This is a genomic window from Streptomyces sp. iso_384, from assembly GCF_056172905.1.
This window is the reverse complement of sequence record NZ_JBWBTT010000001.1, coordinates 4,359,872-4,473,482: the sequence shown is the minus strand read 5'-3', so window position 1 is coordinate 4,473,482 and position 113,611 is coordinate 4,359,872. Positions and strand designations below refer to the sequence as shown.

Sequence of the window (113,611 nt, the reverse complement as noted above, 5' to 3'; positions counted from 1 at the left end):
GACGCCGACCTGCTCGGCGAGGTCAGCCGCGCCGACGGCACCAGCCAACTCACCGTCGACGGCTGGCCGATGTACCGGTACGCGAAGGACACCGCCCCGGGCCAGGTCAACGGGCAGGGCGTCGGCGGCACCTGGTTCGCCGCGGCCCCCGACGGCAAGAAGGCGGCGAAGAACGCCGACAGCGAGGGCGCGGCCGAACCGGCCGATCCCGCCGGTCTTTCGGTCCGCAAGGACCCGGAACTCGGCGACATCGTGGTGGACGGCCGAGGTATGACGGTTTACCGCTTCACCAAGGACTCCGCCTGGCCGATGAAGACCGCGTGCACGGGCGACTGCCTCAAGAAGTGGCCGGTAGTGGCCCCCATGGCCAAAAACGCGGTGGACGGTGTGACGACGAAGGGATTCGTCACCTTCGACCGCCCCGACGGCATCGAGCAGCAGACCATCGACTGCTGGCCCATCTACACCTTCGCGGGCGACGCCAAGCCCGGCGACACCAACGGACAGGGCGTCGGCGGCACCTGGTATGCCGTTTCCCCCGATTCCAAACTCGTCGGCGCTCCCAAGTAATCACGGGACCCGGCGAACCGTCACCCAGGAGCCCCAAGTAGCCCCGAATCACCGGGAAACGGTGACCGGAGTGCCGGTCCGTCGCTGTCCGCATACGCGCAGCGACGGACCGGCCGTTGTTGCCACCGGAGTGTGACCAATAACGGATCGCTAATTTCCGTTTCCACTCGCCCTCTTGGCGGTCGATCAGTAGCCTCTGGTCAACACTGACCATGAACATGGCCGGATCGCCGTGGCGACTTGTTGGAGACATCGATGGAGCGTCCCGCCTGGGCACCGCAGGGCATTGACATTTCGGTGCCGAGCGTGTCTCGCATGTACGACTTCTATCTGGGCGGATCGCACAATTTCGAGGTGGACCGGGAAGCCGCGCGCAAGGCCATGGAGTTCCTCCCGGGCCTTCCCAAGATCATGCAGGCCAATCGCGCCTTTATGCGCCGCGCCGTCCGCTACGCCGTGGCATCGGGCATCGACCAGTTCCTGGACATCGGCTCCGGCATCCCGACCTTCGGCAACGTCCACGAGGTCGCCCAGGCCGCCGACCCCGCGGCCAAGGTGGCGTACGTCGACCACGACCCGGTCGCCGTCGCCCACAGCCAGGCCGTGCTGGAGGGCAACGACCGCGCGGTGATCGCCGCCGCCGATCTGCGCAACCCCAAGGAGATCCTGGCGAACCCGCAGATCACCGGACTGCTCGACCTGGACCGCCCGGTGGCCCTGCTGCTCGTCGCGGTGCTCCACTTCATCGAGGACGCCGACGACCCGCGCGCCGCGGTCGCCGAACTGCGCGAGGCGCTGGCCCCCGGCAGCCTGGTCGTCCTGACCCACGCCTCGTACGAGGGCATCCCGCTGCCCAAGGAGGAGGCGGCCGGCACGGTCGGCGTCTACAAGAACATCCGCAACCCGCTGATCATGCGCTCGCGCGAAGAGATCGGTCAGTTCTTCGAGGGCTACGAGATGGTCGAGCCGGGGCTCGTGTCGATGCCCGCTTGGCGGCCCGACAACCCGCAGGCGCCTGAGCAGGAAGACCCGTACGCCTTCTCGGGCTTCGCAGGGGTTGGGCGCAAGGCGTGAGCATTCCCGCCCAGGCGTCCGGGGAGCCGGACGCGGAACCAGACGGCCCTGAAGGCCGGCTCCGGAGATTCGCCAGGATCTGGAGCCGGGCCATCTTCCCCCTGACCGCCACCTCCCTCACCCGGCCGGAGTTCGAAGAGCATCTGCTGCCCCTGGCACGCGAGCTGAACGGCATCCTGCACGCCCGCCCCTTCGACGCCTCGCCCGCCCAGCGGATCGGCGCGGCCCTGATCGACGCGCACTGCACCGACCCGGACGCCCTCAGCTCCACGCTCGGCGTCGTCGACTCCTACCTCGTGCTGTACTGCGGCGGCAACGGACCGGGACCGCTTTCCACCGAGGACGGCCGGGCCCGCTGCGCCCGGATCCAGCACACGCTGGCCGCCGGCTTCTCGGCGGCCCTGCGCGAGCGCACGCTCGCCGAGCAGGAGGCCATCGCCCGCTCGGCCCTGACCGCCCGCTCGCACGCCGAAGAGGCCCTGCACGCCACCGAGGCACGCTTCCGCGCGGTCTTCAAGGACGCGGCCATCGGCATCGGCATCGCCGACCTGGACGGCAACATCCTGGAGATCAACGACACCCTCACCAAGATGTTCGGCGGGCTGGAGCACCACGTCCGCAGCCACAAGGTGAACGAGTGGGTCCACCCCGAGGACTCGCCGCAGGTGTGGAAGTACTACGACGAGCTGGTACGCGGCGAACGCGACCACTACCGGGTCGAGAAGGCGTACTACCGCAACGACGGCACCGTCCTGTGGACCAACCTCACGGTCTCGCTGCTGCGGGACTCCGAAGGGCGCCCCGAGTACCAGCTCGCGCTGATGGAGGACACCACCGAGCGGCGGCTGCTGAATCTGCGGCTGCGCTACGAGGCCACCCACGACGCGCTCACCGGACTGCCCAACCGGACCCTGTTCTTCGAACGTCTGGAGAAGGCCCTCGCCGCTCGGGAAGGCATCCGCTTCGGCCTCTGCTACCTGGACCTCGACGGTTTCAAGGCCATCAACGACAGCCTCGGACACGCGGCCGGCGACCGGCTCCTGGTCGAGATCGCGGACCGGCTGCAGAGCTGCGCGCCCGCGACCGGCGAGATGGTCGCCCGGCTCGGCGGCGACGAGTTCGTCGCCCTCACCACCGGACCGGACACCGCCGACCAGGTGGACGAACTGGCCGGCCGCATCCTGAACGCGCTCGCCACCCCCATCCGCCTCGACGGCCGTGAACTGACCGTCCGCGGCTCGATCGGCGTCGTCGAGGGGCCCTCCGGGGAGCGCAGCGCCGCCGAGGTGCTGCGCAGCGCCGACATCACGATGTACCGGGCCAAGGCGGCGGGCGGCAATCGCTTCCAGCTCGCCGACGCGGAGGCCGACGCGCGTGCCATCACCCGGCACGGGCTGACCACCGCGCTCCCGGCCGCCCTGGACCGGGGCGAGTTCTTCATCGAGTACCAGCCGCTGGTGCACCTGGGCGACGGCACCGTGCACGGCGCCGAGGCGCTCGTACGGTGGTGCCATCCGCAGCACGGCGTGCTCGGCCCCGACCGGTTCATCCCGCTCGCCGAGCACACCGGGCTCATCGTGCCGCTCGGGCGCTGGGTGCTGGAGGAGTCCGTACGGCAGGCGAACTTCTGGCAGGAGCGGCACAGCGACGGAGGCCCGCTGCGGATCAACGTCAACCTCTCGCCGACCCAGCTGCACCACCCGCGCCTGGTCGCCGAGACGGTCGATGTGCTGGAACGGTCCGGTCTCGAGCCGGGAGCGCTCTGCCTGGAGGTGACCGAGTCCGCGCTGATCGGGGCCGACGACGATCTACTCAAGCCGCTGCGGCAGCTCGCGGAGATGGGCGTGGACATCGCGCTCGACGACTTCGGCACCGGCTACTCGAACCTGGCGAACCTGCGGCGGCTGCCGGTGAGCGTGCTCAAGCTGGACCGTTCCTTCACCCGGGGCATGCAGCAGCACCCGGCGGACCCGGTCGATCTGAAGATCGTCGAGGGCATCGTGTCGCTGGCCCACAGTCTGGAGCTGGCCGTCACGGTGGAGGGCGTGGAGACGGGCGCCCAGGCCGAGCAGCTGCGCCGGCTCGGCTGCGACACCGCGCAGGGCTGGTACTACGCCCGCCCCGGGGCCCCGGACCGCATCCACTCGCTGCTGCTGGCGGACGCGGTCTGACCTTCGCCGTCGCCGGGCGGGGACAGGCCGCCCGGCAGACCGCGTACAGCGGACCGCCCGCCCGGTAGCCGTCCGCCGGACCGTCCGCCCGGCAGACCGCGTACGTACCCGGCCCGTCGCCAGGTCAGCGGGTGTCCGGGCCGTGCTCCAGCAGCATCCGCTGGAGTTCACGCGCGGCCCGGGGCGGGGCCACGTCGCTGCGGTGCGCCAGCGCGATCGTGCGCCGCAGCCCGGCTCCGGCCAGCGGAGTCCTGCGCAGATCGGGGCCCGCGCGCCGGGCCGCCATGCTCGGCACCACGGCGATGCCGAGCCCCGCCCGTACGAAACCGAGCACCGCGTCCATCTCGCCGCCCTCGACGGTGAACGAGGGCTCGAAGCCTTCCGCGCGGCAGGCGGCGAGCGTCAGCTCCCGCAGGTTGTACCCGTGCCGGAACATCACCAGCGGCGCCCCCTCCAGATCCGCGATCCGGACCCGGCCGCCCCGCCCCGGCGCCGGCTCCGCCGCCGAGGACACCACCACCAGGTCCTCGTGCAGCAGCTCCACCGTGGTCAGCGCGGGGGAGGCGGCCGGCAGCGGCAGCACCACCAGCGCCAGGTCCAGGGTTCCGCGCGCCAGCTGACGCACGAGGTCGTGCGAGCCGCCCTCCTCCAGCAGCAGCCGCACCCCCGGATGCCGGTCGTGGAAGGCCCGCAGCACATCCGGGAGCAGCCCGGTGCACAGGCTCGGCGTCGCCCCCAGCCGCACCCGGCCGCTGCGCAGCGAGACCAGCTCCTGGACCTCCTGCCGCGCCGTCTCCGCGTCCGCGAGGATCCGGCGGGCCAGCGGCAGCAGCGCCTCGCCCGCGTCGGTGAGGGCGATGTTGCCCCGGGCCCGGCTGAACAGATCCGCGCCCAACTCCGTCTCCAGCGAACGGATCTGCTGGGAGAGCGAGGGCTGCGAGACATGCACCGCCTCGGCGGCCCGGGTGAAGTGCCGGGCCTCGGCGACGGCCACGAAGTAGGTGAGCTGTTGGAAGTGCATGGGCCCGACGATAACCTCTGTCGATAGCCATTACCTATGGAGATAAGCTGGTCCATGTCTTGGACTGATCGGACCCTTCGCCCCTACCGTCAGGTTCATGGCATTGGCAACGCGGACGGACCGACGGCCGTCGATGACGCGTACGCTCTGGGACTCGACCGTCGGCAAGAAAACGATCATGGCCGTGAGCGGTCTGATCATGCTCGGGTACCTCGTCGCCCACATGGTGGGGAACCTGAAGATCTTCTTCGGACCCGGTGAGTTCGACGGCTACGCCCACTGGCTGCGCACCATGGGCGAACCGGTACTGCACTACGAGTGGGCGCTGTGGCTCGTCCGAGTGGGGCTGGTCGCGGCCGTCGTGCTGCACGGCGTCTCCGCGTACCAGCTGAGCCGGCGCGACATCAGGGCGCGCCCGGCCAAGTACGTCCACAAGAGGCCACGGGCCAGCTACGCCACCCGGACCATGCGCTGGGGCGGGATCATCCTCGCGCTCTTCATCGTCTGGCACATCCTCGACCTGACGACCGGCACCGTCCACACCAGCTTCGAGGCCGGACACCCGTACCAGAACGTCATCGACACCTTCTCGACCTGGTACGGCAACGTCATCTACATCGTCGCGGTGCTCGCCGTGGGCCTGCACGTCCGGCACGGCTTCTGGAGCGCCGCGCAGACCCTGGGCGTCGGCAACGCGACCCGCGACCGCATCCTGAAGACCCTCGCCAACCTCCTCGCGGCAGTGCTGACCCTGGGCTTCATCTCCGTACCCGTCGCCGTCATGACCGGAGTGGTGAGCTGACATGCCCGACTACACGCAGTACCGCACGGGCGAGCCCGCCGTCGACACCAAAGCCCCCGAGGGGCCCGTCGCCGAACGCTGGGACACCCGCCGCTTCCAAGCGAAACTCGTGAACCCCGCCAACCGTCGCAAACACACCGTCATCGTCGTCGGCACCGGGCTGGCCGGCGGCGCGGCCGGCGCCACCCTCGCCGAACAGGGCTACCACGTCGTCCAGTTCTGCTTCCAGGACTCGCCCCGGCGCGCCCACTCGGTGGCCGCCCAGGGCGGCATCAACGCGGCGAAGAACTACCGCAACGACGGCGACTCCATCCACCGGCTGTTCTACGACACCGTCAAGGGCGGCGACTTCCGCGCCCGGGAGTCCAACGTCCACCGGCTCGCGCAGATCTCGGTGGAGATCATCGACCAGTGCGTCGCCCAGGGCGTGCCCTTCGCCCGCGAGTACGGCGGCCTCCTCGACAACCGCTCCTTCGGCGGTGTCCAGGTCTCGCGCACGTTCTACGCGCGCGGCCAGACCGGTCAGCAGCTCCTCCTCGGCGCCTACCAGGCGCTGTCCCGGCAGATCGCCACCGGCGGCGTCGAACTCCACGCCCGTACCGAGATGCTGGACCTGATCGTGGTGGACGGAAAGGCGCGCGGCATCGTCGCCCGCGACCTGGTCACCGGGAAGATCGACACCTACTTCGCGGACGCGGTCGTCCTGGCCACCGGCGGCTACGGCAACGTCTTCTATCTGTCGACCAACGCCATGAACTCCAACGCCACCGCGATCTGGCGGGCCCACCGGCGGGGCGCGTACTTCGCCAACCCCTGCTTCACCCAGATCCACCCCACCTGCATCCCGCGCACCGGCGACCACCAGTCCAAGCTCACCCTGATGAGCGAGTCGCTGCGCAACGACGGCCGCATCTGGGTGCCCAAGGCCGAGGGCGACACCCGCCCGGCCAACCAGATCCCCGAGGACGAGCGCGACTACTACCTGGAGCGCATCTACCCCGCTTTCGGCAACCTGGTGCCCCGCGACATCGCCTCCCGCGCCGCGAAGAACGTCTGCGACGAGGGGCGCGGCGTCGGTCCCGGCGGGCAGGGCGTCTACCTGGACTTCGCCGAAGCCATCCAGCGCATGGGCCGCAAGGCCGTCGAGGCCAAGTACGGCAACCTCTTCGACATGTACCAGCGGATCACCGACGAGGACCCCTACACGGTCCCGATGCGGATCTACCCCGCCGTGCATTACACGATGGGCGGCCTCTGGGTCGACTACGACCTCCAGACCACCATTCCCGGCCTCTTCGCCATCGGCGAGGCCAACTTCTCCGACCACGGGGCCAACCGGCTCGGGGCCTCCGCCCTGATGCAGGGCCTCGCCGACGGCTACTTCGTCCTGCCCTCCACGATCAACGACTACCTCGCCCGCAATCCGCACACCGAGGACGTCGACGCCGAACACCCCGCCGTCGCCGAGGCGGTGGCGGAGACCGAGGACCGCATCAACCTGCTGCTCTCCGTCGACGGCGACCGCACCCCCGACTCCTTCCACCGCGAGATCGGTGAACTCATGTGGGAGTACTGCGGGATGGCCCGCACCGAGGACGGCCTGCGCAAGGCGCTGGCGAAGATCCCCGAGATCCGCGAGGAGTTCTGGCGCCGCATCAAGGTCCCCGGTACCGGCGAACAGTTCAACCAGTCGCTGGAGAAGGCGAACCGCATCGTCGACTACCTGGAGCTCGCCGAGCTCATGTGCCTCGACGCCCTGCACCGCGCCGAGTCCTGCGGCGGCCACTTCCGCGAGGAGTCCCAGACCCCGGACGGCGAGGCCGAACGGCGCGACGAGGAGTTCTCCTACGCCGCCGCCTGGGAGTTCACCGTCACCGGCGGCGCCCCCGTCCTGCACAAGGAAGACCTCGTTTTCGAGTACGTCCACCCCACCCAGCGGAGCTACGCATGAAGCTCACCCTGCGCGTCTGGCGTCAGCGCAACGCCGAAGAGCCCGGCGCCATGGCCACCTACGAAGTCGACAACATCTCCGCCGACATGTCGTTCCTGGAGATGCTCGACACCCTCAACGAGGAACTCACCCTCGCCGGGGACGAGCCCGTCGCCTTCGACCACGACTGCCGCGAGGGCATCTGCGGCGCGTGCAGCCTCGTCATCAACGGCGACGCCCACGGCCCGGAGCGCACCACCACCTGCCAGCTCCACATGCGGTCCTTCGCCGACGGCGACACGATCGACATCGAGCCCTGGCGGGCCTCCGCCTTCCCGGTCATCAAGGACCTGGTCGTGGACCGCTCCTCGTTCGACCGGATCATCCAGTCCGGCGGCTACATCTCCGCCCCCACCGGCACCGCCCCGGACGCCCACGCCACCCCGGTGCCCAAGCCGGACGCCGACTTCGCCTTCGAGCACGCCGAGTGCATCGGCTGCGGAGCCTGCGTCGCCGCCTGCCCGAACGGCTCGGCGATGCTGTTCACCTCGGCGAAGGTCAACCACCTCAACGTCCTGCCGCAGGGCGCCCCCGAACGCGAGACCCGCGTCCTGGACATGGTGGCCCAGATGGACGACGAGGGCTTCGGCGGCTGCACCCTGACCGGCGAGTGCGCCACGGCCTGCCCCAAGGGCATCCCGCTGCCCTCGATCGCCGCGATGAACAAGGAGTGGCTGCGGGCGACCCGTAAGGTCCGCCGCTGACCGAGGAGCTGATCCCGTACGGCTCCGAAATCCCGCGAGCCGTACGGGATCAGCGGCGTACCACCCCGCGTGCGATCAGCGCCGCAGCGCCTCCGCCAGATACGGCGCCGTGCGGCTCGCGGCGGCACGCGCCACCTCCGCCGGAGTGCCGGTCGCCACGATCCGCCCGCCCCGGTCCCCGCCCTCGGGCCCCAGGTCGATGACATGGTCCGCGCCCGCCACCACGGCCATGTCGTGCTCCACGACCACCACGGTGCTCCCGCCGTCCACCAGCGCGTGCAACTGCCGCATCAGCACCTCCACATCGGCCGGATGCAGCCCCGTCGTCGGCTCGTCCAGCAGATACAGCGTGTGCCCGCGCCGGGTGCGCTGGAGCTCGGCCGCCAGCTTGATGCGCTGCGCCTCGCCGCCGGACAGCTCCGTGGCGGGCTGGCCGAGCCGCAGATACCCGAGCCCGACGTCCAGCAAAGTGGTCAGCGCACGCTCGGCGGCCGGCGTCCCGGCGAAGAACGAGGCCGCCGACTCCACGGTCAGATCCAGGACCTGAGCGATCGTCAGTCCGTCGAGGGCAACCTCCAGGGTCTCCGGGTTGTAGCGCGCGCCGTGACAGTCCGGGCAGGGCGCGTAGGTGCTCGGAAGGAACAACAGCTCCACCGAGACGAAGCCCTCGCCCTGGCAGGTCTCGCACCGCCCGCCGCTCACGTTGAACGAGAACCGCCCCGCGCCGTAGCCGCGCTCCCGCGCCTTCTCCGTCTGCGCGAAGAGCTTGCGTACCGCGTCGAACAGGCCGGTGTACGTGGCCAGATTGGACCGGGGCGTCCGGCCGATGGGCTTCTGGTCGACCTGGACGAGCCGGTCCACCGCCTCCAGGCCGGTGGCCTCCGCGCAGTACCGCTCTGCCGCTCCGGGCTCCTCGCCCGCCTGCCGGTCCGCCAGCACTCCGGCGAGCACCTGGCCGACCAGGGTCGACTTGCCCGAGCCGGACACCCCGGTCACCGCCGTGAACACCCCGAGCGGGAACGCCGCGTCGACGCCCCGCACATTGTGCCGCTCCACGCCGCCGAGCCGGAGCCACCCGGACGGCGTACGCGCCTGGCGCACCGGCCCGTTTTCCTGGCCGCCCGCCGGGAACAGGAAGCGGCGCGTCGCCGACTCCGGGACCTGGGCGAGCCCCTCCGGCGGCCCGCTGTGCAGCACCCGCCCGCCGTGCTCCCCGGCCAGCGGGCCCACGTCCACCAGCCAGTCCGCCCGCCGCACCACATCCATCTGGTGCTCCACCACGAAGACCGTGTTCCCGGCCTCCTTCAGCCGCCCCAGCACCCCGAGCAGCGCCTCGGTGTCCGCCGGGTGCAGCCCGGCCGACGGCTCGTCCAGGACATAGACGACGCCGAACAACCCCGACCGCAACTGCGTGGCCAGTCGCAGCCGTTGCAGCTCACCGGAGGACAGGGTCGGGGCCGTCCGGTCCAGGCTCAGATAGCCGAGCCCCAGCTCCGTCACCGTCCCGATCCGCGCCAGCAGATCACCCGTCAGCACCCGGGCCGTCTCCTCACCGCCCGCCCCCGCGCCGGACAGCACCTCGGCCAGCGCGGACAGCGGCAGGCCGGCCAGCTCCGCGATGGTCCGCCCGGCGAAGGTCACCGCCATCGCCTCGGGCCGCAGCCGGCTCCCACCGCACACCGGACACGGGGCGCTGGTCAGGAAACGCTCCGCCTTCGCCCGCAGGGACCGGCTCTTGGTGTCGGCGAAGGTGTGCAGCACATAGCGCCGCGCACTCATGTACGTACCCTGGTAAGGGCGTTGGATCCGGCCCGCGTCCCGTACCGGATGCACCGTCACCACCGGCTGCTCGTCGGTGAACAGGATCCACTCGCGGTCCTTCGGATCCAGCTCACGCCACGGCCGGTCGACGTCGTACCCCAGCGCGTCCAGCACATCGCGGAGGTTCTTGCCCTGCCAGGCCCCCGGCCACGCGGCGATCGCCCCGTCCCGGATCGACAGCGACGGGTCCGGGACCAGCAGCTCCTCGTCCGTCCGGTGGATCCGCCCCAGCCCGTGGCACTCCGGGCACGCGCCGACGGCGGTGTTGGGCGAGAAGGAGTCGGAGTCCAGCCGCTCGGCCCCCGGCGGATAGTCCCCGGCCCGGGAGAAGAGCATCCGCAGCGAGTTGGAGAGCGTGGTGACCGTCCCGACGGACGACCGGGTCCCCGGCGCGGAGCGCCGCTGCTCCAGCGAGACGGCGGGCGGCAGCCCGGTGATCTCCCCGACGGCCGGTGCGCCCACCTGATGGATCAGCCGTCGCGCGTACGGGGCGACGGACTCGAAGTAGCGGCGCTGGGCCTCCGCGTAGAGGGTCCCGAAGGCCAGCGATGACTTCCCCGACCCTGATACGCCCGTGAAGACGGTCAGGGTGTCGCGCGGGATGTCGACCTGTACGTCCTTGAGGTTGTGCTCGCGGGCGCCGCGCACGCGGACGTACGGATCGTGGGGGGAGGGCATGGGGCTCGGCTCCGTACGGGTGGGGTTCTGACGCCATGGGACAAACAGTTCGATTCTAGGCGTCGGAGCCGACGGCGGCCGCCCGGGATCCGGCGACCACGCCTCGGGTGGTGCGGGCAGCGCGGGCGATCCGGGCGAGTCGCCGCAGCGAGTCCGTCAGCGCCTCGCGGTCGTGCGTGCTGGTGGTGACGAGCACCTCGTCCGCCCCGGTCTCCGTGATCGCCTTCTCCAGCTGCTCGGCCACCTGGTCCTCGGTGCCGTGGATATGGCCGTCGAGCCCCTGCTCGTACAGTCTCCGCTCCTTGGCCGTCATGGTGAGGGCCTCGACGCGTTCGGCCGGGGCCAGCGGCGGAAAGTCGCCGTGCGTACGGGAGTACGCCATGGCCCACGCCTCCGGTACGAGCAGCCGGCGGGCCGCCTCCTCGGTGCCGGCGACGGCCACCGTGCCCGCGACGATCACCTCGGGCCGCTCGGCGCGGGCGGAGGGCCGGAAGTCGCGGCGGTAGACCTCGATGGCGCGCAGCACCTTCTCCCGGCCGCGCAGATCGCCGATGACGAGCGGGAGCCCGGCGGCCGCGGCGACGGCCGCGCCCTCCCCGATCGCCAGGACGTACGCGGGGATGTGCAGGCCCTCCGCCGGATGGGCGTGGACCCGGGGGTGGGCCTGCTGGGTGCCGTCGATCCAGCCGAGCAGTTCGGTGAGCCGTCCGGGGAAGTCCTCGGCGTCCTCCTTGCCGTGGCCGAGCGCCCGGCGTACGCCGTCGGTGAACCCCACGGAGCGGCCGAGCCCCATGTCGATCCGGCCGGGGAAGAGCGAGGCGAGCACCCCGAACTGCTCGGCGACGACCAGCGGCCGGTGGTTGGGCAGCATCACCCCGCCGGTGCCGACCCGGATGGTGGAGGTCGCGGCGGCGACGGCGGCCGCCAGCACCGTCGGCGCGGAGCCCGCGACCCCGGGCACACCGTGGTGCTCGGAGACCCAGAAGCGGTGGTAACCGAGCGCCTCCGCCTGACGGGCCAGGTCGACGGTGTCGCGCAGCGCCCGGGGCGCGTCGTGCCCCTCACGGGTGCGGGAGCGGTCCAGGACGGAGAAGCGGGTCGAGGCGATCACAGAGCTCACGCTCTGTTCAACGCGCTCGTTGCGCAGGGATTCCCGAGGCGCTTCCTAAGCTGGGGGAGTGAACGACGACGCACGGCCGCTGGCCGTTTTCGACCTGGACGGCACCCTTGCCGACACCGCCCACCGGCAGCACTTCCTGGAGGGCGCCAAGCGCGACTGGGCCGGATTCTTCGCCGCGGCCCCGGCCGACCCGCCACTCCCGGAAGGCGTACGGATGGTCCTCGCGAGCGCCGAGGAGTGCGAGATCGTCTATCTGACCGGCCGGCCCGAGCGGTGCCGTCGTGACACCGTGCGCTGGCTGAGCCGCCAGGGGCTGCCCGATGGCACGCTGTTCATGCGGCGCAACGAGGACCGGCGCCCCGCACGCCGGACGAAGCTGGACATCCTCCGGCGGCTGGGGCGGACGGGGCAGGTGCGCATGCTCGTGGACGACGACGCGTTGGTCTGCGATGACGCCGAAGTGGCCGGATTTACCGTGGTGCGGGCTCGCTGGGCCGACCCCTCGGAGGCGCTGAAGGACGCGCAGGAACGCGAGGGGCGTACCTGACCAGGCCGATCAGACTGATCAGGTGCTTTCGTCGAGCCTGAAGCCCACCTTCAGGCCGACCTGGTAGTGCGCGATTCGGCCATCTTCGATATGACCACGAACTTGATTAATCTCGAACCAATCGAGATTGTGCAACGTTTCCGCCGCTCTTGCGACGCCGTTCCGGATCGCCGCGTCGATGCCCTCCTCGGAGGTTCCTACGATCTCGGTGACCCGATAGGTATGGTTCGCCATTGTTTGTCTCCTCTCCAGTGACCACGTTGCCCCAATCCGTGAGGTCCCGCGAGGGGGCGGGCGAGGTGCATCGGGACGGGCACCCGCCTTGACCTACTGATTGGTCCATACCAGGATTCAGCCAACCACCCGTGCGAGCGCCGCCCGCAATCCCCCCACACCGGGTCCCGATTTCGTTGTGCCGTTTCGCAGAAGGTGACCACGTGAAGAACCGCATACTGGCCGGAGCCATCGCGCTCGTCTCAACCGTCGCCCTCGGCGGATGCGGCTATATATCGGGCTCGGGCAACGGTGACCGCACGGTGACGATCTGGCTGATGAAGGACAGTGTCTCGCCCGGTTTCCTGGACAAGTTCACCCGCTCGTACGAGGAGGAGAACCCCTCGATCGAGCTGGACTTCAAGATCCAGGAGTGGAGCGGTATCGGCCCCAAGGTCATCTCCGCGCTGGAGGGCGACGACGCCCCGGACGTGATCGAGGTCGGGAACACGCAGGTCGCGCAGTACGCGGAGAGCGGCGGCCTGCGCGATCTGACCCTGGAGTCGATGCGCGACCTGGGCAGCGAGGACTGGCTGCCCGGTCTGGCCCAGCCCGGCAGCATCAACGGCGTGCAGTACGGCATCCCCTGGTACGCGGCCAACCGCGTGGTGATCTACAACAAGGAGATCTTCGAGAAGGCGGGCATCGACTCCGTCCCGAAGACGCGCGCCGAGTGGATCGCCGACTCCGAGAAGCTCAACAGCGCGGGGAACCAAGGCATTTATCTGGCCGGTCAGAACTGGTACGTGCTCGCCGGATTCATCTGGGACGAGGGCGGCGAGCTCGCCGACGAGAACGGCGGCGACTGGCAGGGCGCCCTGGACACTCCGGAGGCCCTGGCGGGCATGGAGTTCTACCAGAAACTCCAGGCGCTCGGCGACGGCCCGACGGACGCCGACGAGGAGAAGCCCCCGCAGACCGACGTATTCGCCAAGGGCGACGTCGCGCAGATCATCTCGGTACCGGGCAGCGCCGCGCTCATCGAGCAGAAGAATCCCGAACTCAAGGGAAAACTCGGCTACTTCCCCATTCCCGGTAAGACCGCGAAAGCCCCCGGCTCGGTATTCACCGGCGGCTCCGACCTCATCGTCCCGAAGAACGCCGACGAGCGCAGCGCCGGCATCGCCGTCGTCAAGGCGCTGGCGAGCGAGAAGTGGCAGACGGAGCTCGCCCGGGGCATGAGCTACGTGCCCAACAAGCCGAGCCTCGCCCATGTCATCGAGGGCGACGAGGGCACCGCGGCGATGGCGGAAGGCGCCACCCGGGGCCGCGCCACCCCCAACTCGTCCCAGTGGGCCAGGGTCGAGGCGGAGAACCCGATCAAGCCCTACATGACGGCCGTGCTGGAGGGCGGCGACCCGATTCGTGAGGCCAAGGCCGCCTCCGAGCGGATCACCGCCATGCTCACCGGCAGCGGCTGACCCTGCCGGACGGCGAGCCCGGGACGCGGCGGCCCCGGCGGCACCGCGTCCCGGGTGTGCGCCGCGCAGAGGCTCGGCGGCCCCGGGCTAGGGCCTTTCGTTTGGATCAGGCCGGGCTCGCGGGGGCCGGCACGCACATCTGCGGCGTTGTCGTCAGTCGCCAATGCTCCGCAGTGACTCCCTCCTCCGCCCTGCAGCTGCACGCACCGGTCCCCGCCCCCTGATCCGGCCTGATCCAAACGAAAGGCCCCGGGCGGCCCTGGGGATTCAGCCGTCGCACATCCCCGCTCCCCACAGCGGTCACGTCGAATCCAGCCGGCGACGGAAGAAGTAAGGGGCCGGGCCGTCGCACTCCCGCGACGCCCCGGCAGCGACCCTGCCGCTTCCGTCCCCGGAGACCGCCATGACCGTGCTGCCCGTCGCCCCGCTCCCCACCTCCGCCCCCGCCGCATCCGTTCCGGCCCCCGCCGCCCCCGCCCGCTCCACGGCCCCCGGCCCGGTCGCCGCCCCGGAACCGGCATACCGGGTCTCGCTCGCGACCTGCCAGGAAGACATACGCGCGGCCCAGCGCCTGCGCCACCTGGTGTTCGCCGGGGAGCTCGGAGCCCGCCTGGAAGGGCCCGAACCCGGCCTGGACAGCGACGCGTTCGACGCGTACTGCGACCACCTGCTGGTCCGCGAGACCGCCACCGGGGAGGTCGTCGCCACCTACCGGCTGCTGCCGCCGGACCGGGCCAGGGCCGCCGGACGCCTCTACGCGGAGAGCGAGTTCGACCTCACCCGGCTCGCCCCGATCCGCGACGACCTCGTCGAGGTCGGCCGCTCCTGCGTCCACCCCGCCCACCGCGACGGCGCGGTCATCGCCCTCGTCTGGGCCGGGCTCGCCCGCTACATGGAGAGCACCGGCCACACCTGGATCGCGGGCTGCTGCTCCCTCCCGCTGGCCGACGGTGGCGCACAGGCCGCCCGCAGCTGGAACACCGTACGCGCGGGACACCTCGCGCCCCAGGAGTACTGGGTCACCCCGCACCGCCTCTGGGACTCCTCCGCGCACGGCCCGGAAGCCGGCTCCCGGGCGGACCTCCCGCCCCTGCTGCGCGGCTACCTCCGGCTCGGCGCCCAGATCTGCGGGGCCCCCGCGTACGACCCCGACTTCAACGTCGCCGACCTGTACGTCCTGCTCTCGCTGCGCCGCACGGACCCGCGCTACCTGCGCCACTTCCTCTCCCTGGCCCCGCTGGCATGAGCACCTGGCTGCCCGTCGCCCCGTGCACCCCGGACGGCTGCGCCCGGCACGCCGGAGCCGTACGCGCCCCGCTGCCCGCCGCGCTCCTGCTGCTGGCCGGCTGCACCCTGGTCCTGCTGGGGGTGGTCTGCGTGCCGCTGGTCCGGCTGCTCGGGGCCGCCCGCCGGGAACGGCTGGTACGGCGCTGGGCGCGAGCGGTTCTTCGGGCCTTCGGCGTACGCGTCACGGTCCGGCGGCACGCGCCGGAACCCTTCGTCGGCGGCGAGCTCGTCGTCGCCAACCACATCTCCTGGCTCGACATCCCGCTGGTCGCCTCCGTGCTGCCCGGCCGGATGCTCGCCAAGCGCGAGATCCGGCACTGGCCGCTGCTCGGCCCGCTCGCCGCGCTCGGCGGCACCCTGTTCATCGACCGTGAGCGGCTGCGCGCCCTGCCCGCCGCCGTACGGACCGTCACGACGGCCCTGCGCGCCGGCTCCCGGGTCGTGGTCTTCCCCGAGGGCAGCACCTGGTGCGGGCGGGGCGGCGGCGCGTTCCGGCCCGCCGTGTTCCAGGCGGCGATCGACGCCGGCGCGACGGTCCGGCCGGTCCGCATCGCCTACCGCACCACCCACCCTGCCGCCGGAGTTCCGGAGCCGGCCGCCGACGCGCCGGGGCAGGCCGCCGGAGCCGTGGCGTTCGTCGGGGACGATCCGCTCGCCGCCTCGCTCTGGCGCGTGGTGCGGGCGGCCGGGCTCACCGCCCGGGTCGACGTCCTCGCGCCGGTCCCCGTACACGGCGAGGACGGCCGCCGCGCCCTGGCGCGCAGGGCGCGAGCGGCCGTCCTCGGACCCGCGGATCCGCTCCGGCCCCGTCAGACCGCCGTGGCCAGCGACAGGGCGAACCGTCCCGCGGAGTCCGTCCACCACTGAGCCAGCCGCATACCGGCGGCGGCCAGCTCCTCGCGGACGTCCTCCTGGCGGAACTTCGCCGACACCTCCGTACGCAGCTCCTCACCGGCCTCGAACGGCACCACGAGGTCCAGCTCCCGGATCTTGACGCTCAGCGCCCGACGGGCCCGCAGCCGCATCTCGATCCACCGTTCCGCCGGATTCCACACCGCGCGGTGCTCGAACTCGGCGAGCGGGAAATCGGCTCCCAGCTCACGGTTGACGACGTTCAGGACGTTCTTGTTGAAGGCCGCCGTCACCCCGGCCGCGTCGTCGTACGCGGCCACCAGCGTCTCCTCCTCCTTCACCAGATCCGTGCCCAGCAACAGCGCGTCCCCGGGCGAGAGCAGCGAGCGCACCGACCGCAGGAACGCCGCCCGCTCCTCCGGCAGCAGATTGCCGATCGTGCCGCCCAGGAACACCACGAGCCGCGGCCCCGGTGTCCCCGGCAGCGCCAGTCCGCCGGTGAAGTCGGCGATCAGCGCGTGGACCGAGAGCTCGGGGCGCTCGGCGAGCAGCGACTCGGCCGCCCCGGTCAGCGCGCTCTCGCTCACGTCCACCGGGACGTAACTGTGCAACTCCGGCAGGGCGTCCAGCAGATGGCGGGTCTTCTCGGACGATCCCGAGCCCAGCTCGATCACGGTCCGGGCACCCGACGCCGCCGCGATCTCCTCGGCACGCGCCTCCAGGATCTCCCGCTCCGCGCGGGTCGGGTAGTACTCCGGCAGCCGGGTGATCTCCTCGAACAGCTCGCTGCCGCGGGCGTCGTAGAACCACTTCGGCGGCAGCGTCTTGGGGTGCCGGGTCAGGCCGTTGAGGACGTCGGCGCGCAGCGCCGCGTCCGTCGCGTCGACCGGCAGGGTGCGGGTCAGCAGGAAGGGACTCACGCGGTGGGCTCCTTGAGCGGGGTGAGCAGGACGTCCGAGGCGGTCGCGACCAGCAGGGTGCGGTCGGGGACCTCGCGCCAGAGCGGGTCGTCGTCGTAGGGCTCCGAGGCGACCGCGGTGCGGCGGCCCGGAGTGGTGAGGTACCAGAGGGTGTCACCCCAGGCGGTCGCCGTGATCGTCTCCCCGTCGGTGAGGAGCAGATTCAGCCGGGAGCCGGGCGCGGCGGCCGCGACCTCGCGGACGGTCTCCGCGACGGCGCGCGGCACATCGTCCCCGGCGTCGGTCCGGTGCCGGATCAGCGCCCAGACGAGCGCCGAGTCGTTACGGGCGGCCAGCGACAGGAGCTTTTCGGCGGGCAGGGCGGCGGCGAGCGGGCCGAGCGATCCGGGCCAGTCCTTCACCGCCCCGTTGTGGCTGAACAGCAGCCGCCCGGCGGCGTACGGCGCGGCCGCGGCCTCCCCGTCCGCACCCGCCTCGGTGGCGTCCCGTACGGCGGCGAGCAGCGCGGTGCTGCGGACCACCCGGGCCAGATCGGCGAAGGTCTCGTCGCCCCAGACGGGGCCCTGACGGCGGTAGCGCCCGGGCAGCGGGTCGCCGTCCGCGTACCAACCGACGCCGAAGCCGTCCGCGTTGACCGTGCCGTAGCGCTGACGGCGCGGTTCCCAGGACTGCCGCACCAAGGAGTGCGAGGGCCGCAGCAGAAGCTCGCCGAGTGCCACCGGCTGGCCCACATAGGCGATATGACGGCACATCAGGCATCCCTCGCAGTCCGGAAGCCGGAGAAGATCTGCCGCCGCACCGGAAGGTCCCAGTTGCGGAACGTGCCCCGGCAGGCGACCTGGTCCACGGCGAAGGAGCCGCCGCGCAGCACTTTGTGCCCGGGCCCGAAGAAGACTTCCGAGTACTCGCGGTAGGGAAACGCCACGAACCCCGGATAGGGCAGGAAGTCGCTGGCGGTCCACTCCCACACATCGCCGATCAACTGCCCAGCCCCGGAAGGCGAACGCCCCTGCGGATACGCCCCGGCCCGCGCCGGACGCAGATGACGCTGGCCCAGATTGGCCCGCTCCGGCGTCGGATCCCCGTCGCCCCACGGATAGCGCCGGGAGCGGCCGGAGACCGGATCGTGCCGGGCGGCCTTCTCCCACTCGCTCTCCGTGGGCAGCCGTCGCCCCGCCCAGCGGGCGTACGCGTCCGCCTCGTACCAGCTGACGTGGAGCACCGGCTCGTCGTCCGGCACCGGCTCGGTCACCCCGAACCGCCTGCGCAGCCACTGGCCCGCGTCCCGGCGCCAGAACAGCGGTGCCTCCAGATGGTGTTCCCGGATCATGGCCCAGCCCTCGGGCGCCCACCAGCGGGCGTCCCCGTACCCACCGTCCTCGATGAAGCGGCGGTACGCGCCACAGGTGACCGGCGAGCTGTCCAGGTGGAACGCCGCCACCTCGCGCCGGTGCGCGGGACGCTCGTTGTCCAGAGCCCACGGCTCGGCGGAGGTCCCCATCGTGAACGGGCCCCCGGGGATCAGGACTTCGTCCGGAAGCGTCCCGGCGTCGCTGGGCGCGGGCGGGGCGGGAGCGGTGAGCGCCGCCGGACCCGACCTCAGCTGATGGGTGATCAGCATCGTCTCGTCGTGCTGCTGTTCGTGCTGGGCGATCATGCCGAAGGCGAACCCGGCCCGCTCCAGCGGGCGTCCGCCCTCGTGCAGCGGCGCGCTCTCCAGCAGGTCCAGCGCCCGCCCCCGTACGTCGGAGGCGTACGTCCGCGCCTCGGCGGGAGCCAGCAGCGGCAGGGTGGGGCGCGAGGCGCGCGAGTGCTCGAAGGCGTTGTACAGCCCGTCGATCTCCGGCCGCAGCGCCTCCCGGCCACCGACCGCGCGCAGCAGCCACTGCTCCTCCTGGTTGCCGATGTGCGCCAGGTCCCAGACCAGCGGAGACATCAACGGGGAGTGCTGGGCGGTCAGTTCACCGTCGTCGACACTGCCGGTGAGCAGCGCGGTGCGGTCGCGCGCGGCCAGCAGCGCGTCGAGTGCACGTCGCCGCAGGGCCTCGGGGTCGATGCCGGGCGTGACGGGGAATCCGGTGGCGGCGGGGCCGGAGGCCCGCGCCGGATCGAAAGCGTCGGAAAGCTCGCGGCGCTCGGCGTCTTCACGGTGCTCGGTCATGCGGAGGCCGCCTTTCCGGGATGCGGCGGGAATGCCGGCCGGCCGGGGAGCAGGCCCTCGTGGGCGCCTGCGGTCCGCTCGGGCGGACCGGCCGCCGCGCCAGGGGTGGCCGTCGGGTCCGCGTCGGTCGGCACGTCGGGGGTGGCCGCCGGGTCCGTACCGGTCAGCAGGCCCCGGTCGGTCAGCAGACCGAGATCGGTGAGCGCGTCCGGATCGGGCAGGTCGTCGGCCGGAGATCGGCCCCGGGCGACATAACGGTCGGTGAAGGCGGCCACGGTGTCGCGCACCGCCTGGCTCGCGCCCATCCGCTCCAGCGCCGGAAGCGCTGCCCCGAAGCAGACGGTGGCCGCGGCCCGCAGCTCCGGATCGGCCAGGCCCTCACGGGCGGCCGCCGTCCACAGCGGATTGCGCGGGGCGGCCGGTGCGCCCGCCGTCTCGGCCAGCGGTTTCACGGTGCGGTACACGGTCTCGGCGGCCTCCGGATCGTCGAACAGGGCCGTGGCGACGGCGAGCGGCACCAGCCACCCGTCGGGCCCGCTCTGCGCGTCGATCATGCGCAGCTCCAGATGGCCACGCGGCCGTACGGGCGGGAACAGCGTGGTGAGGTGGTAGTCGAGATCCGCCTGCACCGGAGGGCGGGGCGAACCGGTGCGGATCCACTCGCGGAAGGTGAGCCCCACCGGCACGTCCCAGGGCCCGTCCTCGCGCCGGATGCACAGCACGGACGTGTCCAGCACATGCGCGGCCCAGGCCTCGCGCGGGGCGCGCCCGGAGCCCGGCGCGAGGGTCCGGCCCGGGTCGAGGTCGGCCCACAGCGACTGCCGGGTGGAACGCCAGCCGGTCCGGCGGCCCCGCTGGAACGGCGAGTTCGCGAACGCCGCCACCAGCACCGCGCCCAGCAGATGCGCGAGCTGCCAGCGCCGTCCGTAGCCGAGCGGCCCTGGCTCCTCCTCGCCCGCGTCCAGGCACACCTGGACCGACGCGGAGGTGCACATCATCGCTCGCCCGGCCGGCCCCGCGCGGTCCAGCGCGGCCTCCATCGCGTCGTAACGGGGCTCCCGCAGCCGACGGCGCGGCGACTGCCACGGGTCGACGCCGAGCCCGACCGGCGCCAGCCCGGCCGCGCCGAGCGAGGCACGGACCGCCGCCAGATCGGCCGCGGTCGTCTCGACGCACTCCGTCAACGAGCCGGCCGGCTGTGAACTGAGCTCCAGCTGGCCACCCGGCTCGAACGTCAGCGCGGCGCTCAGCGGCAGCGCGCGGACCGCCTCCACGGCGCTGTCGAGGCGCTCCTGACCGACCGGAAGGTGCGGATGTTCCCGGTCCTGGATGAGCCATTCGAGTTCCACCCCGACCGTTCGGGGAGGACCCGTCTTGAAACATATGCCGTGCAGTAGATCCTCTGCCCCGCTCTCGTCGAGGGGGGCGGCGTCCGGGCGCGAGCCGGTCGCGCCGGGAATGTCCAAGCCCATGAGGGCCTCCTTCACAGCTGCGTACCTACCAGCCAAACCCGTACCCGGAGATCGCACAAGAGTGCCCCCGGGCCAAGAAAATCCGGTTGCGCCCAGGCCGCGGTCCCCGTCAGCATGCCCGTATGCACCACACGGGGGAGCGCCGGTGAGCGCGCGGCTGCGCGGAATCGCGCGCGATACGGAAGCGGTCGTCGAGGCCGGGCGATATCGCAACGCGGCAGGTCAGGACGTGTCCATCGAACGGGCCGTGACCGCCGCGCTGTCCGGCACCAGGCTCCACGGACCGGACCCGGTGCCCGTCGCCGCGCTCGACACCGACCGCACGCCGCACGTCGAGGTCACCGGCGAGAGCAGCCTCGCCGCGGCCCGCCGGATGACCGGAGAGGCCTCCGGCCGGGTCGCCGTCCTCAGCTACGCCTCGGCCCGCAACCCAGGCGGCGGCTACCTCAACGGGGCGCAGGCCCAGGAGGAGGCGCTGTGCCGTGGATCGGCCCTTCACGCGACCCTGCTGCGGGCCCCGGAGTACTACGCGCACCACCGCGCCGAACGCGGCGCCTTCTACACCGACCGGGTGATCCACTCGCCCGGCGTGCCGGTCTTCCGCGACGACCGGGGCCGCTTCCTGGACGCCCCGTACACCGCCGGATTCCTCACCTCGCCCGCGCCCAACGCCGGGGTGATCCAGCGGCAGACCCCCGAGGAGGCCCACCGCATCCCGGCCGCCCTGGCCTCCCGGGCCGAACGGGTGCTGGAGGTCGCGGCCGTACGCGGCTACCGCAGGCTCGTCCTCGGGGCGTGGGGCTGCGGGGTCTTCCGGAACGACCCGGCACAGGTGGCGGAGGCGTTCCGGGCGCTGCTCGGCGCGGGCGGCCGGTTCGGCGGCCACTTCGAGCAGATCGTGTTCGGCATCCTGGACCGCGACCCCGACTCCGCCGTCCGGGCCGCCTTCGCCCGGACCTTCAGCTGACCTGATGCCGGCCGCCGCGATCGCAGCGGGTCCGCTCAGCTCCAGCCGTACCGCTCGCGCAGCCGCCCGGTGACCCGGTCGAAACGCTCCCGGTCCAGGGCGCACGCCTCCCGGCGCATCCCGTCCTCGTGGACCCGCAGCACCCGGTCCAGATCGACCCAGGACGGCCGCCCCGAGCTGTCCCACGGGCCCGCGCCCAGCGCCACCCACTCGTGGTCCCGGTCGTGCTGCTTGCTGGAGAGCTGGACGGCGAGCAGCGTGCCCGCCTCCTCACGGGCCACGACGAGCACCGGCCGGTCCTTCCCCCGCCCGTCGTTCTCCTCGAAGGGCACCCAGGTCCAGACGATCTCGCCGGGGTCGGGATCACCGTCGCGATCGGGGGCGTACGAGGTGCGCACGGACCCCACATCATCGGGATCGGCCTGCACGGTGGCGGTCGGCCCGCTGCTGCCGGGCACGTCAAAGGGGTTGTCGGATCGGTACGCGCTGTCGTGGAACGTCATCGCAACACCGTAGAACCTCCGCCGCCCGATGCCGGGAGGGGGGCGTCGGACCGGGGCCGCGGAGCGGCGTTCCGGCCACCGTGACCGGTGCTGCGGGCCCCGGGCCGAAACCCGCTACCACGGGTCTGGAAGACTGCCCGACGCCATGAGCCAGTTACCCAAGCAGCCCGCCGAAGTCTCCGTTCCGACCAGCGCGGATGTCGCGCGCCTCGCCGGAGTGTCCCGGGCCACCGTGTCGTACGTACTGAACAACAACGCCACCGTCCGGATCAGCGAACCCACCCGACGCCGGGTCAGGGAGGCCGCCCTCCAACTCGGTTACGTTCCGCACGCGGCTGCCCGCAGTCTGCGCGCCGGACACAGCCGCATGGTCCTGTTGCCCTCCGGACACATACCGGCGGGACCGCTGCACCAGTACTTCTTCGAGGAACTCCAGTCGGGGCTGCGCCGCCTGGACTACACCGTCGTCCAGTACGGCAGCGTCGGGCTCACCGCCGACGAGGCGGCCACGGCCTGGGCCGAACTGCGGCCCGTGGCCGTCGTCGTACCGCCCGGCATCGCCCTCACCCCGCACGGCACCGGCATACTGACCCGCTCCGGCGCCAAGGCGGTGATCACCCTGGGCCCCGCCCCGGTGGCCGGAGCGCACGGCCTGGTGATGGACCAACGCCAGGTCGGAGCCAGCGCGGTGGAACATCTGGTGGCCCGGGGCCGTCGCCACATCGGGGTCGTCATGCCCCAGGAACCGGGCCGGTCGCCCTTCTCCGAACCCCGCCTCACCGGGGCACGACGCGCCGCCGAACCGGTGGGGGCCCGGGTCTGCCCGCTCCCGCTGCGGTACGAGGAGGAATCCGCGCACCAGCTGGCGGCCCGCTGGCCGGAACTGGGCCTGGACGCGGTGTTCGCGTACAACGACGAGTACGCCATGCTGCTGATGCGGTCCCTCCAGGACGCGGGCGTCGCGGTGCCCGCCGACACGGCGGTGATCGGCGCGGACGACCTGCTGATCGGCAGACTGCTGCGCCCGAGGCTGAGCACCGTACGGATGGAACTGGCGATGCCGCAGCCGCTGGCCGAGACGATCGACCGCATGGTCCAGCACCCGGGCGGGCCGCCGTTCCACCACGACCTGCTCCGCACCAGTGCCGTGCACCGCGAATCCAGCTGACCGCCTCCGGCGCGACGACATGCGCGGCGCCCGGCGGATGTCTAGCGTCGGAGGCATGAGCCATCCGCAGAGTTACGAGCTCCTCCTCATCCCCGACCACAGCAGAACGCGGACCGGGGCCCCCGGCCGGCCGATCCGGTCCGCGGTCGTCGCCGCCACCGGCGAGACGGGGGCCTCGGGCTACCCCCGGTACGCGGGGGAGGGCATGGAGGCGGACATCGACCCGGCGACCCGGACGGTGGAGGCCGTGCTCATCGACGGCGAGGAACTGGACTACGGCATGTCGGTCCGGGTGGCGGGCGCCGAGGGCGAGCGCCCGGCGTCCTGAGGATCACGCGCCGCCGGTCACGGCTGCCGCACACGACTGAGGGGCCCCGCCACGCACACCGCGATGTCCACGGTGCGGGTCAGGGCCCCTCACTCGGTGCCGTGCGCCGGTCGGGCGGCTACTGGGCCTCCGGCTGCCCCTCCCCGGCCTCGGCCGCCCGCTTCTGCTCCTCGACGGACTTGCGGACCTCGTCCATGTCCAGCTTCCGGGCCTGTCCGATGACGTCCTCCAGGGCCGCCTCGGGCAGCGCGCCGGGCTGCGCGAAGACCGCGACGTTGTCGCGGACGATCATCAGGGTCGGGATCGACCGGATCTCGAAGGCGGCCGCCAGCTCCTGCTGCGCCTCGGTGTCGACCTTCGCGAAGACCAGGTCGGGGTGGCGCTCGGAGGCCGCGTCGTAGACCGGCGCGAACTGTCGGCAGGGGCCGCACCAGGAAGCCCAGAAGTCGATCAGGACGAATTGGTTGTCGCTGACGACCTGATCGAAGTTTTCCTTGGTGAGCTCGACGGTGCTCATGCTTGGGGTACCTCTTCCTGTGCCCGTGGGGGTCCTGTCGGGTCCTGTCCGGCACAACGGTGACTGCACTTGCGCTATTCCGCCTGCCCATGTGGCCGGGGCGCACACCCGCGACGACACTGTTTCCATGACTGATGCAGCTTCCATGACTGATGCAGCGAAGATCCCCGAGGGCTCCGAGCCCTCGCCCTACGACGTGGTGGTCATCGGCGCGGGGCCGGTGGGCGAGAACGTGGCCGACCGGGCCCGCGCCGCCGGGCTCACCACCGCGGTGGTGGAGTCCGAGCTGGTCGGCGGCGAGTGCTCCTACTGGGCCTGCATGCCGAGCAAGGCGCTGCTGCGCCCCGTCGTCGCCCGCGCCGACGCCCGCCGGGTGCCGGGTCTGCGCGACGCCGTCCAGGGCCCGCTCGACGTCGCTGCCGTCCTCGCCCACCGGGACGAGGAGACGAGCCACTGGAAGGACGACGGCCAGGTGGCCTGGCTGGAGAGCGTCGGAGCGGACGTGTACCGGGGTACGGGCCGGCTCACCGGCCCCCGCGAGGTCTCCGTCACCGCCCCCGACGGCACGGAGCACCGGCTCACCGCCCGGCACGCGGTCGCGGTCTGCACCGGCACCAGGGCCGTCGTCCCCGCGCTCCCCGGCATCGAGGAGGTCCGCCCCTGGACCAGCCGGGACGCCACCAGCGCCAAGGAGGCGCCCGGCCGGCTCGTGGTCGTCGGCGGGGGAGTCGTGGGCGTGGAGATGGCGACCGTCTGGCAGGCGCTGGGCTCCGAGGTGACCCTGCTGATCCGCGGCAAGGGCCTGCTCCCGAAGATGGAGCCCTTCGCGGGCGAGCTGATCGCCGACGCACTGACGGAGGCCGGGGCCCGGATCCGTACCGGCGTCTCGGTCACCGCGGTGCGGCGGCCCGCGCCGGACGGCCCGGTCACCGTCGAGCTGGACGACGGCGGGAGCATCAAGGCCGACGAGATCCTCTTCGCCACCGGCCGGTCCCCGCGCACGGACGACCTGGGACTGGAGACGATCGGGCTGGAACCCGGCTCCTGGCTCACCGTGGACGACAGCTGCCGGGTCGAGGGCACGGACTGGCTGTACGCGGTCGGGGACGTCAACCACCGCGCCCTGCTGACCCATCAGGGCAAGTACCAGGCCCGCATCGCCGGCGCGGCGATCGCCGCCCGCGCCGAGCAGGCCGCCCCGGACACAGACCCCTGGGGCGCCCACGCGGCCACCGCCGACCACGCGGCCGTCCCTCAGGTCGTCTTCACCGACCCGGAGGCCGCATCGGTCGGTCTCACCCTCGCCGAGGCCGAACGCGCCGGCCACCGGGTCCGCGCCGTCGACTACGACCTCGCCTCGGTCGCCGGCTCCGGCCTCTACGCCGACGGCTACCGGGGCCGCGCCCGGATGATCGTGGATCTGGACCGCGAGATCCTCCTCGGCGTCACCTTCGTCGGCCCGGGCATCGGTGAACTCCTGCACTCGGCGACGGTCGCGGTCGCGGGGGAGGTGCCCATCGCCCGCCTGTGGCACGCGGTGCCGGCGTACCCGACCATCAGCGAGGTGTGGCTGCGGCTGCTGGAGACCTTTCGAGGGTAGGAACCGCCGTTGAGGACACACACCGGGAAGCGCCACGATGGGCCGGGAAACCCGGAGGCTGTCGCAGATTCCAGCTGGTTGGGCATCGCGGGACCGCTCTTGGAGAGGTCAGTTTTCGCAGAGTCGTAGGCTGAGCTGGAAGCCCGTTTCCTGGAAGCCGAGCGTCTGGGCGACCCTCCGGGAAGCCAGGGTGCGGCCACGCCACTGGCACAGGAGGCCCTGTCCCATTGCGTCGGCGACGGCGGCCGACGCTACGTCCAGGGCGAGGCCCCGGCGGCGATGGCGGGGATCGGTGAGGATGCTGAGGTGGGCAGTGCCTTGCGGCCAGAGTTCGTATCCTGCCGCGGCCATGATCCGGCCGTCCTGCCGCAGCACCCTCGCCGAACTCGTGATATCCGCGAGCGCGCTCTCGTCGGCGTCTCCGGGGCCGCACCGGTCCAGAAGGTCCAGGAGCGACGGATCGTCGCCCGGGACCCGCTCGGCGACGGACGGGACCGGGCGGAACCGGGAGGGCGTGAGGAACAGCAGATGCGCCGGCCCCAGCACCTCGTTGAACGGAAGCCGGTCGTGGAGCCGGTCGGGTTCCGCCAACTCCTGGGTTCCGAGGCCATGGAGAGCCGTGGTGGCCCGGTCGGCCATACGGGCAGTGGGCACGGTCACCAGCGCGGCGTCGCCCAGGACGACCACCGCCATCCAGCCCGGCGGACTCAACCGGGAGGCCGGGGAGACGACGACGCTCGTACGGCCGGAGAGGAACGAGGCGTCTGCTCCGGCGAGTCGGGACCAGGCCGCTCGGGCTTGGTCCAGGACCGAGTGAGAGGCCGTCGCAGGGAGGTGGAGGTTCATCGGCTCGAGTTTCTGGTGCACGGTCGGCTGCTGGAGGCAGCCGGCGCTGAGGTGTTCTGGGTACGGTCAGAGGCCACCCATCGGGTGCATGCCTGCCCGGAACTCAGACTACTGTCTTGTCCGCCATCACGAGGCTCATCAACTGCTGCTGCGCCGAAGCGTGTTCCGGCCTGCGGGCGAAGGCTATGGCGATCTGACGGCGGATCGCCCCGCCCAGCGCGGCGTGGCGGGCGCGCGGGTCGAACGCTATGACGTCTCCCGGTTCGACCGGCAGGACATGGGCCGGCAGGTCTTCGGGGGCGAGGTCGGCGGTGGGGTAGGCGGCGGGGGCGCGATGGCTTCCCGGCAGCAGGCGCAGCGCGCCGTTGGAGCCGTCGAGCGGCGCGTCGTACAGGACGAACTTCACCAGACGCGCTGGTGACCCCTCCACTGTTCGGGAGGCGTCGTCCGTTCCCTCCATGTCGGAGTGCCAGTAGGTGTCGCCGTGGATCTCGCTCGCGTCGCCGTAGAGGTAGACGCAGGGGCCGCCGAGCAGTTCAGCGGCCAGGGTCTCCAAGCAGACGTCGGCGCATCCCCTGGACAGGGCGGCGGAGCGGCCCAGAAAACCCGGTACGGCCCTGCGCTCCCGGGAGCCGCGGACATTGCTGCCGGATGCGAGTGCCGCCTCCACATCGGCGAAGGCGTCGTCGGTACATCCGGCGAGAAGTCCCCGGAAGACCTCGAAGCCGAAGAGGTCGAACCTCCGTCGCCGCGGTGAGTGCTGCTCGGCGGTCATGTCAGGTGAACCTCACTGTTCCGCTCACGAACCGGTTGAGGACGTACTGCGAGGCGGCCGTCCGTTCGGAGGTCGTGACCGGCTGTCGGGCGAAGTTCCACGCCCACTGCCGACGCCGGCCGCCGTTCCAGGCGGAGTGCAGGACGTTGGTGTTGAAGACGATGACATCGCCGGGGTCGGTGGGGAGCACGGTGGCGGGGACCTCGTCGCCGCGCAGCCCGAGCGCTTGGTCGTGCCGCATCAACTGCCGTACCGGCTCGCCCTGCCACCCTCCCTCGACCCGGTGCGAGCCGGGGATGACCCGCAGAGCCCCGGTGTCGGCGTCCGTCGGTTCCCCGTAGACGACGGCGCGCAGATACAGTCCCTCCGCGTAGAAGCCGTCGGAGTGCCAGTACGAGTCGCCGACCAGGACGTTGACGTCGCTGGTGACCATGGAGGCGGCGCCCGTGCGGGACAGGAGGTCGTCCAGCGCGGGGACGCGTCCGGCGATGGCCATGCCGGGAGCATGCTCGACCGCGTGGAAGTGCGTGCGGCGCTCCGTGGCGGGCGCTTCCTCCTCGGGCAGCAGTGCTGCGAACGCCTCTTCGAGATCCGGTAGCAGGGGGAGTCCGGCGCCGGGCAGCACGCAGAAGCCGAAGCGCTCCAGCAGGAGGTGGGGGGTGGAGGTCACCGGGACGTCTCCGTGCGCAGGTGCTCGACGGCGGGGAGGTAGTCGGCGAACTGCTCCGGAGTCCTGGGTGCGATGACCAGGGCCCAGGGGTCGAACGCGGCCGTGAGCGCGGTCAGGCGCTCGGTCACTGCTTGTGCCCGGCGTTCCGCCGGCAGGGTCCGGATGGAGCGGCCACCGGCGAAGAGGCTCCGCAGCACCAGCCGGTGCCCGGCCTCGCGGAGCCGGAGTGCGAGCTCCGGATGCCGCTCCAGGACGGCCGTCTCGACCATGGTCACCAGCGGCGTGCCGACATCCGCGACCAGCGCGATCTCGGAGGGGTCCAGCACGGAGACGCCCAGGTCCCGGGCCGGCCCCTCCTGCACGAGGAGGCGGTGCATCTCGGGCCAGTCGAACGTCCGGAAGACCTCGACCGGCGGATTGTGGACCAGGACGCAGTCGACCGACGAGCGCCTCAGGCGTCGGCAGGAGTCGGCCAAGGTGGCGGCCATGGTGGGCAGACTGTAGTCGAGTGTGGGCAACGGGGTACGGACGTCCACCCCCACCTTGGTCCACACCGGCAGGTCGTGGCCGAGTTCGCCGAGGTCGCTCTCGGCGAGCGTGCGAGCGTAGATCGGTGCGGTGTCCAGCCCGTCCAGGTTCAGTTTGCGAGCCATCCGCACGACCTCGGCGGCCCGATGAGTGTCGCGGTCGACGACCATCAGGCTGTTGAAGTTGCCCGAGGTCCGCATGGTGCCCAGCACTACGCGTGTCATCTCTTCCTCACTCTCCACAGAGCAGTGCACAGCGGGACCCCACCGCGGAAGGCGACGCGTGGAGTGCTCGCACTCCGTCGGCCACAGCCCTGCGCGACAGCCTGACGTCGACCTCGTTCTCCCTGTCGTACGGACAGCGGCGCAGCGCGCCTCGCGGGGAGAGGTAGAGCCGGTCGCTGGAGCAGGTGCGCTCCAGGGTGCCGGCGAGGCTGCGGTCCAGGGCGGCGAGTGCGTCGGTGAAGCGGTCCGAGAGGCCGAATCGATCCCGGAGCGCCGCCAGGTCGCCCGCATAGCGGCTGCGCACCGCTTCGGGGGTCGCCTTCTTGAGTTGATGGTCTGTCAGCAGCAGGGGGCTCAGCTCGAACTCCACCCCGAAGGCCGCGTCGATGGCGGCCATCGCCTCCAGGTCGGCGTCCTCCAGTTCCCACACGGTGACGTGCAGACTGGCGCGTCCGTGACCGAGAGCGTCGAACACCGCGGCGCTGCCCGTGATGGTCCTTTCGGTGGCCCCGACCCGCTGCGCACCCAGGCTGTCCGCCGAGACCGTGACATGGGAGAGCAGGCCCGCCACGGACGCCAAGGCGTCGAGTCGGCGCCCTTCGCGGGCCGCGGTGACCACGGAGCAGGCGTAGCCGAACTGGACGGCCACCCTGACCAGTTCCCTGAAGTCCGGGTGGTCCGTGGGCTCGCCGCCGGTGAGGCAGACCGAGGTGGCGCCCAGCTCCTTGCAGCGGGACAGGGCGCGGGCGTAGGTAGGAAGGTCCAACGCGGAGCGGCCGACATCGGCGCGCAGGCAGAACTTGCAGCCCAGGTCGCACCGTTCGTCGACGGCGACCAGTAGTCCGGTCACCGGGGGGTGTGACGTCGTCTCCGCCGTGGCGGGATTCCGGTCGCCCCGGACGAGTTGGTCGGTCACCGTGGCGTCCTCCGTTGTTCGTCGGCGGTCATGGTGCGGTGAGGAGAGCTCCGGCCAGTGGCCGGAGCTCTCCCACGTATCACTGAAGTGCCGTGTTGTCCGCGACGGCGAGGGCGAGTCCCTCGTTGAAGAAGCCGCAGAAGTCGTCGGTGGGGATCTGGGTCCGGCGCAGCAGCCGTTCGTTCTGCGAGGGACCGCCGCAGATCGCGAGTGCCGGGCAGGTCTTGCAGCCGTCGAAGGGGTGCAGGTCCTTCGCGGCCCGCCCGAGCAGCGAGTGGTCCTCGCGGATCTGGTCGAGGGTGAAGATGAAACGCGGGTCCCGCCAGTTGAGGTCGAGCAGGCTGATGCGGCCGCCGGGGAGCAGGGCCGCGTTGACGCCGCCGCATCCCTGGAGGTGCTCGAAGACCCGCGGGCGGCGGGAGTCCAGCGCCTGGTAGATGCGGTCGAGGTGGGAGAAGAGCATGCCGCCGCGCGAGAGGGCCCGCATACGCGCCTGGTAGAGGTTGCGCGCGAGGTCCGGACCGTGGGCGATCCAGGTGCCGTGGGCGGGGATCGGCGTGTTCACGTAGAGGAACTTGATGCCCAGCGACAGGATGTAGTCCACGATCTCGGGCAGTTCGTGCACGTTCCACTGCGTCGGGGTGACGTTGGCGCCGACATGGATGCCGGCTTCCAGCATCCGCTGGATATTGCGGTGGATGCGCTCGTCGGCGGGCTTGCCCGACAGGAGCAGCCGTTCGTTGGAGTTGGTCGGGGGCGGACCGTCGATGGAGACCCCGACGCCGTACCGGAATTCCTTGAAGTGAGCTATCAGATCATCGTTGATCTTCGCTCCGTTGGTCACGACCGTCGGCTGGATGCTGCCGACGTCGAATTTCTCGGCGAGTTCGCGGGCGTAATGGTCCCCCGCCATCATCAGGTCCGGCCGGATGGTCGGCTCACCGCCGAACCACTGGTAAGTGACCTCCGGCCGTCCCCGATTCACTTCGAACAGCAGGTCGAGACCGAGGCGCAAGTCCTCCTCGGTCAGGTCCGGCGCTCCCGTATTGGTGTCGACGAAACAGTACGAGCACTTCATATTGCACTTGTCCGTCACCACAATGCGGTATCCGGCGATATGGCTCGGCTGACCGCTGATCCCCAGGTGTGCCAGGTGGTTCACGACATCGCCGGGAAGGTCCACGGCGTCTCCGTTTCCGGGGGTGAACCCGTACTCCGAGAGCGTGTCCGCGATCTGCCCGTCGTCGCCCTCGCGCACCGCGCGGGTCTCCGCGGCGTCGAGGTACACCGTCTCCAACCGGACTGGGTCGAAGATCGCTGCACTCTCGCCGAGGTCGAACAGGAAATACCGATCCCATGCCCGTTCGACCGGCCGAGTCGTCGCCTTGTCCATTCGAAGTTTCCTCACTCGCTCGGTCATGTCGGATTCTTACCGGTGGGGCCCGTGCGGGCCCCACCGTCGGACCGGAGTGCTCAGCCGGCCTGCGTCTCCCCGGCCTCGTCGTCGTACGTCTCGACCGTGAGGCCCTGCTTGTCCATGACCTCCTTGACGATGGAGGTGTACTGGGACTTCAGCTGCTCGGAGTTTTCCGGCGTGGCTCCGTCGGCCAGCACGATGATCCCCGGAAGCGAGGGGTTGGGGGCCATGACGACGATCCCCGGCGGGTCCAGGCTCACGGCCATGACGGCGTTTTCGAGCGGAACCCAGTTGATCTTTTCCTTGACGTCTTCCATGACGTCCTGCTGACGCGTCTGGAAGGCTTCGCGCTCACCGAACCAGACGCCCGACTTGCCACGGGAGCCGACGGCGTCGGCGTACAGCAGATGGTCGTCCTTGCGTTCCCTCGGCGCTGCCATAGAGGTACACCCTTTCCATGGGATCGATTCCGATGCGTCTGCGTTCCACTCTTCCGTGAGTCGAAAGGAGGGTGGAACTCTGCAAGGAGAATCCTTGCATGTTGTCGCGCTCATGTCATCCCCCTCTTTTCTTGCGGAGGTGACGAAATCTTGGCTTGCCCGGACAGTGGGTTCGGTAGGGCTGGGCAGGGCTGAATTTCCAGTGGGTTCGGCGCGTTCCCACAAGGGTGGTCGTATATGTGTGAGGCGGGGAGAAGGCGAAAGGAGCGGGAGGTCTCACCCTGTCGACTTTCTCAGCCGCTTGGTCCGCCTTCGACCGGCCCGGCCACGAAAGGTCGGGGAATGGGGTCAGGCCGGTCGATTTCTCGGCTGAACAACTCTGGTAAGAGAAGCGCTGATGGGCTCAGGAGAGCCGCAGGATGACCGGACTCATCAGGTGGACGCCGTCGAGAAGGGCGATGACGAACCCCGAGTGGACATCGGGGCGCGCTCCTTGGGACGGCAGTGCCAGGGAGGCGGTGAAGGTGTGGGAACCTCCGGGCGGGACGGTGACCGCCTCGCTGTGCCACACCGGCAGCACGGGAGGGTCGTAGAAGGCGCGGAACGCCATGCCCACCGCACCGCGCACCGTGCGGTCACCGGTGTTGGTGATGGTCCGGGTAAGGGTGCCGGGCGCGGCCCGGTCGGCGTCGGTGTCCACGCGTCCGCCGATGAAGAGAGTGGGCTCACCCTCCTCGGTGGACCACCAGACATCGCCGCACCGGCGGCACTGCAGGGTCTGGACGGTCAGCCGGTGGTCCACGGCGTGCCGCAGTACGAGGTGCTGTCCCCGGTCGGTCCCGCAGCTGGTGCAGGGCACGTCGCGGCGCGCCATCCGCTGGAAGGCGGGAGAGGCGTCGCCGAGGAAATCTGCTCCGTCCCGTTGGATCATGGCTGCGGTCCGGGCGATCAACTCCTCCTGGAGGACGGCGATCTCGTCGTCCAGAACGCTCACGTCCTCGCCGAGTCCGGGACGGTCCGGCTCCTCCGCCAGGGCGCGGACGCGAGCGCGCGCCGCCCGCAGCGGTTCCTCGTCGATGTCGACCTCCAGCCACGCTAGCCGCTCGCAGCCGGGGATCACGGAGTCGTGCAGGTAGTGCAGCCTCTCCAGGGCCGATGCGGTGGTCGCAGTCTGCTCCGGATCGGGGTGCCCGCCGTTGTAGCGGAGTACGAGCCCGGGATCCCCCGCCAGCCCGAACACCGCAAGACCACCGCGCGCGCCGTCCTGGCCGCTGTTCATCTCCGCGACGATCTCACCCAGCGGCAGCCCGGCGCGCAGCCCGCGGTCGAGCAGTTGCTCGGCGCCGGGCTCGGCGTTGTGCGAGCCCATGCCGCCGATGACCGCGACGGCGGTTCCTTCGAGGAAGCCCCCTCCGATACCCACCGCCTCCGGATAGGGACTGACACCGGCGGACACGGCGCCGCAGCTCTGCGAGAAGACGAGGACCGCGTGCAGATCGGCGGCCCGGACGCGCTGTCCTTCCTCCAGGTCGGCCCGGAAGCAGCCCTCGCCGCGGAGGCAGGAAGGGATGCGCAGGTCGGCGGGGAGGGGGCGTTCGGGGACGAGCGGTCCCGGAGCGGTGGCGGCACCGGGGAGTGACGGCAGGCCCAGGAAGCCGGCACCCTCGTCCGTCCGCCCGCAGATCACCCCATCGGGCAGGCCGACGCTGCACTCGCGGCCGTGGAGGTGGTACGTGACGAGCTGGTGCCGTGTCCCGTAGAGGGCGTCCAGCTCGTCCATTTCGACCGCGTCGGCCGACAGGTCGTCGCTGTGGAAGGAGTTGGTCACGACGAAGGCGCCAGGGCTGGAGCGGTGCTCGGGAACCAGGCTGCGGTACACCAGACAGACCAGCGACGCGGGGGTTCGGGCGCTCACCACGCCGGCCCGCGGGTTGCGAGCTCCCGGCCAGTCCCCGGCGTTCTCCAGCTCGTCCGCCAGGGCGACCACGGCGACCGGCCCGCTGTGCTCCCCGACTGTACGCACGACTTCCCCGACGGGAACGTGGAGATGCGGCCGCCCCGTCGCGATGGCGAGCAGCCGCCCACAGGCACGCCCCACCTCTCCGCCCGTCGACACCACGGATCCGACCCGTGGCGTCGTCACCACCCCGGGTAACGCGCCGTCGTCGAGAGAGAGGAAGCGCGTCAGCGAGCTGCCCGCCAACAGGGGGAAGGGGTCCCCCTGTTTCCAGGTCAGCGCCGCCTCGACCAGGTCTTCCTCGGACGTGAACACACATGTGTTCGGGCCGGCTTTGCCTAACATCCAGTTACTCCTCGCTCAGGGTGAGGACTTTCTCGTGCCGCCGCCCGAGAGCGGACGCCGGCGTCCGGGGTGGAGAGGAGCTCTGGCCGCCGATCCCGGACTCGGCGGTCAGAGAGGGATTTCGCACGCGGTCGTCCCGTGGTCTGACGCGGTCTCGTGAAAGGCGGCGGAGAGCCACCTTCCAGTCATCGTCACTTCCCCACCGACCGGTGGGTCAATCTCACCAATCACGCTCAACACAACACCTGTACAACGTTGTTGAGCGAGGAGGTTCGAGCACCCTGGCACACCGCAGATCGGCTGTCCAGGGTGCCCCGGACGTGAGAGAACGGCATGGTGAGCGCTTTTCGGTCGGCCTCGGCGAACCCTCGTCGGCCACCCCGGGATCCGGCTAACATCCCGCACCGAGAACCCCCGGCGAACCCCGGCCGTCCGTGCCGAACGGGGTGCCGGCGCCTCCGGAGAAAGGACCGCACATGGCGGGAAAGAGCCGATCCCTCATCGCGGAGATCTTCTCCGAACAGGTCGCCGCGCGGGCGGACCATCTCGCCGTGCTCTGCGAGGGACGCCGACTGACCTATGCCCGACTCGACCAGGAATCCGATCTGATCGCAGCGCGTCTGGCGGAGCACGGGGTCGGGGACGGCGACATCGTGGGCATCGCCCTGCGGCGGTCGGAACTGTGTGCCGTGGTCTGGCTGGCGGTCGCGAAGGTCAACGGTGTGTGCCTCTGGCTGGATCCCGACTACCCGGCCGATCGGCTCGCCTTCATGATCGAGGACGCGGCGCCCTCGGTCCTGGTCATCGCACCGGACGCCGACGGGACGACGCGTGAGCCGGCCGTAGGCCTGCGCACCGTGGCCGTCGAGCCGGCCTCCGGCGACGCCGGACCGCTCGCCCCGGACACCGCCCGCTCCCTTCCTCCGCGACGGACCGCCCCTGCGCAGAGCGCGGCCTACGTGATCTACACATCCGGAACGACCGGACGCCCCAAAGGGACGATCCTCACGTCCACCGGACTGCGAAGCCTGCTGGCCACCGCGGTTCAGGGGTTCGGCGCGGGTCGGGACAGCCGGGTCCTGCAGTTCACGTCGATGAGCTTCGACGTGGCCTTCCTGGAGATGTCCATGGCTCTTCTGCTCGGTGGAACTCTCGTCGTGGTCCCCGGTGAACGCCGGGTGGCCGAAGCGGCCTTCCTCGAACTGCTCCGCGAACAGCGCATCACCCATGCGGCGTTGCCGCCGGCCTTCCTCGAACTGCTCCCGGAGGAAGGCCCTCTGCCCGATGGCCTCACCATCATGACGGGTGCCGACAAGGTGCCGCTGGCCCTGGCCGGCCGCTGGGCACGGCGGGCCAGAGTCGTCGCGTGCTACGGCCTCACCGAGGCCACCGTCAACTCCACCCTCTGGGACTACGACGCCTCCTGGGACGGAGCGGTCGCACCTCTCGGCACCGAGGACCCCGGCACGGTCGTTCACCTCCTCAACGACTCCTTGCGACCGGTCCCCGCGGGGCAGCGGGGAGAGCTGTACCTCGGCGGTGACGGACTGGCCCGAGGCTATCTGCACCGCCCGGCCCTGACAGCCGAGCGTTTCGTTGCCGACCCCTACGGCGCTCCCGGTGCGCGGATGTACCGCACCGGGGACCGGGCCGTCCGCCACGGCAACGGCGTCCTGGAGTTTCTCGGCCGGGTCGACGGCCAACTGAAGATCCGCGGCCACCGCATCGAGCCGACCGACGTGGAGTCCGTCCTGCTGCGTCATCCCTCGGTCGCCCAGGCCGTCGTCACCTCCCACGACGACACCGCGGGTGGCGCGGAGTTGGCGGCGTACGTCGTGCCGGCCGAAGGAGCGGAGATCGACGCCCGGGAGCTGCGTCGTCATGTGGCCCGGACGGTGCCCGCCTACATGGTGCCCAGCCTCCTGGTCCCGGTGTCAGGTCTGGCGACGCTGCCGAGCGGCAAGCTCGACCGGCGCAGCGTCCTCCGGACGGCCGCGGCTCAGCTGCCCGCCGATGCCGGTGAGGCCGATGAGGAGGCTCTGCGGCAGTTGCTTTCGGCCGTGCTCGGCTGCGACGAGGAGGAGTTCGACGATGGATTCGACTTCGTCGCGCTCGGAGGCCACTCGCTGACGGCCATGCGGCTCGCCACCGAGTGCCGGCGGCTGTTCGGGCGCGAACCGGCGATGCGGGACGTCTTCGCCGCCCGCGGGGTACGCGACCTCCTGGACCGTCTCACCAGCAGTGGTCCGGACCGGCCGCGGCCCGGTCAACGAGGGAGCGAACCTTTCCTCCTCTCCTACGAGCAGGAAAGGCTCTGGCTGCTGGAGGCCCTGTCGGGCGGCGGCACGCACTACCACGTGCCCTGGGCCTGGCAGGTGCACGGCGACCTGGACCTGGAAGCTCTGCGCGGCGCGCTGGAGGATCTGGCCGCCTGCCACGACATCCTGCGCACCCGCTTCCCGGTCGTGCACGGTACCCCGCGACAGGAGATCCTTCCGCCGCAGGGGTACACCCCGGACTACGCCGTTGTTCCCGTCGACGGACAGGACCTGACCGCCGCGCTGGCGGAAGCCGCCCGGGAGTCCTTCGACCTGGAGGCCCGGCCCCCGTACCGCGTCCGCGTTCTCACTGCATCTGACACCCCGCCGACGGTCCTGTTCTGCCTGCACCACATGGTCGTCGACGACTGGTCCGTCGACCGGCTGGCGATGCAGCTTGCGCAGGCATACGCGGCCCGGCTCGATCCGGGGCTCGCACCCCCGGCCCGCCCAGCGCTCCAGTTCGCGGACTTCAGTGCCTGGCAGCGGCGCGTGCACGACGCCCCCACGGGAGGCCCCGAGAGCGGTGGTGTGGGTTTTTGGCGGGGGTTTTTGCGTGGTGTGCCGGTGGAGTCGGGGGTGCCGTTGGATCGGGTGCGGCCTGATGTGCCGGTGGTGCGGGGGGAGAGGTTCGTCCGGCGGTGGTCGGGTGGGCGTCATGCGGGGGTGCGGGGGTTGGCGCGGGGTGTGGGGTCGAGTGTGTACATGGTGGTGCATGCGGCGTTGGTGGCGGTGTTGGCGGAGTCGGGGGCGGGTTCGGATGTGGTGGTGGGGTGTCCGGTGTCGACGCGTCGGGGGGAGGGGTTGGAGGAGGTTGTCGGGTTTTTCGTGAATACGGTTGCTTTGCGGTGTGATGTTGGTGGTGGTGTGTCGTTCGGTGAGTTGTTGGTGCGGGTGAGGGATGCGGATCTGGCCGCGTTCGATCGGGGTGATGTGCCGTTCAATCGTGTGGTGGAGGCGGTCAATCCGCCGCGGCATCCGAGTCGCAACCCGCTCTTCCAGGTTCTCCTCGCCCAACAGCACCACGTGGGCCGCGCCCCCAGCCTCGGAGGCGCGCCCGGTACCGCCCTCCCGGTCAGCACCGGCAAGGCCATCTTCGACATGGCTGTCGACTTCAGTGAACTTCCTGGTGGGGGGATGGAGTTGACGGTGGAGTTCGGTTCGGAGGTGTTGGACCGTTCGACGGTCGAGGCGGTGGTGGACGGGATGGAGAGGTTGCTGGACGGTGCGGTGGCGGGGGAGGAGCGGGTGATCCGCGCGGTCGAGCGGGTTCCGTCGGTGAGCGAGCGTGTGTCCGAGGCGGAGTCGGCCGTGGTGGCGGGTGAGGAGACGGTCGCCGTGTTGCGGAGACTGTATTCCGAGGTGCTGGACCAGCCCGAAGTCCGGGACGAGGACAGCTTCTTCGACCTCGGCGGCCACTCCCTCACCGCCATGCGCCTCATCAACGCCATCGAACGTGAACTGGGCGTACGTCCCCGGGTCGCCGCCCTCTTCGGCCACCCGACGCCGGCCGGTCTGGCGGGCCACCTCCCGGCCGATCCGTCCGCCCCGCCGGAGCTCGGCGGCCCTGAGCCCGGCCAGGGGCCGGCGCCGCTCTCGTACGAGCAGGAGCGGCTCTGGATCCTTGAGGCGATGTCCGGCGTCGGCACGCTCTACCACGTGCCGTGGGCATGGCGGACCCGTGGCTCGCTCGATACGGCCGCGCTGCGCGGGGCGATGGAGGATCTGATCACCAACCACGCGATCCTGCGTACCCGGTTTCCCCAAGTGGACGGCGTCCCCGTGCAGGATGTCCTCACCCCCGGCCGTTCGCCGCTGGACTTCGCCGAACTCTCGACCGACGAGGAGAAGGTGGCGGACGCGGTGGCCGCCGCTGCCCGGGCGACCTTCCGCCTGGAGGACGAACCTCCTGTCCGTGTCAGGGTGTTCACGATCCGGGACGACGACCATGTGATTCTGATGTGCCTGCACCACATGATCACCGACGACCGGTCGATGCTGCGGCTCGCCACGGAACTGTCCGGGGCGTACGCGGCCCGGCTGCGAGGCGGCCCGGTGCTGAGCGGCCCTGCCGACCCGCAGTTCGCGGACTACACCCGATGGCAGCGCCGCACGTCGCGGAGCGAGCCGGATTCCGGTGGTGTGGGTTTTTGGCGGGGGTTTTTGCGTGGTGTGCCGGTGGAGTCGGGGGTGCCGTTGGATCGGGTGCGGCCTGATGTGCCGGTGGTGCGGGGGGAGAGGTTCGTCCGGCGGTGGTCGGGTGGGCGTCATGCGGGGGTGCGGGGGTTGGCGCGGGGTGTGGGGTCGAGTGTGTACATGGTGGTGCATGCGGCGTTGGTGGCGGTGTTGGCGGAGTCGGGGGCGGGTTCGGATGTGGTGGTGGGGTGTCCGGTGTCGACGCGTCGGGGGGAGGGGTTGGAGGAGGTTGTCGGGTTTTTCGTGAATACGGTTGCTTTGCGGTGTGATGTTGGTGGTGGTGTGTCGTTCGGTGAGTTGTTGGTGCGGGTGAGGGATGCGGATCTGGCCGCGTTCGATCGGGGTGATGTGCCGTTCAATCGTGTGGTGGAGGCGGTCAATCCGCCGCGGCATCCGAGTCGTAACCCGCTCTTCCAGGTTCTCCTCGCCCAACAGCACCACACGAGACTGGTTCCCGACCTCGGCGGGGAAGCGGTCAGCATGCCGTTTCCCGTCGCCTCCGGCGAAGCCGCCTTCGACCTCGCGATTGCCTTCAGTGAACTTCCTGGTGGGGGGATGGAGATGACGGTGGAGTTCGGTTCGGAGGTGTTGGACCGTTCGACCGTCGAGGCGGTGGTGGACGGGATGGAGAGGTTGCTGGACGGTGCGGTGGCGGGGGAGGAGCGGGTGATCCGCGCGGTCGAGCGGGTTCCGTCGGTGAGCGAGCGTGTGTCCGAGGCGGAGTCGGCCGTGGTGGCGGGTGAGGAGACGGTCGCCGTGTTGCGGAGACTGTATTCCGAGGTGCTGGACCAGCCCGAAGTCCGGGACGAGGACAGCTTCTTCGACCTCGGCGGCCACTCCCTCACCGCCATGCGCCTCATCGCGCGCGTCAAGGAGCACTTCGGCGTACGCGTTCCCGTGCGGACCTTGATGAAGAAGCCGAGGCTCATGTCGCTGGCCGGCGAGATCGAGTCCCGAGCCCACGGCGACGTCAAGCACGGCTGAGCGGGTACGGGGCCCCGTGGGTGGGTCCGTGAGGTGAGCCCGTGAGGTGGGCCCATCCCGCCTGCCGCCTCAGGGGCCGCCGCGCCCGGCGGGGGACCGAGAAGCCTGCCAGGTGGACCACAGCTCGGCGTAGAGACCGCCGTCCCGCAGCAACTCGTCGTGCGTGCCGAACGCGGCCACCCGGCCTTCGTCGAGGACCAGGACCCGGTCGGCGGCGCGGGCGTCGCTGAGCCGGTGCGCGACGACGATACCCGTACGTCCTTTGAGCGCGGCGTCGACGGCGGCGTTCACCGCCGCCCGGTCCCCGCCGTAGCTCTCGGCGGTGGGCTCATCGAGAACAGCCAGGGGAGGATCCGCGAGCACCAGCCGAGCCAGGGCAAGTTGCTGCCGCTGGACGGAGGACAGCGTCCGTCCGCTCCGCCCGACCACCGTGTCCAGGCCCTCGGGCAGCTCCAGGGCCCAGCCCACCGCACCCACCTGGGCCAGTGCGGCGGTCAGCGCGGCTTCGTCGGCGTCGGGTCGGGCGATCGAGAGGTTGTCCCGGACCGAACCGGCGAAGACATGGCTTTCCTGGGTGACCAGCCCTGTTGCCCTCGGGTCGAGCCGCTGGACGGGCACCCCGCCCAGCCTCACACTGCCGCGGCTTGGCGTGTGCATCCCCGTGACGATCCCCACGACCGTCGACTTCCCCGCACCACTGGGCCCGACGATCGCAACGCGTTCACCCGGCTGGACCCGGAACGACACGTCCCGGACCGCCGGTCGGCCGTCCCCGTAGCCGAACTCCAGACCGCACACCGTCAGCCCACCGTCGCTCGGCATCGCACGACCGGAGCGTGCCGCGTCCTCGATTCCTCCCGCGGGGGACCCGACGATGCCGGCCAGCCGCGCCAGGGCGGCCCCGGCGCACTGCACCTCGTCCAGCAGATAGAGCAGCGTCCCGACCGGTTCGAAGACCCGCATCAGCAGCAGCACCGCTGCCGAGGCCGCGCCGAGCGACAGCGATCCCGCCCGCACCAGTGCCGAGGCGGTCAGCAACACCGCCAACAGGCCCAACAGTTCCGCCCCGTTGAGGTGGAGCGAAAACCGAATCCGGGTCACGCAGGTTCGCAGAGCCGCCGTTGACCACGCCTGGGACCGCTCCTCGATCCGGCTACGGTGAATCTCCTCCAGTCGCAGGGCGCGGAGCGTACGAGCACCCGAGATTCCGGTCAGCAAGAACTGACTCAACCGTGCCTCGGCCGTGCGCTCATGGGCGTACTGCGGTCCCGAGCGGCGCAGGTAGATCCGGGTGGCCACCGCCCAGACCGGTAGTGGCAGCGCGCCCGCGACGGCCAGGCGCCAGTCCAGCGCCAGCAGCCCGAAGCCGGTGACCAGGAGCGTCAGCAGCGCGGAGAGGAAGGCGGGCAGTGCCCCCCGGGCCACGTCGGAGGCGACTCCCACGTCCCCGACGGTCCGGCTGAGCACGGTGCCCCGTCCCACCCGCTCCACCGTGGGCAACGGCAGGCCCAGCACCACACCGAGGGCACGCTCGCGCACCCGGCCCAGCACGTTCTCGCAGACCAGGGCGGTGCGGCCGGTGCCGACCGCGGCGAGGACAGCGCCGACCGCTGTCACGACGAGCGCTCCGACGGCGGCCGGCCCGAGCGGACTGCGGCCGCCCGAACCGGTGACCATGTCCACGATCCGCCCGACCAGCAGGGGCACGACCAGCACCGATGCCGAACTCAGCGCCAGGCAGACCACCGCGGTCCAGGCCGCACCGGCTTGACCCCGGCCGCACTCCCGCACCACCTGCCAGGTCGTCTTCACTCCCGCGGTCGGCAGTTCCTCGGTACCGCTCACAGGAACACCGCCGCGGCGTAGGCCGGGTGGCGCGACAGCTCTGCGTGCGTACCCGCGAACCCGACCCGCCCACTGTCGAGCAGCACCACCCGGTCGCAGCCGGCGAGCACCGCCGGACTGCTCGTCAGCAGCAGGGTGGTGCGCCCGGCGCGGGCCCGGTGGATGCCGAGCGAGACCCGGTGTTCGGTTGCCGCGTCGGTGGCGCTGAGCGGATCGGCGAGCACCAGTACCGGCGCGTCGGTGGCCAAGGCGCGGGCGAGCACCACCCGTTGGCGCTGGCCGCCGGAGAGGGAGCGGCCCCGCTCCGTGATCTCGGTGCCGAGACCGTCCGGAAGGGCCCGAGCCACCTCGTCGACGGCGGCCGCCCGGATCGAGCGGGTGGAACGGTGGGCGGCATCCTGACCGGACGCGATGTTCTCCAGAACGGAGCCGGGGAACAGCTCGGCGTCGTGCCGGCTCACGGCCACCCGTTCCCGGGCGGCGACCAGCGGCATCTCGCACAGTTCCACGCCGTCCAGCAGCACGCTCCCCTCGTAAGGGCTCTCCCGCGCCAGCAGGCTGAGCAGAGCGTCGCTCTCCCCGTCCGTCCGGGACACGATGCCGACACGGGAGCCGGCCGGGACATCCAGGTCGAGCCCGCGCAGCGGCCCGCTCCGCACCCCTCTCAGGCGCAGCGCCCCCGGACCGGGCGCCGGAGGCGTCAGCGGCCCGTCGGGCACCCGGGCGGGTGCGTTCAGCACCTCGTCGATCGCGGTACGGGAGGAGGACGCGCGGGCGACCAGCGTTCCCATGGAGGTGAGCCGTTCCAGGGCGGTGGCGATCACCTGCACCAACCCCACGGCCCCCACCAGACTGCCGATCGTCATGGTTCCGTCCAGCACGGCAGCACCGCCGAACCAGATCACCCCCACCATGAGCAGCCCCGAAGCCGCCGCGTTGACGGCCCGGTAGGCGCTCTCCCAGCGGATGGCCGCCACCCTGGCCTCCACGGCGTCCCGGCTCAGCCGCCGGTAGCGCTCCATGCTCTCGGCCTCGGCATGGAAACCCTTGAGCGTACGCAAGCCGGTGAGCTGGTCCTCGGCGTGTGCTCCGATGTCCAGCAGGCCGCCGCGTTCCGCGTCGATCCGGGCGACCAGCCGACGGGACAGCAGCCGGGAGAGCGCGAGCGTCGTCCCGATCCCGGCGGCCAGCAGCCCGGCGAGTGCCGGGGACACCGTCAGCAGGGCCGTGAAGCCGACCACCATCGAGACGAGAGCGGGGACGACGGTGCCGGCCACGGTCGCCAGTTCCGCCCGTTGCCTGGTGTCCCGGAGGACCAGGGTGGTCAGCCCGCCGTCGCCGTGCCCATGGGCGGCGAAGCCGTGTGGCGACAGGATGCGCCGCACCAGCGCGATCCGCAGGCCATGGGCCCACGCCAGCTCCGCGGCGTAGTTCAGCCCGCTGCCCAGCGCCCCGGCCAACGCTGTCAGCACGAACACCGCGGCGAGGGTGACACACCACCACAGGAGCACGGACGGACTCTCACCCAACGCGGTGTCGATCGCGGCGCCGACCAGCAGAGGCACCAGCACGCCCCCGGACTGGTGAAGGGCCAGGAGGACGCTGCTGACCGCAATCCGGGCCGACTGCCCCTCAGCCGTGATGCGCTGTGGCAGGCCGCCGGTATCACTCCGCACGGCGTGACTCCCCTGCCTGGCCGGGGCCCGTCACCATCGGGGCCCGCGAGCGGGAGCACACATGCAAAGCCGCCTTCTTGTGCGGCAGTTGAACCGTCCTGACCAGAGCCATCCCCGCCCGCTCCATTACCGTGCGGCAGGCGAGATTGCGTACGTCCGGCTCGGCCGCGACGCATCCGGCCTCGGGCCAGCACCGGAACAGGGTCTGCACGAGGTCGCCTACGAAGGCGGTTCCCAGACCTCGGCCGATCAGGTTGTCGTCGGTGATCGCTATGTGGAAGCCCAGATCATGACGGCCCCACGCGTGGAACGCGGCGATGTTCGAATCCAAGGGCCGGTACACTTCGATATAGGCGAACTGCCTTCCTTCGTAGGTGATCCGAAACGGTCCGCCTCCGTCCCCTCCGTGCAGTCGGCGTAACTCCTCCCTCCAGCGCTCAGGCGACCATGGCTGGTGCCACGTCCTCTCCAGATGCTCCTGTCTCATCCAACGGGACACCAGGTGACCCTCCTCGGGGGAGCCGCTGAGCGGGTACGCGGCCCAGGGCGCCGGCAGATCCAGTCGGTTGGCGATCACGGCTATCCACTCCTGATCGTGTGTCCTTTTCGGATATCACGCAGACAAGCTTGAGCAGGCCGCAAAGTTTCGATCAAGAGGGAGACCCTGTCAAGAAAGCACTGGAACGACCGGATCAGGACAGCCCTCTTCCGGCACTGGTGGGAATCGGCCGACACATTCCGATGACGCATCACGTGGAGTGTGTCGCCATCCTCGAACCGGCCGCGAAGGGCTCCCGAACTGCGGTTCTGCCCAGATCAGTCACCACGCCGGGCATTCCGGTATCCCGAGGAGAACAGTCACCCGAGACGCCGGCTTCGCCGGAATGTGGGCCATCCTGGTCACCGCACCGACCTCGATGCCGTTCCTCGTCGCCGGCCCCGTCGGACTGATGGGCATTCCCATCGGTGCCATCGTCCAGGCCGCCGTGCTCGGAGCCCTGTACCGCCACTTCACCGAACAGCGAGAACGGCGTCAGCAACGCCTGACCTCCCGACAGTTCCTCAGGTCCAGAGCCAGGGACCGACGCCATCCGGCCCGCGACGGGCGCCCGACGCCGCTGGGGGGTGTTCGCGGAGTACGGGCGGATCGCCAGGACCGAGCACCTGCTGCGGGTGGTGGACCCGGTGGCCGACACCTACCGCCGACAGATGAACCGGCAGCTCACCGTGCAGGAGCCCCACCACAAACTGGCGAGGGACGTGTGCCACGGAGAGTGCGGCACCGTCCACCAGGCCTACCGCGACGGGATTGTCGCTCCGGTGTGTTCTTTACGGCGGCTGCTGGAGACGTACCGAGGGCAGGAACCGCCGTCGAGCACATGCCGTCGAGTACCCGCAGCGCCGGACACCCTGACGTGCGATGCCGGGTCGGCAGCCGCACCTGGGAGGTGTTCAGCGCGCGGAGACCGTGTACGCGGGGAGCGGGCGATTGCCGCGCGGCTTGGCGACGGCCCGGAGAACGTCGGTCTGGCTCACGACGAGCTGCCGCAGCGGCTCGGGCAGCGCGGCCATACGCTCCTGCGTCGTGGTCAGGGCGTGGCAGGCGGCGATCTCCCAGTCGCCGTCCTGCAGGTCTTCGGTGTCGACGGGTCGACACCCGTCCGCCGTCCAGCCGGCCTCCGGCAGAAGCCGCAGCAGCACCTCGCGGGAGAAGGGTGTGCGGACGTTGCCCCGGCCGTGCGACCCCGCGGCCTCGATCTGCCCCTGGACCAGCACGGCGAGGAGGTGCGCCAGCTGGTCGGGGGACGCGGGGGTCAAGTCCCATTCGGTGAACCACAGGCGGCGCGCCCACGGCCGTACCCGGGCGAGTGTGTCGCGCAGCTGTGCAAGCGAGGCGAAGTACCAGGAGCAGTGTGCGAGCACCACATGGTCGAAGGCGCTTTCGGGGAACGCCACCGATGAGTCGAGCACGTCGGTGGTGAAGCGGAAGTCGATGCGAGGCCCGAGCGGGCCGGCCGCGAGCCGGGCTGCCGATTCTCCGAGGGTGACAGGCGCCCCGTAGGAGGGTTCAGCCACGTCGGTGGCCACCACGCGCCCGGTGGGTCCCACCGCTTCTGCTAGGACAGCGGTCATGTCGCCTTGACCGCAGCCGAGTTCGAGGACGGTCGAGCCGGGCGTGATGTCCCAGCTCGCCACGAGCGCTGCGCGGTGGCGCGTCTGGGACAGCTGGACGCCCGGGCTGTGATCGGCGGCGGCCATGCAGGCCGCGAGGGAGGGAGCCTTGGCGCGCAGATCGGAGTGATTCACAGAGTCCTTCGTGATGCTCGACGGGTCGGGTACGCGGGCAGAAGCAGATTCTCGACGCCCCGACAGGCCGGAGCAAGCGATAACCGATACGCGCTGCCCGGCACGAGACCCCTCGACGCGCGGTGCCGGCGCATCACGATCCACAGCTGGACCCCTGGCCGCACGGCCTCGTGCCTCGTGCCCTCCTCGTTGTCACTGGTGCCGTCTAGAGTTTTTCCCACTCGTCACGGTGCGTCGCCGTCGACGGGATTCATCAGCATGCCGCCGGTGCGGCGGCTGTCCGGGGCAACGGGGAGAACAGCGCATGGGGTGGGTTTCGGCGGGCGATTACGAAGTCGCTCTGGAGGCGGGCAAGGTGGTCTGCCGCAACGGGAAGGGCCGGCGGCTGAAGTCCGTCCCGGCTTCGTTGAAGGACGACCCGGCGGTGGTCGGTCTCCGGCAGCTGACCGAGTGGCTGGACCGGCACGAGCGCCGGTGCCTGAGCGACGTCGAGCAGTGGATGGTGCGTTCGCTGCCCGTCCCCACGGCCGTGCTCGCCCGGGTCTGGCCCGATCCCGCGTGGCAGGCGGCCCTGCGGGACGTGGTGGTCACCGGCGAGGACGGCGGGGTCGCCGGGTTCCTGCGCGATGTCGATCCGGAGCGCGGTCTCGGCCTCGTCGACCTTGACGGCGACACGGTCCGCATCACCCCGGACGTCGTCCGCGTGCCCCACCCCGTCCTGCTCGACGACCTCGACGAGCTTCGGGAGTTCGCGGTCGAGCTGGAGGTCCGCCAAAACGTGGAGCAGCTGTTCCGCGAGGTCTGGCACCGCCCCGCAGGACTCGCCCCGGACACCATCTCCGTGGACACCTACGCCGGCGGCGTCTTCAAGGAACTGCGTTTCCTGCACGGCCGCGTCACCCAGCTCGGGTACCGGTCGCGCGGTGGATACGCGGTCTGCCCGGTCGTCGAGGACGGCGCCGGAGTCGAGGCGCGCATCTGGATCGGCGAACACGACGGATACGACGCGTACGACACCGAGACGGGCCCTCTGGGCTGGAGCGACGCGTCGGGGCGCGCGCTGACGGCGGCCGAGGTCGGCGCCGTGGCGTGGTCCGAGGGCATGCGCATGGCGGCGGCGCTCTACGCCGGTCGCGACGTGGAGGACGAGGAGCGGGCGGCATGAGCATCACGACGAACACCGAAGCGAACACGACGGCAGCGGGCTCGGCGCCCCTTCCCGCCCAGAAGCGGGGCCGAAGCGCCTCCGCCCTCGCCGACGAGGCCCGCGCGGCGGCCCTGCTGGACGCGGGCGCGATCCTCCCGGCCGGCGCCACCGAGCGGGACGACGCCGACGCGCTGACCGCCCGCACCTACACGCACACCGCCCTCGGGGACCGCCCGGTGGTCCGGCTCGTGCCCGGCACACTCGGCGAGGCCGAGGATCTGGCCCTGGAATTCCTGGGGCTGGCCCGGACCGCGGACACCCCCGTCGTGGGACAGGTCCGCCGCGAGACGCTGGGCTTCCCGGCCTGGGCCCTGGTCAACGACCCGGCCAACGGGCACCACGCCCTCGCCCTGGTCAAGGACATCGAGCGACTGGGCCGGCAGGCCAAGACCCGCGCCGGTGCGGCCAAGGAGGGCTTCGACGAGCTCGGCACCCGGCTTGGCCGGGCCGTCCCGCACTTCCTCCCCACCTACTACGAGCAGGTGGCACGCCTCTTCCTCCAGGCCGAGAACGCCACCTACGCCGCCTCCTTCTTCGGCAAGGCCCGCGAGGCCGAGCGGGTCCACGGCCTGGTCGTGGACGAGGACCGGCAGCGCGCCGTCTTCCTGGAGTTCGCCCTCGCGGGCGCGCTGACCGTCAAGGCGCTGCGGCAGTACGTGCGCGACCTGGTGGCCCGGCTCGCGCCGGCGGACGCCTGGGCGCAGTTCCGCCGACTGCTGGTCGAGCGCTGCGCGGCCGGCATGCCGCCCTACGCGGCGCTCCCGCAGGACGTACGCACACTGATCAAGGCCGCCGGGCTGGACCGCGAGAGTGCCGAACGCGAGCTGGTGGCCGATCTGATCGGCTCTCCCGGAGTCGTCCGCGCCCCCGCCTCGTTCTGGGCGACCTACGGTTCCGCGCTCATCGCCCTCGCCCGGGCGGACGTGTCCGTGCGGGCCCGGCTCCTCGGATTCTTCCCGGAGACCTTCAGCGAGGGCGGCCGGGACACGGACGGTGAATCCGGCTGGCTCGCGCTGCTGACCGACTCCGGCGCCGAGGAACTGCTGACCGCCCTCCCGGGTGCCGCCGACCGGACGTCCTCCGACCCCGCCGGCGCCCTCGACGCGACCGTCTCCCCGGCGGACTGGCTCGCCCGCTGGGAGGCCTACCGGCGGCGCAACCGGGCCACTTCGGGCCGCAGCCCGCGCACCCTGGACCTCGCCGCCCGGATGACGGACCGGCTGCGCGCCGACGGACGCCCCGTCGAACTGTTCCAGGGCCGCTGGCAGCGCACCGCCGACCTGGACCTTCTCGATCTCTGCCTGGCCTCCGGGGTTCCCGTCGCCGAGCCGGACGAGGAGCAGACGGGCCGTGGCCACGGGCGGTCGCACGGCTTCTCACTGGGCCAGTGGCTCGCCGACGAGACGCCCGGGCGGCGGGATCTCACCGCCGTCGCCGAACACCCGGAATTCCGCGACCTCCTGCGCCGGAACGTCGGCGGTCTCGGCGACGGGCGCGGTCAGCGGCTGAGCGACGCCGGTATGGCGAAGCTGGCCGCGCACCCGGTGCTCTCCGTCCTCCTGCGCGAGTGGCTGACCGGCTGCGCGGAGGAGTACACCGCCGCGCGAGGACTCCCCGGGCTGCGCATCGCCCTGAACAAGCTCTCGCCTTTCCGCGCCGTCGTCGCGGACGTCGCCCCCGAGGCCGCGCGCCTGCTCGAAGAGCACGACATCGTCCCGCTGCTCGCCGCCACCCTGCGCACCGGCGTCTTCGACGAACTGGGCTGGTCCGCGCTCGACGAGACCTACGCCGAACTGGCCGCCGAGGCCGCCGCCGTATCGCGGCAGGGGAGCAACCGGTCGCAGAACGTCGGTGTCACCGGTGCCTGGCCCGCGCTGATCCTGAGCACGCCGGAGCGGGCCGTCGTCGTCGGTCCGGAAGGCGTTCTGCTGCGGCACACCCTGCGACTGCCTCCTTCCACCGACCAGTGGCGGACGCCCGCCTTCCGTTTCGTCGACGGCGAGTTGCTGGTGATCTGGTGGGAGGACGGCAAGCAGCGCGGCTACTGGTCGCACCGCCCCGCCGAGGTCTTCACCGTGGGCGGCGACCAGGTCCCCCGCTGGGGCCGCCCCACCCTCTCGGACGAGGTCTGCGTTCCGCTGCCCGGCGGCGGCCGCGCCACCGGCGGCAAGGCCCTGCACGCGGGCGACACCACCCTCCCGTCCCAGCGCGCCGTCCTCGCCGACGGCACCGGCCACTGGCGGGAGGGCCACCAGGGCACCCGGACGGTGTGGCTGGAGTACGACCCGGTCAGCGGCGCCCATGGCCGCGCCTCCCTCCCGGCCTTCCTCCGCTCCGGGGTGCGGGACGGCACCCGGCTGCTCGCCGAGCACTGCCAGGTGCTGCCTCTCCAGCCCGGTCTGGAGACCACCCCGTTCGGCACGGACGGCACGGTGCTCGGCCGCTGGGTCCGCCGCACCGCCACCGAGCCCGGCACGGCCGCCCCTGCCGACGGGGACCGGACCGTCGCCGGCACCCCCGACGGCCACACGGTCACCCTGCCGCACCCGCTGCCCGACGGCGCCACCGTGGTGCCGCTCGGCGCCCTCACCCTGCCCGGCGGGTCGCGGCCCGTCGCGGCCCTGCGCCACCGGTCCGTCGAAGCGCACCCGGCGGACACCGGTGGCACCGGCGGCTGCCTGTGGTCCGTCGGCACCGATTCCTCCGGCGGGAACGACGCGGCGGGCACCCCCTACGTGCCTCCCGCCGTCTACTGGCACGCACTGCGCCCGAGGGACGAGCAGGGCTCCGCCGCCCTGCGGAAGCTGACGGACGCCCGGGCCGACGAGCTGTTCGACGAGGTCGCCGCCGCGGTCGCCCGGCACCTCAAGGCGTTCCGCGCGGTCGAGGAGTACACCGGGCCCTCGTCGCGGGAGATGAGCCAGGAGGCCGTCGCCCGGGTCCTGCCCGAGGTGTCCGACGTACGGCTCCTCGCGGGCGTCACCGCGCTCGTACGGAACGCGGTGGACCGGGCCGTCGCGGTCGCCCAGTACCTGGAACCGCCCGCACCCGCGCAGCCGGTCACGCCCCGGTACACCGCACGCACCCAGGGCATGTTCTTCGACCACGAGCCCGAGCACGGCGACGACACGACTCTGCGGGCCGCCACCGCCTGGGGCTCCGACCAGATGCGCGGCACCTGGTGGGGAGCCGGACACCGGTGGACGGCGATCCGGCAGATCCTCGCCGTCAACCACGTCCTCGGCGGCGAGCCGGCGTTCGGCCCGCCCACGCCGTCGAAGGTCCCCTTCACCCCCGTGGACGGCTGGCAGCGCGACGAGTACACGGTGCCCGGGGTATCCCTCACCTGGACCACCCTCCTCGACAAGCTGCCCGAACTGGCCTATCGGGCCGCCTCTGAGGCCACCTCCCCCGAGCACCGCACCGGCCTCCTCGTGCTCCTGGAAGCGCTCGCCGCGGGCCCGCTGGCCGACCCGGCGGCAACGGTCCGACGGGTGGACCTCGTCGAACCGCTCGACACGGCGGCCCCCGGGCGGACGGGACGCCCCGAGGCCGTGCACCGCCTCGGCCAGGTGCTCCGCAAGGGCTCCCGCACGGTCGTGATCCTGGCCGACCACGGCCGCAACACCCGGGACGACGCGGCCCGCTGGCTCGCCCTCGACCACGACCCGACCGGAGCCTTCGGACCCGTTCCCGGCTTCACCCTCGACCGCGAGCACGTCTACCGGCAGGGCATCGCCCGCGACCGGCTCACCCGGCTGACCGCCCTGGTACGGGAGAAGGGCCCGGCGCCCTGGCGGCCGGAAGCCGCCGAGGCGTTCCACACGGCCACCGGAATCGGCCCCCTCCAGGCCACCGCGCTGCTGTCGGCCGCCGTCGAGGAGCCCGGCGCCGAGGCGCTGGCCCTCCTCGGCGCGAAGACCCGCGCCTTCGAGACGGCTCAGGACCGGCTGGACGCCCTGCCCCGCGACGACCGGCACACCGTGCTCCGGGCGCTGCTGCCCGGGGACCCGGCCGAGCTGTGGTCCACGGGCCCCGACGTCCGGGCCGCCGCCGAGGTGTGGCGGGAACGCCTGGGCTCCCTCGTCCGCGTCCCCGAGGAGCTGGACCTCGACCTCAGCGGCGCCACGGCCGCCTCCGTCGACCTGATCCTCAATGCGGGCATTCGCAGCTGGCTCGCTCACGGCACCCCCGTACCGGACGGCAGCGCCCGTCCGGCCCTCCACCGGGTGAGTGCACGCGGAGCGGTCTCGAACGCCCTGACCGCCCTGCGCACCCTCGCGTACACGCTGCCGTACGGCCACCCTCTGCGGGCCCACCTGCCGGTCGGCCTCGCGGCCCTGCGCAGCCGCCTCGCCGACCCGGGACTGGTCCTGGACCTCGGTCTGGACTGGACCGACTCGGGGGGCTCCCTCGGCCCCGCGATCCGCGCGGCGCACGGGCTCCCCGAGTCCGGCGGCGCCGAGGCCGACGGACTGGTCCGGGCCGGATCGGCGCTGCTCCTCGCCCCCGGGTACGGCGACAGCGAGAAGCTGCTGATCCGCCCGGCCGCTCTCGACGGCCCCGACGACCCGGCGTTCGGCCTGGTCGAGGGCACCGTCGGCCCGCAGCGCACCGGCGACCTGCTCGCCCTGCGCGCCCTGCTGAGCCAGCAGAGCGACAGCCTGGCCGAGGCGGGTGCACCCGACGGCTCCGCGCCCTACCCGGCCCAGGACCCGACGTGTGCGGTGCCGGACCTGGTGGCCGGGGCGGCCGACGCCCTCGCCCTGAGCGCCGACGCCGCAGCGCTCTACCTGATGCTGCTCGCCCTGCCCGACCCCACGGACCGCAACTGCGTCCGCTGGACCGGGTGGAAGCCCGCACGGATGAAGAAGGCGCGCACCGAACTCGCCGCCACCGACCTCGTCGTGGAGGCGAAGCGCTCCCGCGCCGGTCGCACCCTCTTCCTGCCCTGCGGCTGGCTGGAGCGCGGCGCCCCCGGGCTGCCGCTGGAGACCTGGAAGGAAAGCCTGTACCCGCTGGCGGGGTCCGCCCGGACCCTGCCGCACCTCCCCGTGCCCGCGCTGTACGCAGCCGCCTGGTCCCGGGTCCGGGGCGGCGACGCCCCCGCCTTCGAAGAACTGAACACCCGCGCCACCCGGAAGGGCCGCCGATGACGAACGACACCACGACCACCACGGACAGCGCCACCGCGGAGGGCGTCCCGGGTCAGGCGACGGCGTCCGGCCGCGCGCCACGGCAGATCATGCTGCCCGAGGACCGGTACGCCACCGAGCTCGCCTTCCTCGCCGCTCACGACCCGGGGCCGCGCCCGCCCGGCTGGCTGCTCACCCCCCGTGCCGTCGTCACCTTCGTGATGGGCAGCTCGGCGGACGCGCTGAGCCTGCCGAAGGGGGCCCGGCCCGCGGCCGGAGTGCCCCGCCGACTGGTGATCGAGCAGAAGTTCGTCGGCGAGCGCGCCCTGGTCGAACGGTGTGTGGTCACGCTCGCCGGGGAGCGCGGGCTGCTCCTCGTCGGCGAACCCGGCACCGCCAAGTCCATGCTCTCCGAGCTGCTGTCGGTGGCTGTCTGCGGGACCAGCGCGCTCACCGTGCAGGGCACTGCGGGCACCACCGAGGATCAGCTCAAGTACGGCTGGAACTACGGGCTGCTGCTCGCCCAGGGACCCACTGAGCAGGCCCTCGTGCCCTCCCCGGTGCTCACCGCCATGACCCGGGGCGCCGTCGCCCGGGTCGAGGAGGTCACCCGCTGCCTGCCGGAGGTCCAGGACGCCCTCGTCTCCCTGCTCTCCGAGCGGCGGATCGCGGTGCCCGAGCTGGCGGGCGGCGAGGGCGCCCAGGTGCACGCGGCCCCCGGCTTCACACTCATCGCGACCGCCAACCTCCGGGACAAGGGCGTCTCGGAGATGTCCGCCGCGCTGAAGCGGCGCTTCAACTTCGAGACCGTGGGCCCCATCGGGGACGTGGACGCCGAGACCGCGCTCGTCCGGCGCCAGTCGCGGGCCGCCGTCGAACGCGTGGGCGTCGCCTACCAGGTGGACGACGCGGTCCTCGAAGCACTGGTCACCGCCTTCCGGGACCTGCGCGACGGCCGCTCCGTGGAGGGCTGGGAGGTCGAACGCCCCTCGACGGTGATGAGCACGGCGGAGGCGGTCTCCGTCGCGGGCGCCCTCGGCCTGGCCGCCGCCTATTTCCCGGGCGACCGGGACGTGCTCTCCCTGCTGCCCGGCCATCTGCTCGGGGTCGTCAGAAAGGACGACCCCGCCGACACGGCACGGCTGCTGGGGTACTGGGACGGGCCGGTGCGCAGACGCGCGGAGCAGGGCTCGGCCACCTGGCGCGCCCTGTGGGATCTGCGCTCGGTGCTGGAGAACTGACAGATGAACGAGTCGACCACTCCCGGGCCGGGTGCCATCGCCGAGGCGTCGCCCGCCACCGGCGCGCGGACCGGTTCCCCGGTTCGGGGCGCGGAGGGCGGGCCGGCCACCCCGGAAGCCGCGGTGGCGGCCCTCGCGGCGGCCGGTCCCGGGTCACCGGTCCTGATCGGGGTGCGCCACCACGCGCCCTCGCTGGCGGCCGCCCTGCCGGAGCTGCTGGACGCGGCGGCCCCCGACGTCCTCCTCGTCGAACTGCCCGCCGAGTTCCAGCCCTGGCTGAGCTGGCTCGCCCATGAGGAGACCGAGGCCCCGGTGGCGCTGGCCGCCGTGCCCGCCGCCGGCCCGGCGGGTGAACGGGGCCCGGCCTTCTACCCGTTCGCGGACTTCTCGCCCGAACTGGTCGCGCTGCGCTGGGCGGCGAGAAAGGGCGTTCCGGCCGTGGCCTGCGATCTGCCCATGGCCGACCGGGCGTGGTCGCAGGACGGCCCCGGAGCATCCTCGGCGCCCGTGCCGGGGGAGGGACTTGGGCTGTCCGTCGCGCTCCGGTCCCGGCTCACCGGCCGGGAGGGCGACGACCTGTGGGACCGGCTGGTGGAGGCCCGGGCGCCCGGTTCGACACCCGAGGCGCTCCGCCGCGCCGCCCTGCTCACCGGCTGGGCGCTGCGCCATGAGGCCGAGGCGCGGGGAGGGGTGCAGCGTACGGACCTGGTGCGCGAGGCGTGCATGCGAGGACATGTCGCCGAGGCCCTGGCGGGCGGGCGGCGTCCCGCCGTGGTGGTGGGCGCCTTCCACACCCCGGCGCTGCTGCCGTCGGTCGCCGGGGCGGCGGGGACCACCGTGGCTGCCGGTAAGGCCGGGGTGCCTGGAGTGGCTGCGGTGCCGGGGCCAGGAGCGCCCGACGTTGCTGCTGTGCCGAAGCCGGGAGTGCCGGTCCCGGCCACCGTGCCGGAACCGGAAGCGGCGGACGTGGCCACCGTGCTGGAACCGGGAGCGCCGGACACGGCCGCTGTACCGGAGCCGGGAGTGCCGGGCCCCGACGCTGTGCCGAGCCCGGCCGCCGTGCCGGAGCCGAGCCGGGCCCGCCACGCCGACGACGCTGCCGGGGCCGCCGGGTGCACGGTCTCCCTGATCCCGTACACGTACCCGCTGCTCGACTCACGGTCCGGTTACCCGGCCGGCATCCGGGACCCGGAGTGGCAGCACACCGTCCTGGAGGCCGCCGGGGATCCGGCCGCGCTGCACGAGGCGCTGGTCCGTACCGCCGTACGCCTCTGCGCCGCCCTGCGCGAACAGGGCCACCCGTACGGCCCGGCGGACGGCCGGGAGATCGTCCGTGTCGCCGGCGACCTGGCCCGTCTGCGCGATCTGCCCGCACCGGGCCGCGGTGAACTCCTGGAAGCCGTGCAGACGGTGCTGGGCCGCGGCGAGACCTACGGCACGGGCCGCGCCGTCGCACACGCCCTCGAACGCGTACTCATCGGATCCCGCACCGGGCGACCCGCGCCCGCGACTCCGCGCAGCGGCCTCGGCCCCGCCGTCGAGGCCGAGACCGAAGCCCTCGCACTCCCCGGGCCGCAGGACGCGCACGAGAAGGCACCGCGCGACCTCCGGCTCGACCCGGCACGCTCCGCCCTGGACCGCCGCCGCGAACTGCTGTTGCGCAGGCTGACGGTGTGCGGCATCCCCTACGCGCAGGAGCAGGAGGTGACCGGCGCGGCAGGCGGGGAAGGGCTGACGACGCGCTGGCGGGTCCGGTGGACCCCGGCGACGGCCGCCATGCTCACCGCGGCCGGGGCCCGCGGGGTCACCCCGGCCCAGGCGGCCGAGGGCGTGTTGCGGCAGCGTCACGCGGCCGAGCGCGCGGAAGGCGGCCCGACCGCCGCCCAGGTCGTGCGTGGTCTCGCGGAGGCCGCCGCCTGTGGGCTGCCCGCCCCGGCCGACGAACGGCTGACCGAACTGGCGGCCGTGCTCCCCGCGAGCGGAACCCTTCCCGAACTCCTCGCCGGGCTCGACCTGTTGGACCGCATCGACGCGGGCCATCTGCCGGGCCTCGCCGCACCCGACAGCCCCGAAGACCCGTCGGAAGGCCCCGAAGACTACTTCCACGGCCCTGCGGCCCCGGACGCCGCCGACGCCGCGAGGGCTGTCTGCACCGCGCACGCGGCGGAGCTGCTGACCGCCGCCGCAGTACGCCAGGTCGACGGCCTGGCCGGCTCCGAGAAGCCCGAGGAGGCCCGGGCCCTGCTCGAACTGGCCCAGCGGGCCGACCGGCTGGGAGGCATCCGGCTCACCGACGCCCTCGCCCGGCTGGCCGCCGACGGCGCGCCGTTGATCGCCGCGGCCGCCGGAGCGGTCCGCGTGCTCACCGGCCACGAGGAGGCCGGGGCCTTCGGGGAGCGGGTCGCCTCCTGGGTGGACGGAGCCGTGGACAGCACCTCCCGGGCCACGCTCACCGCCCGCCTCACCGGAGTCCTGACGGTCGCGGGCCCGCTCCTGACCGTCGGGGCCGGCGCGCTTGACCCCTTGCTGGACCGGGTCGTCGAGCTGGACGACTCCGCGTTCCTGGCCCGGCTGCCCGCCCTGCGCGGTGGCTTCGACACCCTCAGTCCGGCCGCCCGGGACCGTCTGCTGGGCACCGTCGAGGAGCGGCTGGGCGAACGGGTGGACCACCTCGACGCGGACGATCCGGCCGAGCTGGCCCGCCGTACGGCCGCCGACCTCGCGGCCCGCGAGCTCCTGACCGCACTCGGCCTTCCGGTCACGGCACCCGCCCACGACGACCGGCTCCCACCGCCGTCCGTCGACCGCGCCGAGCCCCGACCCACCACCGCCGTCAGGCCCGGAACCCCTGCCGAGGCCGCCCCCACCACGGTGCCCACCATCACCGTGCCCCCTGCCGGGGCGACCCCCGGCACAGCGTCCTCCACCGGGGCGGACCCGGCTCCGGTTCCCGCCCGGACCCTCGGGCCCGCCGACCGCTGGCGGCTCGTGCTCGGCCGGAGCGCCGACCGGCTGCCGCCCGGAGCCGCCCGTCTGGCGACCGCGCTCGACGAGCTCTACGGCGCGGGACACGGCGAGGGCTCCCGCGGCGGCCTCCCCGGGCAGGACGGCTCCGGAGCGGGCGGCGGCCGGGAGCCGTCGTTCCCCGGCGTCCGCGAGTGGTCCGAGGAACTGGCCGCGCTGTTCGGCCCCGGCGTCCGCGAAGAGGTCCTGGCCGCAGCGGCCGTGACAGGGCGGCAGGACGTCCTGGCCGAACTCGAACCCGCCGCCGCGACCCCTTCGGTGGAACTGCTCCGGACGATCCTGCAGTACGCCGGCGGCCTTCCCGAAGCCCGCCTCGCGGCGCTCCGCCCGCTGGTGCGCCACCTCGTCGACGAACTGACCCGACAGCTCACCACCCGGCTGCGGCCCGCGCTGACCGGCGCGACGACGGCCCGGCCCACCCGCCGCCCCGGGGGCCGGCTCGACCTGCCGCGCACCCTGCGCGCCAATCTGGCCACCGCCCGCCGGACCGCCGACGGCACGATCCGGGTGATCCCCGAGAAGCCCGTCTTCCGCAGTCGTGCCCGCAGGTCGGCCGACTGGCGCCTGATCCTCGTCACCGACGTCTCCGGATCCATGGAGGCCTCCACGATCTGGTCCGCGCTGACCGCCTCCGTGCTCGCCGGGGTGCCGACCCTGAGCACCCATTTCCTGGCGTTCTCCACGGAGGTCGTCGACCTCACCGGGCATGTGCGCGACCCGCTCTCCCTCCTGCTGGAAGTGAGCGTGGGAGGAGGCACGCACATCGCCGCCGGGCTCCGGCACGCCCGCGGGCTGATCGAGGTGCCCTCCCGCACCCTCGTCGTCGTCATCAGCGACTTCGAGGAGGGAGCGCCGCTCGCCGGACTGCTGGCCGAGGTGCGGGCCCTGGTGAACACCGGTTGCCACGTCCTCGGGTGCGCGAGCCTCGACGACGCCGGCCGGCCCCGCTACTCGACGGGCGTCGCCGGACAGCTCGTGGCCGCCGGTATGCCCGTGGCGGCCCTCAGCCCACTCGAACTGGCCCGCTGGATAGGGGAGAAGACCGCATGAACGACGACCGGCTGCCGCCCGTGGCACCGGAGGTCACGGCCACGCTCGTGGAGGACCTCTCGCCCCGGCTGCGCAAGCGGCTGGACGCTGCGGTCACCAAGCTCGCCGCCCGCCCGACGCACCGCGACGGGGACACCACGACGATCGAGGTCGACGACGAGACCGAGCTGCGCCTGCACGCCCCGGGCGGCGTGGTGGCGAAGGCGGAGGACATCACCTGCGGCTGCCTCCTCGCCCCCGCCTGCGTCCACCGCGCGGCCGCCGCCTGCGCCGCCCCCACCGCCGACCCGGCGCCGGAACCCGCCGGACAGCCCACCCCCGAAGTCCCCGGACCGGCCTCAGCGGCGGACCCCGGCACCGCCTCCCCGCCGGAGACGGCGAGCCCGGCCCAGCGCGCCGCCGCCGACGCCCTGTGGGCGGCGGGCGCGGCCGTGCTGGAGGCCGGCGTCGACGGGGCCGGGGCCGTCACCCAGTCGGCCCTCCTCCGTGCCGCGCACACCGCCCGGCTCGGTCACCTGCCACGTGCTGCGGGCGCCGCACTGGCGGTCGTCACGCTGCTGCGCGCGGCCCGCGCCGGGGACCCGTCCTACCGCACCGCCGACCTCGTCACGGCCCTGGCCGAACTCCTGGGCACCGCCCGCCGCGTGGGGACGGCGTCCGGAGCGGAGCTGGCTGCCGTCCGGGGCCGCGCGCGCCGCCCGTACAGTCCGGACGGCTCGCTTCGCCTGTACGGCCTGTTCACCGAACCCGTGGTCACCGACTCGGGGCACGGCGGCGTCCGCACCTGGGTCGCCGGAGCCGACGGCCGCCTCTTCACGGTCGGCGATGTGGCGCCCGGCGGCGCGGGGCGCGCCCTCGGTGTGGCCGACCGGGCGGTGCGCCTGGGTGACAGCGCGCTCACCCACCGGGAGCTGGGCCGGGCAGGCCTGGCCGTGTCGGGGGCGACGGTCTCGCCGGACGGCAGACTGGGCGCCGGAAAGGGCGTCAGGGCCGTCACCGCCCGGGGCGCGGCGTGGACGGAACCGCCGCTCGCCGCCCTGTGGGAGACACCGCCGTCCGAACAGGTCGCCCGCGCCCTGCGGTCCACCTCCCGCTATGCGGACCCGGACGGCGGCGGCAGCGACCTGCTCTTCCTGGACGTCGAACTCCTCGGCGCGGTACGGGAGCCGGGCGGCACCTGCCTGCTCGCGCTGTGCGAGGGAGGCGTTCGGGTCCGGCTCGCCGTCGCCGACGACGAGCCCGCGCTGGCGCACCGCGACAACCTGGCACTGCTGGCCGCGGCGCCGGGTGCCCGGCTGAGGATCATCGGCCGCCTGGCTCCCGCCCCCCACCCCCGGCTCACCCTCCTCGCGTGCTCGCACCCCACCGGCGAGGGCACCATCGACCTCGGCCTCGACCGGCTGCGCCGCGCCGACCTCCCGGACCCGGCCGCCCCCGCGCACCTCGCCCCGCCGCAGCCCACCGGTTCCGTCGGGCAGTCGCCCCTGTATCTCCTGGAGCGCCGGGTCGAACAGACGGTTCCGGCGGGCCGCGCCGCCCTCGGCATGCTGGACGATGTCACCGCCGAGACCTCGCGGATCCGCCGCGCCGGCCTTCCCACGGCCGCCGCACTCCTCACCGCCCTGTGCGCCTCGGCGGCCCAGCGTGATCGCGATCTCTTCGGTCGCCTGCTCCCGGCCGACACCGACGGCTTCGCCGCCTACTGGCTGGCCGCCGCCCGCTACACGGCCGCCGTGGCCGAATCCCTGTGCTCAGCGGCCTGGGATCCGACCACGTAGGGCACACCGTGTGAACGCGGGTGTCAGAGCCGTTCGATCCAGATGTTGCGGAACCTCGGGTTCTCACCGGGGTCCCCGTGGTCCTGCAGCTTGATGTGGCCCGGGGCGGGACCCTCCGGGCGGCCCGCCCCGGTCGGTCCGGCGATGGCGACGTCTCTGTGCACCAGCTTGCCGTTCCACCGGAGAGTCACCCGCGCGTTTTCCACCTTCTTTCCGTCGCTGTCGAAGCGCGCCGCCCGGAACTCGATGTCGTAGCGCTGCCAGGTGCCGGACGGTGTCGCCGCGTTGACGTCGGGGGCCTTGCGCAGATAGATCGATCCGGCATCGTTGGTGGCGGGTACGTCGACCCCGAAGGACTCCAGGATCTGGAGTTCGTACCGCTCCTGGATGTAGATCCCGCTGTTGCCCCGGGCCTGTCCGGTGACGTCCGGCGGGTAGTGGGGCTGGTACCACTCCGCGTGCATCCGGAAGTCGCCGTACTTCTCCTTCGTCCGGATGTCTCCGCCGAGGGACTCCATGGAGCCGTCCGCCACCGGCCACTTCGCCGGACCGCCGTCGTTCGACTCCCAGGCGTCGAGGTCCGTGCCGTCGAAGAGGGTGGTGCGCTTCGTCGGGGTGACGGTGAGGTTGTCGAGGTTCACATGGCCGTCGTCCTCGGGCTCGTAGGCGTACGTGATCGTGTTCGCGCCCTTGCGCAGGGGCACCGCTTCGGTGTGGGTCGCCCACGTGTTCCAGGCGACGGTGGAGTTCAGCCAGATCTGCTTGTGGCGCTCGCCGTTGACGTACAGGGTCATCGACCGGGGCTTGGGCTCCGGGTCGGAGTTCTGCCCGTTCGCGTACCGCAGGGCGAGGTCGTGCTTCCCCTTCTTGTCGGCGCGCACCGCGAAGGTGGTGCGGGAGCCCGGCTCCCAGTTGTTGTCGATGAAGCCGGTGCCGGAGTAGCCGGAGTGGTTGTCGTTGAACTTGGTGCCGCCGGCCAGTGAGGCGGACTCCGCCTCGTACACCGGCGGCGGCTTCGACCCGTCGGGCAGCGTGTTGAGGCTGTACCAGGCCTCGGTGCTCCACAGCTCCGCTCCGGACTCCGCTGCGAACGGGCGCGGGGACTGCACATGCACCACCCGGCCCGGGCGCAGGCCGTCCATCTTCAGCGTCACCGTCCTGCGGTCCTCGGAGAGCGTCGCGGAGGTGACGTCGAGGGTCTCCTCGTCGGCCTTCGGGCCGCCGTACCTCGGAGTCGCCACATAACGCCACTGCTGGGCCTCGTACTTGGCGGCCAGATCCTCGGCGGCCTCCGCGGAGAGCGGCTGGGTGTACTCGATCGCGAAGCCGCCGTCGACCGCCCGCATGGCGCGCATGTCGAAGGCGTCGTCGCCGGTGAGCGCGAGCTTCTGGAGGCCGAACTTGAGCTTGCCCTCCTGGCCCCAGTTCCCGGAGTCGCCGATGCCGCCGGCGTAGATCGCCCCGTCCGGGCCGAGGCTGATCCTGTTGACCCCGGCCTCCAGCCCCTGCGTCATCCGGAACACCGCGCCCTGGTACTCGCCGCCGACCTTCTCCAGGTACGCGCGCTGAAGGCCGCCGTAGGTCACGTCACCGAACACCATCTGTCCGGCGAAGGGCCCTTCGGGCAGAAGGAGCGGGTTGCTCGGGGAGTTGGAGATCTCGCCGTGCGGCAGCCAGAGGACGGGCTCGGTCACCGGCTGGTCGTCGTAGACGCCGTCCGGGTTCGTGTGGTGGTTGTAGAACGCGCCCTGCTTGATCCGCACCAGCTTCGACGTCGGCACGTACGCGCCCTGGTTGTCGGTGGCGAAGATGTCGCCCCCCGGGCCCCAGCCGAGTCCGTTCGGTGTGCGCAGCCCCCCGGCCACGTACGACACCTTCCCGGTCTTCTTGTTGATCTTGAGGGTGGAGCCGCGGTTGGGCACGTTCTGCGGGTCCTGGGTCGCGCCGCCCGGCACCATCGCGATGCCCGTGCTGACGTAGAAGTGCCCCTTCTCGTACAGCAGCCCGAACGCGAACTCGTGGTAGTTGCCGCCGAACGGCCAGGTCGCGATCTTGCGGTACTCGTCGGTGACCTCGTCGCCGTTCTTGTCGACCAGTGCGGTCAGGCCGTCCTTCTCGGAGACGTAGAGGGTGCCGTCGACGTACTTGAGGCCCATCGGCTCCAGCAGGTTCTCGGCGACCAGTTTCTTGGTCACCTTCGACGGGTCGGTGTTTCCGGTGACGTGGTCGAGCAGATACACCTGCCCGAGCTCGCTCTCCCTGCTGCCGCCCCAGGTGCTGACGGCCAGTCGGCCGTCCGGCAGCCAGTCCATGCCGGTGACCTGCGGTTCGAAACCGTCGGGGCGCAGATCGGTGAGCGTGTAGTCGGGGTGCACGCCGGCCAGCGGCAGGCCGTCGCCCGGTGACTCGTCGATGCCCTCGCACAGCTTGCGGCCCGGCGATGTGACCCGGGTGACGTCGGCGTCGGTGCTCAGCACCGAGGTGGGTACGACGGTGTACGCGTCCGACCCGGGCGGCCGCCACTCCAGCAGGAGGCGCTGGTCGTACTCGCCGTCCCAGTGGTCGATGCGCAGTGCGTGGTGGCCCTCCGTCAGCTCGGCCGAGCCTTCCTTGGGCTGGGCGCCGTGCTTGCCTCCGTTGTCGATGATCTCCGTGCCGTCGATGATCAGCCGGGATCCGTCGTCGCTGGTGATGCGGAAGTCGTACGTCCCGGCCGAATCGACGTTCAGGTACGCGGTGACCTCGGTGACGAACTTGCCGCTCAGCCCGAAGTCCCCGGCGGTGGTCCAGTCGATCGTCGGCTTCAACTCGTCGACGTTGGGCGTCTGCCCCGGCTTGAGCGTGCAGAAGTCTTCCAGAGCCATCTGTACGTCGAACACCCGCATGGTCACGCCCGGTTCCTGGGGCGGTATGTCGGGGGGCTGGGCGGCGGCCTGGCCCTGGGTGAGGGACACGAGGAACAGGGCTGAGACGAGTACGGCCAAACGCCGCATGGGCCTTCCTCCTTGGGGGCCGAGGCAGCCGGCGGTCCGGTGGCTGACGGGCTGCCGTTCACAGTGAAGGGCAGGCCCCACGGAAAAGGCAACGGGTCGGCAAGCGCTTTCTGTCTATCGTTGGAAAATCCATGTTGCGATGATCGCTGCACTCCTGCCCGAGTGGCTCGCTGAGATGAGGAAAGCGCTTGTGTCAAGACAGCGGCTTTTCGGGGTCGCCGCTTACCGGGGCGACCGCGGGGGCCGCTCCGGCTCCTGTCTCCTCCGTGCGGCGCCGACGTCAGGCTCCGCCCTTCCGGCGGCGCGCGCGCTCGAACTCGGCGACATCCGGCATCCAGCGGCCGTGCGGTCCGAGTGCGGCGCAGCCACCCCGGACGAAGGCGCCGACCAGCTTCCGGTACCCGCCGATCCCGTCGACCAGGCTGTACTCGACCCGGTACTCCGGATCCGCCCCGCCCACACCCGCACGCACCGTCGTGACCCGGGCGATGGAGTCCGCGTAGAAGTGGAGCTGGATCCCTTCACCCATCGCCTCGTCCTCGATGGTGAACACCTCGTTGTCCGCGGCGGAGCGATCGCCGACGAACTCCCAGAACTCCGCGGTGGCGGTGCGGGGGCCGCCCGAGAGCCACTTCTTCTCGACGCCCTTGTCGTCGGTGAACGACAGGGCCGTCTTCCTCGCACGTCCGCCGGCATCGGCGCTGCCCCCGGCAGCCTCCTCCTCGTCCTCCGCGGGCGTGCTCCTGGAGCGGCCGGCGGCCTCCGAGCACATCAGGAAGCTCACGGTGCGCACCGCGTCATCGGCGAGCGCGGGGTGCGCACGGCGCACGGCCGCCTCGACCGCCGCCGCCAGCCGATTCCAGTCGTCTTTGTCCGTGGCACGCTTTCCCCGTCGCGGATCGCGGCCGATCCGCATCCCGGCGGACGCCTGGTCCGCGGTGGCGATCACCCGCATGACCTCGGGCAGCAGTGCGGGGTCGACGGCGTCGGGCAACCGCCTCGGAACCGTAGCCCCGTGCAGGTACTGGCCCGTGTACCGCAGAAGCGCGGCGTCGAGCGGGCCGAGTACGGCTCCACGCTCGGCGCGACGGCGGTCCGCGCGGTACTCCTGGGCCCGTTTCGCGTCGGCCGTCTCCGTCGCCGTACGCATCGCCGCGCAGACCTCACCGCTCTCCAGCAGGCCGATGTCGGCCCCGTGCGCGACGAGCCGGCCCCTGTCCCACGGGATGCGCCGGAAGAGCGCGTCGACGTCCGCGGGCGAGGAGAGGAGGATCGGGTCCAGCAGCGCGACGGCGGCGCCTTCGTCCAGTCGGCCGCGAGTGCCTGCGGCGTCGCACAGCGGAAGAACCGCACTCCACAGCAGCAGATGTCTGCCCAGATCCTCCCGGATCACCGCGAGATGGGCTTCCTCGACCGGGAACGTGAAGGTGCGGGGCTCATGGTTGGCGTCGGCCCCGGCGCCCAGCATCAGCTTCAGTCCACCGCCGTCGCGGACCACGTTCGGGATCCAGCCGCTCCGGCGGGTGAAAACCATGTCGTTCATGGGCTCAGTCTTCCCCACCGGAGGAGGCCCGGCCCCGGGCGGCGGTTCGGCGGCTGCGCCCCGGGACCGGTGATGCCGTCCTTCAGGGCTTCCTGGCCACCGCTCCGTACATGGCGATGTCCCGGCCGTCGACGCCGCTCTGCTCCGGACCGGGGCGCCAGGTGTGCACCTGGGTGACTCCCGGGTCCTGCAACTCCAGCCCGTCGAAGAACGAGGTGGCTGTCGGCAGGTCACGCAGGACGAAGGGCATGCCTTGCCCGCGGTACTCCTGCGCCACCCGGTTGACCTCCTCCGGTGCGAAGTCCGCGGTACCGATGGTCATGGCCAGATAGCTCCCGGACGGCAGCGGATCCAGCAGCCGGGTGATCAGACGCCGGTCGTCGGGCGGCAGGATGAAGTGCATGATGCCGATCACCATCAGGCCGACGGGCCGGTCCAGGTCGATCAGCTCCTGGAACTCCTGGCTGCCGAGGATGGCGTCGGGGTCGTGCATGTCGGAGTCCACGTACGCGGTGGCACCCTCGGCCGAACTCTGGAGCAGGGCCCGCGCGTGCGCGAGCACGATGGGGTCGTTGTCCACGTAGACCACATGCGACTCGGGCGCCACCTCCTGCACGATCTGGTGCAGGTTGGGAGGGGTCGGCAGCCCCGTGCCGACGTCGAGGAACTGGCGGATGCCGCACTCCTCGGCGAGGAAACGGCCGGCACGGTGCATGAACCGGCGGTTCTCCATCATGTGGACGGGCAGGGCGGGCCAGTGGCGGCACATCGCGTCGCCGGCTTCGGCGTCGACGGGGTAGTGGTCCTTCCCGCCCAGGATGTAGTCGTAGACCCGGGCGGAGTGGGCCCGGGAGGTGGCGAGTCCGCTCTGCCGGTCTTGGGGGTTGCTCATGCGAGGCCTCTTTCGGTCAGGTACGGCTTGTTCGACGGTATAGGGCGGTGTCGGGTGCGTGAGCGGGGCGGCCGGGACCACGACCGGCCGCGGCGGCCGGGGTGACACATCCGGCTCGCTTCTCCCTCCGTCGCCGGGCTACGGGCCCGACCGGGCCTGCAGGGCGATGACGGCGATGTCGTCCCGCCGGTTCTGGGCGGCCGGCAGGAGCCTCCGGATCAGTGCCGCCAGGGGCACCCCCGCCCGTACCAGGGCTTCGGTGCGCCGACGCAGGCGCCGAAGGTTGTCGCCGATGTCCGTATCCGGTGTTTCCACCAGCCCGTCGGTGTAGAGGACCAGGGTGTCGCCTTCCCGGATGACCGTGTGGAGATCGGTACGGGGCAGGCCGTCGGTGACGCACAGCGGAGGGTCCGGGGCCGCGAGGTCGTGCAGGTAGCGCGGCGGCGCGTCGCGAGGGATCAGCAGCGGCGGCGGGTGACCGGCGTTGGACAGGGTGACACGCCAGATGTGAGGGGCCAGCCGGCGGATGACCGCGTGCACCGCCGTGACCATCGACGGCCCGTCGAGCGCCTGCACGATGTGGTCGAGTCGGCTCAGGGTGACCGCCGGGCTGGCGGCCGGCCCGCTGTCGTAGGCGAGCCCTCGCAACAGGCTGTTGACACGGCCCATCGCGGCGGCCGCGTCCAGATCATGGCCCGCGATGTCGCCGATGGACAGGGCGAGCGCGTCCGCGGAGAGCCTGACCGAGTCGTACCAGTCCCCGCCGACTTCCGCGGCCGAGTCGGCCGGATGGTAGAGAGCGGTGATCGAGATGCCGTCGACGGCCGACGGGGGAGAGAGGAAGGACTGCTGCAGGGCGAGCGCCTTGTCGCGGATTCTCTGCAGCTCCATGGTCCGGCGCAGAGGGCCGCTCATCTGCTGGAAGACGTCCTGCAGCAGGTTCAGATCGGCTTCGTCCGGCGGCGGGTTCCCCCGACAGGTCGTCGTGGTCGCCAGGGCGACGGCCCGGCCGTCCACCACGACGGGAAGCAGCGCGACGCTGGTCGCACCGGCTCTGCGCAGCCACCGTACGGACGCCTTCGAGAGGCCGTCCTCGGGAGGCTCGCCGGCCGGGAAGGTCAGCAGGCGGGCCTCCTGGCTCTCGATGACCTGCCGTGGGGCCGCCCCCCAGAGGATGTCCCGGTCCAGCGGGTACAGGGAGGGCAGCCCGGGCGCCAGCCCCACGCTCTCCGTCGATGCCGCGGACGCCACACCGTCGGCGAGCCCGTGACCGGGCCCGGGCTCGCCCCGTACATGGAAGACGGCGACGGCGTCGGCGAGTTCGGGGACGACGGCGGCCGCGGTCGTGAGGAACGCCTCGGACAGGTCGTGCGCGGCCGGTACCGCCGCCATACGGGCCAGCAGCTTCTCCCGCATCCGATTGCGCCAGTGGTCCTCGGCGTCGGCGGCCGTGCCGACCCATTCGGTGTCACCCGCCTCGTCCAGGACGGGCACGGCGATGATCTTGATGTGGCGGAAGCGATCGGGGGTGTCCTTGAGCCGCACCCGTACGATCGTGTCGAGCGGAGACCTCTCCACGGCGGTCCTGCGCCAGGCCCGGCGGAACCAGTCCCGGTCCTTGGGATGTACGGCGTCCATCCACGACGTTTCGCCGTCCGGGTGCCACAGCTGTTCCTTCATGCCGCTGCGCGACAGAAGCGTGAGGACCCCGTCGGCGGACAGTACCCAGACCGACTGCGGCACGGCGCTCATCAGCGCCGAGTAATGCCGGAGAAGACGTTCTTGATTCACCGCCCCCGCCTTCGATGTCGCCCGACGGCCCTCCGGCGGAGGTCGTTCAGTGGTCGTCCCAGTGGTCGCCGTGCTGGGCGTGCCGATGACCGTCGTGGACGTAGTCGACGTGGTCCTCGTGCGGTACGGCGACGTGACCGCAGTCCGTTCCGTGCCGGTGCTCGTGTCCGTCGTGCACCGCGTGCGACGTGGTCACGCACTCGTCCGCATGGTCCTCGTGCACCCGGTGCAGGTGCCCGTCGTGCGCGTAGTCGATGTGGTCGCCGTGCGGGATCGCCACGTGGCCGCATCCCGGTGCGTGGGTGTGCGTGTGCGCGGGGTGAGGCTCGTGCGCCGTGGTCGTGGACATCTCGCAGACTCCTTCGCGGGTGGCGCGGGACTGTTCCGCGCAGGCACCAAGGCGGACATATCCTGCTTTTCTCGCAGTTTAAGTCCGCCGTGGTGCTGCTGCCTCCGGGCGCGCCGGACCGGGCCGGCCGCGAGGAGCGGGCGGGGAGCACGACCCGCGGGACTCGCGCTCCCCGCCCGACGCCCTCGGCGTCAGTGCTGCTTGACGCCGCTCAGCTCGTCCGGAGCCTTCGGCAGGTCGGCGGCGGCCAGTCGCTTGCCCGACTCGATGTCGATGGCCAGCAGCTTCTTGCCCGAGGGGTCGGAGACGTACGCCGTGTGGTCACGTACGAACAGCGCCGGGCGGGGCTGCTGCCAGTCCAGCGGCTCCTGCCACGGGTCGAGGACGGCGATCTTCCTGGTGACCTTGCCCGTCTCGGGGTCGATCACGTGGATGCTGCCGTCGGTGCCCAGCACGAGAGCCTCCCCGTGCGGGCCGCGCGCCAGGGAGCGGAAGGTGTAGCTCGTGCCGATGTCGACCAGGCGCATCGTGCCGGTCCGGGTGTCGATGAGGGACACCTGCTCGGGGCGCTCCAGCTCGGCGTCCTTGTCCTTCTTGTAGTCGCCGAGGACGACGGGCGACTCGTCGGAGCCGGCCTGATTGCCGATCCGGCCGTAGTCCGTCGGGCTCTTCACCTTCTTGACGGCGCCGTCCTTGTAGATCAGGACGCCGTCCTCGCAGCCGATGACGACGGCCTCGCCCTGGGCGGTGGCCTCTCCGTGGACGCCGGGGCACTCCTCGCTGCGGGTGATCTCCTTGCGGTCCCTGCCGAGTACGGTGATGCCGACGCGCTTCTCCTCCGTGCCGAGGGTGGTCACCAGTGTGCCGTCGGCGAGCTGGATCGCGACACCGTGGTGCGGGGCCGCGGAGGTGTACGTCTCGGTTTTCGGCTTCGTGTCGCCGAGGTCCTTCGGATCGAGGACCGTGACGACGCCGGTGCCGTCGGCGAAGAGAACGGTCCGGCCCGCGTGGCGGACGACGTGGCCCGGCTTGCCGCCTTCGAAGTCGACGTCGGTGAGCTTTCCCCCCACCGCGTCGAGCACCTGGAATCCGGTGGCCGTGGAGACCATCACGTGGCGCTCGCTGCCTGCGGGATTGACGCGGTTGAACCCGGCCAGCGGTATGTCCTTCGCGAGCTTCAGTGTCGCTCCGTCCAGGACGTAGAGGCCTCCGTCGTACGTGGTGACGATCGGGTCCTGGATCCGGGCGGCCGGCGAACCCGGCTTCTCCTCCGCGGACTTGGCTGCGGAGCCCCCGGTGTCGTTGCCGCAGGCGGTGAGAGTCAGGGATGCCACGATCAGGGCGGCGAGGGCGGCCGTCGTCCTCGGGCGTGCTGCATGCTTCATCAGGTGTGTGTCCTTCTCCAGTTGTCGCGCGGGGTGCGCGGCAACGCGTTCATTCGGTGGTCAGTCCCGTAGTGATGGACTCGGTGTTGGCGCGCATCATCTGCAGGTAGGTGGCCGCCCCCTTCCCCTTCGCGGTGAGAGATTCGGAGAACAGCGGCACGACATCGACGGCGACGCCGCTCTCGCGTTTCAACACCTGCGCGAGACGGTCGGGTTGGGAGGAGTCCACAAAGATCGCCCGGACGCCGGATGTCCTGATCGCGGTGGCGAGGGACGTGAGGTCGGATGCGCTCGGCGACGCGAGCGTGGTCCCGCTCGGGATCACCGCGCCCACGATCCGGAACCCGAAGCGCTGGGCCAGGTAGCCGAAGACGTGGTGATTGGTCACCAACTGCCGCTGCTGGGGCGGTATGCGGCCGAACTGCTCGTCCATCCACCCGGCGAGTTCGGTGATCCGTGCCCCGTAGGCGGACGCGTTCTTCTCGACCACGGACCTGTCGGTCCCGTCCACGTGCTCGACGACGTGTCGCGCGATCAGCCCGACGGCGCTGCGGACGCGTTCGGGATCGGTCCAGAAGTGAGGGTCGGGTTCGCGGGCGGATGCGTCGGCCGTGTAGGTGATCGGGTCGACGGCCTCCCCGACCGCCAGGGTGGCGACGCCGGAGTCCTCGGCGGCCCGCACATGACGCAGGACGTTCTCCTCCAGGCCGAGTCCGTTGTGGACGACCAGATCGGCCCGCTCGATGGCTGCCGCCTGCGGAGCCGAGACGCCGAAGGAGTGCGGGTCGGCGTCGGCCTCCATCAGTACGGTCACCTCGGCCTCGTCGCCGACGATGTTCCGGGTGATGTCCCCGAGGATGTTCGTGGTGACGACCACGGAGGCGCGGTCCTCGTCGTTCCCCGTGCATCCGCCCGCTCCCAGGAGCAGCACACCGGCCAGGGCGGCGAGGACGAGACGGGCGGGTGCCCGATGTCTGCGAGGAGCAGCGGCGGCGTAGGTCATCGGCCCGTCTCCACCATGAACGTCGGGGCTATGCCGACCGAGAAGGTCCGGGCGACCCGGAGATGGTCGGCGTAGTCGATCTCGTGAACCTTGCGTGCCGCGGCATCGTTGACGTAGGCGCGAGCGCTGTCGACCTCGATCGTCGCGGCCGTCCCGGCCTTCGCGAGGAGCCGCTTGCGGGCGACCGCCTTCTTGGTGGTGAGGTCGTAGGCGGTGAGGACGCCGTCCTTGCCGAGCGCGAGCAGCGGTGAACCCTCCCCGGCGGTGTTGGCGGCGACGACCGCGCCCGTTTCGATACGTGTCCAGGTGCGGTCGGTGACGTCGAGGACCCAGACGGCCTCGTCGCCGGAGAGGGCCGCGAGCGTGGTGCTGCCGGGCCGGTGGCGGAAGTCGACGGCCCGTTCCGACTCCGGCGGCTTCGCGCCGTAGGGGATCTTCTCGGCTTCGAACGTGCCCTTGTCCTCGCTGACGAGCAGCGCGCCGTCGGCGCATCCGAAGACCACGCCCCGGCGGGTGACCGCCTCGCCGCGCGCCCGGTCGCACGGCTCCTTGAGCACGGTGACGCGTGCGCCGTTGCGGTCGCGAACCTCGATGGCGCCCTCGTCGGCGCCCGTCCCGGCGACCAGCAGATGCTCCTGATACGGGACGACCGCTCCGGCGCCCGTGCTGTCGAGCGAGCTGCCGCGGGGAACGGCGCCGTCCTCCAGTTTCGTGCGGTCGAGCAGCCGGGCACCGTCCTGGGACGAGACCGCGGTGACGGTCCGATCGCTGTGGATGTGAGCGGCCTCCGTCGTCGTCAGCGGGCCGATGCCGCGGATCGCCGCCCGGTAGTAGTGGACGTGATCGCCGTGGTCCACCGTCCAGGCGCCGGAGTCGAGGACATAGGTGCCGGCGGTGCCGCTCAGAAAGGCGAACCGGCCGTCGGTGCGCAGGGTCCGCGGGCCGCCGCCGCCCGCGAGCGGTGTCACGTCCTCGGTGGTCAGGTCCAGAACCTCGACCTTTCCCGTTCCGGCTTCCGCCAGCACGAGGCGGGACTGCTGCTCCGCCGCTTCCTCGGCTCCCTCCACGTGTCCGTGGGGTGGCGCCGTCTTCGATGCCGCCGGGGCGGACGTGGCGTCACCGCCGCTCCCGCAGCCGGTGAGCAGCGCCGATCCGACGAGGGCGGCGCAGCAGAGCGCCGTGGCGGTACGGGTTTTCCGGAGTCTCATGACAGGTGTCCGCTCTTCGCGTGGGGGCGGTCGGGGGTGGCGGTGGCCGGGGGAGTGGTGCGGGCCCGGTTTCGGTGCAGGCCGGAGGCGGCGGTGGAGAGCAGGAACTGGGCGACGGCCGTCGCCGCGATGCTCGCCCCGGCAGCCGTGTGGAAGTGCCACGAGAGCAGCAGGCCGATGAAGGTGGCGCTCGCGCCCAGTACGGCGGCGCCGGCCATGATCACCGGGATGCGCCGGGCCCACGGCAGCACGGTCGAGGGCGGTGCGATCAGCAGGCCGAAGACCAGCAGCGTCCCCACCACGTGGAACGAGGCGACGATGGCCAGCGTGAGAAGGGCCAGCAGCGCCGCGTGCGCCCACCGCGGCCGAAGCCCCAGCGTGTGCGCCTTGCGCTCGTCGAACGCCAGGGCGACGAAGGGGCGGTGGCCGAGCACGGAGACCACCAGCGCGATGATCGCGGCGCCGCCGAGGTGAAGCAGGTCGGCCGGACGCACGGCGAGGACATCACCGAAGAGAAAGCCGGTCAGGTCGACCGCGAACGACTGCGAGCGCGACACGATGATCACGCCCAGCGACAGCATGCCGACGAACAGCAGGCCGATGCTCGTGTCGTGCGACAGGCGGGGCGACCGCCCGACGACGCTCACGCCGAGGGCCATGACGGCCGCGCTCACGGCGGCGCCGACGAGCAGATTGCCTCCGAGGAGCGACGCGAGCGCGATTCCGGGAAGCATGCCGTGCGACATCGCGTCACCGAGGAAGGCCATGCCACGCAGGACGACCCACGTCCCGGCCAGGGAGCAGATCAGTGACACGAGCAGTCCGCCCCACACGGCCCGTTGGACAAAGGTCACCTCGAAGGGGCCCATCAACCATTCCATGGAGCGGGACACTACAATGAAAATGATTATCATTCCAAAAGCGTGACAGGGAGAGGTCCGGAGCATGCAGTGGCAGGTAAGGCTCGACGCGGTGGCGGCCGGGTATCCGGGCCGAGTGGTCATGGACCAATTCACCGCGCACGTACCGGCGTTCACCACGACCGCGGTGGTCGGTCCCAACGGATCCGGCAAGTCCACGCTGCTCGGTGTCGTCGCCGGTGTGATCCGGGCGACAGCGGGCCGGGTGGAACACCGGACCGGCCGGCGCGTGGCCTACGTGGCCCAGCGGAGCGGGGCGTCCGATGTGCTGCCGATGACGGTGCGGGACGCGGTGGCGATGGGGAGATGGGAGCGTCGCGGGCTGTGGCGACGGCTGACGCGCCAGGACCGGGCGGTGGTGGAGGCGAGCATGACGCGACTGGGCATCGACTCACTCGCCCATCGTCAGCTGGGGGAGCTGTCCGGCGGGCAGCGTCAGCGTGCCCTGGTCGCCCAGGGGTTGGCGCAGGAGGCGGATCTGCTTCTGCTGGACGAACCGGCCACGGGCCTCGACGCGACGGCGCAGCGGCTGATCGCCGATGTGCTGGCCGAGGTGACGAAGGAAGGCGTGACGGTCGTGCAGGCCACGCACGACCTGGAGGCGGCCAGGTCGGCGGGGCATCTCCTGCTGCTCCGGGACGGGCGGCTGCTCGCGGAGGGAGACCCCGGCGCGTTGCTGTCCGACGACACGGTCGCCGCGGTCTGGCAGTTGCCGCGGCGGGTGTGACGTCCACGGCTGCGAGACCCGTCCACGGGTGAACCCCGCCAACCGGCAGTCCGGTTGGCGGGGTTCACCCGTGCAGCAGGGCCGGACCGGGCGATGCCGTGGCTGCGACCATCGCCCGGCCCGGAGATCAGAGGTGTGCGGTCACCCGTTCCTCGTGTTCGCACGCGTCATCGAGGCCATGGGTCTCCCATTCCGGGAACGGATCGGCGGCCGTGAACAACGGCTCCTCCTCGGACAGCAGGCACCGGGCGAGGGCCTTGCGCAAGGCGTCCTCGCGCAGGTCCGTGCCGATGAAGACCAGCTCCTGGCCCTGCGTGGTGCCGGCGTCGCGTGCCCCGGAGGGCTCGAAGCGGGCGACGGAGCCGGCCTGTGACCACAGTCCGGTCACCCTCGGCCTGCTGGACAGCCAGAAGAAGCCCTTGGAGCGCAGGACCTGCCCGTACCGTCCGCTGTCCAGGTCCTCGGTGACGAACGCCCACAGGCGGCCGGGGTGGAAGGGGCGGTCGGCGCGGAACACTGTGCTGGAGATGCCGTACTCCTCGGTCTCCGGCGTGTGGTCGCCGTTCAGTTCCCGGACCCACCCGGGAGCCTGTTGGGCCCGCTCCAGGTCGAAGAGGCCGGTGCCCAGGACGTCGCCCAGCTCCACGCGCCCCTGTGTGGCGGGCAGGAGGCGGGCCTCGGGGTTGAGGCGGTGGAGCGCGGCGCCGAGCCGTGTCCGCTCCCGCTCGCCCACCAGGTCCAGTTTGTTGAGCACGATGACGTCGGCGAACTCGATCTGGTCCATGAGCAGGTCACTGACCGTGCGTTCGTCGTCCTCGTACTGGTCGAGGCCCCGCTCGGCGAGCCCGTCGCCCGCTGTCAGCTCCGTGAGGAAGCTGGCCGCGTCGACCACGGTGACCATGGTGTCGAGCCGGGCGAGGTCGCCCAGCGTCGCCCCGTCGTCCCGGGGGAAGGAGAAGGTCGCCGCGACCGGCATCGGCTCCGAGATGCCGCTGGACTCGATCAGCAGGTAGTCGAAACGCCCCTCGCGGGCGAGCCGGTCCACCTCTTCGAGCAGGTCGTCGCGCAGGGTGCAGCAGATGCAGCCGTTGGTCATCTCGACCAGGCGCTCCTCGGTCCGCGAGAGGGACGCATCGCCCTCGCGGACCAGCGCCGCGTCGATGTTGACCTCGCTCATGTCGTTGACGATCACCGCCACGCGCAGGCCGTCGCGGTTGCCGAGGACATGGTTCAGCAGTGTGGTCTTTCCGGCCCCCAGGAAACCGGACAGCACCGTTACGGGCAGGGGGTCCCGCGTCATGAAGGATCAGCCCTCGGGGCGCAGGAGGCCGCGCTCATAGGCTTTCGCCAGCCGCTGCGGCACCCGGTACACCGAACCATCGATCGTGACCGGCGCCAACTGGGTTGTCACCGCCTTCCATTGGGCGCGGCGGTGACGGGTGTTGCTGCGGGACATCTTCCGCTTCGGGACTGCCATGGGACCACTTTCGTCGTTGGTGGGGAAACGCTATATGAAAACGATAGTCAACACCAAAAGTGGCTGCCGCGTCGGACCGGAGTCGGTCCGGTGCGACTGGATGTCCGCCGCCCGCGGCCGGGCCGTCAGCCGGTACGGGCCGTGGCCGGTCCGGCCTCGTCGAACTGGATCGCGTCCACGTCGAACGCGCCGCCCGACCCTGTGCGGAAGACCAGGTGGAGCCGGTGCGTCCCGCTGACCGGGCCCAGCGGCACGGCCGGGGTCATGCGGTAGTCGTCCCAGCCGTCGGTGGCGGGTACCGGCGTGGTGGCGATCAGCGGGCCGGCCGGCGAGTCCGACCTCAGCTCCGCTCCGGACTGCTCGACGATCCTGGTTCCGGACTGCGCGGAGAAGTGCTCGGCCTGGCGGTGCCGGGGCTGCGGCACGGCACGGCCGTAGCCGGTCAGTGCGGCGCTGTCCGGTGCGCCCTTGTCGACGTAGCGTGCGTTAAGCGCGAAGTACAGGTTCGCGCCCTCGGGGTGGACGGACTTCCAGGGTTGCGCGTTGTGCATGGACGGCGCGGCCGCGGCCTCCTCGACGAGCGAAGGGGTGACCGAGGTGACGCGTTGCTCGATCGTGAACATGCTCTGACCGGCTCCTTCGTGTTGGGCTTCTGCCATCAGCCTCCGGCACCCTCCCGCACCTCCCGCACGGCCCGCACCGGACACAGGGGCCGACCGGTCCTGTCCGGGGCCCAACCGGTTCGGCCCGTGCCCCGCCCGGCGCGGGCGACCGCGGGCATGGGTCCTTTGGGCCCCTGCTCGCCCCTGCGGCCCCTTTCGCGAGGAGGGGCAGGTGCCAAAGCCTGGAGGAGGGCCGCCGCACTCCGTGCGGGCCGTAGTCCGTACGGAGTGTCTCGTCCTGGGATGCTGCGGCCGCGCACGACCGGGGGGCCGACCATCGGAGGAGGCCATGAACAGCACAGAGACTCGTCAGGAGATCGCGGTGGGCGTCGACCCACGCGGTGGCTGGCACCCGGCCGTGGCCTGGGGTGCCGACGAGGCGCAGCTCCGGAGACTTCAGCTCCGTCTCGTGCTCTCCGTTCCGCCCCGGGGCGACACCGAGCACGCCGACGGCAGCCCGCACCGCCGGAGGCTTGAGGAGGACGGCCGACGAAAGCTGACGGAGGCGATCTCGTGGGCACAGGCCGCCGGGGCCAGGGCGGATACACCGGAATGAGGGTCGGCTCCGTGGTGTACGGCCTCCTGCACTGGGCCCACTGCCCCGTCGTCACGGTGCCCGCTCCGTGAGCCGGCATCGCCTGCCTATGCTGTGGTGGTGACACCGCGAGCAGGGCAGGAGAAGGAGCTGAGGGCCGATGCGGCACGCAATCGCGCCCGGATTCTCCAGGTCGCCCGCGGGCGCCTGGCCGCCGGTGACAACACGCTGCAGCTGAACGCCGTCGCCCGGCTCGCCGGGGTGGGCGTCGGGACGGTCTACCGGCACTTCCCCAACCGGCACGCGCTGGTGGAGGCGCTCTCGGCGGACCGCTTTCGCGAACTGGTCGAGGAGGCGCAGGCGGCGGCCGCCGAGGAGGATCCGTTCACGGGCCTGCGCCGGCTGCTGCGCTTCGCCCTCGACCGGATGCTGGACGATCCCGACTTCGCGGCCGTGCTGGAGTCCGCGGGCGACACCGACGTACAGACGTCGCACATGAAGGCGGAGCTCGACCGGACGGTCATGGGCCTGCTGGACGGTGCCCGCCTTTCCGGAGCGGTACGTAGCTCTGTCGACGCCGAGGACGTACGCCGTCTGCTGTGCGGCGTCGGACATGCTGTGCGCTCCGGGGGCAGCGGCGTCCGGGACCTCTACCTGGACGTCCTCCTGGAAGGGCTGCGCCCGCCCCGCTGACGGGGACGGTACCTGGTACGTCTGCGACCCCGCCCCCTTTTGCGGCTCGGCGCTGCTCACTCATTAAACGGATAGCTATCCGTGTGTGCTAGCGTGCCCTCACCAAAACGGATACAAATCCGTTTGTGAACGATGCAGTGGTGCGGTGATGCGGCGGCTCAGTGGTGCCGTGTTGCAGCGGCGAAGGGGTGGTTATGAGTCGGCGGGCGGTAGTGACGGCAGGTACCGGGGGCATCGGCCTGGAGACCGCGAAGGGGCTGGCGCGGCGCGGCTTCGCGGTCACGGTGGTCGGCCGTGACCCCGGGCGGGGCGCGAGCGCCGTGGAGGAGATCGCGGCGGCCTCCGGCGGAGGCGAACCACGGTTCGTGGCCGCCGACCTGGCGTCGCTCGACCAGGTCCGGGCGCTGGCCGCGCACCTGGCGACCGAAGGGCCGCTGGCGCTGCTGGTCAACAACGTCGGTGCGATGTTCGCCCGACGGCAGCAGACCGTCGACGGCATCGAGGGATCGTTCGCCGTGAATCACCTCTCGCCGTATCTGCTGACCGAGTTGCTGCTCGACAGGCTCCAGGCGGATGCGCCGAGCCGGATCGTCAATGTCTCGTCCGCCGCGATCAAGGCCGCGAAGCGCACCTTCGACGCGGTGGAACCTCCGGGCGGCTACTACGGCTTCCACTGGTACGGCCGGGCCAAGCTCGCCAACCTGGCCTACACCGTGCACCTGGCCGAACGTCTCCGCGGCACCGGGGTGACCGTCTTCGCGGCCGACCCCGGCGGTGCCGCCACGGGCATGACGGACGGCACCATGACCTCGCCGACGATCGTTTCCCCGCCGCTGCGCCTGCTGTGGCCGCTGGTCCGCCGCACCTTCGAGCGGTCCACCGCGGGCCCCGCATCGGTGGCCGCCCGGCCGTCCGTCTTCGCTGCCACCGATGTCTCGCTCGACGGGCGGACCGGCCTGCTCATCGGCCCGGAGGCCCGGCCCGTACCGCTCTTCCGCGGTGCCGCCGACCCGCGGGCCATCGAGAACGTACTCAGGCTCAGCCGGCGGCTGGCACCCCTGGAGGGCGGCCACGGCCTTCAGCGCCGGTGAGCCCGGCCCCGGCAGGTGGCGTCCGGTGGGCGACCTGGAAGTCCGTGCCGGGAGGGGGCGTCCAGGAGGCGGTTTGTGACTGGTGAAAAAGGTATCCGGCCCATGGGCGGCCATCACGCCGCTGTCCTGGCCGGGCAGAGCAGAAACAGGCGCGTACGAATGCTCGGACGCGCACGCAGACGTGACAGCACCCCGGCCCCCGGTGCGACCCGTCCGGTCGTTTTGGGGCCGACACCGGCGCTACGGTTTCTCAAGTCCATGGGAGACCATGAGCTGGACGCCGTGGCCGACCGGGATGCCGAAGGCGCTGAGCAGGAAATGCTGTGTCTTCGCCGCGAGGTGGAAGAGCTGCAACGAGCGGACAACCGGGGTGTCTTCGCCCCACTGTCGAAGAAGATCGCCGATCACGGTCCGGCGCCCCGGCTACTACGCGGCCCGCATCGCGGCCGTGACCGTGCTCTACGCAGGCGGCTGGACCGCGTTCGTCCTCGTCGGCGCCATCTGGTGGACCTTGGCCGTCGCCGGGTTCCTGGCCGTGGTCCTCGGCCAAGTGGCGCTGCTGGCCCATGACATCGCCCACCGTCAGGTGTTCCGGCTGCTTCCGGCTGCGCAAGGCCGGCGAGGTCGCGGGGCGGATCGCCGCGAACATCGGCATCGGATCGGCATGGGAAACGGCTGGTGGCAGGACGCACGCGCCACCACGCCAACCACAACCACGCCGAGCTCGACCCCGACATCGAACCCGACCTGATCATCTGGTCCCAGGACCAGCCGGCTCGGCCAGAGGGCTGCCCCTCTTCATCGGCCGCCCGCAGGCTTATCTGTTCTTCCCGCTGCTGACCATGCAGGCGTTCAACCCCACGCGTCGGGGGTGCGGGCGCTGGCGAACAGCTCGCTCAAGCACCGGGTGCTGGAAGGGACGCTGCTCATCGGTCACTTCGCGGTCTGCCTGACCGCGCTGTTCCTGGTGGTGCGCAGGGCGCAGATCATCGTCCGGCGCTACTGCGAAGAGCTGAGCGTGGCGCACCTGGAGACAGGGCTGATCACCTCCTACCGGCAGGCACTTCGCAGCCTCCACCAGGCAGGCGCCCCACTGCGCCTCACCGAGGCCGCCCCCCCCTGATCCGCAGCAGCCGCCCGTCGGCGCGTTGGCGTCGGTCACGGCCAGAGCTGCGGCCGGGGCTGCCGGGCCGTCGAAGAGTCCGGCACCGCCACGGACCCCGGTTTCGGGGAGGGCGAGTTCGACGTGGTCGGGGGCTTCGAGGTCGCCGGCGAGGGCGGCGTCGACGGAGCTGCGGTGAAGGCGGAGGCCCCGGAGCCGATGACGGCGGTGCGACAACAGGAGAGAACGATCACCATGGCCCGGTCGGCCGGTCAGGCCTGAGCCGCGTCGGCCGGTGCGGGCACGGCGTACGGGCGAAGGGCCATGAGCGAGTCCTCCGCGGTCGCGACCATCGCGAACGGGAACCGGTCCAGTTCGAGGCAGAGCGCGACGTCGTCGCGGTGGGCTCCTTGCCGTACGCCCTCCGCCAGTTCGGAGGCGGCGCGGGACTCGGCCGCGCGGCGCAGGAACGGGGCCGCATCCGGTCCGGCCCCGGTGGACCTCCGCGCGATGTACTGGGCGCACGCCAGGTCCTCCTCGGCGCGCCCCTCCTCGCCGGTGACCACGAACGTCACGGCGTCGCACGCCCGTTGCCGCAACAGCCGGGCCGTCGCCTCCGCCACCACGAAGCCGGCGCACAGCACCAGCGACGCCTCCTTGACCGCGAGGGCGCCGACCGTTCCCGCCGTGGTCTTCTGCACGACGGTCCGTCCGCCGAGGTCCACCGACCGCAGCAGGGCCGGTGAGTTGACGGCGTCGAAGCCTGGCGCCGGCGGGCCGTCCTTGAGGGTCACCCACTCCGGGTGGCGTGCTTTGAGCGCCAGGGCGTCGTCCAGCGACTCGGCGAGGACGATTTTCTCGGCCCCCTGTCCGAACGCCTGGGCGGCCACCGTGAAAGCGCGCATGACGTCGACCACGACCGCCACGGAGGGGACTTCGGTCAGTTCGGCGATGCCAAGGAAGTGAGCGTCCATCCTGGCATGATCGCGTACGTTCGGCCCGCAGCGCCCGGTCGGTGAGGCGCTTCACACGGCGTCCCCGGGCCACTGACGTAGCCGCCTCGCTCCGCACCCCTCACTTCTCACCTCCTACTCCTCCTCGATGCCCAGCAGCTCCAGGAAGGCCGTGGCCGCCGGGGTACGGCTGTCACGGCTCCACACCACGTACTCGACGCGGGCCGGTGCGTCCCTGACCTCGATCGTGGTCACCCCGGCCAGGCTCGCGACGTACGAGGGCGGCAGCAGGGCCACGCCCAGGCCCGCGCCGACCAGCCGGGCCAGGTAGTCGGCGTTGGTCACCTCGAAGGCCACCTCGCGAGTGAGGCCGGCGGCGGCGAAGGCGAGATCGGACTGCGCCCGGCCGGCGGTCTTCGCCGGGAGGTCCACGAACACCTCGGCGGAGAGCCGGCGGAGATCGACCGAGTACGCGCCGGCGAGCGGGTGGGCCGGGGAGACCACGGCGATCAAGCGCTCCCGGGCCAGCTCCCGGGCCATGACGCCCCGAGGACGGGCCGTGACCGGCATGCCGAGAAAGGCCACCTCGATCTCGCCCTGCCTGACCTGCTCGACCAGCTCGTCGCTGGCTCCCACGCTGAGGTTGACCCGGGCCTTCGGATGGCGCTGGTGGAAGTCCTTGAGGACGGCGGGGATGTCCACCGCGGCGACGGTGGGGATCAGGCCCACCGTGAGCCGTCCGCGTACCTCTCCGACGGCCGCCGCCACTTCGGCGGCGGCCCGCTCGGCCGCGTCCAGGCACTGGCGGGCGGCAGGCAGGAACGCCGCGCCCGCCGGGGTCAACCGGACCCGGCGGCTGGTGCGTTCGAAGAGCCTGGCGCCCAGTTCCTTCTCCAGGCGCGCGATCTGGTGGCTGAGCGCGGACTGGACCACCAGACAGCGCTGGGCGGCCCTCGTGAAGTTGTTCGTCTCGGCCACGGCGACCACGTACCGCATCTGCTGAAGCTCCATGGATCCATCGTGAATCGAGATCCATCACGTGACAAGCATGTGTTGGACTCATGAATGCCCCCGGACCGAGACTGATGGCGACCACACACGGCAGAAGCCTCCACGGGCCGGCCACGGAGGCCGGTCACGCGTCCGGGGCCTCTCCGGCGTGCCTGAAAGCGGGGGCCGGTCTCCGTGATTCCCCGGCAGTTCGAGGCGGGACGAGGACGAGATGACGAACGAAGACGTGACGACGAGATGACGCGTGGACCGAACATCCGCACGGCGGCCCTGACCGGGCTCGCTCCGGCGGTCTGGGGCAGCACCTATCTGGTGACCACCGAGCTGCTGCCACCGGACCGCCCGCTCCTGGCGACCACCCTGCGGGCCCTGCCCGGCGGTCTGGTGCTGCTGGCCCTCGGCCGGAAGCTGCCGGCCGGCAGCTGGTGGTGGCGCGCGCCGGTGCTGGGCGTCCTGAACATCGGCGCCTTCAACTTCCTGCTGTTCTTCGCGGCCTACCGGCTGCCGGGCGGCATCGCCGCCGTGATCATGTCGGTCCAGCCCATGTTCGTCCTGGTCCTCGCCGCTCTTCTCCTCGGCGACCGGATCCGAGCCCTCCACGCCCTGGCCTGTGCCATGGGCGCCGGAGGCGTGGCGCTGCTCGTCCTCAGAGGCACGGCGTCGCTCGACTCCCTCGGCGTCCTCGCCGCGGTCGGCGGTGCGCTGTGCATGGCCCTGGGCATCACGCTGACCAAGCGGTGGGGGCGGCCGGCCGACGTCGGTCTGCTCACCTTCACCGGATGGCAACTCACGGCGGGCGGACTGGTCCTGCTGCCGTTCTGGCTGACGCTGGAGGACCTGCCCGACGGCCTCACCGGCACCAACCTCATCGGGTTCGCCCACCTCATCACCCTGGGCGCGGTCCTCAGCTACATCGTCTGGTTCCGGGGCATCGAACGCCTGCCCGCCGTCGCGGTCTCCTTCCTCGGGCTGGGCAGCCCGGTCGTGGCGACCCTGCTGGGCTACCTCGTCAAGGGCGAGACGCTGTCGGCCCTCCAATTCGTCGGCATGGCCGTCATCCTCGGGGCGGTCCTGCTCGGCCAGCGCCCACCCGGACCGCGATCCGGAGAGACCTCGCGAAACGTTCCCGGTCCTCCTGCCCCTCTCGCACCTCCGGACCCTTCCGCAGCTCCAGACCGCTCCCGGCCACGCTCGACCACTTCCGGAGAGATGACATGACCGCTGACGACAGAGCCGTGCGGACGACGCAGGACACGGCCGACCCGTCGGCCGCGGCGGGGGAGCTGAAGTCGCCGGTCCGGGGCTGGCTGGGCGTGGCGGCCATCACCGCCGGCCTGTTCGTCTTCCTCACGACCGAACTGATGCCGATCGGCTGCTCACCCCGATCGGTGAGAGCCTCGGCGTCTCCGTGGGCGCGGTCGGCCTCATGGTCACGGCGCAGGGTGTCGCGGCCGGTCTCGGTGTGCCGTTCATCGTGGCGTGGAGCCGCCGCGTCGACCGGCGCCGGCTGCTGACGGCGGGGCAGGGCCAGGTTCGCCGCGCGGAACAAGGCGCGGGCCGGGGCGAGACGCACTGGGAGCACGTCGAGGAGCAGGACGAGGTCGGCCCGCAGGTCCAGTTGTGCCGTCGCCGGGCCGGAGTGAGTCAGGGATGCGGGCCGAGCGGCCGACCCGGGGCATGCTGTGAGGCGGGGGTACGCAGAAGCGCGCCACGGCGACGGCAGAAGGCGGTCCGGTGCTACGCATCCACTTCACGGCGGACGACCTCGCGCGGACCCGAGTGGCCGCGACGATCGGAGCCGCGGCGGAGACCTACTACAGCCTGGAGGTGCTGCGGGAGCACCAGGACGTCTCCTGCTTCCGTCAGTGGCGGTCGGAGGTCGCGGGCCGCATGGGCCCGGACACCCGCCCGCTGACGTCCCTGGTCCCGCCGCGCGGCCCGGGGCTCGACCTGCTGGCCCTGATGGGAGATGTGCCGTCCCTGGACCACGCCGTGGACAACTGGATGTCCGCCCCGGCGGCCCGGCTGCGGCGCGAGTTCGAGGGCGTCGACGTCGCTCCCGTGCACCGCTCGTGGGCCCGTCGGGTGTACGGCGGAGACCGCGAGGCGCGACGCGAGTTCGCCGACGCGGTACGTGCCTGCCATCGGGCGACCGTGGAGCCCTACTGGAACAAGGGGCGCTCCGAACTGGTCGACGCGTCCGCCCGGTTCACGCGTCTCATGCTCGACGGAGGCGTCGACCTCCTGCTGCGTTCGCTCTGCCCACCGCTGTTGCGCTGGCGTCCGCCCGTCCTGGAGGCTCCCTACCCGCGCCCCGTCGAGGTGCGTCTCCAGGGCCGGGGCCTGGCCATCACGCCCACGGTCTTCTCGCCCATCGCCGTCAGCCTGCTCTGGGATCCGCTCGACACCACGCAGCCGCCGCGCCTGACCGTGCCGGTCCTCGGCGAACCGCTGACCGGAGCCGGAACGGCCGGACCGGAGGGTTCTCCCGGCCGGAACCTTCAGGCGCTGCTCGGCCGTACCCGGGCCGCCGCACTGCAGGTGACGGCGGAGGGCTGTACGACGACGGAGCTGGCCCGCCGCCTCGGTGTCTCGGCCCCGGCCGCCAGCCAGCACGCGACCGTGCTCCGCAACGCCGGTCTCATCACCACCAGCCGCCGGGGCGGTTCCGTGCTGCATTCCGTCACACCGCTGGGGCGCACGCTGCTGAGGACGGGGTCGCACACCCTGCACGCCGGTCCTCCTCCGCCCGACCCCCTTTAAGGCATGACTTAAGAGCTGGGGTGAGCGCCACCGGATCCTCCACCATGTGAGCCGCACACCGGCACACGTCCTGGAGAGATGTCTTGATGTCACATCGTTGGTCGGCCGCGGCCGCCCTGGGCTCGATGCTCCTGCTCGCCGGCTGTTCGGGCGGCGACGGGGCGGGCCCGGCACCGGGCGGCGACCCGGGGGGCACCCCACCGCCGAGTGCTTCCGCCCCGGTGTACACCCCGTTCGAGAAGATCCCCGGCGACGAACTCCTCCACACCGGCATCGGCGAGCCGCTCGGCATCCGCGTGAAAGCCGTCGACGCGATGTGGACCCCCGAACTGGCCGGCGAATCGGCCGCCGCAGGGCGGCACTTCCTCGCCGTCTACTTCGCGGCGACGGGCGAACTCGCGGACCGCGCGGTGAAGAACGCCCGGCTCACCGACCTGACGCTGCGCATCACACCCGCCTCGGGCACCTGCGCGAAGGGTCCGCGCCTCCAGGAGGGCGAGATCGACTGCGTCACCGAGTCCTATCCTCGCAGCCAGCTCGCCGAGGTCGCCGACGGCGAATGGCGGAACTTCTCCTGGACCAACATGAGGGTCATGGGCTCGACCATCCAGCGGGGCGAGACGAAGATCGGCGTCGTCGGATTCAGCCTGCCCGACACCGTGGACCCCACCGCCCTCGAGCTGTGCGCACCGACCAAGGAACACCCCGTCGACACCACGGCCTTCCCGTGCGTACCGGTGAAGACGCCCGACAATGAAAGGAGTTGAGCAGCCCCGGTCCGCTCACGGCGCCCCCTCACGCCGGTGCGCCCCGGCTGTACGACCGCCACAGCGCCGCGTACTCACCGCCGTTCGCCGGCAGTTCTTCGTGCGTGCCCTGCTCGGTGACCCGGCCGCCGGAGAGCAGCACGATACGGTCCACGTCGCGCGCCCGGTCCAGACGGTGCGCGACGATCACACGCGTCCGGCCCCCGGTCACCCGGGCGAGCGCCGTCCGCAGCCGATCGCCGCCCGCCGCTCCGGACTCGGCGGTGGCCTCGTCGAGCACGGCCACGGGCGGGGCGGCGAGCAGGACGCGGGCCGGTGCCCGGTGCTGGCCCGAGCCGTCGTCGAGAGGGGTGCCGCCACGGCCGAGGGCGGTGTCGAGCCCGGACTCCGGGCCCTCCGCCCAGTCGGCGCCCACCGTGTGCAGAGCGCCGCGGAGCTCCTCGTCGGACGCGGCGGGGCGGGCCGGCCGGAGATTGTCCGCGAGGGTGCCGCCGAACCGGTGGACCTCCTGCGTGACCAGCTACCGGACGGCGGGCGCCCCAACACGAACTTGGGTCACACCAACTTCCCTCGGTGTCCGCTGGGCGGCCGGGGAGGCGGTCACGCGTGGTCGCGAGCGTGTGCCCACCGGCCGGCCGGTGGGTCCGGGCCCGGGTTCAGGACAGTTTCGGCCGCTGTGTCGCCGGTGGGCCGTACGCCTCCGCCAACGCGTTCCGGACGGCTTGCCGCCCCGCCTGGCGGAACGCGCGGGGATGGGTGTCCACCTCGTGCACCTTGATGGACCGCAGGACGACCGCGACGGCGACGGCGGTGCCGGGATCCAGAGCCGCCGGATCCGCCAGCTCTTCACGTACGCCGACGCCGAAGGCCTCGTGCAGCTCGGCCACCTCGGCGGCCGACCAGCCCGGCACCGTACTCGTGTCCGCCGTCTCGAACTCCACCCCCTCCGCCCAGGGCTCGAAGTCCGCCACCGCCAGGGCGAAGGAGGACGGGCAGCCGGCCTGACGGGCGTACACGGCCTTGACGCCGTGCAGGGGCCGGGGAGGGAAGGTCCGGGGCTCGATGGTCATGCGTCCACGGTAGCGACGCCCCGGCGGCCTCCCCACGGAATTTCCGTGGGGAGGCCATCCGTTCAGGCCTCCCCGCGCAACTCCAGGGTGCAGCACTTCACGCTGCCGCCCGCCTTGAGGAGTTCGGAGAGGTCCACACCGATCGGGTTGAAGCCGTGCTCGCGCAACTGCTCCGTCAGGGCCGTCGCGTTCTGCGGCAGGACCACGTTGTACCCGTCCGACGTGGCGTTCAGTCCGAACGCCTCGGCGTCGCCGGGGGAGGCGAGCAGCGCGTTGGGAAACAGCCGCTCCAGGACGGCCAGGCTGCCGGGGGAGAAGGCCCCCGGGTAGTAGGCGACCGTCTTCTCGTCGAGCACGGTCAGGGCGGTGTCCAGGTGGTAGTAGTCGGGGTCGACGAGGGTCAGCCCGATCACCGGGCGCCCGAAGTACTCCTGTGCCTCGTCGTGGGAGCGCGGGTCGCTGCGGAACCCGGTGCCCGCCAGCAGCCAGTCACCGGCCAGGAGATAGTCGCCCTCCCCCTCGTTGACGACCGCGGCCGTGCGCAGATCCGGAAAGCCGTTGTCCCGCAGCCAGTCGTGGTAGGCGGGACCCTCCGCGATGCGCTCGGCGTCGCGGAATCTGGCCACGAGGGCGCGCCCGTCGACGACGGTCGCGCCATTGGCCGCGAAGACCATGTCGGGGAGACCGGGGACGGGGTCGATCGTGTCGACGGTGTGCCCGAGGTTCAGGTAGACCTCGCGCAGTCGCTCCCACTGGGCGATGGCCAGCGGGGTGTCGACCGGCTTCGTCGGGTCCATCCACGGGTTGATGGAGTAGACCACGTCGAAGTAGGTGGGCCGGCACATGAGGTAGTGCCGGGCACGTGCGGTACGCATGGGTAGGGTCCCGATCGTCAGGGGCGGCCGGTGAGATAGCCGCCCATCGAGGTGAAGTACTCGGTCGCGGGCAGCTCGTGGCCGTCCGCGGTCCGTACGCGCGTGATCGCCAGGCCGCGGTTGCGGCCCGTGCGGGCGTCGGCTCCGGCGACGATCACGACGCCGTCGCCCTCGCGGTAGAAGATGCGCCCCGGGGTGCCGCCGTAGCGGCCCTCCGACACGACGGCGGAGACGACCTCCAGCCGCTGCCCCCGGTGGAACGTGAACGCGGCCGGATACGGCGCGGACTGGGCGCGGACCAGGCGCTCCAGGTCCTCGGCCGGCCAGTTCCAGTCGATGCGGATGTCCTCTTCGGCGCGCTTGTGGAAGAAGCTGGCCTTCGAACGGTCCTGCGGGGTGAACTCGGTCTGCCCGGAGGCGATCAGGCCGAGGGCCTCGACCGTGACCGGCGCGATCAGATCGACCGTCCGGTGGAAGAGATCGGTGGCGGTGTCCGTCGGTGCCACGGCCACGGCCCGCTGGACGACGATGTCGCCGGCGTCCAGCTCCTCGTCCATCATGTGCGCCGTGACGCCCACTTCCGGCTCGCCGTTGATGAGCGCCCAGATGAGCGGTGAGAAGCCCGCGTAGGCGGGCAGCAGTGAATCGTGGATGTTGAGCGTGCCGTGCCGCGGCAGGTTGTAGATCCGCGGCGGTATCCACGTACGCCAGTTGTTCGCCACGATGATGTCCGGGGACGCCTCACGGAGCAGCTCGAAGAGCTCGTCGTCCGGCCGGTTGCGGATGATCACGGGAACCCCGTGCTTCTCCGCGAGATCGGCGACCGAATCGCTCCAGATCTTCTCGTAGGCGTGGTCGCTCCTCGGATGTGTCACCACCGTCACCACGTCGTGCTCGGAGTCCAGGAGAGCTTGCAGGGTGCGGTGCCCCCAGGTCTGGTAACCGAACATGACGACCCGCATGGAGGTGCCTCCTTGGAAGAGCGATCAACCGGCGCCTCAGTAAAGCAAGCCTTACCTAATAGCACAACGGCGCTCGATGGCGACCCAGTTGAGCGCCCGGCCGGGGTGGGTGACCATGGAACCTCCGTATCCCCGCACCTCCGACGGACGGACTGCCCATGCTCTGTACGCGGTTGACGAACGCGCGCATCCTCACCATGGACCCGCACCACCCCGTCGCCCGCGACCTGGGCATCTGGCGGGGGAGGGTCGTCGGGGTGGACGAGGCCGTGACCTCGCTGCCCGCCCGCGAGGTCGTCGACCTGGGCGGTGCCACCGTGCTGCCCGGCTTCATCGACAGCCATGTCCACCTGGCCTGGGCCGGGTTGAAGGCCGGTACACCGAGTGTCGCCCCGTGCGAGCGGATCGAGGACATCCTCGCCGTGGTGGACGCGGCGGCCCGGCGGCCCGCTCCGTCCGATGCCTGGGTGGACGTCGCCGGGTACGACCAGCGGGCCCTGGGCCGTCATCTGACCTCCGCCGAACTGGACCGGGTCAGCCATGGCCGCAAGGTCTTCCTGATGCACGACTCCGGGCATGCCTGCGTCGTCAACACCGCAGTGCTGGAGCTGCTGCCGGACGGTACGCCGCACGAGGACGGCTTCCTCGCCGAGAGCGCCATGACCACGGCCCGCCGGCTGCGGCTGCCCTACTCCCAGGAGGAGCTGGCCGACGCGATCGAGCTCGCCGCCCGCGCCTGCCTCGACGAGGGGATAACCGCCTGCGCCGAGGCGGGCATCGGCGGCGGACTCCTCGGCCACAGCCCCGTCGAACTCGGCGCCTACCAACTGCTCCGGGACCGCGGCCGACTGCCCCTGCGCGTCCAGCTCATGGCGTCCGGCGACACCCTGCGCCCCCGCGCGGCGCACGCCGACGACGGGTTCACCCGGGCGCTGGACCTCGGCCTGCGCACCGGGTTCGGCGACGACTGGCTGTCCATGGGCGCGCTCAAGATCTACACGGACGGCGGGATGATGGCGCGTACGGCGGCGCTCACCTCCCCGTACGAGGGCACGGCCGACAACATCGGCCGCTTCCAGGACGACCCCGACCGTATCGCCGGCCTCATCGTCGACGGCCACCTGGCGGGCTGGCAGCTCGCCGTCCACGCCATCGGCGACCGGGCCGCCGACCTCGCCCTGGACGCCCTGGAGCGGGCCCAGAAGCTGCTGCCCCGCCCGGACGCGCGGCACCGCATCGAGCACGCCGGGCTGATCCGCCCCGACCAGCTGCCCCGCTTCGCCCAGCTCGGTGTGAGCGCGGTGGTCCAGCCCAACTTCCTGCGCTCCTTCGGCGACGACTACGCGACGGTGATGGGGGAGGGGCGGGCCGGCTGGATGTACCGCGGCCGCGGATTCCTGGACCACGGCGTCGCCCTCGTCGGCAGCTCGGACCGGCCCGTCACGGACGGTTCACCGCTGCGGGCGATCCAGTTCATGGTCGAACGCGCCTCCGCATCGGGCCGCCCCGTCGGACCGGACGAGGCCGTCACCGTCGACGAGGCGGTGCGGGCCTACACGGTCGCCGGAGCCCACGCCTGCCACTGGGAGGACGCGGCGGGCGCGCTCTCGGCGGGGATGCGCGCCGACCTGGTGGTGCTGGGCGACGACCCGCACCGCGTGGACCCTTCGCGGATCGGGGACATCGAGATCGTCCGGACCTACGTGGACGGCCGGGACGCCCGCGCCGCGGGGTGACGCTACGCTCGACGCCATGGGCGCGCAGAAGGGCAGCAGCGGTTCGAGCACCGAGTGGGTGACCGTCGTGTCGTACGAGAACCTCCCGCGCTCACCGCGACCCCCGGCCGCCCTCCGCGCCTGACTGCGTGACCGGGGCATCGACTGGATGCCCTTCGCCGGGCACCGGATCCACTGCGATCTCCTCTGCGCCATCGGCGCGGACGGACACTGGCACGGCCGGTACGTCATCCGGGTCGCCGCGGACGAGCTGCGCGGCCTGGGCCTGCACCCGGACCAGCCCACCGCAGTGGTCGCCGGTCCCTCGCCGCCCCGCTGGTGGCACGCGGCCGCCGAGCGCAACGCCGACGGCCACATCGCGGGCTGACGGCCCATCCGTCCACGTCGGCTGGTAACTCGGATGATTCGAGCGGCCTTTGACGGACACCGCTCGGCCGACGCCTGCCGCACCACACCCCGGCGGCAGAACAATGCATCACCCTTTTCGTGTTATTTAGGGTGAATGGGGACATCGGCCCGTAGGTTGGGGAGACACGCCACCCGGGTGGCGTCCCGCGTCCCCCGACCCACCACCGGCCGGGGACCGGGCGGCCGTCGTTCCACCGGCCGTCCGGCACCCCGCGCCGCAGGTCATGAACGAGGAAAGGCAGGGCAGGTGAACGTGCTGGGGATCATCGCCTCCGGTGTGGCCGCGCTGTTCATCACGGTCGCACTCGCCAAGAGCGCCCGCCGCGCGGCGCTCCGCCCCCATGTCCCGGACGAACCGGGCGGGCGTGCGCCACGCGGCGGGGCGCTGCGCAGGATCGGCGGTGCGGCGGCCGTGCTCGGCGTCGGTACGGCGGCCGGCGGGGCCCTCTGGCTCGGCGTGGCGGACGACTCGGCGGGCTCGGTCGCGGGGCTGCTCGCCGGAGCCGGGACCGTGGCCGCTCTCGGCCTCGTCCACGACCTGAAACCACTGTGGGCCGCCCTCCGCCTCGCCGTGCAGACGGCCGCCGCGATCCTCGTCGTCTGCCTCGCCGGACTGTCACCGGCGGCGGGCGTCCTGGCGGTGCTCTGGATCGTCCTCGTCACCAACGCGTTCGCCCTGCTCGACCACGCCGACGGGCTGTTGACCACCGTCGGCGTGGTCACCGCCGCCGGACTGCTCGCCTGCGCCGTCATCGACGGCAGCGCCGCTCTCGCCCTGCTCCCGGCCGCGCTCGCGGCGGGCCTCGCCGGCTTCCTGCTCCACAACTGGCACCCCGCCCGCCTCCGGCTCGGCGCGTCCGGCGCGCAGTTCACCGGATTCGCGCTGGCCGCGTCCGGCGCGCTGATCCAGGCGGCCGCCCCGTCGGGCCGCGCCGCGTGGGCCGCGCTGCCCACCCTGGCGACGGTCGCCCTCGCCGACACCGCCCTGGTCCTGATCTCCCGCCGCCGCGCCGCACGTTCCCCGCTGCGCGACACGGACGACCACATCGCGCACCGCCTGCGCCGGGTCCGCGTCACCGTGCCGGGCACGGTGATCCTGCTGGCCCTCTGGGCGGCCGTGCCCGTGGCCACCGGGACGCTGGTCCACGCGGAGCTGCTGCACCCCGCGTTCCTGCTCCTGCCGCCGGCCGGATCGGCGGCCGCGGTGTTCGCGCTGCTGAGGATTCCGGCGTACGCCCCGCCCCGCGCGACCTCGACCCGCGCGACCCCATCCCGTACCGTCGCCCGGCGTACGACGGCGCACACCACCGACGCCGCGATCCCCTCGGCATCGACCGGACCCGCGGCGCCGGGCATCTCGGCCCCCACCTCCGGAAGGGGCACGCCCGCCTCCGGCACGGCCGCCCCCGCACCCGGCAAGGCCACCGCCAGGACCGCCGAAGGGCACCCCACCGTGCCGTCGCCGCCCGCACCCACCGGCCGCTCCGCCGCACAGGTCGCCGCCGAGCGCAGCTGACGCCGCCCGGCCCGCGCTCACCCCCGCAGCCTGCCGAGGGTGGCGCGGGCCGCCGTGCGCGCGTACGGGGAGACCATCAGATACGGCGCCCACGGCCAGGTGTGCCGCAGGCAGTACACCCACCACTGGTGCGGCGGCAGCTCCCGCCCGGAGGTCACCCGGCGCAGCGCCTCCCGGACCCCGATCCCCGGCTCCCGGGAGCCGGGAGCGACCGGTCCGCCCACACACTCACCGGCGTGTCCCGGGGCGACGAACGCGCTCACCCCGGCCCGCCGCGCGCGGCAGCCGTGGTCGTAGTCGCCCATCCGGTGGCGGAAGACCTTGTCGGGATCGCCGACGAGGTCGTACACGGCACGGGACACCAGGACCACCCGTCCGTCGTACGTGTCGCAGGGCTCCGGCCGGTGCTCGCCGGGCTCGACGAGCGTCAGGGACCGGCCCCGCCGCCCGGAGTACACGGTGTCCCCGTACGCGTTCCGCACCGCACCGACGACGACCGCCTCGGGCCCGGCCGCTTCCGCCGTGCGCACCAGCGTCACCAAGGCGTGCGGGAAGAGGTCGACCCCGTCGTCGAGCCACAGCTGATGCGTCCACGGATGGCTCGGCCCGCCCGGCGTCGCGCCGAGCGGACCGCCGCCCCCGCCACCGCTGCGGCTGTTGCGGCTCGCGATGCGCAGTGCCTGGTTGTGGGGGACGTCCGCGCCCACCGACATGACCTCCACCGACGGATGCCGCATCCGGACCGCCTCCGGCGTACCGTCGGTGCTGCCGGTGTCCACGAGATGCACGCCCAGCGTCGTCCCGGCGGGGAGCCCGCGCTGCTCCTCCAGGGCGCGCAGCGCGGACAGGGTCCGGGCGCGGCGGTCGTGACTCGTCATCAGCACGGCCAGGTGGACGGAGTGCACAGCGGGCTCCTCAGCTCCTGAATATCATCATTCATGCATAAAAGCTGATATTCCGCATAGGCTGGGTGGGTGAGCGTCGAACCGACCACGAACCCGCTCCGGCCCCTCCGGGACCCCGCGTCCCCGCGCCGGTCCGGCCGTCTCGTGCCGGTGCTCGCCTTCCTGCTGGCCGTCCTGTGCGTCAGCACGGTCGCCCTGACCGCGACCATCCGGTCCACGGTCGCCTCACCCGGCTTCTACCAGGCGGTGCTGGACGAGGAGTCGGCCTACGACCGCCTCTACAGCGAGGTGCTCGTCGACCCGGAGATCTCACCCGTCACCCGCGACCTGCTCGCGCACCTGCCCGTGCCCGAGGCGCTGGTGACGTCGAACATCAAGGTGGTACTGCCGCCCGCCACGGTCCGGGCCCTGACCGACCAGCAGATCGAGGAGGTGACCGGCTATCTGCGCGGCGACCGCGACGAGCTCCGGCTGACCGTCGACCTGGCCCCGGTGCTGGAGAACCTCGCCGACCTCGCACAGGTCTACTTCGGCGACCTCGTGGCCAACGTCCAGGGCGGCGACCAGCCGGACTTCGAACGGTTCACCGCCGACCTCGCCACCGCGCTCGACGCCCTCAAGGAGGGCCGGGCCCCCGAGCTGCCCGCGCTGCCGCTCACCGAGGAACAGGCGGACCGCGCCGCCGACGCCCTTCTCACGGCCGTACCCGAGCAGGAACGGACGGCGCTGCGCCCCGAGATCGAGGTGGCCCTGGGGGAGGGGGACGTGTCGACCGCGCTGGCGGCCACCGCGGCCGCCGCGCTCTCCGACAGCTCGCGGAGCGCGGTGGCCGACCTGCGTACCACCCTCCAGGACGGTACGTGGGACCTCACCGGCGCCCTGACCGCCGGGAACGACCTCACGGCCCTGGAGGAGGCCCGCGACTACGTCCGGCTGCTGACCCTGCTCCAGGTCCTCGCCGTCACCCTGGCCCTGGCCGCTCTCGCGACGCTCTGGTTCACCGGCCCCGCCGCCCCGGCCCGCCGGCTGATGCGGCTGGGACAGGCGCTCGCCTGCGCGGGCGTCCTGACCGCCGTGACCGTGCTGCTGGCCCGGCTGATCACCGGGGGACGCCTTCTCGCCGTCCCGTCCTCCTGGGCCCCGAGCGTCACCGCGCTCGTCGACGACCTCCAGCGCAACGCCGTGGACCAGATGACGGCCACCGGGCTGGGCGCCGCCCTCGCGGCCCTCGTCGGCGGCGTGCTCCTCACGGGCGTGGGCTGGGCGCTGCTCGTGCGCCCGAGCCGGATGCCGACCCCGACGGCGGTCCGTACGACGGCGGCGGGCGTGGCCTGCGCCGCACTCGCCGGCGTACTGGTCGTGCCGCCCGTGTTCGGCCCGTCCGCACCCCGCCAGTGCCTGGGCAGCAGCCGCCTGTGCGAACTGCGCTACGACGAAGCCGCCTATCTGACCTCGCACAACGCCATGTCCACCACGGCCGACCGGTTCATCGGCCCCCTCCAGGACCCCGACATCCCCGCCCAGCTCAACACCGGCGTCCGGGCCCTCCAGATCGACACGTACCGCTGGGAGAGCCCGCAGGACATCGCCGAGCGCCTCGACTCCCCGGAGTTCACCCCCGAGCAGCGCCGCCTGATCTCCGGTGCCATCGACAAGGTCAACCCGCCGCGCGAGGGCCTGTGGCTCTGCCACGGAGTCTGCCGCGCCGGGGCCATCGAACTGGTCCCGGCCCTGGAGGACATCGGCGACTGGCTGCGCGCCCACCCCACCGAGATCGTGACGCTCATCGTCCAGGACGACATCAGCCCCGAGGACACCGAGAAGGCGTTCCGCGCCGCCGGCCTGGACGACCTCCTGCACACCCCCGCGGCGGACCCGGACGCTCCGTGGCCGACGCTGGGGGAGATGATCGACAGCGGCCGCCGGCTGGTGTTGTTCGCCGAGAAGGCCGACGGGCCGGCGCCCTGGTACCGCAACTTCTACCGGTACGGGATGGAGACCCCGTTCGCCTTCCGGAACCCCTCCGAGATGACCTGCGCGCCGCACCGGGGCGGCACCGGCAAGCAGCTCTTCCTCCTCAACCACTTCATCACGAACGCGGGCGGCAGCCGCCTGGACGCCGGCCGTGTCAACGCCCGGGACTGGGTCCTGGAGCGGACCCGCGCCTGCGAGGCGGAGCGCGGCAGTCCGGTCACCTTCATCGCCGTCGACTACACGACGGTCGGCGACGCACTCGGCGCGGTGAACGAACTGAACTCCCGCCGGGCGGACGCCGACTGACCCCACGTCCTCGGCCGACGTCCCGCCGCGGCCGACGTGCCCACCCTCCGAAACCCCGGGGGAACCGCGAGGGGAGCGTGAGACGCTACGTACCCAAGGGCTCCCACCGTGCGGACGGAGCCGGACGACCGCCGACAGATCAGGAACCAGCTGCCCATGCCTCCTCCGAGCGACTCCGCACCGCACGGTGCTCCCGCCGCCGTTCCCGCCCCCGGCGACGGACACCGACAGCAGGGCGCGGGCCGGCTGCTGGCCGTGAGCGACCTGCACGCCGCGGTCACCGACAACCGGCCCCTCGTGGAGTCCCTGCACCCGACGACCGACGCGGACTGGCTGATCGTCGCCGGCGACGTGGCGGAGCAGCCCGAGGACATCCGGTGGGCGCTCGCACTGCTCGCCGAACGCTTCGCCCATGTGATCTGGACCCCCGGCAACCACGAGCTGTGGACCCTGAACAAGGACCCGGTCCAGCTCCGCGGCCAGGCCCGCTACGACCACCTCGTCGAGCTGTGCCGGGAGCTCGGGGTGACGACTCCGGAAGACCCCTTCCCGCTCTGGCCGGGCCCGGACGGACCGGTGGCGATCGCACCGCTCTTCCTTCTGTACGACTACACCTTCCGCGCCCCGGGAACGCACACGAAGGAGGAGTCGCTCGCCGTCGCGCACGAGTCCGGCATCGTCTGCAACGACGAGTACCTCCTCCACCCGGACCCCTATCCGACCCGGGACGACTGGTGCCGTGCCCGGGTCGCCGCGACCGAACGCCGGCTCGCGGAGCACGACTCCGAGATACCCCTCGTCCTGGCCGGGCACTGGCCGCTGGTGCGGGAACCCACGTCGGTGATGTGGTACCCGGAGTTCGCGCAGTGGTGCGGCACCGAACTGACCGCCGACTGGCACCGCCGCTTCAACGTCACCGCCGTCGTCTACGGACACCTCCACATCCCCCGGACGACCTGGTACGACGGGGTGCGCTTCGAGGAGGTCTCCATCGGCTACCCCAGGGAATGGCGCGAGAGGGGGCACCCGCGCGGTCTGCTGCGGCAGATCCTCCCGTACGAGGGCGACTCCACCCCACCGGCCCGGACCGGCGCCGAACCGTCCGCACGACCGCGCACCCCCGGAGGCACCTCGTGATCGAGCTGCTGCTCCCCGCCGACGTCTCCTGTGCGGCGACCCGCGCGGAGAGCGTCCCGGACGGAACCCTCTTCCCGGAGGAGGAGGCGCTGATGGCCAAGAGCGTGGCCAAACGCCGGAACGACTTCGCGACGGCCCGTGCCTGCGCCCGGCGGGCCATGGCCGGACTCGGCCTGCCGCCGGTGGCCGTGCTCCACGGGCACCGGGGACGACCGCTGTGGCCCGGGGGAATCGTCGGCAGCCTCACCCACTGCGACGGGTACCGGGCGGCCGCGCTGGCCCGTGCGCAGGACGTGCTGTCGCTGGGCATCGACGCGGAACCGCACGCCCCGCTCCCCAGCGGCGTACGGGAGTTGGTGACGCTGCCCGCCGAACGCGAGCGGATCGGTCCGCCCGCTCCGGAGGGCTCGGACGAAGACGACGCGGGCGAAATCCACTGGGACCGGGTCCTGTTCAGCGCCAAGGAGAGCGTTTTCAAGACCTGGTATCCGGTCACGGGCCTCGAACTCGACTTCACCGAGGCCGACCTGACGTTCCGACGGACCGATGGACCGGGCAGCGGCAACGGTCCTCAGGGCGGTGTGGCCGCCGAGGGCTCCTTCGACGCCCGGCTGCTGCTCACCGACCCGGCGCTGCCGACGACGCTGCACGGGCTCTGGCGGATCGAGGACGGCATCGTCGCCACGGCCGTGCTGGTCCGGCCCGACTGGCGGGACAGCAGCGCGGTGTGACGTTCGGCCGGCCGGCCGGTCTGCTGGGGCGGCGACGCGGCGTGACGCTCAGTCGGCCGGGGGAGCGGTCAGGGGGCGGCCCAGTCCCACGTTCCACCGGCCCGACCGGCCGCTGAGTCCGGTCAGCGTCAGCGGGGCGACGTCCAGCCGCCAGAACGCCTCCGCGGGCAGCCGCAGACCATGGACGACCGCCGCCCGGACCACGGCGGCCTCGGCCACCGCCAGGAAGCTCGTGCCGGGTGCGTCCGGTCCGCCGAGGAAGTCCAGCCACCGCCCGGTCCTCCCGACCAGGTCGTGCAGCGACTCGCCGCCGTGCGGCGCCGCCGCGGGGTCGCCGAGCCAGGCGGCCACCTGCGCGGGCTCGGCGGCGGCCACCTCGTCGAGACGGCGGCCGGCCCAGCGCGCCAGGTCCCAGCCGGCCAGGGCCGGTTCGGTCCGTGCCCGCGCCGCCAGGCCGAGCGCAGCGGTGGTCTCGCGGCACCGCTCGGAGGGGCCGCTCAGTGCGAGCCCGGCTTTCGGCACCGCGCCGGCCGCGGCCCGCGCGCGCTCCCGGCCGGACCGGTCCAGGGGAGCGTCGCCGTCGAAGCGGGCCTCCCGCAGTGCCGCGTTCACCGCCGGTGAGATCAACATCACCCGTACTGTCATGTTCCTGCCGTCACTCCTTCACCATGGGCCCCAAAGCCCTGCAGTCCCAAGGGATCCGTGCTCCCCGGCTCCGCAGATTGGACCATGGCGGCGCCTGTGTACAGGCGGTATGGTCACGTCGACCATGACGAGGGTGTGACGGAAGTCCGGTGAGAATCCGGCACGGTCGCGCCACTGTGAACCCGCATCCTTGCGGGTGAGTCAGACCCGGCACCTTCGTCCGAAGCACCACGACAGGGACGCGTGTTCCCACAGGAGGTACTGCGATGGCACAGTCCGCCGTTCCCGCAACCGGAACATCCGCGATCACTCCGATCTCGGCGAAGGCCATTGCCCCGTGGGCGGTCTTCTTCGGCATTCTCATGCTCGTCCTGCTGTACTTCGTCGGCGCCGAACAGGGTGCCACTGCGCTCATCTCGGGCGAAGGCGTCCACGAGTGGGTCCACGACGGCCGCCACCTGCTCGGCTTCCCCTGCCACTGAGGCACCTGCGACACCTGAAGCGGCAGGAAATCAGCGGACACGGGAAGCAAGAGAAACCAGGAAACCATCGTGAACTCCATATCTGTCAGAGCTCTGCTCGTGCGCGGCATGCTCGCGGGCCTGATCGCGGGCGCGCTGGCGCTCGCCGTCGCCTACTTCCTCGGTGAGTCCCAGGTGGACGCGGCCATCGCCCTCGAAGAGGCCCACAGCCACGACCACGGCGGCGGCGAGGAGTTGGTCAGCCGCACCATGCAGGCGACCGGCGGACTCGCCACCGGCGTCCTGGTCTTCGGCGTCGCCGTGGGCGGGATCGCCGCCCTCGTGTTCTGTTACGCGCTGGGCCGCATCGGCAACTTCGGCCCCCGGGCCACGGCCGCGCTGATCGCGGGCGCCGCCCTGCTCACGGTCTATGTCGTGCCGTTCCTGAAGTACCCGGCGAACCCGCCCGCCGTCGGCAACCCCGACACCATCGGCAAGCGCACCACTCTGTTCTTCCTGATGGTCGCCCTCAGTGTGCTGCTGGCCGTCGCCGCCGTCATCATCGGCAAATGGCTCGCTCCCCGCCTGGGCAACTGGAACGCCACCGTCGTGGCCGTCGCAGGCTTCGTTCTGCTGATCGGCCTCTCCTACGCCTTCCTGCCCTCCTTCGACGAGGTGGGCAAGGACTTCCCGGCGACTCTGCTGTGGGAGTTCCGGCTCTCGACGCTCGCGGTCCAGACGACGCTGTGGAGCGTCTTCGGCGTGGTCTTCGGCCACCTCACCGAACGTCTCCTGACGCCCGTGGCCCGCGCCGCGACGCCCCGCACGGCGAGTGCGGTGAACTGAGCGGATCGCACTGACGCACACGACGGAACCCGCCGGGGCCTGCCCGGCGGGTTCCGTCGTGTGCGGGCCGGGCGAAAGAAGGGTAGCGATGTTCATAGCGTTGCTACGACCATGGGGTATCGTCGCTATCGCGATGATGTTAGCGTTGATCTCGCCGGGTTTCACGGGACCGCCGCGACCCCAGTCGCCAGGAGCACCGCCATGACCGAACAGTCCACATCCGCATCGACGTCCGTATCGACGCCGGCACCTGCATCCGCGTCCTCCGCGCCGGCCGCACGCGCCGGTGACGCCCCTCGTCGGGTGGCCGTGGTCACCGGGGGTTCCCGGGGCATCGGCCGCGAGAGCGCCGAACGGCTCGCCGCCGACGGCTTCGCGGTCGTCGTCAACTACGCGGGCAAGCGGACCGAGGCGGAGGCCGCCGTCGCCGCCGTCACGGCCGCGGGTGGTGAGGCCTTCGCCCAGCAGGCGGACGTGGCCGACGAGGTCGCCGTCGCGGCGCTCTTCGACGCCGCCGAGAAGACGTTCGGCGGCGTCGACGTGGTGGTGCACGCGGCGGGGGTCATAGCGCTCGCGCCGCTGGCCGAGCTCGAACTCGACACGCTCGACCGGATGCACCGCACCAACATCCGGGGCACGTTCGTCGTCGACCAGCAGGCCGCTCGGCGGTTGCGCGAGGGCGGGGCCATCATCAACTTCTCCAGCTCGGTGCTGTCGCTGGCGCTGCCCGGCTACACCGCCTATGCCGCGACCAAGGGCGCCGTCGAGGCCATGACCCTGATCCTCGCCCGCGAGCTGCGCGGCCGCGACATCACCGTCAACGCCGTCGCGCCGGGGCCGACCGCCACCGCCCTGTTCCTGGACGGCAAGGACGAGGAGACCGTCGCACGGATGGCCGCCCAGCCGCCGCTGGAGCGGCTGGGTACCCCGCAGGACATAGCCGAGGTGGTCTCCTTCCTCGCCGGCCCGGCCCGCTGGGTCAACGGCCAGGTGCTGCGGGCCAACGGCGGCATCGTCTGACCGCCGCCGTGCCGCTTGATAGCGTCCGTCCGGTGAGTACGAGCACCCGCACACGCATCCTGGAAGTGGCCGCCACTCTGGTCAGGGAATCGCCCGACGGCGATATCTCCACGCGCGCCGTGTGCGAGGCGGCGAAGGTGGGCGCTCCGGCCCTCTACCGCCACTTCGGCGACAAGGAAGGCCTGCTGTCGGCCGTCGTCGACCACGGCTTCGAGAAGTACCTGGCGACGAAGAGGGAGCGCGGCGAGACGACGGACCCCGTGGAGGACCTGCGCCGTGGGTGGGACAGCCACGTCGCCTTCGCCCTCGACAACCGCAACCTCTACCGGCTGATGAACTCGCCGGCGATGCGCACACCGCCCGCCGCGGCGCTGGAGTCCCACCGGATCCTGACCGGGGACCTCGAACGGGCCGCCGTTCGGGGCCGGATACGCGTCGCGCCCGAGCTCGCCGCCCAGATGATCATGTCGGCCAATGTGGGGGTGGCACTGATGCTGGTGTCCCGCCCCGCGACGTTCGACGACATCGAGGTGTCCCGACGGGTGCGTGACGCGCTGTACGCGACGGTACTCACACCGGACGTTTCGCCGGAGATGTCGCCGAGCGTGCCGTCCGGCGCGCCGCCGGCCGCCGAAGTGCCCACGGCGGCGGCCCGGTTGAGCGCTCTGCTGCGGAAGGAGCACGGGGCGGGCCTGAGCACCGCCGAGGCGGCGCTGATGAAGGAGTGGCTCGACCGGGTGGCGAACGCCCGGCCGGACGTCTGATCCGCGGCGCCGAACCGGACGACGGAGGTCACCGCGGCGCGGGGGAGGAGGCGTCGTGATCGCGCAGGCCGTCCTCGGTGCGGCGCGCCGCGTTGCCGACGATGCGTTCCAGGTCCTTCTGTACGTCGTCTTCCGTGCTGCCGTGCGGTGCGTACGCGGACACCGTGAGCACGAGGTCGCCGTTCCACAGGCGGAGGGTGCGGCCGGGACGGCCCTGGTCGTCCTCCGGTAACGCGTAGGCGGTGTCATGGATCTTCTCGGGTCCGCGCCCGTGGGCACGGTCGAGATCCTCCTTGACGCGGTAGGAGTGGCGGGCGGGCCCGGTGTTCTCGTACACCCGGGCCATGGTGCTGAGCTTCCAGAACGTGCCGTCCGGGGCCTTGAGGTCCGTGAGGCAGCCGGTCCGGCGGTAGAGCGGCCGCGTACCGTTCTCGCCGATGTCCTCCCGGGCGTCGGGGGAGGCGGAGTCGGTGGAGCTGCCGAGGGTGAAGCCCTCGGCAGGTGCGGCGCCGGAGAGGAGGTCGCACGGTCTGCTGGTCCAGCTGTGGGCCCCCGGCGGGCGGGCGGTCTGCTCCGCCCCTTCGTCGTTCTTCCAGCCGCCCTCACCGTCGCTGCCGCCCGAGCAGCCGGCCGAGGCCACCATCGCGAGCCCGATGAGGGCGGCCGACCGCGCCCGGCGTAATGCGGCACTCCTGGATCCGTGCATCTCCCCACCCCCTTGGTCTTGGAGATCTCATTGTCCGATGTCCGTACCGGCGGGTAAAGGAGACCGGGCCCGCACCGAAGGGTGCGGGCCCGGCAGGTGGATCGGGGTGGCGGGCTCAGGAGCGGGTGGCTCCTGGGCCGAAGTCGCCGGTGAGGGCGGCGGCCATCCGCAGGTGCGGTGTCGCGTCGGCGCTCCGCCCCTGGCGCTCCAGCGTCCGGCCCAGCATGAGGCGCGCGTAGCTCTCCACCGGGTCGAGCTCCAGAACGGTCCGCAGTTCCTTCTCCGCCTTGCCCAGCCGGGCGGAGTGGTAGTAGGAGCGGGCCAGCAGCAGCCGCGGCGCGACCTGCTCCGGCACTTCCTCGACCAGTCCGGCCAGGATCCGCGCGGCCGTCAGGTACTCCTTGGCCTCGAAGAACATCTGCGCCCGGTCCCACCGGTCGGCGGCGGTGCCGAACTCGTAGTAGGTCTCGGTCTCGCTCACGTGTCCTCCTTCGTGTGGTGCGGCCCGCCTGCGGACCGCCCCGTCGTACGTTCGCCCGTGACAACACCACACAATGGTTGAACATTCCACTAAAGTTCTGGCGTGGGACCCCGGTGCCCCACGCCCCCACGGGAATAGGTTGAGCGCCATGAGCAATCTCGATCGCCAGGCAACGCCCTCCGTCTGCGGAGGACGCGGCTTCGTCGTCGCCGAGCCCGTCCGTGAGCTTCTCGCCCCCCGCCGTGTCCAGCTCGGCGAGAGCACCGAGGTCCGCCGGCTGCTGCCCAACCTCGGCCGGCGCATGGTCGGCGCCTGGGCCTTCGTCGACCACTACGGACCCGACGACATCGCCGACGAGCCCGGAATGCAGGTCCCGCCCCACCCCCACATGGGCCTCCAGACCGTCAGCTGGCTGCACGACGGGGAGGTCCTCCACCGGGACAGCCTCGGCAGCCTCCAGACGGTGCGCCCCCGCGAGCTGGGCCTGGTGACCTCGGGCCGTGCAATCAGCCACTCCGAGGAGAGCCCGAAGGGCCACGCCCGGCTGCTGCACGGAGCGCAGCTCTGGGTGGCCCTCCCTGATGCGCACCGCGCTGTCGAGCCGCACTTCCAGCACCACACGGACCTGCCCGTCGTCACCGCCCCCGGCCTCGCCGCCACCGTCATCCTGGGCGAACTGGACGGGACCGCCTCGCCCGGCACCGCGTACACCCCGATCGTCGGCGCCGACGTGACCCTGACCGCCGGGGCCCAGGCCCGCCTGCCTCTGGACCCCGACTTCGAGTACGCGGTCCTGTCGATGTCGGGCGAGGCCGAGGTGGACGGCGTCCCCGTGCTGCCCGGCTCGATGCTCTACCTCGGCTGCGGCCGCACCGAACTGCCCCTGCGCGCCGTCTCCGACGCCGGTCTGATGCTCCTGGGCGGCGAGCCGTTCGAGGAGGAGCTCGTGATGTTCTGGAACTTCATCGCCCGATCCGGTGAGGAGATCGTGCAGGCGCGAAACGACTGGGAGACGGGCTCGCGGTTCGGCGAGGTGCAGGGCTACGACGGTGCCCGCCTGCCCGCCCCGGAACTGCCCACGACCCCGCTGAAGCCACGTGGACGAGTGCGCTGACCTGCGGAAACCTATAGACGGTCTGGTCGTGCTTCCACCGGCGGCCGCCATGCTGGGCCCCGATCCGCATTCCGTCTTGGTGCAGGGTGCTCGGGGGGCTACTGGATTCGGGAGGAGGTGCGTCGAGTCTCGTGTTTGAGCTTGCGTGTCAGGGCTCAATCGGACCGATGCTGACCTCTTGCTGACGTTTCTGATGGCCAGTCAGGTGATGGTGGTCATTTGCTGCCTGGATGCCGGGAACCGGTCCCGGACGAAGTCGCTGAAGCGATACCGGGTGCGGCAGAACCCGCGCGCCGGACTCGTCCGGCTGACCACCGAGCCACCCTTGCCGAAGCCGGGAAGCTCCGCATCGGCCGGCTCCGGCTGGTGCTCACCGACGAGTCCCGATGTCGAATGAGCCCCGCCCGGGCTGACCTTCCGGGCGTGAGAACGCCCTACCCACCGTTGTGACGGGCTACGGCACACCTCCGCTCGCGCGGAGAGCACGGCTCCCTCCGTCAGGGATGGATGCACACCGGGCTCGTGGTCGACGTGCTGGTCGGAACGGGCCGCCACGGCGCGCTGACCGTCGCACGGGCACGCTGAGCAGCCGGGCTCAAGCCCCAGCGCCGTATCGACGCGAAGATCCTCTTCGACCTGGTGACGCTCTTCTTCGGCGTAGTCGCGGGCGCCGGTGCCCTGGCCGCCCTGGTGGTGGCCTACCGCCGTAGGCGTGTGGATGAGGAAGGCGCTCACGGGAAGCCACCTCGCCTCGACATCGAGTGCCGGCCAGGATGTCCGCGCGGACTCCCTTCCGGTGTCGCGCGGACGTACGATGCGGCGGCGTGAAGATCTTGAGCGTCAACGTCGGGGTCTCGCGGGCCGTCGACTACACCAACGCCCCGTCGGGGACCACGGGCATCGACAAGCGCCCCGTGGAGGGCCCGGTCCGGGTCACGCGCCCCGGACCGGCGGGCGTCGGTGCGAGCGGGCTGTCCGGCGACGCGGTAGGTGACCTGCGGTTCCATGGCGGCGACGACCGGGCCGTCTACGCGTTCGCGCGCGAGGATCTGGACGGCTGGGAGAGGGAGTTGGGGCGTCAGCTCACCCACGGGTCGTTCGGCGAGAATCTCACCACGCTCGGCGTCGGGCTGCGCGACGCCTTGGTCGGTGAGCGCTGGCGCCTCGGTCGGAAGGTCGTGCTCGAAGTGACCGGCGGCCGCCTTCCTTGCCGTACGTTCGGGGCATGGCTGGGGGAGCGGCGATGGCTGCCGCGCTTCACACAGGAGGCGTCCCCGGGCGTCATGCTGCGCGTCATCGAGCCCGGTGAGCTGTGCGCGGGCGACGAGATCGAGGTCGTGCACCGCCCGCCTCACGATGTGACCGTATCCCGGTTGTTCCGTGCCCTGACGGTGGAGCGCGAGGCTCTTCCGGGGGTGCTGGTGGCGGCCGAGTGGATGGAGCGGGAGCAATTGGAGATCGCTCGCGCGTACACGGCCAAGCACGGGGAATGACGCCCGGGCGTCGAACGTCCGCTTCTCGCCCTTGCGCGCGGCTTCCTATTCTGCATGGCGGATGCATCTGGGGGGTCCACGAGCTTGATATCGGTTTTCATCCCGAATGAATTCGGTAATTGATAACCGTCTTCATTGTGATATTCGAAGTGCCGAGAATTAAGCGCTTTACTTCCCTGGCCCGTGTGCCTCGTAGAGCGATGGGAATTCGATGAATCATCGGCATCAGCATGCCGACGGCGACGTGGCGAAGCGAAGCGGTGACCATCATGACCACGCCCATCCGCACATGCGCGACCTGCGTGCGGGGGAGGCGGAGGACACGTACACAGCCATGCGGGGCATGGTCACGGCGGCCACAGCCACGGTCACGGCCACGCGGGCCACAGTCACGGGGTGGCGCCGGACGCCGACCGCCGGTGGTTATCCCTCTCCCTCGCGCTGATCGTCGGCTACATGGCGGTGGAGATCGTCGTCGCGTTCGCCGCGCAGTCGATGGCCCTGCTGGCGGACGCGGCGCACATGCTCTCCGACGCGGGGGCCATCGCCCTCGCCCTGTGGGCGATGAGGCTCGCGAGCCGGCCGGTTCGAGGCCGCTACACCTACGGCCTGAAGCGCGCGGAGATCCTCTCGGCCCAGGTCAACGGGCTCACCCTGCTGCTGCTCTCGGCCTGGCTGACGTACGAAAGTATCGAGCGCCTCTTCGACCCGCCCGAGGTCGGCGGGACCCTGGTGCTGGTGACCGCGCTCGCGGGTGTGGCGGTGAACCTCGTCGCGGCTTGGTGCATGCCGAAGGCCAACCGGTCCTCGCTCAACGTCGAGGGTGCTTTCCAGCACATCCTCACTGACCTCTACGGCTTCATCGCGACAGCCGTCTCCGGCGCTGTCGTCATGACGACCGGCTTCGCCAGGGCCGACTCCATCGCCTCCATGATCGTGGTCGTGCCCATGGTCCGGTCGGGAGTCTCGCTGGTCCGGGCCTCGGGAAGGATCTTCCTGGAGGCCGCACCCGCCGACCTCGACCCCGGTGCCGTGGGCAGCGGCATGGTCGGCCACGACGGTGCGGTCGAGGTGCACGACCTGCACATCTGGGTGATCACCTCGGGCCAGCCCGCGCTCTCCGCCCACGTCCTCGTGGAGCCCGGCGGCGACTGCCACTCGGTGCGCAAGAAGATCCGGGGCCGGCTGCGCGAGGACCACGGCATCACGCACGCCACGCTGGAGGTGGACCACGCTCCGGAGCGGATCGCCGACGCGGCCGATGCCGACCAGCACTGCGAGGAGCCGCACGGTGCCGTGCTGCGCAAGGAATCACCGGTCGGTTGACCCCTGGACCGGACTGCCCCGGTAAATCCCCCGTCGGGGCGGTCCACCCTCAGCCCCTGAACCGTGTTCGTACGGTTCAGGGGCCCACCGGCTTCTCCTCGAGGGGCGCCCCGGTCCTCGGGCGTGCGGGCGGCCGCCCCGACCCCCAGTGCCGCGTCGCGGGCCGCTCCACCAGGACGCTCACCGCCCACGCCGCCAGCAGGGAGAGCCCGAAGATGAGCACGGCGGAAGCGGCCCGCACCGCACCGGAAGCCGTGTGCGCCTCGTCGATCAGGCGATAGGTATGGGTCAGCACCAGCATATGGACCATGGAGAAGGCGAAGGAGACGTCGCCGAGCCACACCATCGGACGAGTCCGCACCAGCGATGCCGAACCCCTGATGTCGGCCCCCGCACCCGCCAGCACGAGCAGCGCCATCGGGATGACGAGGACCGCGGATATCGCGTAGAGGAAAGGCACCTGGAGCGCGAGGGGGTAGCCGAGCGCGAGCGCGGGCAGCGCGTGCCGGAAACGCACCGCCACCCGGGTGCCCTCCAGCACCGCCCGGGCGAGCAGGATGCCGAGCACGAACTCGAGGAGCCGGCTGAGCGGGAGCACGTAGACGAACCAGTACTGGTGCAGCGTCACCGGGAACGAGAAGAACGTGGGCTCGGAGGGGAAGGCGACCGTCGCGATCAGGGGGGGCCGCGATCACGGACAGGGCCGCGGCGCTGGCACACGCCCACAGCAAGCGGGCAGGTATGCGCCGGACCAGGTGGATGAGCAGCGGGAAGGCGAGGTAGAAGAAGGCCTCGCAGGACAGCGATCAGGAGACCCCGTTGACGCTGTCGTAGACGTCGAACGTGGGGCTCCAGGACTGGACGAGGAGCAGGTTGGGGACGGCCTGCCGGGCGGCGGCCTGGCCTCCGGTCCAGTTGATCATGACGAGAGCGGCGAACCAGGTCACCGCGTGCACGGGATAGATCTTCGCCGCGCGCCGTCGCCAGAAGGACGCGGCCTTGTCGCCGGGCCGCGCGGACCAGGCCAGGACGAATTCGCTGAGGAGGAAGAAGAAGCCGACCCCGGAACGCGCCGTGATCAACGCGATCATGGCCGGACTGTTCTCCTCCCAGACCCCGTCGAACCAGATCGCCAGATAGGCGTGGGAGGCGAAGACGGCGAACGCCGCGACGAAGCGAAGACCGGTCGGCGAGAGGAGTCTCGCTGCGGAGGGAAGGGGCGGCACGGCCGTTGCCACGGCGTCTCCTGACATGCTCGAAGCGTCAAAAACGCGCCGAACGTATCAACGGAGATGGCCGGATGTATGCCACCCCTGGATGGCATCGTGGAGTCCAACTCCAGTTGCACAGGCGGCTTTCGGGGTGGTTTCGGTGACCGTCAGGCCCCTGCGAGACGCAACAGCGACGCCTCTTCCACGGGTGTCAGGCCCGCCACCGGAGGCGTGCCCGCGCCGCGGCCGAGGCGGTCCCGCAGCACCGCTTCGGCCGTCTCCGCGACCGGCCTGATCCGCAGCCCGGCCTCGAAGGACGACATGACGTCCCGCGAGAGCGCACCGTAGAGCTCGCGGGGCGGCCACAAGGGCATCGAGGGGCGGCCCGACCAGGGCCGGACCCCGGCCTCCCGCAAGACGCGCTCGGGGACGGGCACGAGTTCCAGGCCGCTGTGCCCCACGGCGTCGGCGACCTCCTGGAGCAGGGACTCCAGGGATGCCGGGGGCCCTGTCGCGTCATACACGCCGGACGTCCGGGCCGCCGCCCGGTCGACGATCCAGGAGGCGAGATCCCGTACGTCGACGCACTGGGCGGGCAGAACCGCGTCGTCGGCGTCGTCGGCCGCGGGCACGGCGGTGGCTCGGCCGCGCGCCATCCGCAGCGGCCAGTAGCCGAACGGCCCGACGTCGTCGCCGGGGCCGACGATCAGACCGGGGTGGACCACGAAGGCCGTGTCCGACGTGGCCTCGCGAACGGCCTGCTCGCAGGCGGGTTTCACGCCCCCGTAGACGGCCTGGGAGGGCTCGGGGTCACGGACGGGGTCGTAGGGGCCGACATCGGGAAGGGCGGGGCGCAGGCGCGCGGTGCGGGCCGTCTGGCCGCGGGTGTAGGTGTCGGCGTACACGCTGATCGAGGAGATGAACGTCCAGTGGTCGGCCCGCACGTCGCGCGGAGCGCGCGCGACCCAGGGCAGGGAGAGCGTCGCGGTCTCCACGACCGCGTCGAAGGTGTGGCCGCGCAGCGGGGCGAGGCCGTCCGGCGCGTTCCGGTCGGCGCGCACGAGCCGCGCTCCCGGCGGGGGCCCGCCGCCGGTGCCGCGGGCGGCACAGGTGACGTCGTGGCCGCGGGCGACGGCTTCGGCCGCCACGGCGCCGGAGACGAATCCGGTTCCGAGGACCAGCAGGCGCAGTGGAGCAGAGGGGGGCTGCGGGGACATCGCGGACTCCTGGCGTGCGGGCGCACGACGCGTCGACAACGGCAAGGGGGGAGCGCAACGGTGGGGACGAGGGTGAGGGGCGACCCCTGCCGGGGGCGCCCCTCACCCTCGGTCAGGCGGGTTCCGGCGCTGCCTCGCCCTCCTTCTCGGCGGGTTCGGGAGCACCGTTGAGCAGGTCCTTCTTGCGGACCAGGGTGAGTGCGACGCCCGCCGTGCCGATACAGACCAGCGCAGCCCACATCATCACGTGCGAGGCGCCGTCGGCGATGGCGGACTCCAGCGTGCGCCGCGCCTGGGCGGCGAGTTCGCCGGGGACGTGCTCCAGGGCGCGGGAGATGTCGCCCTGGGCGGCGGCGGAGACCGCGGCGTCGTGGTCGGCCGAACCGGTGCGCAGATCGTGGCCCGCCCGGCCCTCGATCCGGCTGCGGAACAGGACGCCGAAGACGGCGGCCCCGATGCCGGCCCCGAACATGAACAGGCTGTTGACCGCGCCGGACGCCATGCCGGCGCGCTCCTTGGGCACGACATTGACCGCGAGCGACATGGAGGGGCTGCCCGCGAGGCCGCCTCCCACACCCCACAGCAGCAGCCCGGGCAGGGCCGCCCAGATCGCCTGGTCCAGGTCGAACGACCAGGACATGGCGAGCCCGCCGAGGGCGAGGATGCCGAAGCCCGCGCCGATGATGTGCGAGGGGGAGTACTTGGCCTGGAGCTTGCCGGCGACCAGGCCCATGCCGAGCTGGGGCGCGAAGACGGCCATCATCATCAGGCCGGTCTGCAGCGGGCTCAGTCCCCGGGCGCTCTGGAAGTACAGGATGTAGTACACCGAGCCACCGATGGTGGCGAAGCGGGAGAAGAACGCGATCAGAGCGGCCGCCACGAAGGTCGGCACCTTGAACAGCGCCAGATCGAGGGTCGGGGAGGGGACCCGTCGCTCCAGGATCAGGAAGCCGGTCAGGAGCACGGCGGACACGCCGAGCTGGACCAGGGTCGCCGCGGAGCCCCAGCCCTGGTCCTCGCCCCGGGTGAGTGCGAAGTTGACCAGTCCGAGGGTGAGTACGAGCAATCCGGCGCCGGTCCAGTCGATGCCGGCGAGGGAACTGCGCGGCGGGTCGGCGGGGAGCCGGGAGCGGCACAGGAAGAGCGCGACCGCACCGATCGGCACGTTGATCAGGAAGAGATAGCGCCACTCGGTGAGGTCGACGAGGAGGCCGCCGATGACCGGGGCGACGGCACCGCAGGCGCCCAGGGTGGTGCCCCAGACCGCGATGGCCATGTTGCGGGCCTGTCCGTCGTAGACCTGTGCGATCAGCGGCATCGCGTTGGCGAGAACGAAGGCGGCGCCCACGCCCTGAACGCAGCGGGCGGCGTCCAGCGCGATGACGTTGGGTGCGATGCCGCAGGTCAGCGAGGAGAGGGTGAACAGGGCGATGCCGCCCATGAACATCGAACGCCGCCCCAGCCGGTCCGACAGGGACCCCGCCGCCTGCTGCAAGGCGCCGAAGGTGACGGTGTAACCGATGATGATCCACTGGAGGGCGGCCAGGGAGCCCCCGAGGTCGGATTGGATCTCGGGTAACGCTACGGAAACGATAGTGATATCGATAACCAATAGCGCCGAGGCGACGACGGTAATGATCAGGACGATCCGAGCCTGACGGCTCGACGTGGTATCCGTGGCGCTCACGAATTCCTCTTCCGGTGACGTTTTGTGGCAGCCCCGTCAGCCCGTGCGCTGTGCAGTGAAAATCGTTTTCGGTGAAACCCCCGGGGCGGTGCCGCTATTCAAGTTAGGGTTACCTTACCGCGCACGGTTGTGTGAGTCCAGCACTCAGTTTTTGAAGGATTTCCCGAAAGGAAATGGCTATCCCGAGGGTGCGGGGACGGTGGAGTTTCCGCCGGTCATGAGGCAGCCGCCCCGGGCAGCGCTCCGACGTCGACCTTCCCCGACACCGTCAGCGGGATGGACTCCACCGGCACGAACAGCCCCGGCACCATATGGAGCGGCAGCCTGTCCCGCAGGAACCGCCGGACGGACACGAGGTCGACGTTCTCCTCGCCGACCACGTAGGCGACGAGACCGGCCTCGTCCGCGCGACCGGTCCGGGCGAGCACCGCCGCCCGCCGAATGCCGGGATGCTCCATCAGAACCCCCTCGATCTCACCGGTTTCGATGCGCAGCCCCCGTACCTTCACCTGCTGATCGACGCGCCCCAGAAAATCGAGGTCGCCGTCGGGCAGCCGCCGTGCGAGGTCGCCGGTCCGGTACAGGCGCGCCCCCGGACGGGTGGAAAACGGATCGGGGACGAAGCGCTCCGCCGTGAGGGCGGGACGCCCCAGATACCCGCGGGCCAGACCCGGCCGCCCAGATGCAGTTCCCCGGCCTCGCCGTCCGCCACCGGCTGCCCGGTGGCGTCGAGGATGTACGTGGTGCTTCCCGTGACGGGACGGCCGATCGAGGGCTTGTCGGCATCCCGCCCGACGAGGCTCCAGGTCGAGTGCGTGGTGTCCTCGGACGAGCTGTACAGATTGTGGACGCGCCGCACGGTGCCCGTCGCGTACAGCCGGCGGGCCAGTGCGGACGGCAGCGCCTCGCCCGCCAGATTGACCGTCACCACCGACGGAGGCAGCGGCCCGCAGGGCAACAGGTCCAGCAGGAGGCTGGGCACGGTGTTCACCAGCGTCACCGGCCGGTCGGCGGCGACCACCGGCAGATGGAACACCGTCTCCGCGAGCACGACGGTCCCGCCCGCGGCCAGCGGCGCGAACAGCTCGGAGACCGACAGGTCGAAGCACATGGAAGTCGACGCGAGGGTGTAGCGGAACTCCTCCGGGGTGAAGCGGTCCAGCGACCAGTCCAGGAAGGCCGCCGCGCTGCGGTGCTCGACGGCGACGCCCTTGGGACGCCCGGTGGAGCCGGACGTGTAGAGCGCGTACGCCAGATGCCTGTCACCGCCCGTGTCCCCGCCGGCCCACGGCCGCCCCAGGGCGATGCGGTCCCAGTCGCGGTCCAGGGAGACCAGCCCGCGGGGCCGGCCCGGCCACTTCTCCCGCAGTGCCTCCTCGGTCACGATCAGCTCGGCGCCGCTGTCGCGCAGGATGAAATCCCTGCGCTCCAGCGGGAAAGCGGGGTCGATCGGGACGTACGCCGCCTCCGCCTTCAGGACCGCGAGCATGGCCACGACCATCCACGGCGACCGCCCCAGGCAGATACCCACCAGCGTCTCCGGGCCCGCCCCCAGGCCGCGCAGATGCCCGGCGAGGAGTTGAGCCGCCTCCTCGACCTCTCCGTAGCTCAGTCGCTCGCGCCCCGCCACGACGGCTTCCGCGTCCGGCGTCAACCCGGCCTGACGGGCGACCAGTTCATGGATGAGCGGACGGTACTTCCCCTCCGCGCTCATGCGGCGGCTCCGTTTCCGGCCGCAGCCCGTCGGGCGAGAAGCTCGCGTTCGACCTCCTCGGGCGACATGTGCGCGACGCTCAGGTGGACGGAGGCCATCGCCTCGGCACGGCCCGGCGTCTCGTCGGCGGCGACGATTCCCTCCGCCACCCCGGCCACCGTGGGCGACAGGAACACGGTGCGCAGCGTCATCGCATCCGAGCGTCGAGAACTCCTTCACGGCCGCCTGCGCGGTCCGCGACCCCGGCGCCACCACCGACGCGGCCTGGTCCTCTTCGTGCACCTGCGGGGCGGACCCGCCGACGCGGCCGAAGCCGTCAGAGAGATCCGCGCCCACATCGTGCGCAGGACGGGCCTCAACCCCCGCCACGTCCTGCCCACGGAGCGCGAGGACATCCCCAAGACCGAGATCGGCAAGATCCAGCGTTCCAAACTGCGCGAAAGCTTCCACACAGGCGCCTCCGCCGAGCTGATCCGCGCCACCGGCCTCGCCCTGGGCTACGAGAGGACCCTGCCCAACTGGTTCCACGAACGCCGCTGGAGCCCCGCCTCCGCACAGCGGGCGCCCCGCTCCGACGCCACGGTCCTGGTAGTCGCCGACCGACTGGGCCTGGCGGACGCCCTGGCGCCCCGGCTCGTCTCCGACGGGCGCGCCGTGGCCCGCGTCGACCTCGGTGACGCCCGCGGCCGCCCGGCCCGGGGCCACTACCGCATACGCCCGGACCACCGGGAGGACCACGCCTGGCTGTTCGACACCCTGCGCGCCGACGGCCTCACCCCCGGCGAGATCGTGGACCTCACCACCTACGCGCCACCCGTCCCGGCGGACCCGGAGCTCCCCGCACCCGCCGAGGTCGTCTGCCTGGTCCACCCCGTACAGGCCCTCGCCGCCCGCCGGGACGAGGACGGCGGCGGCGAGGTCACCCTGAGGGGCGCGGGACGCCACACACAGCACGCGGCGCCCCCGGACCGCCCCGACAGCGACCGGGCGGCCCGCCTGTCGCTGCTCGTCATCCTCGTCCAGGAGATCCCCTGGCTCACGGGCTCCCACCTCGATCTGCCCGGCGGGAGCACACCTGCCGCGGACCTGGCCCACCTCCGGACGGAACTGACCGCCCGCTCCGGCGACTTCGAGGCCGCCGTACGCGGCGGCCGTCGCCTCGTCCCGCGTCTCGCCCCACTGCCGCCCACGCCCGCGCGGGCCGAACCGCCGCTGCGGCACGGGGGCGTGTACGTCGTCACCGGCGGTCTCGGCGGTCTCGGCGCCCAGGTCTGCGCCCACCTGCTGGACGCGTACGACGCCCGGCTTCTCATCCTCGGCCGTACGCCGCTTCCCCAGGAAAGCGAGGAGGCGGACGACCCCGCCGTCCGGTCCCGCTCACAGACGCTCCGGTCGCTCCGGTCACGGAGCGGCGATGTCCTCTACGTCACGGCCGACGTCTGTGACGCCGACCGGACGCGGGCCGACCAGCTGCACCCCGGCCGACACGGACAGTGCGTCGGCCTCCAGCGGTCCCGCCGCGCCGGCCGTGCCCCACCCAGGAACTGGTCGTCCGTACGTGGTGCGAGTTCCTCCAGCTCGACCGGGTGGGCCCGCACGACAACTTCCTCGACCTGGGCGGACACTCACTGCACCTGGCCCGGGTGCACAACCTGCTGGAGTCCGACCTGGGGCGCGACTTCTCGATGGTCGACCTCTTCCGCCACCCCACGGTCGCGAGCCTGGCCGCCTTCCTCGAAAACCCCGGCCGCTCCCTCGCGGACCAGGGCCGCGGCACAGACCCGTGCGGACCGCCGCCAGTCGGCCCGCAACCGGCGTCGGTCCCGCTGACGGCTCCTCTCCGGCGGCGTCCGCCGCCGGAGGCGGGCTGGTGAGCGACGAGGACTGCCCCGACGACGGGCGCGGGTCCTTCATCGTCGCCACCCTGCCCGATACCAGGCGATCGAAGGCGCTGCGGCCGTACACGTCGAGCACGTACGCCGACTGTTCATCGACGCCCTGACCAAGGACGAGCTGGACACGCTCACCAGGATCTCGAGCCGCGTCGTCTGATCCGGCCCGGGGGAGAGGAGGTTCATCGGCGGCGCGCGGGGCGCTGCCGCCGTGCGGTCGGGCACACGAGGACGCCCGCACGGCGCTGTGCTGATCTTTCCGTACCGTGCGCGGTGGTCGGTGAGCGGTGCGCGGTATGCCAGGTGGCCCTCTTCGAGGTTGAGTTGGCGGGAAGCGGCGTCTGCCGTGGGCGAACCGGCCAACGCCATCGGGGCCATGCACCGGGAATGGATCGGCGTAGGCAGTCGTCGTACTCGGGTTGCGGCAAGGAGAGCCCCGAGCCGGTGTCAGCGATGCCCGTGATTGATACATCCAGTGCGGTTGGCTTCAGAAGGCGAGCACGGCAACGGTGCTCGCGTAGATGGTGATGAGCAGGATTCCGTCGAAGCCGATTTTGAGCCAGCCGCGCTTCTGGCGGACGAGGAGGCCGCCGAGCAGGACTGCCGTCATGACTAGCGCACTGCTCGTCAGGAACAGTTCGTCCTGGTTCGCGGCGTGGAAGAGGGACCCGCCTCGATAGGCGATGTCGCCGACGACGAGGTTGAGTGCGTCCAGGCAGTTTCCGCCGACGACGGCGGCGATGGCCAGCGTGACGGCTCCGCGCCGGACGGCTGCAATGGAGGTGACCGCCTCTGGGAGGGCGTTGACAAGGCCCATGAACACTGCGCCGACCAGACCGGCGCTCAGGCCGGTGTGCTCTACGATGCCCTCTGCGGCGCGGGCTACCGCCCAGCCCCCGACCATGACGAGGCCCGCTACGGCCGCGAACTCGGTCCACAGCCGTGATGTCTTGTGACCGGCGAGCCCTTCGGTGTCTTCGCTCGCGACATCGGAAACGGTTTCCCTGGTGGGCACCGCGCGCCACATGGGTTTGCCACGGGAGCGGATGAGCTGTAGACCGCCGACGTAGAAGGCCACCATTGCGGCGGATGCCGGATGCAGGCCCAGAACAGTGACCGAGGGGCTGAACGACGCCATCAGAGCGATGCCCAGCAAACCGATCAGCAGGCAACCGAACAGCATGTTGGGCAGCGACGCGGCGGCGTGTTCGAGGTTGACTCTCCTGAGGAAGGCGTCGGCGGCGACGAGTGCGAGGGTCTGTGCCGCGATACCGCCGACAGCGTTGCTGTATGCGAGGTCGGGTTGGTCCGCGGCGGCGCTGACCGCGGTCATCACGATGCCCGAGAGAGACGTCACGAGGCCGAACAGCACCGCGCCGAACAGAGCTTCTCCCCAGCCGGTGCGGTCGGCGAGGGTATCGCCCACCCCCGCGAGCCGGATACTGCATACGACGGTGATGGCCGTGGCCAGGAGGAAGATCCCGATGCTCCAGCTCAGAGGCCACACGTCGGTCAGCAATGCGGACATGAACGCCTTTCGCCGGTGTGAGGCAGCGGGGAGTGATCGACTCTCTCGTACCACGGATCACCCGCTCTACACGACACGTACTCAACGCACCCCGTGTCGGCGAGCGTGATCGTCCGATCTTCCCTTCGGGCCTACGCGAGCGCCTCTGCGTGGCCAGATCGGTTGCCTTGAGCTGCCGCGGTGCGGATCGGGTGAGGTCGTGCGCGATCCTGTCCAGGGTTCACCGGGTGGTCTCGATGTGCCCGAGCAGGTGAACGGACGTGGATGCCGCAGCCCTGCCGGTGGCTCCCTCCTGGCCCACCGAAGTGGCTCCTGAAGGAAGGCAGCCAGGTCGCCGATGGGTTATGGGCTTCCTGTCCGGGCGTGAGAGAAACCATCGATTCTGGCCGGCCGAACCGGTTTCCCGGCCTCGTCGACCATCGGTGCGCTCGCGTCGAGGTCGTAGTCGGCACCGGTCGTCGTGCGGACGTCCCAGCCCAGGCCTACCAGCACGGCGGACAACCCCGGCGCTTCCTTGCTCAGCGAGACATTGCCGCCCTTGGCGAGGCTCACACCCATGTCGTTTCCCTTCTCAAGACCTGCGCCCGGTGACGGGAACACCACTCCGGGCCCCTGTGTGACACCATCGGAAATCTACAAATTTGTCGAAGCTGATAGGTGTGTGAACTGGGCGTGCCGATGGGCGCCTTCCGGTCGCACGGGCGTTCTGGTCGTGGAGAAGGCCGGCATGGACCGGCCAGTACGATGCCTCCTCGACGCTCGTACCGGTTCGGGGCGGCGGAACGGAAAGGAGGCCGCGCCATGGTTGACGGCACGGAGAAGGCGAGCCCGGACGGACGCGGTCGCAGGCGCCAGGGCGAGCTCGAGACGCAGGTGCTGTCGGTGCTCGGCTCGGCCCCGGGTCCGGTGGCTGCCGCGTGGGTGCAGAAACGGCTCGGCGGCAATCTGGCGTACACGACGGTCATCACGATCCTGACCAGGCTGTACGCGAAGAAGGCGGTGGCCCGCACCAGGGTCGGCCGGTCCTTCGAGTGGACGCCGGTGGCTGACGGGGCCGGTCTGGTGGCTATGCGCATGCGCAAGCTGCTCGACAACCAGAAGGACCGCGATGCGGTGCTCTCCAGTTTCGTGTCGTCTCTGTCCTCACACGACGAGCAGCTCCTGCGCTCCCTCCT

99 protein-coding genes, 6 pseudogenes and 1 riboswitch (2 of these 106 cut by a window edge) are annotated in these 113,611 nt (G+C 71.8%); of the genes and pseudogenes, 50 read left to right on the top strand and 55 right to left on the bottom strand.

The window, feature by feature from the left end; genetic code table 11:
* The 3 genes from AC0VY3_RS20080 to AC0VY3_RS20070 all read left to right on the top strand — a co-directional run.
* On the top strand, window positions 1–570 hold the 3' portion of the coding sequence (locus tag AC0VY3_RS20080; protein ID WP_103509147.1) for an SCO0930 family lipoprotein. The gene continues 396 nt to the left of window position 1, outside the view; 570 of the gene's 966 nt are visible here — the last part of the coding sequence; its start codon lies beyond the left edge, outside the window; the stop codon is at window positions 568–570.
* 255 nt (window positions 571–825) lie between these two features.
* On the top strand, window positions 826–1,644 hold the full coding sequence (locus AC0VY3_RS20075; protein ID WP_103509148.1) for an SAM-dependent methyltransferase: 819 nt from the start codon (window positions 826–828) through the stop codon (window positions 1,642–1,644).
* Entirely contained in the window at window positions 1,641–3,815 is a 2,175-nt protein-coding gene (locus AC0VY3_RS20070) for a putative bifunctional diguanylate cyclase/phosphodiesterase (protein WP_103509149.1), read from the top strand. Before AC0VY3_RS20075 ends, AC0VY3_RS20070 begins: the two co-directional genes overlap by 4 nt.
* Before the next feature lie 124 nt (window positions 3,816–3,939).
* Here AC0VY3_RS20070 and AC0VY3_RS20065 read toward each other — a convergent pair whose 3' ends face one another.
* Complete coding sequence (locus AC0VY3_RS20065; RefSeq protein ID WP_103509150.1) at window positions 3,940–4,836, bottom strand: LysR family transcriptional regulator; 897 nt, start codon at window positions 4,834–4,836, stop codon at window positions 3,940–3,942.
* Window positions 4,837–4,933: 97 nt separating this feature from the next.
* Between AC0VY3_RS20065 and AC0VY3_RS20060 the strand changes: the two genes are divergently transcribed.
* From AC0VY3_RS20060 to AC0VY3_RS20050, 3 genes are read left to right on the top strand one after another with little or no spacing between them, the layout of a single operon-like run.
* Entirely contained in the window at window positions 4,934–5,638 is a 705-nt protein-coding gene (locus AC0VY3_RS20060) for a succinate dehydrogenase (protein WP_103509151.1), read from the top strand.
* Between the two features lies 1 nt (window position 5,639).
* Window positions 5,640–7,589, top strand: a complete 1,950-nt coding sequence (locus AC0VY3_RS20055; RefSeq protein ID WP_103509152.1) for a fumarate reductase/succinate dehydrogenase flavoprotein subunit — start codon at window positions 5,640–5,642, stop codon at window positions 7,587–7,589.
* Window positions 7,586–8,332 carry a succinate dehydrogenase/fumarate reductase iron-sulfur subunit gene (locus tag AC0VY3_RS20050; RefSeq protein WP_103509153.1) on the top strand — a complete coding sequence of 249 codons (747 nt, stop codon included), beginning with the start codon at window positions 7,586–7,588 and terminating at the stop codon, window positions 8,330–8,332. The genes AC0VY3_RS20055 and AC0VY3_RS20050 overlap by 4 nt, the downstream gene beginning before the upstream one ends.
* 75 nt (window positions 8,333–8,407) lie before the next feature.
* Here AC0VY3_RS20050 and uvrA read toward each other — a convergent pair whose 3' ends face one another.
* On the bottom strand, window positions 8,408–10,831 hold the full coding sequence (uvrA, locus tag AC0VY3_RS20045; protein WP_475550198.1) for an excinuclease ABC subunit UvrA: 2,424 nt from the start codon (window positions 10,829–10,831) through the stop codon (window positions 8,408–8,410).
* Window positions 10,832–10,886: 55 nt separating this feature from the next.
* Window positions 10,887–11,942, bottom strand: coding sequence for an MsnO8 family LLM class oxidoreductase (locus AC0VY3_RS20040; RefSeq protein ID WP_475551708.1), 1,056 nt, complete (start codon window positions 11,940–11,942; stop codon window positions 10,887–10,889).
* Between the two features lie 67 nt (window positions 11,943–12,009).
* Between AC0VY3_RS20040 and AC0VY3_RS20035 the strand changes: the two genes are divergently transcribed.
* A complete protein-coding gene (locus AC0VY3_RS20035; RefSeq protein WP_103509156.1) occupies window positions 12,010–12,498 on the top strand; it encodes a phosphatase domain-containing protein in 489 nt (162 codons plus the stop codon).
* Between the two features lie 18 nt (window positions 12,499–12,516).
* Here the strand turns inward: AC0VY3_RS20035 and AC0VY3_RS20030 are convergent, their stop codons facing one another.
* A complete protein-coding gene (locus tag AC0VY3_RS20030; RefSeq protein WP_103509157.1) occupies window positions 12,517–12,732 on the bottom strand; it encodes a dodecin in 216 nt (71 codons plus the stop codon).
* Between the two features lie 203 nt (window positions 12,733–12,935).
* On the opposite strand from AC0VY3_RS20030, the gene AC0VY3_RS20025 reads away from it, so the two are divergent.
* The 3 genes from AC0VY3_RS20025 (at window position 12,936) to AC0VY3_RS20015 (ending at window position 16,346) form a co-directional block, all read left to right on the top strand.
* The gene (locus AC0VY3_RS20025) at window positions 12,936–14,192 is read left to right on the top strand and encodes an extracellular solute-binding protein (RefSeq protein WP_103509158.1); all 1,257 of its coding nucleotides are present in this window, start codon (window positions 12,936–12,938) and stop codon (window positions 14,190–14,192) included.
* Window positions 14,193–14,595: 403 nt separating this feature from the next.
* Window positions 14,596–15,438, top strand: coding sequence for a GNAT family N-acetyltransferase (locus tag AC0VY3_RS20020; RefSeq protein ID WP_103509159.1), 843 nt, complete (start codon window positions 14,596–14,598; stop codon window positions 15,436–15,438).
* A complete protein-coding gene (locus tag AC0VY3_RS20015) occupies window positions 15,435–16,346 on the top strand; it encodes a lysophospholipid acyltransferase family protein (protein ID WP_103509160.1) in 912 nt (303 codons plus the stop codon). The genes AC0VY3_RS20020 and AC0VY3_RS20015 overlap by 4 nt, the downstream gene beginning before the upstream one ends.
* Here AC0VY3_RS20015 and egtD read toward each other — a convergent pair.
* The 4 genes from egtD to egtA are packed head-to-tail and all read right to left on the bottom strand — an operon-like array spanning window position 16,289 to window position 20,884.
* Entirely contained in the window at window positions 16,289–17,251 is a 963-nt protein-coding gene (gene egtD, locus AC0VY3_RS20010; protein ID WP_218523818.1) for an L-histidine N(alpha)-methyltransferase, read from the bottom strand. The two genes, AC0VY3_RS20015 and egtD, sit on opposite strands and share 58 nt — an antisense overlap.
* Window positions 17,248–18,003, bottom strand: coding sequence for an ergothioneine biosynthesis protein EgtC (egtC, locus tag AC0VY3_RS20005; protein ID WP_103509162.1), 756 nt, complete (start codon window positions 18,001–18,003; stop codon window positions 17,248–17,250). Before egtC ends, egtD begins: the two co-directional genes overlap by 4 nt.
* Window positions 18,003–19,412 carry an ergothioneine biosynthesis protein EgtB gene (gene egtB / locus AC0VY3_RS20000; RefSeq protein WP_181010866.1) on the bottom strand — a complete coding sequence of 470 codons (1,410 nt, stop codon included), beginning with the start codon at window positions 19,410–19,412 and terminating at the stop codon, window positions 18,003–18,005. The genes egtC and egtB overlap by 1 nt, the downstream gene beginning before the upstream one ends.
* The gene (gene egtA, locus AC0VY3_RS19995) at window positions 19,409–20,884 is read right to left on the bottom strand and encodes an ergothioneine biosynthesis glutamate--cysteine ligase EgtA (RefSeq protein ID WP_475550197.1); all 1,476 of its coding nucleotides are present in this window, start codon (window positions 20,882–20,884) and stop codon (window positions 19,409–19,411) included. Before egtA ends, egtB begins: the two co-directional genes overlap by 4 nt.
* Window positions 20,885–21,029: 145 nt before the next feature.
* Here egtA and AC0VY3_RS19990 point away from each other — a divergent pair, with 145 nt between their 5' ends.
* Window positions 21,030–21,851, top strand: coding sequence for a TIGR02452 family protein (locus AC0VY3_RS19990; protein ID WP_475550196.1), 822 nt, complete (start codon window positions 21,030–21,032; stop codon window positions 21,849–21,851).
* Between the two features lie 35 nt (window positions 21,852–21,886).
* Here the strand turns inward: AC0VY3_RS19990 and AC0VY3_RS19985 are convergent, their stop codons facing one another.
* Complete coding sequence (locus tag AC0VY3_RS19985; protein ID WP_103509164.1) at window positions 21,887–22,354, bottom strand: type II toxin-antitoxin system PemK/MazF family toxin; 468 nt, start codon at window positions 22,352–22,354, stop codon at window positions 21,887–21,889.
* A gap of 145 nt (window positions 22,355–22,499) precedes the next feature.
* Between AC0VY3_RS19985 and AC0VY3_RS19980 the strand changes: the two genes are divergently transcribed.
* The gene (locus tag AC0VY3_RS19980; protein ID WP_103509165.1) at window positions 22,500–23,522 is read left to right on the top strand and encodes a LacI family DNA-binding transcriptional regulator; all 1,023 of its coding nucleotides are present in this window, start codon (window positions 22,500–22,502) and stop codon (window positions 23,520–23,522) included.
* 55 nt (window positions 23,523–23,577) lie between these two features.
* Window positions 23,578–23,850, top strand: a complete 273-nt coding sequence (locus AC0VY3_RS19975; RefSeq protein WP_103509166.1) for a hypothetical protein — start codon at window positions 23,578–23,580, stop codon at window positions 23,848–23,850.
* 118 nt (window positions 23,851–23,968) lie between these two features.
* Here AC0VY3_RS19975 and trxA read toward each other — a convergent pair whose 3' ends face one another.
* Complete coding sequence (gene trxA / locus AC0VY3_RS19970) at window positions 23,969–24,367, bottom strand: thioredoxin (protein ID WP_475550195.1); 399 nt, start codon at window positions 24,365–24,367, stop codon at window positions 23,969–23,971.
* 145 nt (window positions 24,368–24,512) lie between these two features.
* Here trxA and AC0VY3_RS19965 point away from each other — a divergent pair, with 145 nt between their 5' ends.
* Complete coding sequence (locus tag AC0VY3_RS19965) at window positions 24,513–25,967, top strand: dihydrolipoyl dehydrogenase family protein (protein ID WP_103509168.1); 1,455 nt, start codon at window positions 24,513–24,515, stop codon at window positions 25,965–25,967.
* A 108-nt stretch (window positions 25,968–26,075) separates the two neighbouring features.
* Here the strand turns inward: AC0VY3_RS19965 and AC0VY3_RS19960 are convergent, their stop codons facing one another.
* The 8 genes from AC0VY3_RS19960 to AC0VY3_RS19925 form a co-directional block, all read right to left on the bottom strand.
* Window positions 26,076–26,813 (bottom strand): GNAT family N-acetyltransferase, encoded by a 738-nt coding sequence (locus AC0VY3_RS19960; RefSeq protein ID WP_103509169.1) that lies wholly within the window; start codon window positions 26,811–26,813, stop codon window positions 26,076–26,078.
* Between the two features lie 103 nt (window positions 26,814–26,916).
* The gene (locus AC0VY3_RS19955) at window positions 26,917–27,588 is read right to left on the bottom strand and encodes a phytanoyl-CoA dioxygenase family protein (RefSeq protein WP_103509170.1); all 672 of its coding nucleotides are present in this window, start codon (window positions 27,586–27,588) and stop codon (window positions 26,917–26,919) included.
* 1 nt (window position 27,589) lies between these two features.
* Complete coding sequence (locus tag AC0VY3_RS19950; protein ID WP_103509171.1) at window positions 27,590–28,258, bottom strand: phytanoyl-CoA dioxygenase family protein; 669 nt, start codon at window positions 28,256–28,258, stop codon at window positions 27,590–27,592.
* Window positions 28,255–29,010, bottom strand: coding sequence for an aldo/keto reductase (locus AC0VY3_RS19945; protein WP_475550194.1), 756 nt, complete (start codon window positions 29,008–29,010; stop codon window positions 28,255–28,257). The genes AC0VY3_RS19950 and AC0VY3_RS19945 overlap by 4 nt, the downstream gene beginning before the upstream one ends.
* Window positions 29,011–29,017: 7 nt before the next feature.
* A complete protein-coding gene (locus tag AC0VY3_RS19940) occupies window positions 29,018–29,926 on the bottom strand; it encodes a radical SAM protein (RefSeq protein ID WP_181010868.1) in 909 nt (302 codons plus the stop codon).
* A 79-nt stretch (window positions 29,927–30,005) separates the two neighbouring features.
* On the bottom strand, window positions 30,006–31,214 hold the full coding sequence (locus AC0VY3_RS19935) for a radical SAM protein (protein WP_475551707.1): 1,209 nt from the start codon (window positions 31,212–31,214) through the stop codon (window positions 30,006–30,008).
* A 185-nt stretch (window positions 31,215–31,399) separates the two neighbouring features.
* Window positions 31,400–31,783 (bottom strand): hypothetical protein, encoded by a 384-nt coding sequence (locus AC0VY3_RS19930; protein WP_103509174.1) that lies wholly within the window; start codon window positions 31,781–31,783, stop codon window positions 31,400–31,402.
* Window positions 31,784–32,186: 403 nt separating this feature from the next.
* Window positions 32,187–34,085, bottom strand: coding sequence for a hypothetical protein (locus AC0VY3_RS19925; protein ID WP_475550193.1), 1,899 nt, complete (start codon window positions 34,083–34,085; stop codon window positions 32,187–32,189).
* A gap of 476 nt (window positions 34,086–34,561) precedes the next feature.
* Here AC0VY3_RS19925 and AC0VY3_RS19920 point away from each other — a divergent pair, with 476 nt between their 5' ends.
* Window positions 34,562–39,583, top strand: coding sequence for an amino acid adenylation domain-containing protein (locus AC0VY3_RS19920; protein ID WP_475550192.1), 5,022 nt, complete (start codon window positions 34,562–34,564; stop codon window positions 39,581–39,583).
* 69 nt (window positions 39,584–39,652) lie between these two features.
* Here AC0VY3_RS19920 and AC0VY3_RS19915 read toward each other — a convergent pair whose 3' ends face one another.
* The 3 genes from AC0VY3_RS19915 to AC0VY3_RS19905 are packed head-to-tail and all read right to left on the bottom strand — an operon-like array spanning window position 39,653 to window position 43,681.
* A complete protein-coding gene (locus AC0VY3_RS19915; protein ID WP_475550191.1) occupies window positions 39,653–41,428 on the bottom strand; it encodes an ABC transporter ATP-binding protein in 1,776 nt (591 codons plus the stop codon).
* Window positions 41,425–43,104: an ABC transporter ATP-binding protein gene (locus AC0VY3_RS19910; protein WP_103509820.1), complete on the bottom strand. Its 1,680-nt coding sequence runs from the start codon at window positions 43,102–43,104 to the stop codon at window positions 41,425–41,427. Before AC0VY3_RS19910 ends, AC0VY3_RS19915 begins: the two co-directional genes overlap by 4 nt.
* Entirely contained in the window at window positions 43,094–43,681 is a 588-nt protein-coding gene (locus AC0VY3_RS19905; RefSeq protein WP_103509821.1) for a GNAT family N-acetyltransferase, read from the bottom strand. Before AC0VY3_RS19905 ends, AC0VY3_RS19910 begins: the two co-directional genes overlap by 11 nt.
* Window positions 43,682–43,862: 181 nt before the next feature.
* On the opposite strand from AC0VY3_RS19905, the pseudogene AC0VY3_RS19900 reads away from it, so the two are divergent.
* A pseudogene (locus AC0VY3_RS19900) lies at window positions 43,863–44,114 on the top strand (SCO4225 family membrane protein); the annotation flags it as partial.
* A gap of 87 nt (window positions 44,115–44,201) precedes the next feature.
* A pseudogene (locus AC0VY3_RS19895) lies at window positions 44,202–44,415 on the top strand (Tn3 family transposase); the annotation flags it as partial.
* Between the two features lie 141 nt (window positions 44,416–44,556).
* Here AC0VY3_RS19895 and AC0VY3_RS19890 read toward each other — a convergent pair.
* Complete coding sequence (locus tag AC0VY3_RS19890) at window positions 44,557–45,411, bottom strand: methyltransferase domain-containing protein (RefSeq protein WP_103509822.1); 855 nt, start codon at window positions 45,409–45,411, stop codon at window positions 44,557–44,559.
* 304 nt (window positions 45,412–45,715) lie between these two features.
* Between AC0VY3_RS19890 and AC0VY3_RS19885 the strand changes: the two genes are divergently transcribed.
* From AC0VY3_RS19885 to AC0VY3_RS19865, 5 genes are read left to right on the top strand one after another with little or no spacing between them, the layout of a single operon-like run.
* Window positions 45,716–46,576, top strand: coding sequence for a DUF4132 domain-containing protein (locus AC0VY3_RS19885; RefSeq protein ID WP_242739226.1), 861 nt, complete (start codon window positions 45,716–45,718; stop codon window positions 46,574–46,576).
* On the top strand, window positions 46,573–51,774 hold the full coding sequence (locus tag AC0VY3_RS19880; protein WP_475550190.1) for a hypothetical protein: 5,202 nt from the start codon (window positions 46,573–46,575) through the stop codon (window positions 51,772–51,774). The genes AC0VY3_RS19885 and AC0VY3_RS19880 overlap by 4 nt, the downstream gene beginning before the upstream one ends.
* The gene (locus AC0VY3_RS19875) at window positions 51,771–52,994 is read left to right on the top strand and encodes an ATP-binding protein (RefSeq protein WP_475550189.1); all 1,224 of its coding nucleotides are present in this window, start codon (window positions 51,771–51,773) and stop codon (window positions 52,992–52,994) included. The genes AC0VY3_RS19880 and AC0VY3_RS19875 overlap by 4 nt, the downstream gene beginning before the upstream one ends.
* 3 nt (window positions 52,995–52,997) lie before the next feature.
* A complete protein-coding gene (locus AC0VY3_RS19870; protein WP_475550188.1) occupies window positions 52,998–57,068 on the top strand; it encodes a vWA domain-containing protein in 4,071 nt (1,356 codons plus the stop codon).
* Window positions 57,065–58,846 carry a hypothetical protein gene (locus tag AC0VY3_RS19865; protein ID WP_475550187.1) on the top strand — a complete coding sequence of 594 codons (1,782 nt, stop codon included), beginning with the start codon at window positions 57,065–57,067 and terminating at the stop codon, window positions 58,844–58,846. Before AC0VY3_RS19870 ends, AC0VY3_RS19865 begins: the two co-directional genes overlap by 4 nt.
* Before the next feature lie 23 nt (window positions 58,847–58,869).
* Here AC0VY3_RS19865 and AC0VY3_RS19860 read toward each other — a convergent pair whose 3' ends face one another.
* The 9 genes from AC0VY3_RS19860 to aztB form a co-directional block, all read right to left on the bottom strand.
* A complete protein-coding gene (locus tag AC0VY3_RS19860) occupies window positions 58,870–61,839 on the bottom strand; it encodes a 3-keto-alpha-glucoside-1,2-lyase-like domain-containing protein (RefSeq protein WP_475550186.1) in 2,970 nt (989 codons plus the stop codon).
* A 280-nt stretch (window positions 61,840–62,119) separates the two neighbouring features.
* Window positions 62,120–63,382, bottom strand: a complete 1,263-nt coding sequence (locus AC0VY3_RS19855; RefSeq protein WP_475550185.1) for a DUF6357 family protein — start codon at window positions 63,380–63,382, stop codon at window positions 62,120–62,122.
* Window positions 63,383–63,464: 82 nt separating this feature from the next.
* Complete coding sequence (locus AC0VY3_RS19850) at window positions 63,465–64,274, bottom strand: SAM-dependent methyltransferase (protein WP_475550184.1); 810 nt, start codon at window positions 64,272–64,274, stop codon at window positions 63,465–63,467.
* A 138-nt stretch (window positions 64,275–64,412) separates the two neighbouring features.
* Window positions 64,413–66,026 (bottom strand): SpoIIE family protein phosphatase, encoded by a 1,614-nt coding sequence (locus AC0VY3_RS19845; RefSeq protein WP_475550183.1) that lies wholly within the window; start codon window positions 66,024–66,026, stop codon window positions 64,413–64,415.
* Window positions 66,027–66,111: 85 nt separating this feature from the next.
* The gene (locus AC0VY3_RS19840) at window positions 66,112–66,414 is read right to left on the bottom strand and encodes a hypothetical protein (protein ID WP_103510878.1); all 303 of its coding nucleotides are present in this window, start codon (window positions 66,412–66,414) and stop codon (window positions 66,112–66,114) included.
* Window positions 66,415–66,605: 191 nt separating this feature from the next.
* On the bottom strand, window positions 66,606–67,799 hold the full coding sequence (gene aztD / locus AC0VY3_RS19835; RefSeq protein WP_475550182.1) for a zinc metallochaperone AztD: 1,194 nt from the start codon (window positions 67,797–67,799) through the stop codon (window positions 66,606–66,608).
* A gap of 49 nt (window positions 67,800–67,848) precedes the next feature.
* The gene (gene aztC / locus AC0VY3_RS19830; protein ID WP_475550181.1) at window positions 67,849–68,802 is read right to left on the bottom strand and encodes a zinc ABC transporter substrate-binding protein AztC; all 954 of its coding nucleotides are present in this window, start codon (window positions 68,800–68,802) and stop codon (window positions 67,849–67,851) included.
* Window positions 68,799–70,010 (bottom strand): hypothetical protein, encoded by a 1,212-nt coding sequence (locus AC0VY3_RS19825; RefSeq protein WP_475550180.1) that lies wholly within the window; start codon window positions 70,008–70,010, stop codon window positions 68,799–68,801. The genes aztC and AC0VY3_RS19825 overlap by 4 nt, the downstream gene beginning before the upstream one ends.
* Window positions 70,007–70,891, bottom strand: a complete 885-nt coding sequence (gene aztB / locus AC0VY3_RS19820; protein WP_475550179.1) for a zinc ABC transporter permease AztB — start codon at window positions 70,889–70,891, stop codon at window positions 70,007–70,009. Before aztB ends, AC0VY3_RS19825 begins: the two co-directional genes overlap by 4 nt.
* Window positions 70,892–70,955: 64 nt before the next feature.
* Between aztB and aztA the strand changes: the two genes are divergently transcribed.
* Window positions 70,956–71,657 carry a zinc ABC transporter ATP-binding protein AztA gene (gene aztA / locus AC0VY3_RS19815; RefSeq protein ID WP_475550178.1) on the top strand — a complete coding sequence of 234 codons (702 nt, stop codon included), beginning with the start codon at window positions 70,956–70,958 and terminating at the stop codon, window positions 71,655–71,657.
* A gap of 127 nt (window positions 71,658–71,784) precedes the next feature.
* On the opposite strand, the gene AC0VY3_RS19810 is transcribed toward aztA, so the two are convergent.
* The 3 genes from AC0VY3_RS19810 to AC0VY3_RS19800 all read right to left on the bottom strand — a co-directional run bounded on the left by AC0VY3_RS19810 (window position 71,785) and on the right by AC0VY3_RS19800 (window position 73,757).
* Window positions 71,785–72,957, bottom strand: coding sequence for a GTP-binding protein (locus AC0VY3_RS19810; RefSeq protein ID WP_475550177.1), 1,173 nt, complete (start codon window positions 72,955–72,957; stop codon window positions 71,785–71,787).
* Window positions 72,958–72,963: 6 nt separating this feature from the next.
* Complete coding sequence (gene rpmF / locus AC0VY3_RS19805; protein WP_475550176.1) at window positions 72,964–73,134, bottom strand: 50S ribosomal protein L32; 171 nt, start codon at window positions 73,132–73,134, stop codon at window positions 72,964–72,966.
* A 125-nt stretch (window positions 73,135–73,259) separates the two neighbouring features.
* Window positions 73,260–73,757: a carbohydrate-binding protein gene (locus AC0VY3_RS19800; protein WP_258047281.1), complete on the bottom strand. Its 498-nt coding sequence runs from the start codon at window positions 73,755–73,757 to the stop codon at window positions 73,260–73,262.
* Window positions 73,758–74,085: 328 nt separating this feature from the next.
* On the opposite strand from AC0VY3_RS19800, the gene AC0VY3_RS19795 reads away from it, so the two are divergent.
* The 4 genes and pseudogenes from AC0VY3_RS19795 to AC0VY3_RS19780 all read left to right on the top strand — a co-directional run bounded on the left by AC0VY3_RS19795 (window position 74,086) and on the right by AC0VY3_RS19780 (window position 76,115).
* On the top strand, window positions 74,086–74,352 hold the full coding sequence (locus AC0VY3_RS19795) for a hypothetical protein (RefSeq protein WP_181010992.1): 267 nt from the start codon (window positions 74,086–74,088) through the stop codon (window positions 74,350–74,352).
* Window positions 74,310–74,423: pseudogene (locus AC0VY3_RS19790) on the top strand (universal stress protein); the annotation flags it as partial. The gene AC0VY3_RS19795 and the pseudogene AC0VY3_RS19790, both read left to right, overlap by 43 nt.
* Window positions 74,424–74,451: 28 nt before the next feature.
* On the top strand, window positions 74,452–75,024 hold the full coding sequence (locus AC0VY3_RS19785) for a TetR/AcrR family transcriptional regulator (protein WP_103510902.1): 573 nt from the start codon (window positions 74,452–74,454) through the stop codon (window positions 75,022–75,024).
* Between the two features lie 194 nt (window positions 75,025–75,218).
* A complete protein-coding gene (locus AC0VY3_RS19780; protein ID WP_103510886.1) occupies window positions 75,219–76,115 on the top strand; it encodes an SDR family NAD(P)-dependent oxidoreductase in 897 nt (298 codons plus the stop codon).
* Window positions 76,116–76,355: 240 nt separating this feature from the next.
* Here the strand turns inward: AC0VY3_RS19780 and AC0VY3_RS19775 are convergent, their stop codons facing one another.
* Window positions 76,356–76,523, bottom strand: coding sequence for a hypothetical protein (locus AC0VY3_RS19775; RefSeq protein ID WP_475550175.1), 168 nt, complete (start codon window positions 76,521–76,523; stop codon window positions 76,356–76,358).
* Between the two features lie 40 nt (window positions 76,524–76,563).
* Between AC0VY3_RS19775 and AC0VY3_RS19770 the strand changes: the two genes are divergently transcribed.
* The 3 genes from AC0VY3_RS19770 to AC0VY3_RS19760 all read left to right on the top strand — a co-directional run bounded on the left by AC0VY3_RS19770 (window position 76,564) and on the right by AC0VY3_RS19760 (window position 77,499).
* Window positions 76,564–76,866: a hypothetical protein gene (locus tag AC0VY3_RS19770; protein ID WP_475550174.1), complete on the top strand. Its 303-nt coding sequence runs from the start codon at window positions 76,564–76,566 to the stop codon at window positions 76,864–76,866.
* A gap of 120 nt (window positions 76,867–76,986) precedes the next feature.
* Window positions 76,987–77,238, top strand: coding sequence for a hypothetical protein (locus tag AC0VY3_RS19765; RefSeq protein ID WP_475550173.1), 252 nt, complete (start codon window positions 76,987–76,989; stop codon window positions 77,236–77,238).
* Window positions 77,239–77,361: 123 nt separating this feature from the next.
* Window positions 77,362–77,499, top strand: coding sequence for a hypothetical protein (locus AC0VY3_RS19760; RefSeq protein WP_475550172.1), 138 nt, complete (start codon window positions 77,362–77,364; stop codon window positions 77,497–77,499).
* Here AC0VY3_RS19760 and AC0VY3_RS19755 read toward each other — a convergent pair.
* Entirely contained in the window at window positions 77,490–78,191 is a 702-nt protein-coding gene (locus AC0VY3_RS19755; protein WP_475550171.1) for a 2-phosphosulfolactate phosphatase, read from the bottom strand. The two genes, AC0VY3_RS19760 and AC0VY3_RS19755, sit on opposite strands and share 10 nt — an antisense overlap.
* A 114-nt stretch (window positions 78,192–78,305) precedes the next feature.
* On the bottom strand, window positions 78,306–79,181 hold the full coding sequence (locus tag AC0VY3_RS19750) for a LysR family transcriptional regulator (protein WP_475550170.1): 876 nt from the start codon (window positions 79,179–79,181) through the stop codon (window positions 78,306–78,308).
* A 237-nt stretch (window positions 79,182–79,418) separates the two neighbouring features.
* Between AC0VY3_RS19750 and AC0VY3_RS19745 the strand changes: the two genes are divergently transcribed.
* The 3 genes from AC0VY3_RS19745 (at window position 79,419) to AC0VY3_RS19735 (ending at window position 82,711) form a co-directional block, all read left to right on the top strand.
* The gene (locus tag AC0VY3_RS19745; RefSeq protein ID WP_475550169.1) at window positions 79,419–80,399 is read left to right on the top strand and encodes an EamA family transporter; all 981 of its coding nucleotides are present in this window, start codon (window positions 79,419–79,421) and stop codon (window positions 80,397–80,399) included.
* A gap of 516 nt (window positions 80,400–80,915) precedes the next feature.
* On the top strand, window positions 80,916–81,944 hold the full coding sequence (locus tag AC0VY3_RS19740) for an ArsR/SmtB family transcription factor (RefSeq protein WP_475550168.1): 1,029 nt from the start codon (window positions 80,916–80,918) through the stop codon (window positions 81,942–81,944).
* A gap of 86 nt (window positions 81,945–82,030) precedes the next feature.
* Entirely contained in the window at window positions 82,031–82,711 is a 681-nt protein-coding gene (locus AC0VY3_RS19735) for a hypothetical protein (protein WP_475550167.1), read from the top strand.
* Between the two features lie 28 nt (window positions 82,712–82,739).
* Here AC0VY3_RS19735 and AC0VY3_RS19730 read toward each other — a convergent pair whose 3' ends face one another.
* The 4 genes from AC0VY3_RS19730 to AC0VY3_RS19715 all read right to left on the bottom strand — a co-directional run bounded on the left by AC0VY3_RS19730 (window position 82,740) and on the right by AC0VY3_RS19715 (window position 85,618).
* On the bottom strand, window positions 82,740–83,126 hold the full coding sequence (locus AC0VY3_RS19730; RefSeq protein ID WP_475550166.1) for a hypothetical protein: 387 nt from the start codon (window positions 83,124–83,126) through the stop codon (window positions 82,740–82,742).
* 241 nt (window positions 83,127–83,367) lie between these two features.
* The gene (locus AC0VY3_RS19725) at window positions 83,368–83,781 is read right to left on the bottom strand and encodes a hypothetical protein (protein WP_103510892.1); all 414 of its coding nucleotides are present in this window, start codon (window positions 83,779–83,781) and stop codon (window positions 83,368–83,370) included.
* Between the two features lie 62 nt (window positions 83,782–83,843).
* Window positions 83,844–84,656 carry a dimethylargininase gene (ddaH, locus tag AC0VY3_RS19720; RefSeq protein ID WP_242739165.1) on the bottom strand — a complete coding sequence of 271 codons (813 nt, stop codon included), beginning with the start codon at window positions 84,654–84,656 and terminating at the stop codon, window positions 83,844–83,846.
* Window positions 84,657–84,673: 17 nt separating this feature from the next.
* Complete coding sequence (locus AC0VY3_RS19715) at window positions 84,674–85,618, bottom strand: methionyl-tRNA formyltransferase (RefSeq protein ID WP_103510894.1); 945 nt, start codon at window positions 85,616–85,618, stop codon at window positions 84,674–84,676.
* A 158-nt stretch (window positions 85,619–85,776) separates the two neighbouring features.
* Here AC0VY3_RS19715 and AC0VY3_RS19710 point away from each other — a divergent pair, with 158 nt between their 5' ends.
* From AC0VY3_RS19710 to AC0VY3_RS19700, 3 genes are all read left to right on the top strand, one after another.
* Entirely contained in the window at window positions 85,777–87,354 is a 1,578-nt protein-coding gene (locus AC0VY3_RS19710; protein WP_475550165.1) for an amidohydrolase, read from the top strand.
* A gap of 148 nt (window positions 87,355–87,502) precedes the next feature.
* Window positions 87,503–87,721, top strand: a complete 219-nt coding sequence (locus tag AC0VY3_RS19705) for a hypothetical protein (protein WP_103510895.1) — start codon at window positions 87,503–87,505, stop codon at window positions 87,719–87,721.
* Between the two features lie 288 nt (window positions 87,722–88,009).
* On the top strand, window positions 88,010–89,278 hold the full coding sequence (locus tag AC0VY3_RS19700; protein ID WP_475550164.1) for an MraY family glycosyltransferase: 1,269 nt from the start codon (window positions 88,010–88,012) through the stop codon (window positions 89,276–89,278).
* A gap of 17 nt (window positions 89,279–89,295) precedes the next feature.
* On the opposite strand, the gene AC0VY3_RS19695 is transcribed toward AC0VY3_RS19700, so the two are convergent.
* Entirely contained in the window at window positions 89,296–90,183 is an 888-nt protein-coding gene (locus tag AC0VY3_RS19695) for a glycosyltransferase family 2 protein (protein WP_103510897.1), read from the bottom strand.
* A gap of 69 nt (window positions 90,184–90,252) precedes the next feature.
* Between AC0VY3_RS19695 and AC0VY3_RS19690 the strand changes: the two genes are divergently transcribed.
* The 3 genes from AC0VY3_RS19690 (at window position 90,253) to AC0VY3_RS19680 (ending at window position 94,331) form a co-directional block, all read left to right on the top strand.
* Window positions 90,253–92,463 carry a phosphoinositide-specific phospholipase C-related protein gene (locus AC0VY3_RS19690; protein WP_475550163.1) on the top strand — a complete coding sequence of 737 codons (2,211 nt, stop codon included), beginning with the start codon at window positions 90,253–90,255 and terminating at the stop codon, window positions 92,461–92,463.
* A gap of 156 nt (window positions 92,464–92,619) precedes the next feature.
* A complete protein-coding gene (locus AC0VY3_RS19685; protein WP_103510899.1) occupies window positions 92,620–93,600 on the top strand; it encodes a metallophosphoesterase family protein in 981 nt (326 codons plus the stop codon).
* Entirely contained in the window at window positions 93,597–94,331 is a 735-nt protein-coding gene (locus tag AC0VY3_RS19680; protein WP_103510900.1) for a 4'-phosphopantetheinyl transferase family protein, read from the top strand. The genes AC0VY3_RS19685 and AC0VY3_RS19680 overlap by 4 nt, the downstream gene beginning before the upstream one ends.
* Before the next feature lie 48 nt (window positions 94,332–94,379).
* On the opposite strand, the gene AC0VY3_RS19675 is transcribed toward AC0VY3_RS19680, so the two are convergent.
* Entirely contained in the window at window positions 94,380–94,976 is a 597-nt protein-coding gene (locus AC0VY3_RS19675; protein WP_475550162.1) for a histidine phosphatase family protein, read from the bottom strand.
* 113 nt (window positions 94,977–95,089) lie between these two features.
* A riboswitch (adenosylcobalamin (AdoCbl) riboswitch) is annotated at window positions 95,090–95,227 on the top strand.
* Window positions 95,228–95,242: 15 nt separating this feature from the next.
* Between AC0VY3_RS19675 and AC0VY3_RS19670 the strand changes: the two genes are divergently transcribed.
* The 4 genes from AC0VY3_RS19670 to AC0VY3_RS19655 all read left to right on the top strand — a co-directional run bounded on the left by AC0VY3_RS19670 (window position 95,243) and on the right by AC0VY3_RS19655 (window position 98,067).
* On the top strand, window positions 95,243–95,458 hold the full coding sequence (locus AC0VY3_RS19670) for a CbtB domain-containing protein (protein WP_030633715.1): 216 nt from the start codon (window positions 95,243–95,245) through the stop codon (window positions 95,456–95,458).
* Window positions 95,459–95,527: 69 nt separating this feature from the next.
* On the top strand, window positions 95,528–96,283 hold the full coding sequence (locus AC0VY3_RS19665) for a CbtA family protein (RefSeq protein ID WP_103511880.1): 756 nt from the start codon (window positions 95,528–95,530) through the stop codon (window positions 96,281–96,283).
* A gap of 201 nt (window positions 96,284–96,484) precedes the next feature.
* Window positions 96,485–97,303, top strand: coding sequence for an SDR family oxidoreductase (locus AC0VY3_RS19660; RefSeq protein WP_219821370.1), 819 nt, complete (start codon window positions 96,485–96,487; stop codon window positions 97,301–97,303).
* Between the two features lie 32 nt (window positions 97,304–97,335).
* Window positions 97,336–98,067, top strand: a complete 732-nt coding sequence (locus AC0VY3_RS19655; protein ID WP_242739145.1) for a TetR/AcrR family transcriptional regulator — start codon at window positions 97,336–97,338, stop codon at window positions 98,065–98,067.
* Between the two features lie 28 nt (window positions 98,068–98,095).
* On the opposite strand, the gene AC0VY3_RS19650 is transcribed toward AC0VY3_RS19655, so the two are convergent.
* Both AC0VY3_RS19650 and AC0VY3_RS19645 read right to left on the bottom strand, forming a co-directional pair.
* Entirely contained in the window at window positions 98,096–98,773 is a 678-nt protein-coding gene (locus AC0VY3_RS19650) for a hypothetical protein (RefSeq protein ID WP_103511883.1), read from the bottom strand.
* A gap of 115 nt (window positions 98,774–98,888) precedes the next feature.
* On the bottom strand, window positions 98,889–99,254 hold the full coding sequence (locus AC0VY3_RS19645) for a tetratricopeptide repeat protein (RefSeq protein WP_030081759.1): 366 nt from the start codon (window positions 99,252–99,254) through the stop codon (window positions 98,889–98,891).
* A gap of 148 nt (window positions 99,255–99,402) precedes the next feature.
* Between AC0VY3_RS19645 and AC0VY3_RS19640 the strand changes: the two genes are divergently transcribed.
* Window positions 99,403–100,368 (top strand): pirin family protein, encoded by a 966-nt coding sequence (locus AC0VY3_RS19640; RefSeq protein ID WP_475550161.1) that lies wholly within the window; start codon window positions 99,403–99,405, stop codon window positions 100,366–100,368.
* A 201-nt stretch (window positions 100,369–100,569) separates the two neighbouring features.
* On the opposite strand, the gene AC0VY3_RS19635 is transcribed toward AC0VY3_RS19640, so the two are convergent.
* Window positions 100,570–101,103, bottom strand: coding sequence for a hypothetical protein (locus tag AC0VY3_RS19635; RefSeq protein ID WP_475550160.1), 534 nt, complete (start codon window positions 101,101–101,103; stop codon window positions 100,570–100,572).
* Window positions 101,104–101,192: 89 nt separating this feature from the next.
* Here AC0VY3_RS19635 and AC0VY3_RS19630 point away from each other — a divergent pair, with 89 nt between their 5' ends.
* Together AC0VY3_RS19630 and AC0VY3_RS19625 are read left to right on the top strand one after the other, a co-directional pair.
* Window positions 101,193–101,861 carry an MOSC domain-containing protein gene (locus AC0VY3_RS19630; RefSeq protein WP_103511885.1) on the top strand — a complete coding sequence of 223 codons (669 nt, stop codon included), beginning with the start codon at window positions 101,193–101,195 and terminating at the stop codon, window positions 101,859–101,861.
* A 396-nt stretch (window positions 101,862–102,257) separates the two neighbouring features.
* Window positions 102,258–103,187, top strand: coding sequence for a cation diffusion facilitator family transporter (locus AC0VY3_RS19625; RefSeq protein ID WP_475550159.1), 930 nt, complete (start codon window positions 102,258–102,260; stop codon window positions 103,185–103,187).
* A gap of 76 nt (window positions 103,188–103,263) precedes the next feature.
* Here the strand turns inward: AC0VY3_RS19625 and AC0VY3_RS19620 are convergent, their stop codons facing one another.
* From AC0VY3_RS19620 to AC0VY3_RS19590, 7 genes are all read right to left on the bottom strand, one after another.
* Window positions 103,264–103,815 carry an acyltransferase family protein gene (locus AC0VY3_RS19620; protein ID WP_258047365.1) on the bottom strand — a complete coding sequence of 184 codons (552 nt, stop codon included), beginning with the start codon at window positions 103,813–103,815 and terminating at the stop codon, window positions 103,264–103,266.
* 178 nt (window positions 103,816–103,993) lie between these two features.
* The gene (locus AC0VY3_RS19615; protein WP_475550158.1) at window positions 103,994–104,440 is read right to left on the bottom strand and encodes an acyltransferase family protein; all 447 of its coding nucleotides are present in this window, start codon (window positions 104,438–104,440) and stop codon (window positions 103,994–103,996) included.
* Between the two features lie 125 nt (window positions 104,441–104,565).
* The gene (locus AC0VY3_RS19610) at window positions 104,566–105,615 is read right to left on the bottom strand and encodes a Rossmann-fold NAD(P)-binding domain-containing protein (RefSeq protein ID WP_475550157.1); all 1,050 of its coding nucleotides are present in this window, start codon (window positions 105,613–105,615) and stop codon (window positions 104,566–104,568) included.
* Between the two features lie 112 nt (window positions 105,616–105,727).
* Window positions 105,728–107,302: an MFS transporter gene (locus AC0VY3_RS19605; RefSeq protein ID WP_475550156.1), complete on the bottom strand. Its 1,575-nt coding sequence runs from the start codon at window positions 107,300–107,302 to the stop codon at window positions 105,728–105,730.
* 215 nt (window positions 107,303–107,517) lie between these two features.
* Window positions 107,518–107,811 (bottom strand): AMP-binding enzyme, encoded by a 294-nt coding sequence (locus AC0VY3_RS19600; protein WP_475550155.1) that lies wholly within the window; start codon window positions 107,809–107,811, stop codon window positions 107,518–107,520.
* Window positions 107,808–109,016, bottom strand: a complete 1,209-nt coding sequence (locus AC0VY3_RS19595) for an AMP-binding protein (protein ID WP_475550154.1) — start codon at window positions 109,014–109,016, stop codon at window positions 107,808–107,810. The genes AC0VY3_RS19600 and AC0VY3_RS19595 overlap by 4 nt, the downstream gene beginning before the upstream one ends.
* Window positions 109,013–109,207 carry a hypothetical protein gene (locus AC0VY3_RS19590; protein WP_103511887.1) on the bottom strand — a complete coding sequence of 65 codons (195 nt, stop codon included), beginning with the start codon at window positions 109,205–109,207 and terminating at the stop codon, window positions 109,013–109,015. The genes AC0VY3_RS19595 and AC0VY3_RS19590 overlap by 4 nt, the downstream gene beginning before the upstream one ends.
* Here AC0VY3_RS19590 and AC0VY3_RS19585 point away from each other — a divergent pair.
* The 3 genes and pseudogenes from AC0VY3_RS19585 to AC0VY3_RS19575 form a co-directional block, all read left to right on the top strand.
* Window positions 109,176–110,465: pseudogene (locus tag AC0VY3_RS19585) on the top strand (KR prefix domain-containing protein); the annotation flags it as partial. The gene AC0VY3_RS19590 and the pseudogene AC0VY3_RS19585 overlap by 32 nt on opposite strands.
* Window positions 110,466–110,509: 44 nt before the next feature.
* Entirely contained in the window at window positions 110,510–110,890 is a 381-nt protein-coding gene (locus tag AC0VY3_RS19580; RefSeq protein WP_475551706.1) for an acyl carrier protein, read from the top strand.
* Window positions 110,881–111,068 (top strand): annotated as a pseudogene (locus tag AC0VY3_RS19575) (MarR family transcriptional regulator); the annotation flags it as partial. The gene AC0VY3_RS19580 and the pseudogene AC0VY3_RS19575, both read left to right, overlap by 10 nt.
* A 327-nt stretch (window positions 111,069–111,395) precedes the next feature.
* On the opposite strand, the gene AC0VY3_RS19570 reads toward AC0VY3_RS19575, so the two are convergent.
* A complete protein-coding gene (locus tag AC0VY3_RS19570) occupies window positions 111,396–112,427 on the bottom strand; it encodes a sodium:calcium antiporter (protein ID WP_103511926.1) in 1,032 nt (343 codons plus the stop codon).
* A 428-nt stretch (window positions 112,428–112,855) separates the two neighbouring features.
* Window positions 112,856–112,994: pseudogene (locus tag AC0VY3_RS19565) on the bottom strand (TerD family protein); the annotation flags it as partial.
* Between the two features lie 243 nt (window positions 112,995–113,237).
* Between AC0VY3_RS19565 and AC0VY3_RS19560 the strand changes: the two are divergent.
* Window positions 113,238–113,611: the 5' portion of a BlaI/MecI/CopY family transcriptional regulator gene (locus AC0VY3_RS19560; RefSeq protein ID WP_103511889.1), read on the top strand. The gene runs 28 nt beyond the window's last position; 374 of the gene's 402 nt are visible here — the first part of the coding sequence; it begins with the start codon at window positions 113,238–113,240; its stop codon lies beyond the right edge, outside the window.

Bases quoted from the DNA above. Each gene is read 5' to 3' on its own strand.
- aztC (WP_475550181.1), bottom strand. From the start codon at position 68,802: ATGACCTACGCCGCCGCTGCTCCTCGCAGACATCGGGCACCCGCCCGT.
- AC0VY3_RS19845 (WP_475550183.1), bottom strand. From the start codon at position 66,026: ATGAGCGCCGTGCCGCAGTCGGTCTGGGTACTGTCCGCCGACGGGGTC.
- AC0VY3_RS19685 (WP_103510899.1), top strand. From the start codon at position 92,620: ATGCCTCCTCCGAGCGACTCCGCACCGCACGGTGCTCCCGCCGCCGTT.
- AC0VY3_RS19595 (WP_475550154.1), bottom strand. From the start codon at position 109,016: ATGAGCGCGGAGGGGAAGTACCGTCCGCTCATCCATGAACTGGTCGCC.
- AC0VY3_RS19745 (WP_475550169.1), top strand. From the start codon at position 79,419: ATGACGCGTGGACCGAACATCCGCACGGCGGCCCTGACCGGGCTCGCT.
- AC0VY3_RS20075 (WP_103509148.1), top strand. From the start codon at position 826: ATGGAGCGTCCCGCCTGGGCACCGCAGGGCATTGACATTTCGGTGCCG.
- AC0VY3_RS19840 (WP_103510878.1), bottom strand. From the start codon at position 66,414: ATGTCCACGACCACGGCGCACGAGCCTCACCCCGCGCACACGCACACC.
- ddaH (WP_242739165.1), bottom strand. From the start codon at position 84,656: ATGCGTACCGCACGTGCCCGGCACTACCTCATGTGCCGGCCCACCTAC.
- uvrA (WP_475550198.1), bottom strand. From the start codon at position 10,831: ATGCCCTCCCCCCACGATCCGTACGTCCGCGTGCGCGGCGCCCGCGAG.
- AC0VY3_RS19985 (WP_103509164.1), bottom strand. From the start codon at position 22,354: ATGACGTTCCACGACAGCGCGTACCGATCCGACAACCCCTTTGACGTG.
- AC0VY3_RS19865 (WP_475550187.1), top strand. From the start codon at position 57,065: ATGAACGACGACCGGCTGCCGCCCGTGGCACCGGAGGTCACGGCCACG.
- AC0VY3_RS19725 (WP_103510892.1), bottom strand. From the start codon at position 83,781: ATGACCATCGAGCCCCGGACCTTCCCTCCCCGGCCCCTGCACGGCGTC.
- AC0VY3_RS20030 (WP_103509157.1), bottom strand. From the start codon at position 12,732: ATGGCGAACCATACCTATCGGGTCACCGAGATCGTAGGAACCTCCGAG.
- aztD (WP_475550182.1), bottom strand. From the start codon at position 67,799: ATGAAGCATGCAGCACGCCCGAGGACGACGGCCGCCCTCGCCGCCCTG.
- AC0VY3_RS19980 (WP_103509165.1), top strand. From the start codon at position 22,500: ATGAGCCAGTTACCCAAGCAGCCCGCCGAAGTCTCCGTTCCGACCAGC.
- AC0VY3_RS19870 (WP_475550188.1), top strand. From the start codon at position 52,998: ATGAACGAGTCGACCACTCCCGGGCCGGGTGCCATCGCCGAGGCGTCG.
- AC0VY3_RS20055 (WP_103509152.1), top strand. From the start codon at position 5,640: ATGCCCGACTACACGCAGTACCGCACGGGCGAGCCCGCCGTCGACACC.
- AC0VY3_RS19795 (WP_181010992.1), top strand. From the start codon at position 74,086: ATGAACAGCACAGAGACTCGTCAGGAGATCGCGGTGGGCGTCGACCCA.
- AC0VY3_RS19715 (WP_103510894.1), bottom strand. From the start codon at position 85,618: ATGCGGGTCGTCATGTTCGGTTACCAGACCTGGGGGCACCGCACCCTG.
- AC0VY3_RS19960 (WP_103509169.1), bottom strand. From the start codon at position 26,813: ATGAACCTCCACCTCCCTGCGACGGCCTCTCACTCGGTCCTGGACCAA.
- AC0VY3_RS19660 (WP_219821370.1), top strand. From the start codon at position 96,485: ATGACCGAACAGTCCACATCCGCATCGACGTCCGTATCGACGCCGGCA.
- egtB (WP_181010866.1), bottom strand. From the start codon at position 19,412: ATGACCGAGCACCGTGAAGACGCCGAGCGCCGCGAGCTTTCCGACGCT.
- AC0VY3_RS20060 (WP_103509151.1), top strand. From the start codon at position 4,934: ATGGCATTGGCAACGCGGACGGACCGACGGCCGTCGATGACGCGTACG.
- AC0VY3_RS19885 (WP_242739226.1), top strand. From the start codon at position 45,716: ATGGGGTGGGTTTCGGCGGGCGATTACGAAGTCGCTCTGGAGGCGGGC.
- AC0VY3_RS19615 (WP_475550158.1), bottom strand. From the start codon at position 104,440: ATGTCAGGAGACGCCGTGGCAACGGCCGTGCCGCCCCTTCCCTCCGCA.
- AC0VY3_RS19610 (WP_475550157.1), bottom strand. From the start codon at position 105,615: ATGTCCCCGCAGCCCCCCTCTGCTCCACTGCGCCTGCTGGTCCTCGGA.
- AC0VY3_RS19640 (WP_475550161.1), top strand. From the start codon at position 99,403: ATGAGCAATCTCGATCGCCAGGCAACGCCCTCCGTCTGCGGAGGACGC.
- rpmF (WP_475550176.1), bottom strand. From the start codon at position 73,134: ATGGCAGTCCCGAAGCGGAAGATGTCCCGCAGCAACACCCGTCACCGC.
- AC0VY3_RS19850 (WP_475550184.1), bottom strand. From the start codon at position 64,274: ATGAGCAACCCCCAAGACCGGCAGAGCGGACTCGCCACCTCCCGGGCC.
- AC0VY3_RS19810 (WP_475550177.1), bottom strand. From the start codon at position 72,957: ATGACGCGGGACCCCCTGCCCGTAACGGTGCTGTCCGGTTTCCTGGGG.
- egtC (WP_103509162.1), bottom strand. From the start codon at position 18,003: ATGTGCCGTCATATCGCCTATGTGGGCCAGCCGGTGGCACTCGGCGAG.
- AC0VY3_RS19705 (WP_103510895.1), top strand. From the start codon at position 87,503: ATGCCCTTCGCCGGGCACCGGATCCACTGCGATCTCCTCTGCGCCATC.
- aztA (WP_475550178.1), top strand. From the start codon at position 70,956: ATGCAGTGGCAGGTAAGGCTCGACGCGGTGGCGGCCGGGTATCCGGGC.
- AC0VY3_RS19860 (WP_475550186.1), bottom strand. From the start codon at position 61,839: ATGCGGCGTTTGGCCGTACTCGTCTCAGCCCTGTTCCTCGTGTCCCTC.
- AC0VY3_RS19855 (WP_475550185.1), bottom strand. From the start codon at position 63,382: ATGAACGACATGGTTTTCACCCGCCGGAGCGGCTGGATCCCGAACGTG.
- AC0VY3_RS19755 (WP_475550171.1), bottom strand. From the start codon at position 78,191: ATGGACGCTCACTTCCTTGGCATCGCCGAACTGACCGAAGTCCCCTCC.
- AC0VY3_RS19880 (WP_475550190.1), top strand. From the start codon at position 46,573: ATGAGCATCACGACGAACACCGAAGCGAACACGACGGCAGCGGGCTCG.
- AC0VY3_RS19780 (WP_103510886.1), top strand. From the start codon at position 75,219: ATGAGTCGGCGGGCGGTAGTGACGGCAGGTACCGGGGGCATCGGCCTG.
- AC0VY3_RS19975 (WP_103509166.1), top strand. From the start codon at position 23,578: ATGAGCCATCCGCAGAGTTACGAGCTCCTCCTCATCCCCGACCACAGC.
- AC0VY3_RS19675 (WP_475550162.1), bottom strand. From the start codon at position 94,976: ATGACAGTACGGGTGATGTTGATCTCACCGGCGGTGAACGCGGCACTG.
- AC0VY3_RS19825 (WP_475550180.1), bottom strand. From the start codon at position 70,010: ATGAGACTCCGGAAAACCCGTACCGCCACGGCGCTCTGCTGCGCCGCC.
- AC0VY3_RS19710 (WP_475550165.1), top strand. From the start codon at position 85,777: ATGCTCTGTACGCGGTTGACGAACGCGCGCATCCTCACCATGGACCCG.
- trxA (WP_475550195.1), bottom strand. From the start codon at position 24,367: ATGAGCACCGTCGAGCTCACCAAGGAAAACTTCGATCAGGTCGTCAGC.
- AC0VY3_RS19945 (WP_475550194.1), bottom strand. From the start codon at position 29,010: ATGACACGCGTAGTGCTGGGCACCATGCGGACCTCGGGCAACTTCAAC.
- AC0VY3_RS19750 (WP_475550170.1), bottom strand. From the start codon at position 79,181: ATGGAGCTTCAGCAGATGCGGTACGTGGTCGCCGTGGCCGAGACGAAC.
- AC0VY3_RS19875 (WP_475550189.1), top strand. From the start codon at position 51,771: ATGACGAACGACACCACGACCACCACGGACAGCGCCACCGCGGAGGGC.
- AC0VY3_RS19670 (WP_030633715.1), top strand. From the start codon at position 95,243: ATGGCACAGTCCGCCGTTCCCGCAACCGGAACATCCGCGATCACTCCG.
- AC0VY3_RS19920 (WP_475550192.1), top strand. From the start codon at position 34,562: ATGGCGGGAAAGAGCCGATCCCTCATCGCGGAGATCTTCTCCGAACAG.
- AC0VY3_RS20050 (WP_103509153.1), top strand. From the start codon at position 7,586: ATGAAGCTCACCCTGCGCGTCTGGCGTCAGCGCAACGCCGAAGAGCCC.
- AC0VY3_RS19650 (WP_103511883.1), bottom strand. From the start codon at position 98,773: ATGCACGGATCCAGGAGTGCCGCATTACGCCGGGCGCGGTCGGCCGCC.
- AC0VY3_RS20020 (WP_103509159.1), top strand. From the start codon at position 14,596: ATGACCGTGCTGCCCGTCGCCCCGCTCCCCACCTCCGCCCCCGCCGCA.
- AC0VY3_RS19735 (WP_475550167.1), top strand. From the start codon at position 82,031: ATGTCACATCGTTGGTCGGCCGCGGCCGCCCTGGGCTCGATGCTCCTG.
- AC0VY3_RS19955 (WP_103509170.1), bottom strand. From the start codon at position 27,588: ATGACCGCCGAGCAGCACTCACCGCGGCGACGGAGGTTCGACCTCTTC.
- AC0VY3_RS19590 (WP_103511887.1), bottom strand. From the start codon at position 109,207: ATGACGCTGCGCACCGTGTTCCTGTCGCCCACGGTGGCCGGGGTGGCG.
- AC0VY3_RS20015 (WP_103509160.1), top strand. From the start codon at position 15,435: ATGAGCACCTGGCTGCCCGTCGCCCCGTGCACCCCGGACGGCTGCGCC.
- AC0VY3_RS19965 (WP_103509168.1), top strand. From the start codon at position 24,513: ATGACTGATGCAGCGAAGATCCCCGAGGGCTCCGAGCCCTCGCCCTAC.
- AC0VY3_RS19930 (WP_103509174.1), bottom strand. From the start codon at position 31,783: ATGGCAGCGCCGAGGGAACGCAAGGACGACCATCTGCTGTACGCCGAC.
- egtA (WP_475550197.1), bottom strand. From the start codon at position 20,884: ATGGGCTTGGACATTCCCGGCGCGACCGGCTCGCGCCCGGACGCCGCC.
- AC0VY3_RS20065 (WP_103509150.1), bottom strand. From the start codon at position 4,836: ATGCACTTCCAACAGCTCACCTACTTCGTGGCCGTCGCCGAGGCCCGG.
- AC0VY3_RS19800 (WP_258047281.1), bottom strand. From the start codon at position 73,757: ATGTTCACGATCGAGCAACGCGTCACCTCGGTCACCCCTTCGCTCGTC.
- aztB (WP_475550179.1), bottom strand. From the start codon at position 70,891: ATGGAATGGTTGATGGGCCCCTTCGAGGTGACCTTTGTCCAACGGGCC.
- AC0VY3_RS19925 (WP_475550193.1), bottom strand. From the start codon at position 34,085: ATGTTAGGCAAAGCCGGCCCGAACACATGTGTGTTCACGTCCGAGGAA.